This is a genomic window from Streptacidiphilus jeojiense (assembly GCF_000719095.1).
Lineage (GTDB): Bacteria > Actinomycetota > Actinomycetes > Streptomycetales > Streptomycetaceae > Streptacidiphilus > Streptacidiphilus jeojiensis.
This window is the reverse complement of record NZ_JOEH01000023.1, coordinates 56,341-141,782: the sequence shown is the minus strand read 5'-3', so window position 1 is coordinate 141,782 and position 85,442 is coordinate 56,341. Positions and strand designations below refer to the sequence as shown.

The 85,442-nt window shown below is 70.4% G+C and carries 74 protein-coding genes and 2 pseudogenes (1 of these 76 running past the window's edge); 29 read left to right on the top strand and 47 right to left on the bottom strand.

Going from position 1 to position 85,442, the window contains the following annotated elements:
• Positions 1-826: 826 nt before the first annotated feature.
• Positions 827-1,066 (top strand): hypothetical protein, encoded by a 240-nt coding sequence (locus tag IF29_RS45320; protein ID WP_084715150.1) that lies wholly within the window; start codon positions 827-829, stop codon positions 1,064-1,066.
• An 86-nt stretch (positions 1,067-1,152) separates the two neighbouring features.
• Here the strand turns inward: IF29_RS45320 and IF29_RS0128960 are convergent, their stop codons facing one another.
• Positions 1,153-1,482 carry a histone-like nucleoid-structuring protein Lsr2 gene (locus tag IF29_RS0128960; RefSeq protein WP_030261020.1) on the bottom strand — a complete coding sequence of 110 codons (330 nt, stop codon included), beginning with the start codon at positions 1,480-1,482 and terminating at the stop codon, positions 1,153-1,155.
• Positions 1,483-2,955: 1,473 nt separating this feature from the next.
• On the bottom strand, positions 2,956-4,503 hold the full coding sequence (locus tag IF29_RS0128955) for a recombinase family protein (protein WP_051726151.1): 1,548 nt from the start codon (positions 4,501-4,503) through the stop codon (positions 2,956-2,958).
• Between the two features lie 52 nt (positions 4,504-4,555).
• Here IF29_RS0128955 and IF29_RS0128950 point away from each other — a divergent pair.
• A pseudogene (locus IF29_RS0128950) lies at positions 4,556-5,059 on the top strand (5'-3' exonuclease); the annotation flags it as partial.
• Between the two features lie 91 nt (positions 5,060-5,150).
• On the opposite strand, the gene IF29_RS0128945 reads toward IF29_RS0128950, so the two are convergent.
• Entirely contained in the window at positions 5,151-5,690 is a 540-nt protein-coding gene (locus tag IF29_RS0128945; protein WP_157623971.1) for a hypothetical protein, read from the bottom strand.
• A gap of 427 nt (positions 5,691-6,117) precedes the next feature.
• Here IF29_RS0128945 and IF29_RS0128935 point away from each other — a divergent pair.
• A pseudogene (locus tag IF29_RS0128935) lies at positions 6,118-6,402 on the top strand (hypothetical protein); the annotation flags it as partial.
• Positions 6,403-6,436: 34 nt separating this feature from the next.
• Here IF29_RS0128935 and IF29_RS0128930 read toward each other — a convergent pair.
• Positions 6,437-8,299, bottom strand: a complete 1,863-nt coding sequence (locus IF29_RS0128930; RefSeq protein WP_157623970.1) for a hypothetical protein — start codon at positions 8,297-8,299, stop codon at positions 6,437-6,439.
• A gap of 500 nt (positions 8,300-8,799) precedes the next feature.
• Between IF29_RS0128930 and IF29_RS0128925 the strand changes: the two genes are divergently transcribed.
• A complete protein-coding gene (locus IF29_RS0128925; protein WP_030261008.1) occupies positions 8,800-9,033 on the top strand; it encodes a hypothetical protein in 234 nt (77 codons plus the stop codon).
• A gap of 30 nt (positions 9,034-9,063) precedes the next feature.
• On the opposite strand, the gene IF29_RS0128920 is transcribed toward IF29_RS0128925, so the two are convergent.
• The 4 genes from IF29_RS0128920 to IF29_RS0128910 all read right to left on the bottom strand — a co-directional run bounded on the left by IF29_RS0128920 (position 9,064) and on the right by IF29_RS0128910 (position 11,576).
• Positions 9,064-10,233 (bottom strand): hypothetical protein, encoded by a 1,170-nt coding sequence (locus tag IF29_RS0128920; RefSeq protein ID WP_030261005.1) that lies wholly within the window; start codon positions 10,231-10,233, stop codon positions 9,064-9,066.
• Positions 10,234-10,386: 153 nt separating this feature from the next.
• Entirely contained in the window at positions 10,387-10,779 is a 393-nt protein-coding gene (locus tag IF29_RS45315; protein ID WP_084715146.1) for a type II toxin-antitoxin system VapC family toxin, read from the bottom strand.
• On the bottom strand, positions 10,776-11,048 hold the full coding sequence (locus IF29_RS0128915; RefSeq protein WP_030261002.1) for a hypothetical protein: 273 nt from the start codon (positions 11,046-11,048) through the stop codon (positions 10,776-10,778). The genes IF29_RS45315 and IF29_RS0128915 overlap by 4 nt, the downstream gene beginning before the upstream one ends.
• A 57-nt stretch (positions 11,049-11,105) precedes the next feature.
• Positions 11,106-11,576 carry a VOC family protein gene (locus IF29_RS0128910; protein ID WP_157623969.1) on the bottom strand — a complete coding sequence of 157 codons (471 nt, stop codon included), beginning with the start codon at positions 11,574-11,576 and terminating at the stop codon, positions 11,106-11,108.
• A gap of 241 nt (positions 11,577-11,817) precedes the next feature.
• On the opposite strand from IF29_RS0128910, the gene IF29_RS0128905 reads away from it, so the two are divergent.
• Positions 11,818-12,435 (top strand): peroxiredoxin family protein, encoded by a 618-nt coding sequence (locus IF29_RS0128905; RefSeq protein ID WP_030260997.1) that lies wholly within the window; start codon positions 11,818-11,820, stop codon positions 12,433-12,435.
• Here the strand turns inward: IF29_RS0128905 and IF29_RS0128900 are convergent.
• Positions 12,366-14,039: a glycoside hydrolase family 43 protein gene (locus IF29_RS0128900; RefSeq protein WP_232242634.1), complete on the bottom strand. Its 1,674-nt coding sequence runs from the start codon at positions 14,037-14,039 to the stop codon at positions 12,366-12,368. The two genes, IF29_RS0128905 and IF29_RS0128900, sit on opposite strands and share 70 nt — an antisense overlap.
• Before the next feature lie 376 nt (positions 14,040-14,415).
• On the opposite strand from IF29_RS0128900, the gene IF29_RS0128895 reads away from it, so the two are divergent.
• On the top strand, positions 14,416-16,362 hold the full coding sequence (locus IF29_RS0128895) for a hypothetical protein (protein ID WP_051726149.1): 1,947 nt from the start codon (positions 14,416-14,418) through the stop codon (positions 16,360-16,362).
• 60 nt (positions 16,363-16,422) lie between these two features.
• On the opposite strand, the gene IF29_RS49085 is transcribed toward IF29_RS0128895, so the two are convergent.
• Both IF29_RS49085 and IF29_RS0128885 read right to left on the bottom strand, forming a co-directional pair.
• Positions 16,423-18,129, bottom strand: coding sequence for a carbohydrate binding domain-containing protein (locus IF29_RS49085; RefSeq protein WP_030260992.1), 1,707 nt, complete (start codon positions 18,127-18,129; stop codon positions 16,423-16,425).
• A gap of 182 nt (positions 18,130-18,311) precedes the next feature.
• Positions 18,312-19,199 (bottom strand): NAD-dependent epimerase/dehydratase family protein, encoded by an 888-nt coding sequence (locus tag IF29_RS0128885; RefSeq protein ID WP_030260989.1) that lies wholly within the window; start codon positions 19,197-19,199, stop codon positions 18,312-18,314.
• A gap of 216 nt (positions 19,200-19,415) precedes the next feature.
• On the opposite strand from IF29_RS0128885, the gene IF29_RS0128880 reads away from it, so the two are divergent.
• Positions 19,416-19,916: a MarR family winged helix-turn-helix transcriptional regulator gene (locus IF29_RS0128880; RefSeq protein WP_051726148.1), complete on the top strand. Its 501-nt coding sequence runs from the start codon at positions 19,416-19,418 to the stop codon at positions 19,914-19,916.
• 58 nt (positions 19,917-19,974) lie between these two features.
• On the opposite strand, the gene IF29_RS0128875 is transcribed toward IF29_RS0128880, so the two are convergent.
• Positions 19,975-22,158, bottom strand: a complete 2,184-nt coding sequence (locus IF29_RS0128875; RefSeq protein WP_030260985.1) for an MMPL family transporter — start codon at positions 22,156-22,158, stop codon at positions 19,975-19,977.
• Positions 22,159-22,283: 125 nt separating this feature from the next.
• Between IF29_RS0128875 and IF29_RS0128870 the strand changes: the two genes are divergently transcribed.
• Positions 22,284-22,874 (top strand): TetR/AcrR family transcriptional regulator, encoded by a 591-nt coding sequence (locus IF29_RS0128870; RefSeq protein ID WP_037597029.1) that lies wholly within the window; start codon positions 22,284-22,286, stop codon positions 22,872-22,874.
• A gap of 365 nt (positions 22,875-23,239) precedes the next feature.
• Complete coding sequence (locus tag IF29_RS43945) at positions 23,240-27,247, top strand: glycoside hydrolase family 3 C-terminal domain-containing protein (protein WP_084715144.1); 4,008 nt, start codon at positions 23,240-23,242, stop codon at positions 27,245-27,247.
• 63 nt (positions 27,248-27,310) lie between these two features.
• On the opposite strand, the gene IF29_RS0128860 is transcribed toward IF29_RS43945, so the two are convergent.
• Positions 27,311-28,408, bottom strand: a complete 1,098-nt coding sequence (locus IF29_RS0128860; protein WP_084715142.1) for a glycosyl hydrolase family 18 protein — start codon at positions 28,406-28,408, stop codon at positions 27,311-27,313.
• 106 nt (positions 28,409-28,514) lie between these two features.
• Complete coding sequence (locus IF29_RS0128855) at positions 28,515-29,342, bottom strand: GntR family transcriptional regulator (protein ID WP_030260975.1); 828 nt, start codon at positions 29,340-29,342, stop codon at positions 28,515-28,517.
• A 167-nt stretch (positions 29,343-29,509) separates the two neighbouring features.
• On the opposite strand from IF29_RS0128855, the gene IF29_RS0128850 reads away from it, so the two are divergent.
• From IF29_RS0128850 to IF29_RS0128815, 8 genes are all read left to right on the top strand, one after another.
• Positions 29,510-30,820, top strand: a complete 1,311-nt coding sequence (locus tag IF29_RS0128850; RefSeq protein ID WP_030260973.1) for an ABC transporter substrate-binding protein — start codon at positions 29,510-29,512, stop codon at positions 30,818-30,820.
• Between the two features lie 13 nt (positions 30,821-30,833).
• Positions 30,834-31,826: a carbohydrate ABC transporter permease gene (locus IF29_RS0128845; RefSeq protein WP_030260969.1), complete on the top strand. Its 993-nt coding sequence runs from the start codon at positions 30,834-30,836 to the stop codon at positions 31,824-31,826.
• On the top strand, positions 31,823-32,722 hold the full coding sequence (locus tag IF29_RS0128840) for a carbohydrate ABC transporter permease (protein ID WP_030260966.1): 900 nt from the start codon (positions 31,823-31,825) through the stop codon (positions 32,720-32,722). Before IF29_RS0128845 ends, IF29_RS0128840 begins: the two co-directional genes overlap by 4 nt.
• Positions 32,719-33,966, top strand: coding sequence for a 6-phospho-beta-glucosidase (locus IF29_RS0128835; protein ID WP_030260964.1), 1,248 nt, complete (start codon positions 32,719-32,721; stop codon positions 33,964-33,966). The genes IF29_RS0128840 and IF29_RS0128835 overlap by 4 nt, the downstream gene beginning before the upstream one ends.
• Complete coding sequence (locus tag IF29_RS0128830) at positions 33,966-35,018, top strand: N-acetylglucosamine kinase (protein WP_030260961.1); 1,053 nt, start codon at positions 33,966-33,968, stop codon at positions 35,016-35,018. The genes IF29_RS0128835 and IF29_RS0128830 overlap by 1 nt, the downstream gene beginning before the upstream one ends.
• Before the next feature lie 31 nt (positions 35,019-35,049).
• Positions 35,050-35,442, top strand: coding sequence for a hypothetical protein (locus IF29_RS0128825; protein ID WP_030260958.1), 393 nt, complete (start codon positions 35,050-35,052; stop codon positions 35,440-35,442).
• 97 nt (positions 35,443-35,539) lie between these two features.
• Positions 35,540-35,767: a dodecin gene (locus IF29_RS0128820; protein ID WP_030260956.1), complete on the top strand. Its 228-nt coding sequence runs from the start codon at positions 35,540-35,542 to the stop codon at positions 35,765-35,767.
• Positions 35,768-35,809: 42 nt separating this feature from the next.
• The gene (locus tag IF29_RS0128815; protein ID WP_030260954.1) at positions 35,810-36,202 is read left to right on the top strand and encodes an MmcQ/YjbR family DNA-binding protein; all 393 of its coding nucleotides are present in this window, start codon (positions 35,810-35,812) and stop codon (positions 36,200-36,202) included.
• Between the two features lie 29 nt (positions 36,203-36,231).
• Here the strand turns inward: IF29_RS0128815 and IF29_RS0128810 are convergent, their stop codons facing one another.
• From IF29_RS0128810 to IF29_RS0128790, 5 genes are all read right to left on the bottom strand, one after another.
• Positions 36,232-36,978: an ABC transporter permease gene (locus tag IF29_RS0128810; protein ID WP_030260952.1), complete on the bottom strand. Its 747-nt coding sequence runs from the start codon at positions 36,976-36,978 to the stop codon at positions 36,232-36,234.
• 92 nt (positions 36,979-37,070) lie between these two features.
• Positions 37,071-38,132 carry an ATP-binding cassette domain-containing protein gene (locus tag IF29_RS0128805; RefSeq protein ID WP_084715136.1) on the bottom strand — a complete coding sequence of 354 codons (1,062 nt, stop codon included), beginning with the start codon at positions 38,130-38,132 and terminating at the stop codon, positions 37,071-37,073.
• A gap of 201 nt (positions 38,133-38,333) precedes the next feature.
• The gene (locus tag IF29_RS0128800) at positions 38,334-38,978 is read right to left on the bottom strand and encodes a PadR family transcriptional regulator (RefSeq protein ID WP_030260946.1); all 645 of its coding nucleotides are present in this window, start codon (positions 38,976-38,978) and stop codon (positions 38,334-38,336) included.
• A gap of 165 nt (positions 38,979-39,143) precedes the next feature.
• On the bottom strand, positions 39,144-39,884 hold the full coding sequence (biuH, locus tag IF29_RS0128795) for a biuret amidohydrolase (RefSeq protein ID WP_030260943.1): 741 nt from the start codon (positions 39,882-39,884) through the stop codon (positions 39,144-39,146).
• Between the two features lie 34 nt (positions 39,885-39,918).
• Positions 39,919-40,608 carry a GntR family transcriptional regulator gene (locus IF29_RS0128790; RefSeq protein ID WP_030260941.1) on the bottom strand — a complete coding sequence of 230 codons (690 nt, stop codon included), beginning with the start codon at positions 40,606-40,608 and terminating at the stop codon, positions 39,919-39,921.
• Between the two features lie 101 nt (positions 40,609-40,709).
• Here IF29_RS0128790 and IF29_RS0128785 point away from each other — a divergent pair, with 101 nt between their 5' ends.
• A complete protein-coding gene (locus IF29_RS0128785; protein WP_030260939.1) occupies positions 40,710-41,351 on the top strand; it encodes an alpha/beta fold hydrolase in 642 nt (213 codons plus the stop codon).
• 49 nt (positions 41,352-41,400) lie between these two features.
• On the opposite strand, the gene IF29_RS0128780 is transcribed toward IF29_RS0128785, so the two are convergent.
• From IF29_RS0128780 to arc, 18 genes are all read right to left on the bottom strand, one after another.
• Positions 41,401-43,095, bottom strand: a complete 1,695-nt coding sequence (locus IF29_RS0128780) for a hypothetical protein (RefSeq protein ID WP_030260937.1) — start codon at positions 43,093-43,095, stop codon at positions 41,401-41,403.
• A 52-nt stretch (positions 43,096-43,147) separates the two neighbouring features.
• Complete coding sequence (locus IF29_RS0128775) at positions 43,148-43,891, bottom strand: cysteine hydrolase family protein (protein ID WP_030260934.1); 744 nt, start codon at positions 43,889-43,891, stop codon at positions 43,148-43,150.
• A 153-nt stretch (positions 43,892-44,044) separates the two neighbouring features.
• Positions 44,045-46,939 carry a DEAD/DEAH box helicase gene (locus IF29_RS0128770; RefSeq protein ID WP_051726146.1) on the bottom strand — a complete coding sequence of 965 codons (2,895 nt, stop codon included), beginning with the start codon at positions 46,937-46,939 and terminating at the stop codon, positions 44,045-44,047.
• Positions 46,940-47,117: 178 nt separating this feature from the next.
• Complete coding sequence (tatC, locus tag IF29_RS0128765; RefSeq protein ID WP_157623968.1) at positions 47,118-48,128, bottom strand: twin-arginine translocase subunit TatC; 1,011 nt, start codon at positions 48,126-48,128, stop codon at positions 47,118-47,120.
• Positions 48,129-48,181: 53 nt separating this feature from the next.
• On the bottom strand, positions 48,182-48,478 hold the full coding sequence (gene tatA, locus IF29_RS0128760) for a Sec-independent protein translocase subunit TatA (protein ID WP_030260926.1): 297 nt from the start codon (positions 48,476-48,478) through the stop codon (positions 48,182-48,184).
• Positions 48,479-48,633: 155 nt separating this feature from the next.
• Positions 48,634-48,843, bottom strand: a complete 210-nt coding sequence (locus tag IF29_RS0128755) for a hypothetical protein (RefSeq protein ID WP_232242609.1) — start codon at positions 48,841-48,843, stop codon at positions 48,634-48,636.
• A 48-nt stretch (positions 48,844-48,891) separates the two neighbouring features.
• Positions 48,892-49,122 (bottom strand): hypothetical protein, encoded by a 231-nt coding sequence (locus IF29_RS0128750; RefSeq protein WP_030260921.1) that lies wholly within the window; start codon positions 49,120-49,122, stop codon positions 48,892-48,894.
• Entirely contained in the window at positions 49,119-50,051 is a 933-nt protein-coding gene (locus IF29_RS0128745; protein ID WP_030260918.1) for a helix-turn-helix transcriptional regulator, read from the bottom strand. Before IF29_RS0128745 ends, IF29_RS0128750 begins: the two co-directional genes overlap by 4 nt.
• A 26-nt stretch (positions 50,052-50,077) precedes the next feature.
• A complete protein-coding gene (locus tag IF29_RS0128740; protein WP_051726144.1) occupies positions 50,078-51,103 on the bottom strand; it encodes a helix-turn-helix transcriptional regulator in 1,026 nt (341 codons plus the stop codon).
• A 130-nt stretch (positions 51,104-51,233) separates the two neighbouring features.
• Positions 51,234-51,605: an FKBP-type peptidyl-prolyl cis-trans isomerase gene (locus tag IF29_RS0128735; RefSeq protein WP_030260915.1), complete on the bottom strand. Its 372-nt coding sequence runs from the start codon at positions 51,603-51,605 to the stop codon at positions 51,234-51,236.
• Between the two features lie 69 nt (positions 51,606-51,674).
• Complete coding sequence (locus tag IF29_RS0128730; protein ID WP_030260913.1) at positions 51,675-52,700, bottom strand: FKBP-type peptidyl-prolyl cis-trans isomerase; 1,026 nt, start codon at positions 52,698-52,700, stop codon at positions 51,675-51,677.
• 160 nt (positions 52,701-52,860) lie between these two features.
• Positions 52,861-54,222 carry a Pup--protein ligase gene (pafA, locus tag IF29_RS0128725; protein WP_030260910.1) on the bottom strand — a complete coding sequence of 454 codons (1,362 nt, stop codon included), beginning with the start codon at positions 54,220-54,222 and terminating at the stop codon, positions 52,861-52,863.
• A 120-nt stretch (positions 54,223-54,342) separates the two neighbouring features.
• Positions 54,343-55,149 carry a proteasome subunit alpha gene (prcA, locus tag IF29_RS0128720; RefSeq protein WP_084715134.1) on the bottom strand — a complete coding sequence of 269 codons (807 nt, stop codon included), beginning with the start codon at positions 55,147-55,149 and terminating at the stop codon, positions 54,343-54,345.
• 53 nt (positions 55,150-55,202) lie between these two features.
• Complete coding sequence (gene prcB / locus IF29_RS0128715) at positions 55,203-56,048, bottom strand: proteasome subunit beta (protein ID WP_030260905.1); 846 nt, start codon at positions 56,046-56,048, stop codon at positions 55,203-55,205.
• On the bottom strand, positions 56,000-56,290 hold the full coding sequence (locus IF29_RS46320) for an endonuclease VII domain-containing protein (protein ID WP_084715132.1): 291 nt from the start codon (positions 56,288-56,290) through the stop codon (positions 56,000-56,002). The genes prcB and IF29_RS46320 overlap by 49 nt, the downstream gene beginning before the upstream one ends.
• Positions 56,268-56,486, bottom strand: a complete 219-nt coding sequence (locus tag IF29_RS0128705; protein WP_030260902.1) for a ubiquitin-like protein Pup — start codon at positions 56,484-56,486, stop codon at positions 56,268-56,270. Before IF29_RS0128705 ends, IF29_RS46320 begins: the two co-directional genes overlap by 23 nt.
• A 208-nt stretch (positions 56,487-56,694) precedes the next feature.
• Positions 56,695-58,206 (bottom strand): depupylase/deamidase Dop, encoded by a 1,512-nt coding sequence (gene dop, locus IF29_RS0128700; RefSeq protein ID WP_030260899.1) that lies wholly within the window; start codon positions 58,204-58,206, stop codon positions 56,695-56,697.
• A gap of 190 nt (positions 58,207-58,396) precedes the next feature.
• A complete protein-coding gene (gene arc / locus IF29_RS0128695) occupies positions 58,397-60,163 on the bottom strand; it encodes a proteasome ATPase (RefSeq protein WP_030260897.1) in 1,767 nt (588 codons plus the stop codon).
• A 285-nt stretch (positions 60,164-60,448) separates the two neighbouring features.
• On the opposite strand from arc, the gene IF29_RS0128690 reads away from it, so the two are divergent.
• Complete coding sequence (locus IF29_RS0128690; RefSeq protein WP_030260895.1) at positions 60,449-60,736, top strand: ferredoxin; 288 nt, start codon at positions 60,449-60,451, stop codon at positions 60,734-60,736.
• Positions 60,737-60,742: 6 nt separating this feature from the next.
• On the opposite strand, the gene IF29_RS0128685 is transcribed toward IF29_RS0128690, so the two are convergent.
• The 3 genes from IF29_RS0128685 to IF29_RS0128675 form a co-directional block, all read right to left on the bottom strand.
• Positions 60,743-61,291, bottom strand: coding sequence for a hypothetical protein (locus tag IF29_RS0128685; protein WP_051726143.1), 549 nt, complete (start codon positions 61,289-61,291; stop codon positions 60,743-60,745).
• Positions 61,292-61,465: 174 nt separating this feature from the next.
• Positions 61,466-62,404, bottom strand: coding sequence for a tRNA (adenine-N1)-methyltransferase (locus tag IF29_RS0128680; RefSeq protein ID WP_051726142.1), 939 nt, complete (start codon positions 62,402-62,404; stop codon positions 61,466-61,468).
• Between the two features lie 49 nt (positions 62,405-62,453).
• Entirely contained in the window at positions 62,454-63,659 is a 1,206-nt protein-coding gene (locus IF29_RS0128675; protein WP_037597024.1) for a site-2 protease family protein, read from the bottom strand.
• Positions 63,660-63,789: 130 nt separating this feature from the next.
• Between IF29_RS0128675 and IF29_RS0128670 the strand changes: the two genes are divergently transcribed.
• Positions 63,790-64,686, top strand: coding sequence for a RecB family exonuclease (locus tag IF29_RS0128670; protein ID WP_030260884.1), 897 nt, complete (start codon positions 63,790-63,792; stop codon positions 64,684-64,686).
• 28 nt (positions 64,687-64,714) lie between these two features.
• Positions 64,715-65,386 (top strand): response regulator, encoded by a 672-nt coding sequence (locus IF29_RS0128665; protein WP_030260881.1) that lies wholly within the window; start codon positions 64,715-64,717, stop codon positions 65,384-65,386.
• 84 nt (positions 65,387-65,470) lie between these two features.
• Here the strand turns inward: IF29_RS0128665 and IF29_RS0128660 are convergent, their stop codons facing one another.
• The 3 genes from IF29_RS0128660 to metH form a co-directional block, all read right to left on the bottom strand.
• Complete coding sequence (locus IF29_RS0128660) at positions 65,471-67,108, bottom strand: ABC transporter substrate-binding protein (RefSeq protein ID WP_051726141.1); 1,638 nt, start codon at positions 67,106-67,108, stop codon at positions 65,471-65,473.
• A gap of 293 nt (positions 67,109-67,401) precedes the next feature.
• A complete protein-coding gene (locus tag IF29_RS0128655) occupies positions 67,402-68,115 on the bottom strand; it encodes an HAD family hydrolase (RefSeq protein WP_030260876.1) in 714 nt (237 codons plus the stop codon).
• Between the two features lie 16 nt (positions 68,116-68,131).
• Positions 68,132-71,626, bottom strand: coding sequence for a methionine synthase (gene metH, locus IF29_RS0128650; RefSeq protein WP_030260874.1), 3,495 nt, complete (start codon positions 71,624-71,626; stop codon positions 68,132-68,134).
• A gap of 159 nt (positions 71,627-71,785) precedes the next feature.
• Between metH and IF29_RS0128645 the strand changes: the two genes are divergently transcribed.
• From IF29_RS0128645 to IF29_RS0128625, 5 genes are all read left to right on the top strand, one after another.
• Positions 71,786-72,769, top strand: a complete 984-nt coding sequence (locus IF29_RS0128645) for a glycoside hydrolase family 18 protein (protein WP_157623967.1) — start codon at positions 71,786-71,788, stop codon at positions 72,767-72,769.
• A 140-nt stretch (positions 72,770-72,909) separates the two neighbouring features.
• Positions 72,910-73,776: a PAC2 family protein gene (locus IF29_RS0128640; RefSeq protein WP_030260871.1), complete on the top strand. Its 867-nt coding sequence runs from the start codon at positions 72,910-72,912 to the stop codon at positions 73,774-73,776.
• 255 nt (positions 73,777-74,031) lie between these two features.
• The gene (locus IF29_RS0128635) at positions 74,032-74,514 is read left to right on the top strand and encodes a DUF6643 family protein (protein ID WP_030260868.1); all 483 of its coding nucleotides are present in this window, start codon (positions 74,032-74,034) and stop codon (positions 74,512-74,514) included.
• Between the two features lie 72 nt (positions 74,515-74,586).
• Positions 74,587-75,423, top strand: a complete 837-nt coding sequence (locus IF29_RS0128630) for an MOSC domain-containing protein (protein WP_030260865.1) — start codon at positions 74,587-74,589, stop codon at positions 75,421-75,423.
• A 78-nt stretch (positions 75,424-75,501) separates the two neighbouring features.
• Complete coding sequence (locus IF29_RS0128625) at positions 75,502-77,931, top strand: right-handed parallel beta-helix repeat-containing protein (protein WP_030260863.1); 2,430 nt, start codon at positions 75,502-75,504, stop codon at positions 77,929-77,931.
• Here the strand turns inward: IF29_RS0128625 and IF29_RS0128620 are convergent.
• A complete protein-coding gene (locus tag IF29_RS0128620) occupies positions 77,894-80,266 on the bottom strand; it encodes a hypothetical protein (RefSeq protein ID WP_232242607.1) in 2,373 nt (790 codons plus the stop codon). The genes IF29_RS0128625 and IF29_RS0128620 overlap by 38 nt on opposite strands.
• Positions 80,267-80,406: 140 nt before the next feature.
• Here IF29_RS0128620 and IF29_RS0128615 point away from each other — a divergent pair, with 140 nt between their 5' ends.
• Positions 80,407-81,240 carry a DeoR/GlpR family DNA-binding transcription regulator gene (locus IF29_RS0128615; protein ID WP_030260858.1) on the top strand — a complete coding sequence of 278 codons (834 nt, stop codon included), beginning with the start codon at positions 80,407-80,409 and terminating at the stop codon, positions 81,238-81,240.
• Positions 81,241-81,299: 59 nt separating this feature from the next.
• Positions 81,300-81,812: an SRPBCC family protein gene (locus tag IF29_RS0128610; protein WP_030260855.1), complete on the top strand. Its 513-nt coding sequence runs from the start codon at positions 81,300-81,302 to the stop codon at positions 81,810-81,812.
• Positions 81,813-81,851: 39 nt separating this feature from the next.
• Here the strand turns inward: IF29_RS0128610 and IF29_RS0128605 are convergent, their stop codons facing one another.
• Positions 81,852-82,949, bottom strand: coding sequence for a PLP-dependent cysteine synthase family protein (locus IF29_RS0128605; RefSeq protein WP_030260852.1), 1,098 nt, complete (start codon positions 82,947-82,949; stop codon positions 81,852-81,854).
• A 308-nt stretch (positions 82,950-83,257) separates the two neighbouring features.
• On the opposite strand from IF29_RS0128605, the gene IF29_RS0128600 reads away from it, so the two are divergent.
• Positions 83,258-83,833: an ATP-binding protein gene (locus IF29_RS0128600; protein ID WP_051726139.1), complete on the top strand. Its 576-nt coding sequence runs from the start codon at positions 83,258-83,260 to the stop codon at positions 83,831-83,833.
• Positions 83,834-83,914: 81 nt separating this feature from the next.
• Here the strand turns inward: IF29_RS0128600 and IF29_RS0128595 are convergent, their stop codons facing one another.
• Positions 83,915-84,232 carry an SHOCT domain-containing protein gene (locus tag IF29_RS0128595; RefSeq protein WP_030260848.1) on the bottom strand — a complete coding sequence of 106 codons (318 nt, stop codon included), beginning with the start codon at positions 84,230-84,232 and terminating at the stop codon, positions 83,915-83,917.
• Positions 84,233-84,367: 135 nt separating this feature from the next.
• On the bottom strand, positions 84,368-85,442 hold the 3' portion of the coding sequence (locus IF29_RS0128590) for an ROK family protein (protein ID WP_030260846.1). The gene runs 134 nt beyond the window's last position; the window shows 1,075 of its 1,209 coding nt (coding positions 135-1,209); its start codon lies off the right edge, out of view; it ends in the stop codon at positions 84,368-84,370.

The following is an 85,442-nucleotide window of genomic DNA, read 5'->3' as shown; positions in this document are numbered from 1 at the left end:
CGGGGTCAGCCCACCGCCCTGTGCATACTTCATGCTCCGGTCGTACCGCAGGGATCAAGGAACGTCAGCCACCCACGGCCATCACGCTTTCAACCTCAGCAGGAAGCGTAGAGCGGTCGCCCTCGTCTCCAGGAGGCGATTTCAGACGACCAGCCCAAAGCCTGGTCGGACACCAGAACCAGGCGACAGCCAAACCGGGCTAGCGCTTCCTCTGAACATGCGCTGGTGGCTTGCCTGGTCAGGTACACCGGAGCCGCCCTGACCAGGCACTCGAAGCCCCCGGCATTACTCCGACGCGCTCGGCCTCAAGCCGGCGAGGATGCTCTCCCACTTCTCCGCCGTCCACGAAGGCGACTCCGCTACCTGCGCCGCAGCCCAGGCTTCGATCTCTACGTCGAGTTCGTCACTTTCAGTACTCATGATGTCACCTCTTGGCATAGGTCCAGGTCAGGACTACCAGTGTTTACAAATGCACTGGCATCAGTGGCATTCAGCGTAGTTAGGCGACCGTCAGGCTGATACGCCATGGCAGCGGACCGCTCGAACGAGTGAGACCACGCGACCAACAGCTCCGAGTTCCTCCGCAGCCACAGCCACATATTGCGAGGTCAGCAGGCAATCCAGACGTTCCCGATGGCGTTCTAGCGCTGCGCAGACCTCGTTGGCTCCACCAACTGCGCACGTCCTGCAGGTAGTCGTCTAAGCTCATGCGCCATCACGTGGTGCCCTACATCTTGCGGACTCCCACAAAGTTTCGGCATCTCGTCCCACCATCGCATTAGGCCACCAATCTGGTGCTCTAGCCCAAAGATCACCAAGGGGAAAAGTGGCGACAACCCGGACACGCATCTCTATCGAGCGAATCGATCTGCCCGGCGGCCGGAAAGCCAGCGTCTCCGCCTATGACGATGGCTCGGTTCGTTTCGAGCTTGCCGACGGACCATACGTCATCCAGGAAGCATTCCTGGGCGGCAAGGACTCATCCGTGGTCATGCTGTCGCCAGGCGGACAGGGCAGCGCAGCGGCTCGGGGCAAGGTGCAAGCTCCGGCAGCGCCTGACAGCTGACTCGCACGCCCTCGGACGGTGAATATCTCCCGAGGACGTGCCCGTCTGACCACACGATGCATCAGCGGAAGCCAAATCCACTGGACTCAGTGCGCGGCTTGGTACTTGCTAATGACGTCAGCTGGCACTCGGCCGCGCGCTGCCACCTCGATGCCTTGAGAGGAGGCCCAAGCCCGAACGTCCACCGGGCTTGGGTAGTCGCCAGAGCGCACCGGGGCGCGGGTCTTTGCGCGCTTCGCGCCACCCTGCTTGCGTCCGGCCTCCACGAATGGGGCGAGCGCCTTGCGGAACTTGCCAGCGTTCTTCTCCCCCAGATCGATCTCATATGACTGACCGTTTAGGGCAAAGATGATGGTTTCGACGGCCTCAGATCCATCCAGGTCGTCGATAAGCTGAACTGAAACCTTCTGTGCCATGGAGTGCTTCTCTCGCGTCGCCCTCGATGAGAGGGGAGTAGGCAGGTATTCCCTCATCATAGGCTACATTCCTTGACCCGGGAGGTATCAAGGCACTGGCCAAGCGACGCCCCGACGGCGATCCAGAAGAACTACGCATCGAACTACCTACGCGACCGTCACCCAAGTGCCTCGCATACTCTCGGGGCGCCATGGGGAAGGAAGAGCCTCCCTCTCGCCGCGGCGTTCATTTCTCATTACTTCTCAATACTTCTCATCTTTTACCTAGTTCGAGAGACTCGCTTTACTGGCCGACCCTCGTCAGTTATGGTGCAAGGCATACGTGAACTAGGGTACGCCTCGATAGACGACGAGTAGGTGCCACTGGGGCACTATCAGATTCACGGCGGTCCGAGCGTGAAAGGCATGTGAAAACAACACGTACAGATGCTCAGACGTGAACTCAACGGCTGCTACGACCCAGCAGTAGTATCGGCAGAAATATGGTCTCATTGAAAAACTCTGAAACAAAATTCGAGCCACCGCTAGCACGGATTCTGCGGTCCCGACCGACCTATGTGCCGCCTGTCTCCGGCGAGCGCATTGTGGTTGTGGCCGACCTACACACTTCCGATTGTCATTCACGCGCCATAACCAATCTCATCAACTTCTTGGCTGAGTGGCAGCCGGAGCGTCTCGTCGCAGTCGCGAGTACCTGGTGCAGCGCAGAAGCCAACAACTGCGAGGCCTTCGTTGATCGGATCACCCGCCTGCGGACTGCCTACGCAGGAGAGATTGTTCTCCAGGTCAGCGACACGCCGTTCCTCACGCCGGCTTCGCCGTGGGGCACTATTTGTCGAGGCACCGTTACCAGTCTCGGTGTTCAGGTCATACCTGGGATCTACCCCATAGCCCCAGGCTGGTTCAGCCTCACCGCGACCGGTCCCGGCGCTAGCCGGTACCCCGGCTCTCAGGCAATCATGCTAGCTCGGACGTTCCAAAGCTCGATCGTCTGCAATGGCACTAGCGGGCTGGCTGCCATAGGTCAGAGCAATGGTGCCGAAGGGCGTACTCTCTGGGGTTTCGAAACTGGAACTCTCTCTCCCCGCAGCGCAAAGTCCGCGCCCAGCCAGCGAGGTCGACTGGAGCTTGGGTTCGGAATTATCAACGCCGCAGACGGCAGTGGGGAACCGATCGCCGTTCCGGTTCAGCGAAGCGGATCGTTCACCTTCGACGGTCAGACCTTCGGCAAATAGATGAGCTAAAAGCGCTCTGAAGAGGCCTGCGGTATCGACCGGCGAGAAGAGCGCCGTGATCGCCAGGCGATTGCGGAGACCTTCGCTTTCTCTGTGCGGCGCCGCCACACGTTCGGGTCGACATCGCCCGACGGGGCCATCCCCCATGGGCCTGGCCAAGCTGCCGCAGTTCGGAACGGACCTGCTCGTGCGCCGCGCCGACGGCCGGTGGGCTGGGTAATCAACCCACCGGCTCAGGTCAGTGCGGGCTCACTCCCCCGCGCGCCACGGACTGGGCAAGCCTCGCTGCCAAGTCATCAGGCACATGTACCTTCGCCGCCAGGGCCGGCCCTGGCTCGACCACCAGCCGAATGCCCCCGTCCACCAACAACCTGCGTCGGCCATCCGCGTCGCGGGCGTGCCATGCCTCGGTGTAGGTTTCTTCGGAATCCTCGAAGACCCACTGAGCAGGCCGCTGGGGTAGGCTCTCCAAATCGGCCCTACGAGCGATCAGCGCCCTCATACGGTCCTTCCATTCGTCTTCATCCTCACGGCCGACGATCAAACCCTCGTCCTTCTCCTCCCGCAGGCCCTTGATAGCTCGTCGCACTTGCTCAAGGTCGGCGGAATGGTCCTCGCCAGGGATGTATCGCCGGATCGGGACGAACTTGCCGCCGACCTGAGCGATGAACGAGTCTTCGAGTAGGGCTTCCAGCCGCCCCGCTGGCTGGGACGTCCCGCAGTTCTCGCGGCCCTTTCCGCTGCCGCTGGGGCAGTGGTAGTAGCTATAGATCTTCCCGCTGGACTTCTTGGGCGAGTTCTTCTGGTAGAGCGGCCCGTCGCACAGCCCGCAGAACGCGACACCGAGGAGCGCTGAAGCGGAGGACGTGCGGGTCTTCTTGCGTGATCGCGCGACCAGCACGGGTTCGAGCCTGTCCCACAGCTCTCGCTGAAAGACGGGCTCAGCTATCATGATCGGCAGGCCATCGGAGCCGCGGACCTCCTTCCCTCGGTGGAGCTTGTACCCGCGCAGCGACGGGCTCCGGAGAAGACTCGCGATCACAGTGGCCGACCATTCAATCCCGTCGAGGGACTTCCCCTTCGACGTCTCGGTCTTCCCGTGCTCCTTCATGATGCGGACCAGATTGGTCGGCTCGCCTCGCCGGTTGAGCTCCCCCGCGATGTCGTGAAACGAACGGCCTGCGATGTACCACTCGGCCATCTCCACGGCGACACCCGCCGTGTGGGGCTCCAGCCTGAGTGTCTTTCCGCCTTCCGGGTGATCGACCACCTCGTACCCATAGGGCGCGTAGCCGCCAGGCCACCGGACAGTCTTCCGCAGGTACTTGTGCGCACCCAGAACACGGTCCCGCGTGCGCCGTAGCTCCATCTCCGCGAAGAGCGACGCGAGCATCAGGAAGACCTTGCTCATCATCGAAGACATCGAGTCCTTGGCTTCCTCCCGGAAGTTCAAGGTGATCCCGTCGTCGGCAAAGACGAGAATCTTTCGATTCGACTCGGCCCAGTGGGCGATGTCAGCGCAGTCCTTTGCCGACCGGAAGGCCCGGTCGACCTTCGAGAAGATCATCACGTCCCACTGGTCAGCCTTGTCGCCCAGCCACAGCCCAAGGTCTGGCCGGTCGAAGGGACGGACAGTTGCTGACACGTCCAGGTCCTGGAAGTAGCCGACCACCTCCCAGCCCGAACGGTCCGCCTCTCGTTCGCCGGCCTCCTTCTGGACGAGGTGTGACACTTTCTCCGTGCCCTTGACGACGCTGACGCGCGCACCGACAACAGCTCTGAGCATGATTGAATCCTTGCAGGTCAAACCCGGTATCGCATTTTGAGAATCTGGCAGATCCGGCGACCGGGACCTGTTCCAGCTGGTGGACGACGCGCGCGGGGCACGGGTGCTCTACCCGATCAAGGGCGTGGGGACGCTGCAGCTCACCACTGACGCGTTGCTGGTCGAGAAGTACGGCGTGAACGGCTCCCAGTACGTCGACTTCGCCGTCCTACGCGGCGACCCCAGCGACGGCCTGCCGGGCGTGGTCGGCATCGGCGAGAAGACCGCCACCAAACTCATCGCCCAGTACGGCGACCTCGCCGGCATCCAGGCCGCAGCCACCGACCCCGACAGCAAGCTCACCCCCGCCCAACGCAAACGCCTCATCGAAGGCACCGATTACCTCGCCGTCGCCCCCAAGGTCGTCACCGTCGCCACCGCCGCCCCCCTCCCCACCTTCGACCCCACCCTCCCCCACCAACCCCTCGACCCCGTCACCCTCGACGAACTCTCCGAACGCTGGGGTCTCGGCACACCGATCAAGCGTCTCCTCGACGCTCTCGCCGCGAGCCGCTGAGAACGGAACCAGTGACCGTCTCCGCGCGGGCTCCCCGACGCCGCGAAAGGCCCTACAAATTCATTCTCGTGCGGCGTATGGTCCGCTGCCTTCACGACTCCGTGTCGAGTGCGCTCCGTGCTGCTACCTGGAATGCCCGATCACTCGGGCGCTTAGCCTCAGCAGCTGCCTCGAAGCGGGGGTAGAAGTCGGCGGCGTGGGCCGCTTGCCTCCGGACCGCCGTCCTCGTCCACGTCGTGCAGAGCATTTCCCACTCGTACATGGCGTGTCGCAGGGTGTCCGCAGCCTCTGCTACGGCCCGCGGGCCAGCAATGTTCACGGCAGCAGCAGCCGCGCTGAACCTCGTCCAGGAAGCGTGCACTTCGCCATAGCCCGCTTGCCAGTCGGCAACTGTGGCTGCCTGGTCCTGCAACTTGTCGGACGACGCCCATAGGGCATTGGAAAGCTGCTTCGCAGCTGTCAGGAGCTCTTTGTAGGCAGCTTGACGCATCTCCTGCTTCCATTGGCGGCGATCTGCCATGTGCTGCTGCCGCAGTTGGCGTCCTTGGCCGAAGGCGCTGACGAGACCGCCTCCAAGACCGCCGAGCGCGCCAACTGCCGCCCCAATCACTGCCGCGAGGCTCGCATTCATCCCGAGCATTGAAGCGTGTGCGGGCGGGTGCCGATAGAGGGTTCGGCCGCAGACCGGTCTCCGAGCGCCGGGTGGGCTGCACGCCGAGGGCCTACCAAAGCGCCTCCCTGCTTTCGTCCTGGGCGCTTTGCGCACGCCGAGCACGTCGCGCGTTCCACTATGGACTTCGACCGCTGTGCGAAGACCCTGCATCTGGCCAGAGCCCTGACCGACCGCGCGACCATGCGCCTGGCGGCCCGCGAACGCTACGCGGAAGCGCTCGCCGACTTCCGTGAGGCTTGTTCACTCACCAGGTGAATATGCGATCACGAGTCGTGCTTCACTCAGGCTCCTTTGTCCTAAACCCGGCAAAGCACGGATTCGCTTTACAGAAAGTTGCTCTGACGTAGAGTCAGGCGACCGGGAGGCTGCAGATTACCAACCCCGCGTGCAGATCGTGACGGGAGACAGGGACCTGTCCCAACTGGTGGACGACGCCCGGGGCGTGCAGGTGCTGTACCCGATCAAGGGCGTGGGGACCCTGCAGATCACCGACGATGCGCTGCTCATGGAGAAGTACGGCGTGAACGGCTCCCAGTGCGGCGACCTCGCCGGCATCCAAGCCGCAGCCGTCGACCCAGTCGCCCTCCAAGAACTCTCCGAACGCTGGCGCCTCGGTACTCCTGTGAAGCGCCTACTCGACGCCCTCGCTCAGAACGGCAAGAACGCCTGAGACCGCTCCGACGCGGCGACCAGGCCCACGCGTCCTAGGTGCTGAGCAATGACCGTGCCAGCATTCGGAGCTCCTCGTCCGCGTGGCCCTGGCCGGAGACAGGGGTGTCGGTCAGCAGGCGACGCGGGGAGAACGCGAAACCTCGCAGAGTCGGACGGAGATCCTCCGGGAGCACCCCGGTGGCAGCGAGCGCCTTGAGAGCGCGGAGGCCGACGGGGGAAGCTCCGACGAGTTCGGAGAGAACGGGGACGGCCCGGTTTGGGGTGCCCGTGATCCAGTAGTGTGCCTCGGCGGCGGCCATCCTCGTCCAGTCACCGCCTTCGAGCATGGGCTCGATCAGCGGCAGCAAAGGAGTGGCGGCGGCGCCCAACGGCTCCAGGGCTCCGAGGTACCAGTGGACCGGGCCCACGCCCGAGAGCAGCCCCTCGAAGGTGCTCAACGCCAGGTGGGTTTCGCCTGTCAGCTGGTAGTGAGCCACGGCCGCTGTGGAACGCAGCGAGAGGTCAGCGCTCTGTGTCGCCTCGCGCAGCAAATCGATGGTCTCGGGCGTGGCGGAACCGTTTGTCCCAAGCAGCCTGGCGGCGACGATGGCCGCGCGCCTCGTCCGAAGGCAGTCGACCAGTTCCGGCTGGGCCTGGCGAGCTGCGGCCCCGAAGTGGGCCAGAGACTGGACCAGAGCAATACCGTCGTTCCCGGTCGCACCTGCTGCGAGTTCGCGGCGGATGGCCGGTATCAACAGTTCACCGTCCTCGGGGAAGTGTCGGGCAGCGGCCCCGAGCAGCCGTGCCGTGGGACGGCACAGCACCAGCCGCGGTGCGCGGGCGTCGCGGGAGCACACCAGCGCCAGGAGTGCTGACGCAGTGGTCTCCTCGTCCTCGTCGTTCGCGAATCGGTGGAGTGTGTCGCGGATCCCGGTCCCAGGCTCGGGAACGAGCTCGATCCAGTGTCCGATGGCGCGCAGACGGCCGGCGATGGCACGGGCTTCCCGCTGCTGGGGCAGAGCCGCCTGGAGCAGGTCGAGCACGTCGGGTTCCTGGTCGCGCCAGGTTTCGACGATCTTTTCGGCGAGCCAGGAGCCACGTGTGCCGAGGTCTCCCGCGGAGATCCACCGAGCGGCCACCGTGAGGCCGGCGCGTGGGTCCTCTCGGAGCAGGCGCGTGAGCCTGTCGTCCAGCGTCCGAAGCCCAGACCAAGGGAGGTCGTCGTCCCCGGGATCGGGCTCGGCGCCGTCCTGGGCCATCACCTCCACCAACGCAGGAGAGTACGGCGGCTGCGACCGCTCTGCGGCGAGCACGGCGGCTGCCAGCCTGACCTCGGGAAGCAGGTCGGCCAGGCCGTCCGGCCCACGGCCCAATTGCTCCAGGCAGACCACGGCATCCGCGCGAACGGCCGGAACGTGATCGTCGACGTACAGCGCAGCAACCTGCTCCGCGATGACGGCTCGCTGCTCCTCCGAGAGCAAGTCCCCCACGGCGGCGACCACCCGTAGCACGGCTCGACGAACACCCCTCTCCGGGGCGCCGAGACAGACCAGCAGCTCGGGGAGCACCCGGCACAGCTCCGCACAGACGGCACCGACCGAGCTGTCGGGCCAGCGCGGCCCGTCGACGTGCTTCGGCTCATGGTCGGCGAGGACGGCGAGCAGCATCAGCAGCTCGGCGCGCCTGCCGGAGACGTGGATGGCAGCGTGCGCGAGGAAGGGGACGGCTGGCGCTGAGGCCTCATAGACCGTGCCCTGGTGCCAGATGTTCCCGTGGAGCTCGTAGATCGCCTCGTCGATGATCTCCTCGTCTCCCTGGTAGAGCGCTCTGACCAGCGCAGGCAGATCCTCCGCGGGGCCGTAGGCGTGGTTCAGGGCCTGCCACTGGACCTCATCGAGCTCTGCCGGCGGTCTCACGGTCTGCACTCCTCAGCTGCTTGGGTGCGCCGACTTTATCGATCATCACCGAACAGTCTCTGCACGGGGCCGACTGCAGCAGCTACCGCGCGATTCGACATCGTCCGAGAGTAGCTCTGAATCTCACTACCAGGCCGACCTTCGGCGGGCGACTGGCTGCAGGACGACGAGACACCCGACTGCCCGCGCTGCACCCAGCCCATGGAGCTGATCGCCCAGCTCGAAGAGGGACCGGAGCACAGCACGTCGATGAACTTCGGCGGTACCGCGTTCGCATTCGCTTGCGAGCCCTGCACAGAGGCCGCCTTCCTATGGCAATGCTGACCTGCGCGACGTCCGGCGTGGATGGCGGGGACGCCGACGCGATTCGGGCACGGCTGGAGGACAAGTCGGCGTGGCCGTGTTCCAAGCTCCCCTCACCGGCGACCAGCGGATCGTCGTGCACTACAACAGCGGTGAGGAGTACACGACCGCCGACTTCTTCCTTCACACACCCCGACTTGGCGAGGAACCTGGTCCTGGCGAGCGCTGACCAGGGTCGGATCGGGCCGGGGCTGTTTCGGCCCGAACTCGTCGCGATCCTTGACGCCCCGGAGGGTGCGGCCGGGGTGCACGCGCGCCTACTTCCCCGTCCCTCCAAGAAGTGGTTCCCCGAAGTGGAACTGGACCTCGCCGACAGCATCGCTCCCTTCTCCTCCGCCATAGCCACCATCGTCGGCCCCTACCTGCTTTGATACCGATTCGCCATCGAGGGCACCGAGGCCCTACCAGTCGCGGACGGATTCGCAGCCCCCGGTCAAGTCCTTGCCTGCCCAGGCCAGGTCGGCTCCTGACTCGGCTTCAGCCTCGATGATGATGGCGCCGAGCGCATCGTAGAGCTCTTCGCGTTCAACGGTCTCGATGAATCCGGCGCGCTCGTCGAGCTCGTTGAAGGCTTCGCCGAACTGCTCCCCGAGCTCGACAAGCCTCGGCGTCAGTACGTCTGCCGCATCACCGGACGCCAGCACGGCGAGCACCGCGCGCCGCGTCGCTTTGTACTGCGCCGACGCCTTCTTGTAGATCGCGGCGCTGATCTGCTCACGGCCATCCCAGTCCCGGAGCGGATTGTTCAGGTTCTCGGCGAGCCACCCGGGCTTCCGAGGCTTGGCGATCCTGAGATGGACACCCTGGGGCTCCTCGGGCCGCCACAGCCTCCTCATCGCCGTCGCGTACTCCGCGGGGACACTGACCAGGTCCAACCACTCCAGTGCCGGAACAAGCCGCGGCAAGAGGCAGTCCGCCCCGACCATCCCGAAAACGTCGGAGAGCCTGAAGTGCTTCAGCGAAGTCAACTCATTGAGGCTCGATGCCGATGACAAGGTCACCGGTCCGATGAGGGTAAGGCCGGTCAGCGTCGGATACCGCTCGACGAGCCGCGCACAGTCCAGCGATTCCACAGCCCGAACCGTCAGCCGACGCGTCTCCTCGTGAGGACCTGCCTGCCCGGCGAGAGGCTCGTTCAATCCGCTGCCGGTGATGCTTTTCGCCCATGGGTCAGACCACTTCGACTCGTCGCCCCGCCGTCGGCGCCGCTCCAGGGCTAGGTCGAGCCCCATGGCCCACCCGAACGCGTAGCTGTTCGACGGCTGGTCGTGCAGCAGCGGCAGTGTCCCGATGACCTTACAGCTCCGAGGGAGCACCCATTCATAGTGGCAATGCGCCAGCTCCCCCGTGAAAGACCCGCGTGTGCGCGAAATCGGCCCGACGTCGCCGAGCTCCGCCACGGACATCGGCTCAGGGCCGGACCAGTCGAGGTGCAGGACCCCCACGAGCTGGTGGTCCGGGTCCAGACCAGTGATCTGCGCCGCTGTCCACTCGCCGAGATGCTCGGAGAACGCCGCGACGACATCGCCCGGAGCGATAGGTCTTGGGGGTGTTGCTTTGAGAGCAGCCATGCCCCGCAGACTATGGGGCACGACCCACAGCTACTTCCACCCCGACGAACGCGTGTGCCGCGCTCCTCCCTCACCGCCGGTGGACGATTTCTGGTATTCGCCGATCTGTTGCGACTGCGACAGCGGTCATCCGTCCAAAGTGCTGACGAGTGTTCAGACTTTGACGACAGCCACACCAGGACCGCAGAGCATCAGCAGATCTTCAGGGTCTGACGTCAGGACAGTGACCGGAGCAGGAGACGCGAGCGCAGTTGCGGCCACCAGGGCATCCAGGGCGTACTTGTGCCCGTGCAGTCCAACTGCCGAGAGGATCCTGCTCGCATGACGTGCGATCATCTCCGAGGGTGGGACGACGTTCACCCGCGAGACGGCGTGGTCGAACTGGGCCTGGTTGACACGAGGGTCACGCGCTTCAACGAGCGTTACAGAACTCATGACCACGCGGATGTCCTCAGCTTCAGCAGCCGAAAGCCACTCAGTCAGTTCAGGGCTACGACGTACAAGCTTGGACAGCCCCTCACAGTCCAGGACAAGGGTCCCGCTCACGCAGCATCCGCAGCGCCGGCGGCTTCGCCACGCAGGACGGCCCGTTTCGCCTCAATCGCTGCGCGATCGACGGGGCCGTGGTCTGCCTCAGCGGCCTCGATCAGCTCGCGCAGCCGGTCCCGCTCCAGTTGCCGCTGGATGAGGGCCTCGACGTACGCGGACATGCCGCGCTTGCCGATGCGCTCCTTGAGCGCCGCGATAGTGCCCTCGTGGAGCGAGACGGAGACGGGACGGGTTGGCCCCTCGCCGGGGACAGCATGCGTAGCCATGGCTGGATCATAACAAATGGATTGTTATTTGACGAGCGACGGAGGTAGGGCCGGCGCTCACTCCGAGTCGCCGGTGCGCGTGCTGGGCGGCCAGTGGGCGGGCACCCAGTCTCCCCCTGGATCGGTGGTCTGCCCCACCTCGATCAGATGGCCGTCAGGGTCGCGGATGTAGCAGCGGATCTCGTACTCGTGCTGTTTCGGCGGCGTCAGGAACTGGGCACCCCGGGCGCTCCACTCCTTGTACAAGGCGTGGATGTCCTTGACCCGGATGTTGAGGAAACTGCTGACCCGATCGGGATCGCTCGGCGTCTCCAGGGTGACCGACGGCTTGTCGTCGGTCGGGCCGCCGCCGACATTGATGATGATCCAGCTGTTGGCCAGAGTGACATAGGTCAGCCCTCCGGGGCCGGAGTAGGCCAGCCGGCCGCCGAGTACTTCGGTGTAGAAGCGTCGCGAGCGCTCGACATCGTTCGAGACGATGAAGTGGGCCAGCACGATTCCTTCTGGCGGTGGTGGGAGTTCGGCCATCTGGTACCTCCACGCGTCGGTCGGGATTCAGCGTCGGTCTAGCGTGCCCCTCGGAGCAGTCAATGATTCGCGGCATCACCCTCCTGGCAGCATCGCGTGCGGTCGCCGCAAGCCCTGACGCCTGGGGCATTCGGGCGAGGCTCAGGTGTGGGTGGAAGCGCCGACGGGGACATCCAACCCGCAGGCACCCAGGTGCCTGCGAGTAGAACCAGGTCGTGCATACGGCAGAGGCGGTCATCCTGTGCGTTCCGACATCGTCCCCGGTGGAACCTTCCCTGACTACGCGCTGCCCGACCACACCGGCACCGTCCGCTCGCTGAGCGAACTCCAGGGTCAGGACCCGTTGATCCTGACGCTCGCGCGTGGCAACTACTGCCCGAAGGAGCACCGGCAGCATCTGGAACTGGCCGAGAACTACGCGAAGATCGCAGTGGCGTACACGCAGGTGGTCACGATCGCCACCGACGACCACCACACGTTGCAGGAGTTCCGCGCCTCAGTGGGGGCCCAGTGGCCCTTCCTGTCCGACCCTGAGCGAAGCGTCCAACAGGACCTGGAGATCCAGGAGTACACCGACCCCGAGCACGACCCGATGATCCCGCACACGCTCGTGCTCAAGCCGGGACTGGTCATCCACAGCGTCTACAACGGTTACTGGTTCTGGGGACGCCCGTCGTTCCAGGACCTGTGGCACGACCTGCGGACTGCTACTGCCGAGATCCGTCCGGACTGGGATCCGAGCAGCCCGGGTCTGCGCGAGGCCTGGGACGCCGGAGACTACTCGAAGTTTCACGGGTGGGACCGGCGGTCCCCCGGCGCCGCAGCGGCCGGGGCAGACGCGGACGGACGGGCCGTGTAGGTCGCTCGGTCGAAGTCTGCGTGGTGGCCGTGTCCGTTGAGGTCCCAGACCCAGAGGCCCACGAATGCTCCGGTGAAGCCGAGGGAACGGATCCGGTCGTCGTCGAACTCCTCGGCGTGCTCGTCGGACAGTACCGTCGCGTCGAGCGCCGGGCCGTAGGGGTGCCAGCCCGTGGCCGTGCCGAGGCGGAACTGCAGCGACGGTCCGGCGAGGTCCAGTCCGAGGCGGAAGCGGTCGCCTGCTCCGAGTGCCGTCCGAGGGAGGGTCTCCACCGTTGTGCGGCCCCGATCACAGGTGGCCAGGCGGACCTGGGTGCTGCCGTCGTCGTCCGCGGTGACGTACAGGAAGTACCAGTTGCGGGTGTTGTAGTACGCGGTGATGCCGGCCAGGTGCTGGAAGCCCTGCGGTTGGAACTCCATGACGGCCTCGAAGGAGCAGTGCGCGTCCGTGACCCTGCGGGCGATCAGGCTCGGGCCGACCAGGCTCATCGGTGAGCGCCCGCCGTGCACCCGCAGGTGGGAGGGGCGCGCCGTCAGCGAGAGCCAGTCGGACCCGGCGGGGCGGCGCAGCGTCGACCAGTTCGGGCCGAGTTCGCGCTGGTCGAAGTCGTCCTCGTCCGGTGCGAGCCGGTCCGCTGGGGTGGTGGTCCACGGTGCGGGGGTCAGGTCCGCTGCGGGTATCTGCAGTTGGGGCAGCCCGGTTCCGGTCCGTGGCCATCCGTCGGCGGTCCAGCTCACCGGTGCGAGGGCGGTCTCCCTGCCCAGGATGCAGGGGCCGTGCGTGGTGACGGGTCGGGCGGCGAGGTAGCCGAGGTACCACTGTCCCGAGCCCGTCTGCATGAGACTGCCGTGTCCTGCCTTCTGCAGCGGCAGTTCAGGGTGGTCGCGTGCGGTGAGCAGCGGGCCGTGGGGGTCGCGTTCGTAGGGTCCGGCCAGTGAACGGGAGCGGGCCACGGTGACCTGGTGCTGGTAGCCGGTTCCGCCGTCCGCGGTGAGTAGGTAGTACCAGGGGCCGCGGCGGTAGAGGTTGGGGCCCTCGATCCAGCCGGTCGCCGACCCCAGGTCGATCCGTACGGGTTCGCCGACCAGGCGGCGGGCGGTGCGGTCGTAGCGGGTGGCCTCCAGTCCGGCCGAGCCGCCGTGTCCGGGCCGCCAGTCGTGGACCATGTTGACCAGCCAGCTGTCGGCCCCGTCGTGGAACAGGGACGCGTCGAACCCGCGGGCGTGCAGCAGGACCGGGTCGGACCAGGGCCCTTGGATCGAGGCTGCGGTGACCAGGTAGTTGGGGCAGTCGGTGAAGCCGCCCGCGTAGGTGGACACGTTGGAGTACACGAGGTGGAACAGGCCGTCGGCGTGGCTCAGGTTCGGGGCCCACACGCCGCCCGAGTCCGGGCAGCCGGTCAGGTCCAACAGTGTCCGGCTGTCGAGCGCGCCGCCCAGCGGCTGCCAGTGCATCAGGTCGCGGGACGTGTGCAGGCGTACGCCTGGGTACCACTCGAACGTCGAGGTCGCCAGGTAGAAGTCCGCGCCGACGCGCAGCAGCGAGGGGTCCGGGTGCGATCCCGGCAGGATCGGATTGTGGATCACCGGGGTGGTGGGACTCATCGGAGCTGATCCTCTTCATGGCGGGTTCGCGGCGGTTCGGGGCAGTCGCCGGCGGGTTGATGGCGGGTTCGGGGCGGGTTGATGGCGGGTTGATGGCGGGTTCAGGGCGAGCAGGGGTCGCCCGGGGGCCCGGGCACAGTCGGCGACTGTAATGTCGAACATATTCGCGATCAACCGGCCGGACATTCTGCCGTGGACCAGGCCGAATCCGCCAACCTTGACGCAGCGTCCGGTCCGACACCATATTGTTCGTCACCCCGCCCCTCCCGCAGTCGGGGAGCCCAGCGACGGTTGTGAGCGCTAACACGGATCGCCGCATCCCGGGGCCCGGGGTCAGGGGCCGGTATCCGGAATCCGGAAAGGACCCTCCTCCTCGATGCACCGCCGCCTCCTGCCACTGGCCGCCGCCGTGGCTGCGACCGTGACCGTGACCAGTGCCCTGTCCCTGCCGGCCGCGGCGCAGGCCGCCTCGGGCAACATCACCGCCGCGGTCCTCGCCGACCAGGACATCGTCCTGAACGGGGACGCCGTGGTGAACGTCCCCTCCGGGACCCACACCTACACCGGCGTCATCTCCGGCCAGGGAACCCTGCGCGTGTCCGGCACCGGCACCCTCGTCCTGACCAAGGACAGCACCTTCACCCTCCCCACCGCCGAACGCCACCAGACCGTCGCCGTCCTGGGCGGCAACCACCCCTACACCCAGGTCAGCAACCCGGACACGCCCGCCGTCACCGTCGATCCGGGCGCCACCCTGCAGTACGGCGCCGGCGGCACCACCGGCCTGATCGGTGCCTTCCCCTACAACTCCCCCGGCTACCAGCAGAACCAGGACAACATCCGGGTCGACGGCACCCTGCGGCTGTCCCTGACCCGCGCCTTCAATCTGGGCACCATCAGCGGCAGCGGCATGGTCACCCAGCCACGCTCCATGTGGGGCACGCTGCAGATCTGCGGCACCAACCCCTTCAGCGGCGTCATCGACAACGGCACCGGCACCACCTTCGCCAGCACCACCTGCCCCGCGGCCCTCCCCGACGCCCGCAAGGTCCTCAACCAGGGCTCCTGGATCATCGACACCCCCCTGGGCCACACCGTCGTCGAGCGCCAGGACTTCTACAACCGCCAGTACGGCAGCGACATCAACGTGCACTCCCGCCCCGGCAGCACAGTCGTCCTCACCGGCTCCTACAGCTGGGCCGACAGCGGCCCCGACACCGACCCGCAGTTGAGCGACCCGGCCCTGAACTGGCAGCCGGTCGCGCACAACCTCAACGTACGCGGCACCAACATCGAGGGCGCCACCGTCCACTGGGGCGACGGCACCACCCACCAGATCTTCATGCCCGGCACCGCGGAGACCGTGTACATCAACCTCCACGCCGCGTCCGGACGCCGTTCCCAACTGACCTTCGACTACGACGGACCGGTCACCCTCGGCGCCCCCATCGGCGGCGGCAAGTACCACGACACCCTGGCCGCCCCGGGCCAGGGCGACATCGTCCTGGCCGACACCCCCGGCAACGACGTCACCTACACCGCCGTCCAGGACTACGACGGCTCCACCACCATCGAACCGCACGCCACCCTCCGCCTGGGCAGCGGCACCGCGGGCCAGGACAGCGGCCTGTACAACCGGAGCACTCAGGACACAGTGATCGACAACGGCGCGCTCGTCCTGCAGAACCGCAGCACCGCACCGGCGCTGCCGGCGATCACCGGTACCGGTTCGCTGACCCAGAACGGCCAGGCCACCACCACGCTCAGCCACGCCGTCTCCTACACCGGCCCCACCACCGTCGCCAAGGGCACCCTCGCCCTGAACGGCACCACCCTGATCCACAGCAGCGGCGTCAGCCTCACCACCGCCGCGGCCACCCTGGACCTGCGTGAGGCGGCGGCAGCATCCCTCCGCTCCCTGACGGCGGTCCGAGGATCCAGGATCCAGATCAAGGTCGGCGGCACCCTCACCGTTGGCGGAACACCAGTCACACTGACGGGCAGTCAGACAGCGATCGGTCGAACCGCCTTCGCGATCGACCGTTCCTCCGGGGCCGTCACCCTCACCGCGCTCGGGACCACCGCCACGACTCCCTCCGCTACTCCGTCCCCGAGCAGTCAGGCGCTCGCATCGCCGACCACCGCCGCCGGTCGATCGCACGCCGCCCAGGGGACCATCGACGCCGACGCCGCCTCCAGCAGTTCCTTCGGCGCCGCCTGGCCGCTGACCGTGCTCGGCGCCGGTGCCCTGTGCGTGTTCGCTCTCGCCGTCGTGCTCACCACCCGCCGTGGCCGTCGGCGTCCTGGCCGGCACACACGCTGAGACGCGCCAAGGCGCCCCGCACCCGGGACGGGTACGGGGCGCCCACGGCTCAGCGATATGTCAACGCCCCTGGAGGGACTTGACGTTGTCGCCGAAGGTCCAGCCCAGTGAGCCGTCCCAGTTGAGCGACCAGGTCATCAGCCCCTTCAGAGCGCCGCCGAAGGCGTTCCACGACTGGCTGACCAGACTTGGCGTCATATAGCCGCCCCCCGCGCCGGGTTGGGCCGGCAGGCCGGGAACCTGCTTGTCGTACGGCACCTTGACGGTGGTGCCCTGGACCACCAGGCCGTTGTTCAGGCAGGTGGTCTGCGCGGTGAAGCCCTGGACCGTACCGGCCTGGTACGAGTCGCCGGAGCAGCCGTACATGCTGCCGTTGTAGTACTGCATGTTCAGCCACCACAGGCGGCCGTTGTCGGCGTACTTCTTCACGATCGGCAGGTAGGCGCCCCAGATCGACCCGTAGGTGATGCTTCCGCCGGTGACGTACGCGGTCTCGGGGGCCATCGTCAGCCCGAAGCCCGCGGGCATCTGGGCCAGCACGCCGTCGATGATGCGCTCCAGGTTGGCCTGGGACGTGGAGAGGGTGTTGATGTTGCCGCTGCCGGTCAGGCCGGTCTCGATGTCGATGTCGATCCCGTCGAAGTTGTACGCCTTGAGGATCGGGACGACGGTCGCCACGAACCGGTCGGCGACGGCGCTGGAGCTGAGGTCGATGCCGGCCGCGGCGCCGCCGATGGACATCAGGATCGTCTCCCCGGCTGCCTTGGCCTGGCACATCTCGGCGGGGGTGGCGACCTTGACGTTGGTGTCCATGCCGTCCTGCCACTCGACGGTGCCGTCGGAGAGGATCACCGGGAAGGCGGCGTTGATGACGTTGTAGCCGTGCGCGGCGATCCGGCTGTCGGTGATGGGGATCCAGCCCAGGCCGGGGTGGACCCCGTTGAGGGCGCCGTCCCAGTTCTCCCAGTAGCCCTGCAGCACCTTGCCCGACGGCCTGGGCTTGGTGGCGCAGGTCGAGCCCGGCGGGGTGGTGGTCGGCGGCGCGGTGGTCGGGGGCGCCGTGGTCGGGGGCGCCGTCGTGGGCGGGGCCGTGGTCGGTGGAGCTGTGGTGGGCGGAGCGGTGGTGGGCGGCGCCGTGGTCGGCGGCGGGGTGCTGCCGCCGGGGCCGGTGAGCGACACGTCGTCGGCGTAGTACGCGGGCTGCGCGTACCAGCCGTGCAGGTAGACGGTCACCGAGGTGGTGCTCGCCCCGGTGGTGAAGGCGACGCTGAGCTGGCTGTACGACGCGCTGCTCGGCGTCCAGGTGGACGGGTCACTGGCAGCGCCGGTGCCGGTGGCACCCAGGTAGACGTAGCTGCCCTGGACGTAGGCGCTCAGCGTGTACTGGGAGTTGGGCTGCACGCTGACGGTCTGCGTGCACTGGGCGTCGTCCTGGCCGGTCGGTGTGGCCTTGAGCGCGGAAGCGCCAGAGTGGACCGGACTGCTGACCGCCGCGCCGGAGCCGCTGGAGCAGGTCCAGCCGGACAGTCCGCTCTCGAAGCCGGGGTTGGCCACCAGGTTGGTGGTGGCGGCCCCGGCCGAGCCGGAGCCCAGGGCGACGATGCCGGTACCGATGACCACGGCGGCGCTCACCGCGGCGAGGGTGCGCGTCAGGACGGTTGGCCGGTGCTGGGAGCGCCCGGCCCGGTCGCCTTCGAGGCGGCCCGGATCCGGACAGGGGTGACCATCGCCCGAAAGGCGTGGGGTACGCGACCTCCGACGGAACATGCTGTGCTCCCTTCCCGCCGGGCGCCATGGACATGACTGGCACGTGGGGGTGCTGCGCCCGGCAATGGGTGAGGTGGGGACATGTGGGGCTGCCGGACGGAGCGTAGAAGGGGCGGGGAGGCCCGTCAATAGGTCTGGACCAATGGCGGGGGGCGGGTCCTCCCCACCGGGGTGACGCCTGCTCAGCTGCCGCTGCGGTAGCTGCCGTTGCGGAACTCCTCGACCAGCGACGGACGCGACGGGGACCAGCCCAGCTCGGTGCGGGCCCTGGTGGCGACGGAGGCCTGGTCGAGCAGCAGGACTTCGGCGAAGTAGTCGCCCAGGCGCGCCCGCGCCTCCTCGTCGGAGCCGGGGACCGCCCCCGCGGCGCCGACGGCGACGGCGGCCGCCTCGGTCAGTTCGGCCACCGTCTGGGTGCGGCCGTCGGCGATCACGTAGTAGCCGCGCGCCGAGTCGTCCTCCAGAACCCGCCGGAAGACCTCCGCCAGGTCGGCCACGTGCACGGTGGACCAGCGCTGCCGCCCGGTGCCGACCATGACCAGCCTGCCGGCCTCGTCCCGCGGCGAGCCCAGCAACAGCCCGGGGATCCCTCCGCCGCCGTCGCCGTAGGCGACGCTGGAGACGATGACGGCGGTGCGCACGTCCTTCGCGTCGAGCGCCCGCCGCTCGATCGGCTCCTTCCAGGCCACCAGCGCGGGCGCGTCGAAGGCGGACTCCTCGCTGATCGAGGGGTTGTCGCCGTACACCCACAGACCGCTGATCTGCAGGTAGGGCTTGCCCGTCCCGGCATAGGCGTCGATCACCGCGTCGACCACCGCGGAGTCCAGGCCGGCGCTGGTGGCGTCGCCGGGGCTGGCGGTGTGGACGGCGCCGTCCACACCGCCGAGCAGACGCGCCAGCGCCTGCCGGTCGTAGAGGTCGACCACGGCCGGGGTGGCGCCGCGCGCGGCGACCGCGTCCGCCTGGGCGGCGTCGCGGACGAGTGCGGTCACCCGGTGGCCGTGGTCGAGCAGTTCGGCGAGGACATGTGATCCGACGAACCCGGTTGCTCCAGTGAGTGCGATGTTCATGGCCCGCTGGCCTCCTGTCTGGTAACGAGGTTCCAACTTGTGCCTTCGACATCGACCCTAGGCCTGATTCACTTGAACCGTCAAGTCAAACTCCCAGGCATCATCGCCCAGCGCTCCATGCCCACCCTTAGCACCCAGGCTTCCATTTACTTGAACATTCATGTGACCATGCTTTAGTCTTGACCCCCGTGACGGAAGGACTGGTACTCCCGGACTATGACCACCCTCAAAGACCCGCCCCAGGCGGCCGACGACCACGCCGACCTGTGGCTCACCCCCGGTGAGCTGGCCTCCTGGCTGTCTGTGGTCCGACTGATCACCCGGCTGCCCTGGGCGATCGACGCCCAGCTGCAGCGCGACGCCGACCTGAGCATGACCGAGTACATGGCCATGGCCATGCTCGCCGAGGCGCCGGACCGGACCCTGCGGATGAGCCGGCTGGCCGAGATGACCAGCGTGTCCCTGTCGCGCCTGTCCCACCTGGTCAAACGTCTGGAGTCGCGCGGCTACGCACGCCGCGAGCCGGACCCGGTCGACGGGCGCTTCACCAACGCCGGCCTGCTGCCGGCCGGGATGCGCAAGCTGGAGGAGGCGGCGCCGGGCCATGTGGCGCTGGTGCGCCACCTGATGGTCGACAACCTGTCCGCCGAGCGGTTGCGCCGGCTCGGCCAGGACGCCGAGCGGATCGTGCAACGGATCGACTCACCGGCGCGCTGAGCCCCAGGAGGGACCCGGCGCGCGCGGCGAGTCGGTCGTCGGTCGCCCTGGGACCTCGTCAGACCTTGGTCAGGCGGTGCTTGCCGTCGCCGAGCCGGTCGTCGAGGCGCTCGCCCTCGATGTCGGGGTCGGGAACGTAGCGGGAGAACCAGCGCGGGTGGTACCAGGCCTTGGCGCCCAGCAGGGCCATCACGGCGGGGACCAGGGTCAGCCGGACCACGAAGGCGTCCACCAGGACTCCGACGGCGAAGCTGAAGCCGATCTCCTTGATGGTCGGTTCCGGCGAGAAGATGAACGAGACGAAGATCGACGCCATGATCAGTGCGGCCGCGCTGACGACCCGGGCGGACTGCCCGGTGCCCAGCACCACCGCCCGGCGGGCGTCACCGGTCCTGGTGAACTGCTCCTTGATGCGGGAGACGACGAAGACCTCGTAGTCGCTGGACAGCCCGAACATGATCGCCAGCAGGATGACCGGCAGGAAGCTCAAGGTCTGGGTGGGTTCGATGCCCAGCAGGCTCTTGCCCCACCCCCACTGGAAGACGGCGACCTGGGCGCCGAACGCGGCGCCGGCCGACAGCAGGAAGCCGATGACGGACTTGATCGGCACGATGACGGTCCGGAACGCGAAGGTGAGCAGCACCAGCGCCAGGGCCACCACGGTGAACAGGAAGACCGGCAGGGCGTCGGCGAGTTTGCCGGAGACGTCGATGTTGGTGGCGGTGACCCCGCCGACCAGGAGGTGGGCGCCGGTGCCGGACTCCAGGGCGGTGCGTTGGTCCCGGATGTGGTGGACCAGGTCGGTGGTGGCGGGGTCGTTGGGGCCGGTGGTCGGGACCACGTTGATCAGTGCGATGCCGTTGGTGGCGACGGCGACCGAGGACGAGGCGACGCCGGGGACCTCGCTGATCGCGTCGCTGATCCGCTGGGCCTGGCCGGCGGTGGCCACGTCGTCGGCCACGACGGTCAGCGCACCGTTGTAGCCCGGGCCGAAGTGAGCGGTGGTCAGGTCGTAGGCGCGGCGCGAGGTGTCGCTGGTGGACAGGGCGTTGCTGCCGGGGACGCCGAGGTCCATGCTCGCCACCGGGACGGTCAGGACGCCCAGCGCGATGACCCCGACGACCAGCACCGGGATGCGGCGGCGTACCACCCAGCGGGCCCAGCGGGTGCCGGTCAGCTTCTCGGGCTCGGTGGCGGCGGTGCGGCTCGCGGGTTCGGCGCGTCGCAGCAGTGGCAGTCGACTGAAGCGGGCCCCGCGCCTGCCGAGGACCCCGAAGGCGGCCGGGACCAGGGTCAGCGCCACCAGCAGGGCCAGGGCGACGGTGGCTGCGGCGGCCAGGCCCATCGTGGTCAGGAAGGGGATCCCGACCACCGAGAGGCCGCACAGGGCGATGACGACGCTGAGGGCGGCGAAGACCACGGAGCTTCCGGCGGTGCCGGCCGCGCGGCCGGCGGCGTCCTCGGGTTCGTGGCCCTCCAGCAGGTAGGTACGGTAGCGGGCCAGGATGAACACGGCGTAGTCGATGCCGCAGGACAGGCCGAGCATGGTGGCGACCGAGGTCGCCGAGGAGGCGATGTCGGTGACCGAGGCCAGCGCGGTGATGCCCATCATCGTGGTGATCAGGCCGAAGAAGGCGGTGATGATCGGCAGCCCGGCCGCGACCAGCGAGCCGAAGGTCAGGCACAGGATGACCAGCGCGACGGCGATCCCTATGGCCTCGGAGTCGGCGCCGGCTGCGGCCTTGGGGTAGACCGCGCCGCCGAACTCCACCTGGACCCCGGCGTCGCGGGCGGCCGAGACGGCCGGCTCCAGCTGGTCCACCGTGCCGGTCCTGACCTCTGCGGACTGCACGTCGTAGGTGACGCTGCCCAGCGCGACCCGCTTGTCCGGCGAGACCGCCTTGGCCTGGAAGGGGTTGGTGGCGCTGGTGACCTGGCTGACCCCGCCCAGTGCGGTGACGGCCCGGTCGATGGCGGCCTGGTTGGCGGGGCTGGTGATGTCCCCGTCCTTGACGGCGAACACCACCTGGGTGGAGGCCCCGGAGGCGGCGGGCAGCCGGTCCTTCAGCAGGGTCAGCGCCTGCTGCGCCTCGGTGCCGGGGATGGTCAGGGCGTCGTTGGTCTTGCCGCCGCTCGCGCCGGCGATCACGACCGCGGCGACGACCACCGCCACCCAGGCGGCCAGCGTCTTCCAGCGGTTGCGGAAGCACCATCGGGCGAGGCGGTACAGGTACGTGGACAAGGCAGGAGCTCCTCGTTCGTCCGGGAAGGGGGCGCAGCGGTCGCGTCCCCCACCACCGCCTTATTTGCCACCATAGGCAAAAGTATCTCAGGTGGCAAATATGCCGTTCCTGCTAGAGTGCTGCCATGGCTGAAGCGGCGACATCCCTGCGTGAACGGTCCAAGGCCAAGCGCCGGACGGCCATCCAGCACGCCGCGATCCGTCTGTTCACCGAGCGCGGCTACGAGGGCGCCACCATCGCCGACATCGCCGAGGCGGCCGAGGTCGCGCCACGGACCGTGCGGATGTACTTCCCCAACAAGATCGACATCGCCACGTCGGCCGCCGACGACATCACCGTGCGGCTGGCCGCGACCTTCACGGACCACCCGGAGCTGTCGTTCAGCGAGGTCATCGACCGGTGGATGCTCGGCGAGGCCGAGACCACGGATCCGGAGCTGGCACGGCTGGTGGCCGCCATGTACGACGCCAACCCGGCGCTGCAGGCCGTCTCCACCACCCATATGACCGACGTCGGACGCCTCAGCGGACCCGCCCTGGTGGCGGAGCTCGGCCTCGCCCCCGGGGACCCGCTCACCGCCGTCGCCAACGCCGCCGTGAGTGCCGCCGTCGGCGACTACGTGATGATCGCCCTCAAGAACGGCGTACCGCAGGAGGCCCACCGGCAGTTCATGCGCTACCTGCGCGCCATCATCGGCGCCGCCCGCGACTGCTGACCCGCCACCACCCCCACCTCACCGCCTCGCACCGCTCCCCGACCAGGACTTGTCGGTCCGTCAGGGGCGACAGGGACGCACGGGAGCAGGGCGGCGGAGGGGTTCCGGTCCGTCGCACTCCTTGACATGTACTGAGGCGTGCCTTAAACCGTGAGAGAGCGCTCTCCCGCTCAGGCTCGTCAACCGCGCCCGGTTCCACCGGCTGGGCCCGTCCACACCCGTGCCCACCGGTCGAACCAGCCTGCCGTCGACCAACTACCCAACCCAGTACCACAGTTGTAGCACCACCCTGCCTCGGCGAGCCCCTGGGCGTCCCGGTCCCACCCATGACCGATTCGATCCACAGAGGAAGGTACGGACAAGGCATGAGGCTTCTCCCCCACCCGCTGCCGCCGTTGCGCGGCAGAAGGCGAGCGCCCCGCCGCAGGCCCGCGTTCCGCGCGCTGCTGACCGTGGTGGCCCTGCTGGCCCTGTCGCTCGCCGGCGCGCACACCGCGGCCTACGCCGCCACCAGCGCCCCCTTCGGCGGCACCGCGGCCGCCGTGCCGGGCACGGTCCAGGCGGCCAACTACGACACCGGCGGCCAGGGGGTCGCCTACAACGTCAGCTCCACCAACGGCAGCGCCAACAGCTACCGCACCGACGGCGTCGACCTGGAGGCCACCGCCGACACCCTGGACACCACCCCGGCCGGCGGCGCCGACGACATGGGCTGGACCACCGCCGGACAGTGGTTCAAGTACACCGTCAACGTGGCCACCGCCGGGACGTACAGCGTCGCCTTCCGGGTCTCCTCGCCGTACGGGATCACCGACGCGCTGCACGTCGCCAACGCCGCCGGCACCAACCTCAGCGGCGCCGTCGCGGTCCCCAACACCGGCGGCTACGAGACCTGGACCACGGTCACCGCCAGCGTCAGCCTGACGGCGGGTCAGCAGACCCTCACCGTCGACCAGGACTCCAACGGCTGGAACTTCCACTACCTGGCCTTCACCCTCGCCTCCAGCGGCGGTGGCGGCACCGGCGGCGACCAGCCGTTCGGCGGGACGCCCGCACCTGTGCCGGGCACCGTGCAGGCGGCCAACTACGACACCGGCGGCCAGGGAGTCGGCTACAGCGTCAGCGTCGCCAACGGCACCGCCAACAGCTACCGCACCGACGGCGTCGACCTCGAAGCCAGCGCGGACACCCAGGACACCAGCGCCGCCGGGGGCGGCTACAACCTGGGCTGGACCACGTCGGGACAGTGGTTCAAGTACACCGTCCAGGTGGCCACCGCCGGGATCTACACGGTGAGCCTGCGGGTGGCCGCGCCCAGCGCCAACGCCGACGCGCTGCACATCGCCAACGCCGCCGGCACCAACCTCACCGGCGCCGTCGCCGTGCCCAGCACCGGCGGCTACCAGACCTGGGCCACCGTCACCGCCAGCCTCAGCCTGACAGCGGGTCAGCAGACCCTCACCGTGGTCCAGGACTCCAGCGGCTGGAACCTTCACTACCTGGCCTTCACCCAGGGGTCGAGCGGCGGGGGCGGCGGCACCGGTCCGACCGAGTACTGCGGCACCCAGGACCTCGCGCTGGACCAGCCGACCACGGCCTCCTCCACTCAGGACGCCACCGACTACCCGGCGCCCGACGCCACCGACGGCGACCCCGGCACCCGCTGGTCCAGTGCCGCCAGCGACCCGCAGTGGCTGGAGGTCGACCTCGGGGCCCCGCAGCAGATCTGCAGCGTGAACCTGCTCTGGGAGGACGCGTACGCCTCGGCCTTCCAGGTCCAGGTGTCCAACGACAACTCCACCTGGACCTCGGTCTACTCCACCACCACCGGCACCGGCGGCAACCAGTCGATAGCCGTCTCGGCCACCGACCGCTACCTCCGGGTGTACGGCACGGCGCGGGCGACCCAGTTCGGCTACTCCATCTTCGAGCTCGACGTCTACGGCCTGACCACGGTGGCCCCGGTCACCGGCGGCAACGGCAACGGCGGCAACGGGACCTGCTCCTGGGTCGGCTCCACCGCGCCGGTCGCCCAGCGGGTCCAGCAGGTGCTCAACACCATGGACCAGTCCGAGGAGCTCAGCCTGGTCGCCGGCGACGGCACCTCCTCCTACATCGGCCACATCCCCGGCATCCCCAACCTCTGCATCGCGCCCACCAACATGCAGGACGGCCCCAACGGGGTCGGCGACGGGACCGGCGGCGTGACGGCCTTCCCGGACGGCGAGAACGCCGCCGCGACCTGGGACCCGACGCTGATCCAGCAGGAGGGCTCGGCGATCGGCAACGAGTTCGCCGGCAAGGGCGTGAACGTCTCGCTCGGCCCGACCACCAACCTGGTGCGCGACCCTCGCTGGGGCCGGACCTACGAGACCTACGGCGAGGACCCGTACCTGGCCGGCCGGATCACCTCGGCCGAGGTCCAGGGTCTGCAGAGCCAGGGCGTGATGGCCATGGTCAAGCACACCGCGGCCTACGACCAGGAGCAGTACCCCAACGGCAACAGCAATGAGACGGTCAGTCAGAAGGCCCTGGAGGAGCTCTACCTGGCACCGTTCGAGTCCTCCATCGAGAAGTCCGCGCCGGCCGCGATGATGTGCTCCTACGCCGTCGTCAACGGCGCCGCCTCCTGCCAGAACGCCGACATCCAGCAGAAGGGGCTGGACGGGGAGGCCAACTTCGGCGGCTACATCACCTCGGACTGGGGCGCCGACTACTCCAGCGTCCCGTCGACCGAGGCCGGCATGGACGTGGCGATGCCGTTCTCCGACGCCGCAGCGCTGTCCGCGGCGCTCACCGCGGGCACGTTGAGCCAGGCGACGCTCAACGCCAACGTCGCCCGGATCCTCACCCAGATGTTCGCCTTCGGGATGTTCGACAACCCGCAGACCGGCTCGCTCTCCGCCACCGTCACCTCGGCGGCGCACCAGCAGACCGCGCTGCAGCTCAGTGAGGAGGGCAGCGTCCTGCTGAAGAACAACGGCCTGCTGCCGCTCAACCCGAACGGCACCGAGTCGATCGCGGTGATCGGCACCGACGGCGGCGCCGGAGTGGAACTCGCCGGCGGCGGCAGCGGTACGGTCACCAGCTCCAACACCATCTGGCCGATCACCGGCATCCAGAACGCGGTCGGACCTAACGTCAAGGTCACCTACACCCAGGGCAACGACAACGGCACCACCGACATCCCGCAGGCCGTCGCCGCGGCCCAGGCCGCGACCGACGCGATCATCTACGTCAACGCCCCGGAGGGCGAGGAGAGCGACCTGACCACGCTCGACCTCTCCAGCACCGACGAGACGATGATCGCGGACGTGGCGGCGGCGAACCCGCACACCATCGTGGTGGTCAACAGCGGTTCGCCGGTGGTCATGCCCTGGCTCAACTCGGTCGCCGGGGTGTTCGAGAACTGGTACGGCGGACAGGAGACCGGCGCCGCGATGGCCGCGCTGATCTTCGGCACCGCCAACCCGTCGGGCAAGCTGCCGGTCACCTTCCCCGGCAGCGTCAGCCAGGTCCCGGCGCAGACCACCGCGCAGTGGCCGGGCACCTCGGCCGGCGTCAGCTTCAGCGAGGGCGTCGACATCGGCTACCGCTGGTACCAGTCCCAGAACATCACCCCCGCCTTCCCGTTCGGGTTCGGGCTGTCCTACACCACCTTCTCCTTCGCCAACCTCAACGTCGGCGCCTTCAACGCCAACGGCACGGCGACGGCCACCGCGACCGTCACCAACACCGGGTCGGTGGCCGGCACGGACGTGGCCCAGCTGTACGTCGGCGACCCCGCCGCCAGCCAGGACCCGCCGGAGCAGCTCAGCGGCTTCCAGCGGGTCACCCTCAACCCCGGCCAGAGCACCACCGTCACCTTCCCGCTGACCGTCCACGACCTGGCCTCCTGGTCGGCGGCGAACAACCGCTGGGAGGCCCAGGCGGGCACGTACTCGATCAAGGTCGGGGACGCGTCCAACAACCTGCCGCTGACCGGCTCGACCACGCTGGCCCAGACCCTGACCGGCCAGGTCGCGGCCGGCGCCTCGGCCTCGGGGGTCTCCCTGGCCAACACCGCGGTCAGCGCCAACGTCACCCCGAACTCGGGCGTGGCGGGCGCGGAGACGGTCGGGGTGGTCAACCCGTTCGGCTACAGCAGCCCTAAGGGTGCTGCGGTCTCCTTCCCCGTCCAGGCCGTGGACTCCAACGCGTCGGCGGCCCTCACCTTCACCGCGACCGGGCTGCCGCCCGGCATCACCATCGCGTCCAACGGCACCGTCTCCGGCTCCAGCAGCACGCTGGGGACCTACACGGTGACCGTGACCGCGACCGACCAGGCCCAGGTCTCCGGCTCGGCCACCTTCGTGTGGTCGGTGGTCCAGTGACCTGAGTGGTCGTGACGCCCGGTCATGGGTGGGGGTTCCGTGACCGGGCGTCAGGCACCGGGGTCAGCCGGTGAACCAGGGGTTGCCACCGCCCAGGGACCAGACCGAGACCTTGGTGACGCCCAGTGAGGTCAGTACCGCCAGCTTGGCGTTGAGCGCGGTGCTGTCCACGTAGTCGTACAGGGTGCCGCCGGAGACCCAGCGGATCTCGCCGGAGGACGGGTCGCGGCGCGCGGCGATGGTCGAGGCGTTGCTGGAGAAGCCCGGGCTCTTCTTCATGTCGCTGAACTGGATGTTGCCGGTGACGTTGTTGAGGTCGCACGGGTCGGGCGCGCTGATGCCGTACGAGGGCAGGCCGATGACCAGCCGGGACGGGTCCGGGACCTTGCTCTGGGCGTACTGGGTGACCTGCTTGAGCCAGGCGTACGGGGTGATCGGCAGGCAGCGGGAGCCGTCCGGGGTGTCGAACTCCTCGTCGTAGGCCATGATCTCCAGTTCGTCCACGCCCTCGGCGCTGACCGCGGCGTAGTCGTAGAAGGAGGCGTCCTCGGTCATGGCGGGGGCGTCGACCAGCAGCTTCTTGCCGTTGGCGTGCAGCGCGGTGGCGAGCTGGCCGAGGAAGGTCTTGTAGTTGCTGAAGTCGGCGGTGCTCCAGGACCAGTAGTCCTCCAGGTCGACGTCGACGCCGCTGAGGCCGGCGCTGGAGACCAGCGAGCTGAGCTGGGAGACGGCGGCGCTGCGGTTGGCGCTGCTGCTGACCAGGGCGTGGACGTCGGCCGTGGTCATCCCGGAGATGGTGGGGTACTGGTAGGCGGAGTGCGCCTTGAGGTCGGCGACGTTCGCGGCGCTGTAGCCGTTGCAGCTGCCGCTGGTGGCGCTCTCCAGGGTGACCTTGCCCTTGCCGGTGACCGACCAGTACTCGGGCTTGAGCGCCCCGTTCTTCACCCGGTTGTCGGCGTACTCGGAGGCGGCGGTGCACTCGCTGTCGCCGGTCGAGCCGCCGTAGAGCCAGGTCTCCAGCTCGACGCCGGAGGTGGCGGACTTCTGCTGGAGGGCGGCGCCGGCCTGGGCCTTGAGACCGGTTCCGGTGCCGGTCCCGGCGTTGGCGACGGTGAAGCCGGCGCTGACGGCGGCCACCGCGCAGACTGCCGTGGCGGACATGACAAGAGTGCGACGAAGCATGATCCGTTCCCTTCGTGGGGCGTGCGGGATCACCGCGCCGGCCCGGCGGGGCCGGCGCGGTGGGATTCAGTGGGGGTGCTGCTGGTTACTCCTTGTCGGTCCAGTACGGGTCCACCACGAGGGTGTCCGCACCGGGCACCGTCGTGGCCGCCGACCAGGAACCGCCGAGTACGCGGCCGTTGTCGGGCCGTGCGGCCAGGGAGAGCTGGGTGGAGATCCGGTAGCGGTCGCCCCGGTAGACGGAGTGGGTGAACTCCACCACCCGGCCGTCCGCGTCCCTGGTCTCCCGCTCGAAGAGCAGCGCCGGGGCGTGCAGCGGGACGCCCAGCATCTCCGCCTCGGTCTCGTCGACCACCGTGGGTTCGATGATCTGCGAGGCGTCGCTGAGCAGGATGCCGAACCGGCGCCCGAGGAGCTGGTAGAAGGAGTGCTCCTCCAGGTCGAGCGCGGTCAGCCCGGGGACCAGGGACTGCGGGACGTAGAGCGTCTCCACCGACATGGGGACGGCGTCCACGCTCCGCAGCCGGATGATCCGCAGGATCGGCTCGCCCGGGGAGACCCGCAGCCGCCGGCCGATCCTGGGCCCGGCCGTGGTGCTGCGGAAGTCCACCGTGCGACTGGTCCAGTCGCCGTCCACGCCGCCGACGCCGAGGGCCTGGCCGGCGGTCTGGGCGAGGTGCTGGGCGACCTTGGCCTTGGCGACGAACACGCCGCGGCCGTGCTCGCGGACCAGCAGCCCGTCCCGCACCAGGTCGTCGACGACCGAGCGCAGGGTCGGACGGGACACCGCCAACTCCTCGCAGAGCTGCCGTTCGCCCGGGATCATCGCGCCGACCCGGGTCGTCTCGACGAGGTCGAGCAGGTGTTCACGGATGCGTTCCCGCTTCTGCCCACGGCTCTCATTGCTGACCATTCGCTTACCAGTCCTCCGGACATCACCCTTGACGATGACCAAAATGATGGCTCAGGATGTGCCAACTGGTCAATAAGTGGTCAGTATTTACCTCGGAGGTCCCCGTGCCCGGATCCCAGCACAGACGAGGATTCCACACCGCCCGCGCCCGACGGCGCAGTTGTGCCGTGGCCCTGGCGGCGGCCACCGCCCTGGTCGCCTCCGCCTGCAGCACCGGCGGCGGCACCTCCGGTCCCGACACCGGCGCCGGCGACACCTCGCCGGTCACCATCACCTTCTGGCACGGCTTCAGCTCCCCGCACGAGATCGCGTCGGTCGGCGCGGTGCTGGCGCTGTTCCACAAGAAGTACCCGTACATCACCGTCAAGGCGGTGCCCGCGGAGACCGACGACAAGGTCAACCAGGCGATCCGCGGCGGCACCGCACCGGACGTGGACGCCTCCTTCAACGCGGCCAACGTCGGCGGCTGGTGCTCGTCCGGCGCCTTCCTGGACCTCACCGCCGACATCCAGGCCGACCACGTGGACCTGGGTCAGATCCCGAAGGCGGTCCAGTCCTACACCGCCTTCGGCGGCAAGCGCTGCACCATGCCCTGGCTGGCCGACACCTTCGGCCTGTACTACAACAAGAAGCTGTTCGCGGCGGCCGGCATAACCGCCCCGCCGAAGACCATGTCCGAGCTGGCGGCGGACGCCCGGAAGCTCACCGTCCTCAACCCGGACGGCTCCATCAAGGTCGCCGGGTTCATGCCCTACCTGGGCGCCTACGAGATGCTCACCGAGCACCTGGTCACCAGCTGGGGCGGCAGCTGGCTGAAGGCCGACGGCAGCTCGAACGTCGGCACCGACCCGGCCTTCGCCGCGGCCATGACCTGGCAGAAGAGCCTGGTGGACTGGTTCGGCGCGGCCAAGCTGGCCAAGTTCAAGGCCGGTATGCCGGACGAGTTCTCGGCCCAGAACTCCTTCGAGACCGGCAACCTCGCCATGATGGTGGACGGCGAGTGGCGCACCGCCTTCATCAAGAACGACAAGTCGACCGTCGACTACGGCACCGCCCCGATGCCGGTGGCCGACACCATGCCGCAGCTCTACGGCTCCGGCTACGTCGGCGGCAACGTCATCGGCATCCCGCGCGGCTCCAAGCACCCCGACGCCGCCTGGAAGCTGGTCAAGTTCCTCACCACCGACACCGAAGCGGTGACCACGCTGGCCGACGCCATCGGCAACGTACCCACCACCCTCCCGGCGCTGGACTCGCCCTCGCTGACGCTGGCCCAGGACCCGAAGTTCGCCACCTTCCTGGACGTCTTCAAGAACCCGCACACCTCCACCACCCCGGCCAGCGCCGACGGCGGGGCCTACCTCACCAACTACGGCCTGTTCGCCAACAAGTGGCAGTCCGGCCAGATCCCGGACCTGCAGGCCGGGCTGAAGGCCGTGGACCGGCAGAACGACGCCGCGCTGAAACTCGGACAGTGAGACGGCGGCCCCCGTGAGCACCCTCACCGCGACCGGCACCCGCAGCGCGGGCGCCCCGGACGCCGCGCCCGCCCCCGCCCTGCGTGCCAGGCACCGGCGCAACCGGCTCCGCGTCCTGCTCTTCCTCGCCCCCGGACTGGTCGGCTTCGCCGTCTTCCTGGTCTACCCCCTGGTCATGACGGTCTGGCTGTCCTTCACCAACTCCAACATGATCTCCCCGGCCCAGTTCGTCGGCCTGCGCAACTACCGCTTCATGCTCGACTCCGACCCGCAGATCTGGCAGGCCGTCAGGAACACCGGCTGGCTGGTCGTCATCATGGTCCCGGCGCAGGTCCTCTTCGCCCTGGGCGTGGCCATGGTCACCGCGCGGCTCAAGGCCGGAGCCGGCCTCTTCCGCACCCTGTTCTACCTGCCGGCGCTGGCTCCGCCGGTGGCCGCCACGGTCGCCTTCGTCTGCATGTTCAACCCGTCCTCCGGGCCGGTGAACCAACTGCTGGGGCTGGTCGGCATCCACGGGCCGCTCTGGTTCGATTCGCCGTCCTGGTCCAAGCCGGCGCTGACGCTGCTCGCGCTCTGGGGCAGCGGCACGGTGATGGTCATCTTCCTGGCGGCCCTGCTGGACGTCCCGGCCGAGCAGTACGAGGCGGCCGAACTGGACGGGGCCAACCCCTGGCAGCGGTTCCGTTACGTCACCCTGCCGGCCATCTCCCCGGTGGTGCTGTTCGCCACCGTCACCGGCGTCATCGCCGGACTGCAGTACTTCACCCAGGCGATGGTCGCCGCCCAGGTCGCCAACGGCAACATCCAGGCGGCGCCCGGCTACCCCAACGGCTCCACGATGACCTTCCCCGAGGAGCTCTACACCTCCGGCTTCAACCAGTTCCACGCCGGCTACGCCTGCGCCCTGGCCGTGGTGCTGTTCCTGGTCTCGATGGCCTTCACCCTGGTACTGCTGCGCCGGGCGTCCGGATTCAACCCCCAGGAGACCCAGGAGACGCCGCTATGACCAGCTACGCACCGGCCTCCGCCCGGGCGGCGCGCAGCGCCTCGCCGCACCGGGCCGCCCGCAGCCGGGCCCGCCGCCGCAGGGCCCTGGTCTGGGTCGCCGACCACGCCGTCGCGGTCGGCCTGGCCTGCGCCTTCGTCGGCCCGATCGTGTTCGTCATGCTGACCTCGGTGATGACCGACCAGCAGTCGCTCAGCTCAGACCTGTGGCCCCGGCACTGGCAGTGGTCCAACTACACCACGGTGTTCCGCACCGCACCGTTCGGCACCTGGCTGATCAACACGGTGGTCTACGCGGTCGCCGCCACCGGGGCGATGCTGCTCTCCAGCATCCCGATCGCCTACGCGCTGGCCCGCTTCCGGTTCCGCGGCCGGAACGCCGCGTTCCTGGCGGTCATCACCATGATGATGCTGCCGCCACAGGTCCTGGTCATCCCGATGTACCTGATGTGGGCCCGGCTGCACCTGACCGGCACCATCTGGCCGCTGGTGATCCCCTCGCTCTTCGGCGACGCCTTCTCGGTCTTCCTGCTGCGGCAGTTCCTGCTGACCATCCCCGAGGACTACCTGAACGCGGCCCGGGTCGACGGGTGCAGCGAACTGCGGGTGCTCACCCGGGTGGTGCTGCCGATGATGCGCCCCGCCGTGGTCGCGGTCGGGCTGTTCGCCTTCTTCAACGCCTGGAACGACTACTACGGGCCGTTGATCTACACCGGCGAGACGCCGGCCCACTGGACCCTGGCGCTCGGCCTGGCGAGCTTCAAGACCTCGCACGCGGTCCAGTGGAACCTGACCATGGCCGCCACCCTGATCGCGATGGCACCCGTGATCATCGTCTTCTTCTTCGCCCAGAAAGCCTTCATCGAGGGCGTCACCCTGACAGGAGTCAAAGGTTGAAGATCACCGTTATCGGCGGGGGATCCACCTACACACCCGAACTCGTGGACGGATTCGCCCGGTTGGGCTTCCCGGTGGAGGAGATCGCGCTGGTCGACCCGGACCCCGACCGGCTCGCGGTGATCGCCCCGCTGGCCCGCCGCATCCTGGCCCGGCAGGGCCACCCCGCCCTGGTCACCGCCGGCGCGGACCCGGACGCGGGCATCGACGGCGCCGCCGCCGTGCTGTTCCAGCTGCGGATCGGCGGCCAGGACGCCCGGCACGTCGACGAGACGCTGCCGCATGCCTGCGGCTGCATCGGTCAGGAGACCACCGGGGCCGGCGGACTGGCCAAGGCGCTGCGCACCGTCCCGGTCGTGCTGGACCTGGCCGAGCGCGTCGCCAAGCGGGCGCCTCAGGCCTGGATCGTCGACTTCGCCAACCCGGTCGGCATCGTCACCCGGGCCCTGCTGGACGCCGGGCACCGGGCCGTCGGGCTGTGCAACGTCGCCATCGGCTTCCAGCGCACCTTCGCCGACTGGCTCGGTGTCGACCACGACCGGATCACCCTGGACCACGTCGGCCTCAACCACCTGACCTGGGAGCGCGCCGTCCTGCTGGACGGTGTGGACGTGCTGCCGCGACTGCTCGACGAACACGGTCCGGCCCTCGCCGCGCGGCTGCACATGCCCCTGGACGTGGTCCGCAGACTGGGCGTGATCCCCTCCTACTACCTGCGCTACTACTACGCCCACGACGAGGTCCTGGCCGAGCAGCTGGTCACGCCCTCGCGCGCGGAGGAGGTCGCCGCGATGGAGCGCGACCTGCTGAAGCTCTACGCCGACCCTGCGCTGGACGAGAAGCCGGCCCTGCTGGACCAGCGCGGCGGCGCCTACTACTCCGAGGCGGCCGTGCAGCTGGTGCACGCGCTCACCGCGGACACCGGGGAGGTGCGGGTCGCCAACGTCCGCAACAACGGCACCCTGCCGTTCCTGTCCGACGACGCGGTCATCGAGGTGCCGGCCAAGGTCGGCGTGCACGGTGCCGCGGCGCTGCCGGTGGCCCCGGTGGAGCCGCTGTTCGCCGGGCTGATCGCGCATGTGACGGCCTATGAGGAACTGGCGCTGGAGGCGGCCCTGCACGGCGGCGTGGAACGCGTCTCCAACGCCCTGCTGGCCCACCCCCTGATCGGCCAGATCGACACCGCCGAGCAGCTCGCCCGCAAGCTCGTCGCCGCCAACCGGCAGCACCTGCGGTGGGCCTGATGGATCATCAGCATCACGACGGCCTGCTGCTGGCGGTGGACGGCGGCAACAGCAAGACCGACGTCGCCGTGGCCGACACCGCCGGCCGGGTCCTCGGCAGGGCCAGAGGGCTGGGGTTCCGGCCGCAGGTACACGGCGTCGAGGCGGCGATGGCGGTGCTGGCGAGGGTCCGCTCCAAGGCCCTGGCCGACGCCGGACTGGACGACCGGGTCGTCGCCGACGGCATCGCGGCCTTCCTGGCCGGGGCGGACCTGCCGCACGAGGTCGAGGCACTGCACCGGGCCGTCGCCGGCCGCGGCTGGGCGGTCGACCAGGTGGTCGACAACGACACCTTCGCCGTACTGCGCGCCGGGGCCGGCCGGCCCTGGGGGGTCGCCGTGGTCTGCGGCACCGGGATCAACTGCGTCGGCGTCGCCCCGGACGGGCGCAGAACCGGGTTCCCGGCGCTGGGACCGATCTCCGGCGACTGGGGCGGCGGCGCGGACCTGGGCGCCGCCGCGCTCTGGCACGCCGTCAGGGACGAGGACGGACGCGGCCCGCACACCCTGCTGCGCACCGCGGTCACCGGCCACTTCGGCACCGCCACGGTCGCCGAGGTCACCGCGGCCCTGCACAGCGGCGCGCTCCCGGAGATCCGGCTGAGCGAACTCTGCCCGGCGGTGTTCGCCGCCTGCGACCAGGACGACCCGACCGCCCGGGCCCTGGTGGAACGCCTCGCCGACGAGATCGCCGGCATGGCCGTCACGGTGCTGCGGCGCCTCGGCCTGGACCGCGGCCCGGATCACCACCCGGACCCGGAGGTGGTCCTCGGCGGCAGCGTGCTGGCGGCACGGCACCGCCTGCTGCTCGGCCGGATCGAGCGGCGACTCGCCGCGGCGGTGCCCGGCGCCCGGCCCCTGGTCAGCACCGCCGCACCGCTGCTGGGCTCCGCCCTGGCCGCGCTGGACCTGGTGGCGGGGCCGGAGCGAGCCCGCGCCGAGGCCACCGGCCGGCTGCGCGCGTTCTTCAGCGCGTCGGGACCGGGCGGAGGAGGGCCCCCGGCGGCGGGTTGAACTCCGGTGCCGCCGCGGCCGAGACTGGACCATGGGCCCGCGCCGGATCTCCCTCATCGCGATCGCGCTGCTGCTCTGCTCCGGCTGCGCGGCGCAGCCCCGCTCCACCGCTCCGTCCCCCACCGCGACGGCGACGGCGACCGGGGTCGATCCGGTCGAGGAGTGCGCGGATTCGGTCGCCTACTGGGTGCGCTACCTGCTCACACCCGGCAGCGACATGGGTCTGGACTACCAGGAGATGGGCCTCTCCGGAGGCGAGAACAACATCGTCCAGTCCCTGCTCCCGGCGGCCCGCAGCACCGCGCAGCACCAGGGTCTGCCCGCCGCCCAGGCCTATGCGCTGGCGCAGGCCCGCCCGCGCTGCCGCGCCTACCTGGTCGCCCTGGCGGCCTCTCCCGGCTCCGCCCCCGGCTGGCCGAAGTAGCCGGGCCGGGGAGCCGTTCGTGGTGCGGGGAGCCGGGCGGTGCGGCAGGGTGGACGGGCAGACGCCGCAGCAGTTCCCGTCCAGAACGGAGTGCGCCATGACCGACCACACCTACCGGGTCACCGAGATCGTCGGGACCTCCTCCGAGAGCGTCGACGCCGCCGTGCGCAACGCGGTCGGCCGGGCCTCGCAGACCCTGCGCGGCCTGGACTGGTTCGAGGTGACCCAGGTGCGCGGCAGCATCGTCGACGGAGCCGTCAGCCAGTTCCAGGTCGGTCTGAAGGTCGGCTTCCGGCTGGAGGACCCGGACGGCCCGGCGGCCTGACCGCGGACGGATCGAGCGGATCGAGGGGAACGGACGGTATCCATGGCGACCTGGGACGATGTGCGGCGGATCGCGCTGGCGCTGCCGGGGACGAGCGAGGTGGTCTCGCGGGGGAACGCCCAGTGGCGGGTCAAGGACCGGAACTTCGTCTGGGACCGTCCGCTGCGGCGGACGGACGTCGAGGCGCTGGGCGACAGGGCGCCGCAGGGCCCGATCGTCGCCGCGCGGGTGCCGGACCTCGGCGTCCGGCAGGCGCTGATCAGCGGGGATCCGAAGGTCTACTTCACCATCCCGCACTTCGACGGCTTCCCGGCGGTCCTGGTGCTGCTGGACCGGATCGGGACGGCCGAGCTGCGCGAGCTGATCGTCGAGGCCTGGCTGGACCGGGCGCCGAAGCGGCTGGCCGCGGAGTACCGCGACCAGCCGCCGGAGTGACGCCGGGATGACGCCGCAGTGACGCCGGGTCAGACGGACTTCTGGTAGGAGCGGAAGGTCCGCAGCGACAGCCAGACCGCGAAGGCCGCCAGCAGCAGCGTCCAGCCGCCGTGGCTGAGCACCGACCACCAGTGCGGGTGCGCCGACATCGCGGCACGGCCGGTCTCCAGGGCCCAGTTGACCGGATTGAACCTGGCCACCACCTGCATCCAGTGCGGCATCAGCGCCGGGGGCATGAAGGCCGAGGAGAGGAAGGTCAGCGGCAGCAGCAGAAAGGTGTTGATGCCGATGATCGACTCACGCTGGCGCACCAGCATGCCCAGGGCGTTGGAGAAGGCGCCGAAGATCGTGCCCAGCGCCGAGGAGACCAGGACCAGGATCAGCAGGCCGAGCACCCCGCCGGGGTAGTCGGCGCCGCCGATCCAGCCGAGCAGGATGATGATCAGCGACTGGATCGCGGTGGTGACCGACTGCGCCACCACATTGGCGTTCATCAGCGCGCTGCGGTGGACCGGGGTGATCAGGAAGCGGTTCAGGGTGCCCCGCTCGATCTCCTCCAGGGTGCCCATCCCGGCCCACATGTTGGCCGAGACCGCGCTCATCACGATCACCCCGGGGACCAGGTAGTCGAGGTAGCTGCCGCTGCCGAAGCCGGGCAGTTCGACCACCTTCCGGAACAGCGCCCCGAACAGGAACAGCCAGATCACCGGCTGGATCAGGGTGATCACCAGGTAGGCAGGCTGCCGGGCGAAGGCCATGAACTGGCGCTGCGTCATGTACCAGGTCTGCGCGGCGCCTTCGACCAGCCGGGAGCCGCCGGTCGCGGCACAGGCGCCGGCCGGGGCCGGGGCGGGGAGGGTGGTGCTGCTCATCGCGAGCCTCCTTCGGCGTCGGCGAAGCTGCGTCCGGCGTAGCGGAGGTAGACGTCGTCCAGGGACGGGCGCGCCACGGTGACCGCGGCCACCGGACTGCCCGCCTGGTCGAGCGCGGCCAGCACCGCGGGCACGGCCGCGGCGCCGTCGTCGGCACGGGCGCTGACCCGCCGTCCGTCCACGGTGATCTCGCGGATGCCGGGCACCCGGCCGAGCGCCTCGTAGACGGCGAGTGCGTCGTCGGCCGGGGCCGCCACCAGTTCGGCGTGGACGGCGTCGCCGTGGAGTTCGCCCTTGAGGTCGTCGGGGGTGCCCTCGGTGACGATCCGGCCGCGGTCCACGATGGCCAGCCGGGCCGCCAGTCGGTCGGCCTCCTCCAGGTAGTGGGTGGTGAGCAGGATGGTCAGGCCGTCGTCCCCGGCCAGGCGGCCGATCTCCTCCCACATGGCGGTGCGCGCCTCGGGGTCGAGCCCGGTGGTGGGCTCGTCCAGGAACAGCACCTCGGGGCGGTGGACCAGGCCCAGGGCCACGTCCAGGCGCCGCTGCATGCCGCCGGAGTAGGTCTTGACCTGGCGTTTGGCGGCGTCGGTCAGGTCGAATCGGTCCAGCAGCTCGTCGGCGCGGCGGCCCAGCTCGGCACCGCGCATCCCGTAGAGGCGGCCCTGCAGCAGCAGGTTCTCCCGGCCGGTGGCGACCGGGTCGGCCCCGGAGCGCTGGGCGACCACGCCGATGGCGCGGCGCACCAGCGCGGGGTCGGCGGCGATGTCCCGGCCGGCCACCGTGGCGCGTCCGCTGTCGGCGGCCGCGAGGGTGGTGAGGATCTTGACGGTGGTGGACTTGCCGGCGCCGTTCGGGCCGAGCAGGCCGAAGACGATGCCGGGCTCGACGCCGATGCTGAGTCCGTCCAGGGCCCGGACCGGTTCGGAGCCGCCCTTCACCTGGTAGGTCTTGACGAGGTCGACGGCCTCGATGGCGAGCGGTCGCGCCGCTGCCGGACCGGCGCCGGGGTGCGGGACGGTTGCCGCCGTCCGCACCGCGCCGCCGTTGGGGCTGGTCATGGTGGTGGTCCCTTCGGTCGTTTGATCGTTCGGGTACCGATCCACGACGGGGACGCGGGCTACGATGGGGAATGTGTGTTCCTCGTAGCGTCCGAGTCCTGTTCGCAGGCCGGTACCGAGGTTCCCGGCCCCGTCCGGTGTTGCTGCACCGGTCGGGGCCCTTCTGTGCCTGTTGCTGCCTGTTGCTGCCTGTTGCTGGTGTCACTCCCGGGTGTGCTCGGCCTCCAGCTCCAGCCACTCCTGCGGGGCCTCGCCGGTGGCGTGGTACTGGCGCCAGCCGTCCATCCCCTCCAGCGAGCCGTCGGCCATCTCCTTGAGCAGCTGCCTGGTCCACTCGTTCTCGGCGACCCGCATGGCCAGGCTGTACTCGGACTCGACCAGGAAGATCCTGGGCACGCCCGAGGCCCGCACCGCCGCCAACTCCTCGCGCTGGTCCGCGATCCGGGCGTCCTGCTCGGCCACCCGCCGCTGCAGCAGCTCCATCGCCGGGTCCGGCGCGAAGACGCCGATCAGCGACAGCGCCGACTCGAAGCGCGGGTACTCCTTGACCGGGTCGGTGACCAGCTCGGCCAGCCAGTCCAGCAGCTCGGCGCTGCCGGCCTCGGTGATCCGGTACAGGGTGCGCTCGGGCCTGCGGCCGTCGCGCTCGGTGCCGGACGCCTCGATGAAGCCGTGCCGTTCCAGGCTCTGCACCACGGTGTAGAGCGAACCGTAGTTGATCTTGATGCTGTGCTCCTTGCCACGGGAGCGCAGCACCTGCGCGATCTCGTACGGATGGCGCGGCTGCTCGCGGACGGTCGCCAGGACGGCCAGGGCCAGCGGGTTGGTCATCTTCCGCTTCGCCATGGCGCTCTCCCGACCGTCCGCTGCCATTCCTACTCGTTCACGACTACTCGTGACCGAGTATACGTAGCGAGGTATTGCTTTCGTCAACACGTTATATCGCGATAGCGGACAGCACAAGACCCGCCCCGGAGATCCTCCGGAGCGGGCCTCGACACCACGGTCGGCTCAGGTCGCGCCGAGTGCCTCCAGCAGCGCCGCGGAGGAGGCGATGGCTCCGAAGACCCCGCCCTGCATGGTCACCATCCGCAGCGCGGCCTCGTGGTTGGCCGGGTCGGTCGCGCCGGTGCAGTCGGTCAGCAGCAGGCACTCGTAGCCGCGGTCGTTGGCGTCGCGCATGGTGGTGTGCACGCAGACGTCGGTGGTGATGCCGGTGAGGATCAGATGGGTGATCCCCCGGGTGCGCAGCAGCAGGTCCAGGTCGGTGGCGTAGAAGGAGCCCTTGCCGGGCTTGTCGACGATCAGCTCCCCCGGCAGCGGCGCGGCCTCGGGCACGATCTCCCAACCCGGCTCGCCGCGCACCAGGATCCGGCCGCACGGGCCGCTGTCGCCGATCCCGGCGCCGATCCGGCGGGACCGCCACAGCTTGTTCGGCGGGCAGTCGGCGAGGTCGGCCCGGTGGCCCTCGCGGGTGTGCACGACGGTGAAGCCCTCGGCCCGGGCCGCCGCCAGCACCTTGGCGGTGGGGGCGAGCGGGGCGCGGGTGAGCGACAGGTCGTAGCCCATGGCGTCGACGTAGCCGCCGGGGCCGCAGAAGTCGGTCTGCCAGTCGATGCACAGCAGCGCGGTGGTGGCGGGGCGCAGCACCCCGTCGTAGGGCCACGGGTAGGGCTCGGCGGCGACCGTGCCGAAGCTGCGCGTACTGGTGCCGCTGGTGGTGGTGCTCGTGGTGGTGCTGGTGCTGGTCATCCGGGGTGCACCTCTCGGGTAGGTCCTGCCGGCTTCAGTCGAGCCTCGCCATCCGGGCGATGGCCCGCAGCGCCCGTTCCTCGGCGACCTCCTTGGACTTGGCCAGGTGCGCCCGGAAGACCCGCTCCGCGGTGGAGGGGTCGTCGGCCGCGACCGCGCGCAGGATGTCCAGGTGCTCGCTGATGGTCTGTTCGATCCGGTCGTCGCTGAGGAAGTCGTGGATCCGGATCACCCGGATCCGGGCGTTGACCGAGCGCAGCAGGTCCACCATGACCTCGTTGCCGGCCGCAGCGGCCAGCCGGACGTGGAAGTCCTCGTCGACGGCGACGAAGCCGGCGTCCGCCGGGGGCTGCTCACTGCGCAGGTTCTCCCAGTGCTCGCGCAACTCGCCGAGCGCGGCCCGGTCGTGCCGGCGGCCGGCTTCGGTGGGGGCCCAGATCGCGCCGATCTCCAGGGCCCGGCGGGCCTCGTAGAGGCAGGTGATGTCCTCGGGATCGGGGATCGCCGGGCGGTAGCCGCCGTCCTGGTGCCGGCTGACCAGCCCCTCGCCGTGCAGCCGGATCAGCGCGTGCCGCACCGGGGTGCGGGAGACGCCGACCATGGCGGCCAGGCGCTCCTCGCCGAGTCTGCGGGTGAGCGGGAAGCCGCCGGCGAGCAGCCGGTCGCGCAACTGCCGGTAGGCGGCCTCGCTGGGCGTCTCGGGTTCGCTGACGGCAAGGTCCATTCGGCCATCCTCCGGAGTTGCTGTGTCGCGTTCGTTCCCCCGCTGTTACGGCGGCATCGCCGGGCCCCGCCGCACCCGCGGCCCGCTCTAGGCTGACCGGCATGCCGTCCCGACGCATCCTCCTCGTCCATGGTGCCGCCACCACCGCCGGGGTCTGGTCCACTGTCAGGAAACTGCTGGAGAACGGCAGTCCGGCCTTCGAGGTGCAGGCCCCGACCCGGGCCTGCAGCGGGGATCTGCGGACCGAGGTGGACGCCCTCGCCGACGCCGCCGCCGGCGCGGTGGTGGTGGGTGTCAGCGGGGGCGCGACCCTGGGCCTGGCCCTGCTGGCCGCCGGGGTACCGGTGGCGGGGGCACTGCTGCACGAGCCCGCGGTGGGCTCGCTGGTCCCCGGCCTGCTGGCCCGGGTCGCCGAGGAGTACGCGGCGCACGGAGTGGCCGGGTTCGGCTCGGCGCTGTACGGGCCGGCCTGGGACGTGTCGATGGCGCCGGCCGATCCGGACGCGGTCCGCCGCGACTTCGCCATGTTCCGGGCCTTCGAACCACCCGCCGCTCCGCTGCGGTTGTCCGCCCTGGTGACCACCACGGTCGGCGAGCTGTCCCCGCCGCCGCGCCACCGAGCCGCCCAGGCGCTGCGGTCCGCAGCCGGGATCCCGTTCCGGGTGCTGCCCGGCTGCGGCCACGCGGTGCATCTGGAGCAGCCCGGCGAACTGGCCGCCGCGGTCCGGGAACTGACGGGGTGACGGCCGGCGGCGGACCGCCGGCCGTCTCCCCCTCCCCCTGGCCGCACCCTCACACCGCGGGCTCCGGCTCGACCGCCGCGGGCTCGGGTCCGGCCGTCATGGATCCCTCCTCGGCGAGCAGCGCCTCGTCGGGCCCCGGTTCCCTCGGCGGCACCTTGCGGAAGTGGAACAGCAGGCACACCACCGCGGCGAACAGGTACCCCAGGGCGACCTGGCCGTCGACGTTCCAGCCGACCTTCGCCCCGTGGATCAGCCCGACGAAGGACAGCACGGCCCCTGCCGCGCAGTAGATCGCGGCCTTGTCGAACTCCCGGTCGATCAGGAACACCACGATGGCGCCCAGGATCAGCCCGGCCAGCACCGCGCCGTCCCCCAGCACCATCAGGCCCTTGTAGATGACGCCCGAGTTGACCAGCGCGCTCTCCGGGACCGAGCCGGGCGTGGTGGCGGTCGGCGGGACCAGCACCCCGTGGGCCGAGAAGTCGACGCTCTGGTAGCCGACCGCCGACAGCACGTCGGCCATCTGCCCCTGCGCCCAGGAGGCGACATTGGGGATGATCGCGATCATCACCGCCGCCGCGTGCGCCCTGGGCACCGCCTGGAACGCCTGGGCGCCGATCAGCAGGCCGATGTAGAGCAGGATCGGCACGATCGCCGGCAGCGGCAGCACCGCGCCCAGCAGCCCGAACATCCCGGTGAAGCAGAGCACCGCGATCACGATGCCGCTGGCCATCGAGTAGCTGGTACGGCCGCCGGCCGCCTTCCAGCCCGGGTGGCCGATGTAGACGGCCGGCGGGAAGGGCGAGCCCAGCGCCGCGCCGACGATGGCGCCGGTGCCGTCCGCGAGCAGCACCGAGCGGAGGTTGTAGTTGTCCCCGGCGACCGAGGCGCTCTCCACGTTGGTCATGCCCTCGGTGAAGTTGTAGATGCCCAGCGGGATGGCCGTGGACAGCAGCGGCCCGATGTGGCTGATGCCGGTGAACAGCAGGTGGAACTGGAAGGTCGGCAGGCCGACGGCGATGTCCTTGGCCGCCAGCGACACGTCGGCGGTGTGCATGAAGCCGCCGGCCCAGCCGATCGCGGTGCCCACCAGCAGCGCGGCGAGTCCGACCGGCATGTTGCCGGGCAGCCGCAGATTGGTGAAGAACCCGATCAGGATGATCATCAGCACCGGCAGCGCGATCCAGGCCTGCTCCCACATCTGCCCGGCCGGGCGCATGGAGATGAAGGCGACCGAGATGCCCGCCAACGTGCCGAGCAGCGCGGCCCGCGGCGTCCAGCGGCGGATGTAGGGGCCGACGAACGCCCCGATGACGACGATCACGCCGATCACGAACGCCCAGGCCAGCCCGGCCTCCCAGGCCCGGATCGGGTCCTTGGTGGCGAGGTAGGTGGGCAGCATGATCACGAAGGTGACGATGAACATGTGCGGCACCGAGGGGCCGTAGGGCATCGCCGCCACGTCGGTGCGGTTCTCCCGGCGGGCCAGCCGGCGCGCCAGGTAGGTGTAGTAGACGTTGCCGATCAGCAGTTCCACGCCCAGGGCCGGCAGGATGGTGTGGTAGACGCTGTGGCTGGGGATGTTGACGACGCCGATGACCAGGCCGGTCAGGACCAGCACATTGACCAGGACGTTGAAGCCCAGTCCGAAGAAGGCGTTGGTGTCGCCGGGCACCCACCAGCGCAGGGCCGGCGGTGGATCGGCTGCCGACGCGGACGCCGGGGCAGGGGTCAGTGTGGACATGGCAGACTCCGTGGGGTGAGAGGTGCCGTGCAGGACGTGGGGTGACGGACGGTCAGCGGGCGGCTGCGGCCGGGCTGATCGCGACCGGGCTGACCGCGGCGGCGCCGCCGAGCGGGGCCAGCGCGGCCAGGTAGTCCGCGGAGGAGGCGGTCCAGCCGAAGATGCCGCCCTGGGCGGAGATCATGGCCAGCCCGGCCTGCTGGAACTCGGGGAAGTAGGAGCCGACGCAGTCCGAGAGGACCAGGCAGTCGAAGCCCCGGTCGTTGGCCTCGCGCACCGTGGTGTGCACGCAGACCTCGGTGGTCACCCCGGTGACCACGAGCTGGGTGATGCCCGCGGCGGCCAGGACCTCGCCGAAGTCGGTGCCGTAGAAGGCGCCCTTCCCCGGTTTGTCGATCACCGGCTCCCCGTCCACCGGGGCGAGTTCGTCGATGATGTCGTGGCCGTACTCGCCGCGCACCAGGATGCGGCCGTTGGGGCCGGGGTCGCCGATGCGCCGGGTCGGCGCACCGCGGTTGAGCTTGCTCGGCGGGCAGTCGGACAGGTCGGGCAGATGCCCCTCCCTGGTGTGCAGCACCGGGAGCCCGAGGGCCCGGGTCGCGGCGAGCACCGCCCGCAGCGGGTCGATGGTGCGCCGCAGCATGCCGACGTCATTGCCCAGGGACTCGCCGAAGCCCCCCGGTTCGAGGAAGTCGCGCTGCATGTCGATCAGGACCAGGGCCATCGCGGCAGGATCGAGCGGGAACGGCCCCGGCAGTGCGGACACCGGCAGCGCCGGTGCGGAATGTGCAGGCATCTGAGCCCTCCTGACGGAGAATCACGAGCCGTGCTGTTGCGAAGACTGTCGGGGCATCGGTTTTCCGGGCGGAGTCCGGGGCGTGAAGAACTGGTTACCGCCGAATCCAGGCCTGGATACAGGCCTGGATTCGGCGGTACCGGCGTCGGGGGCTCAGCCCACCGAGGAGTAGGCGATGATCCCGCGCCGGATGCCGTCCACCGCCTTGCGCGCGGTGGCGCGCACCGTGCCGCCCTCCGGGGCGGCGTTGGCGATCTGGCCCAGCACGTCGATCAGCTGTCGGGTCCAGCGGACGAAGTCGCCGGCCGGCATGTCCGCCTCGCGCAGCACCGCGTCCAGCGGATGGCCCGAGGCCCAGCGGAACGCCGTCCAGGCGAAGCCCAGGTCGGGTTCGCGCTGGCCCACGTTGTCCTCGGCGGCGAGCTTGTGCTGCTCCTCAAGGGCGTCCAGGTGGCCCCAGAGCCGCACCATCTCGCCCAGTGCCTCCCGGGCCCCGCCGTCCGGGAGCTTGGGGGCGCTGCCCTCGTCGTCGCCGCGCCGCGACTCGTACACCAGCGCCGAGGCGCAGGCCGCCAGTTCGGCCGGGGTCAGCCCCTCCCAGACCTCCTCGCGCAGGCACTCCGAGGCCAGCAGGTCCAGCTCGCCGTAGAGCCGGGCCAGCCGCCGGCCGTCCTCGGTGACCGTGTCGCCGCGCAGGTAGCCGAGGTCGGTCAGCAGCGCGCAGACCCGGTCGAAGGTGCGGGCGATGGTGTGGGTGCGGGACTGCATCCGGCGTTCCAGCTGCATGGTGTCGCGCTTGAGCCGCTCGTAGCGCTCGGCCCAGCGGGCGTGATCCTCGCGCTCGTCGCAGCCGTGGCAGGGGTGCTGCCGCAGCGCGGTCCGCAGCCGGGCGATCTCCGGGTCGTCCGCGGCGGCGGCCCGGCCCCTGCGGACCCGGGCCGGCTCGATGTGGCCGGCCTTGGTGCGCAGCGCCGAGGCCAGGTCGCGCCGGGACTGCGGGCTGCGCGGGTTGAAGCTGCGCGGGATCCTGACCCGCTCGATGGCCTCCACCGGCACCGGAAAGTCGATCATCGCCAGCCGCTTGACCTGGCGCTCGGCGGTGAGCACCACCGGGCGCGGGCCCTCGCTGTGCTCGTGCCGGTGCCCGTGCCTGCTGCTGACCGGCGGGATGCCGGGGTCCAGCACCAGGGCCAGCCCGGCGAAGCGGCCGGTGGGGACGTGGATCACGTCGCCCGGCTTCAGCTTCTCCAGCGAGTCGGCGGCGCTGGCCCGGCGCTGGTTGGCGCCCTCGCGGGCCAGTGCGTTCTCCCGGTCCTTGAGCGCGCGGCGCAGCCCGGAGTACTCCTCGAAGTCCCCCAGGTGGCAGTTGACCGCCTCGCGGTAGCCCTCCAGGCCCTCCTCGTTGCGCTGCACCTGGCGGGCGATGCCGACCACCGAGCGGTCCGCCTGGAACTGCGCGAAGGAGGTCTCCAGCAGCTCGCGGGACTTGTGCCGGCCGAACTGGGAGACCAGGTTGACCGCCATGTTGTAGGACGGCTTGAAGGAGGAGCGCAGCGGATAGGTGCGGGTCCCGGCCAGCCCGGCCAGCGCGGCGGGGTCCAGGTTGGGCTGCCACAGCACCACCGCGTGGCCCTCGATGTCGATGCCGCGCCGCCCGGCGCGCCCGGTGAGCTGGGTGTACTCGCCGGGGGTGACGTCGGCGTGGGTCTCGCCGTTCCACTTGACCAGCTTCTCCATCACCACCGAGCGGGCCGGCATGTTGATGCCCAGCGCCAGCGTCTCGGTCGCGAAGACGGCCTTCACCAGGCCGCGCAGGAACAGCTCCTCGACGACCTCCTTGAAGGTCGGCAGCATGCCGGCGTGGTGCGCGGCGACCCCGCGCTCCAGCGCGTCCACCCACTCGTAGTAGCCGAGGACGTGCAGGTCCTCACTGGGGATGCTGGCGGTCCTGGCCTCGACCAGGGCGCGCACCTCGGCCCGCTCGGCGTCGTTGTTCAGCCGCAGCCCGGAGTGCAGGCACTGCTGCACCGCGGCCTCGCAGCCGGCCCGGCTGAAGATGAAGGTGATCGCGGGCAGCAGGCCCTCGGAGTCCAGCCGGTCGATGACCTCGACCCGGCTGGGCGTCCAGGCCCGGCCCGGACGGCCGTTGGACATGCTGCGGCCCCGGCCGCGCTTGTCGAAGCGGTCCTTGCCGCCGTAGCGGCGGTCCTGCTCGGCCCGGGCCAGCCGGACCAGCTCCGGGTTGACGTCGGCCTCGCCGCCCCGGTTGCCGCCGCCGTCGCGCTTGCGGCCCGAGGCGCGCTCCTCGGCGACCCGGGTGGTGAACAGGTCGTACATCCGGTTGCCGGCCAGCACGTGCTGCCACAGCGGGACCGGGCGGTGCTCGGAGACGATGACCTTGGTGCCGCCGCGGACGGTGTCCAGCCAGTCGCCGAACTCCTCGGCGTTGGAGACCGTCGCCGACAGCGAGACCAGGGTGACCGACTCGGGGAGGTGGATGATCACCTCCTCCCAGACCGCACCGCGGAAGCGGTCGGCCAGGTAGTGCACCTCGTCCATGACCACGTAGCCGAGGCCGTTCAGGGTCTGCGAGCCGGCGTAGAGCATGTTGCGCAGCACCTCGGTGGTCATCACCACCACCGGGGCCTCGCTGTTGACCGTGTTGTCGCCGGTGAGCAGGCCGACCTTGTCCGGGCCGTAGCGCTTGACCAGGTCCGCGTACTTCTGGTTGGACAGCGCCTTGATCGGCGTGGTGTAGAAGCACTTGCGGCCCTCGGCCAGCGCCAGGTGCACCGCGAACTCGCCGACGATGGTCTTCCCGGACCCGGTCGGGGCCGCGACCAGCACCCCGGAGCCGGCCTCCAGCGCCTCGCAGGCCTCGATCTGGAAGCCGTCCAGCGGGAAGTCGTACAGGGCGCGGAACGCGAACAGGGCGGTGGCCTGCTCCTTGGCCAGGCGCCGGGAGGCGGCGTAGCGCTCGGAGGGGCTGAGCTCGTCCGAGGGGCCGAACTCGTCCACTGCGTGGTCATCAGGAGCGGCGGAGGTCATCGCGGCACCTTCCTCCCGGGTCGGGCGCACGGGAGCGCGATGGGCGGTGCCTGCGTCTGCGGCGCCTGAGCGTTGGTCTGTCGAACCGTGGTCATCGATCTGCATCTCCCCCAGAGGCTACCCGGAGGAACTGACACTTGACCCAGCCATTTATTCGAGCCGGATCAGGCCTGCCGGATCAGGTGATGTCGTCCATCCGCTCGCCCCGCGCGGCCGGCACGGAGGCCTCTTCCTCGTCCGGGTGGTAGACCATCGGCTCGGCGTGCGCGAACTCCTCGGCGGAGACCGTTTCGGCGCGGACGTCCGAGGGGGTCAGGTCCAGGGAGGAGGCCACGTTGTCGTCCAGCAGGCTGTCCGGGTCCTCGACCGCCTTGCGGCGCGCCCTGGCCCGGTCGTGCAGCGTGGTGACGGCGAGCGCGAGGACGAACAGCACGCAGATCGGGACGCCCAGCACCATCATGGTCAGCGGGTCACCGGTCGGCGTGGCCACGGCGGAGAACACGAAGATGCCGAAGACGATGCCGCGCCACCAGCTGCGCAGCTTGGCCGCGCTGAGGATGCCGGCGAAGTTCAGGCCGACCAGCAGCAGCGGGATCTCGAAGGAGAGCCCGAAGACCAGGATCATCCGGATCAGGAAGGTGAGGAACGCTTCGCCCTGGATCATCTGCGACATGCCGCCGGGCACCAGGCTGAGCAGGATCTTCATGGCCTTGGGGAAGACCCACCAGGCGATCCAGGCGCCGGCCAGGAACAGCGGCACGGCGGTCGCGACGAAGCTGAGCCCGTACTTGCGTTCCTTCTTGTACAGGCCGGGGGCGATGAAGGCCCACAGCTGGTAGGACCACACCGGGCTGGAGAGGATCACGCCGAGCATCAGCGAGATGTCGAAGCTGAGCGACAGACCCGCCAGCGGGCCGTCGGCCACCAGCACCCCGTTGGGGCAGCCCTTGGTCGGCTGCCCGACGCCGTGCAGCGTATTGATGTTGCAGATGCCGTGGGTCAGCTGGCTGTAGACCCAGTTGTGCACGACGAATCCCAGCACGACACCCACGAACAGCGCCAGCAGCGCGATCGCGAGGCGGTTGCGCAGCTCACGGAGGTGGTCCGTGAGCGGCATCCGGCCTTCGTCGTCCCTCGGCCGCTTCTGGCGTCCGCCGGTGCGGCGTGTAATCCCCTGGGTGTCGCTCACCGTGCGGCTTCAGTCCCTGCGAGATGGGTGGATGGAGAGGGGTGCGGCCGAGCTCAGGCCTTGGAGGCGGGGGTGGGCTCCGGCGCGGGCACGGTGTCGGCGACCGGACGGGCGGTCGCGGCCTCGCCCGGGGCGGCCTGGATGGTCTTGGGCACGACGACCGACTCGGCGGTGGTGGCCTTGGCCGCCTCGGCGGTCTTGTCGTCCGACTTCATGGCACCCACCTCGGACTTGAGGATGCGCAGCGACTTGCCAAGGGCGCGGGCGGAGTCGGGCAGCCGCTTGGCTCCGAAGAGCAGCAGCACGACGACCGCCAGGATGATGATTTCAAGTCCGCGGTTCTCGAGCATGGGAATCCCTCTTCGTCGTGGTCTCTGCGCCGATAATACGCAGTGGACCTGTGGGGAGGTCCAGAGCCGGAGCATAAGTTGAGGTCTGGCGACCTCGTGCTTATCCTACGCGGCGCGGTCGATCACAGTATGAACGGAAGCGTACGGATCGGGAACTACGCGTGCGGCACCAGGTCCCCGGCCCGGCGGGCGACCGGCTCGGCGGCCCGCTCCAGACCGGCCGCCGCACCCGCGATCCTGCGCGCCCCCGCGTCCAGCTCGCGCGCCAGCAGCTGCACCTGCCGGTGCACCAGCAGCGCGCACCAGCCCAGGACCAGGAGTCCTGCGGTGCACAGGCCGACGGCGGCGACGATCATCCAGGGCATGCTCTGCATCCTAGGGCCTGGGGCGGGGACGGCGGTGCGGCCGGCCGGTCAGCGGACCACGTGGAGTCGCAGGGCCGGCACTCCGGCGCCGGTCAGCGCCTCGACGATGCGCTCACCGGCCCGTTTGCGCACCGGCGCCTCACAGCTCGGACAGGTGAAGGAGTAGTAGGTGCGCTCGCTGGTGCGGCCCAGCGAGAGCCGGAAGGCGTCCGGGCCCAGCTCGACCGTGCTGCGGCACTCCGGGCAGTAGGCCCGGAACCGGCTGACCGCCGCGGTCACCCCGCTGCTCCGGTGTCGGCGTAGCGCGCCAGGGCGTCGGCGGCGGTGGAGCGGGCCCGCTCGGCCAGGTCCGGCGGCTCGGTGATCCTGCCGTCCGCGCCCAGCCGCAGCGCCAACCGCAGCAGGCCGGCGGGGTCCGGGGTGCGCAGGGTGATCCTCAGCCCGCCGTCGGGAAGTTCCATCGCGTTTTCGTATGTGTAGTACTCGGTGACCCAGCGGCCGCCCGGGCCCACCTCCAGGACCACCTGCGGATCGTCCTCGGCCGGACGGACCAGCCCCTCGGAGAGGTCGCGCAGCTCCAGCGGCGGCGGGTCGGAGGGCACGTCCAGGACCTTGATGTCGGCGATCCGGTCCAGCCGGAACATCCGCCGGTCCTCGGACAGCCGGCACCAGCCCTCCAGATAGGTGTGGCCCTCGGTGACCAGGCGGATCGGGTCGACCTCGCGCTCGGTCATCTCGCCGCGGCCCGAGGAGTAGTAGCGCAGCCACAGCCGGCGACGCTCGGTGATGGCCCGGTCGGCGTCGGCGAAGACGCTGCCCTCGGCCTCGAAGGTCACCCCGACCCGGGCGCTGCCCTCGGCCGCGTCCCCCGCCGCGGCCTCCAGCTTGGCCACCGCGCGGGTCAGCGCGGCCCGGTCGCGCTCGCGCAGCCCGGGCAGGCCGGCCACCGCGCGGGCCGCCACCAGCAGCGAGATGGCCTCGTCCGAGGACAGCCGCAGCGGCTGGGCGACGTCGTCGGCGTTGTGCCACCAGATCCGCTCGCCGTCGGTGTCGATGTCCAGCAGGTCGCCGCCGCGGAAGCTGGTCCCGCACATCGGCAGCACATTGAGGTCGCCCACGAGCTCACGCTCGGTGATGCCGAAGGCCCGGGCCACCTCGCCGACCCGGGCACCGGGGCGCTCGCGGAGGTAGGTGACCAGGGACAGCATCCGACGGGTCTGGTCGATGGCGTTGCTCACTGCGCGGACCCTCCAGTGGTGGCGACGGCGACTGCGGCTTCGATGCCCGCGGCGCCGGTGGAGCCGGCCACCGCGCGCAGGCGGGCGATGACGTCGGAGCGCAGTTCGGCCGGGCCGACCACGACCACGTCCGCGCCGAACTCGGTGAGGTCGGCGGCCAGGCCGTGCCCGAACGGGATCTCCAGCTCGTCCCAGTCGGCATCGACCGGCTCGGCGTTCAGGGCCTTGGTGCGCAGCGGGAAGGCCGCGCCGCGGCGCAGCCGGATCCGGGCAGTGGCGGTCGCCCCCTCCCCCGCGAACCTGGCGACGTGCTGGCGGACGTCGACGTGGTCGGGGACCTCGGCCCGGAAGGCGTCATGACGCGCCTTGACCCGCCCGGTGATCCGGCTCAGCCGGAACACCCGGACGTCCTTGCGGTCCCGGTCCCAGCCGGCCAGGTACCAGTGGCCGTGCCAGCACTCCAGCGCCCAGGGCTCGACGCTGCGCTGCTCGGGCTGGGCCGCCCCGGACTTGCGGTAGGCGAAGGAGACCGGACGGCGGTCCCGGGCCGCAGCCAGCAGCGGTTCGAAGGCGGCCTCCCGGGCCGGGATCCGCGGCTCCAGCGCCGAATGCGCCTCTGCGCCGTCGCTCTCGGCCAGCGCGCCCCCGGCGCGCAGCTTGTGCAGCGCGCCGCTGGCCGCCCCCGCCAACCGCGCCTGGGTCCAGACCCCGGCGGCCAGGCTCAGCGCGGCCGCCTCCTCCGCGTCCAGGGCGATCTCCGGCAGCCGGTTGCGGTCGCGCCGGGCGAGATACCCCAGCTCACCGTCGAGGGCGTTCTCGTCCACGTCGATGACCAGGCCCAGCTCGCGCAGGTCGTCCTTGTCCCGCTCGAACATCCGGTTGAAGGAGTCCTCGCTGGCGCTGTCCGCGGCCTCCCGGTACGCCTCGATGGAGTCCCGCAGCTCACGCTTGCTCAGCGGCCGTTTGGTGTTCATCAGGCACAGCGCGAGGTTCATCAGACGCTCGGACTTGGCGATGGGCATCGCACACCCTTCCCTGGGCTCGGACATCAGATATGCCCGGCGCACACGACCGTACCGGTACCGGGCCCGACCACAAAAGCGCGGCCCCGCCCCACCACGACTGTGGTAGAGCGGGGCCGCGCCGAGGGGCTCAGACGCCCAGCAGGTCCACGACGAAGATCAGGGTCTCGCCCGGCTTGATCGCGGGGGTCGGGCTCTGGTTGCCGTAGGCAAGGTGCGCCGGAATGACCAGCTCGCGCCGGCCGCCGACCTTCATGCCCACGACGCCCTGGTCCCAGCCCTTGATGACCCGGCCGCCGCCCAGCGGGAACTTGAACGCGGAGCCGCGGTTCCAGCTGGCGTCGAACTCCTCACCGGTGCTGAAGGACACGCCCACGTAGTGGACGCTGACGTTGTGGCCGGGCTTGGCCTCCTCGCCGTCGCCCACCCAGATGTCCCTGATCTGCAGCTCGGCCGGCGGCTCGCCGCCCGGGAAGTCGATCTCCGGCTTCTCGATGCTCAAGGTTGCTTCTCCTCGTTGCGGTCCGGGGGTCGTCCCCCCGGCTCAGGATGTACGTTACGCGGCGGCGCGCTACGCGGCGGCCAGGATGTCCACGACGAACACCATGTCGGCGTTGGCGGCGATTCCGCTGTTGGCCGGCGGGGAGGCTCCGTAGGCCAGCGTGGACGGGATGGACAGCAGCACCCGACTGCCGACCGTCTGGCCCACCAGACCCTGGTCCCAGCCGCTGATGACCTGCTGCTGGCCGATGATCGTCGCCATGGCGCCGCTGTCCTTCCAGGACGAGTCGAACACCTTGCCGTCCGCCAGCGTCGCCCCGGTGTACTGGACGATGATGGTCTGACCGCTCAGCACCTTGGCGCCGGTGCCCTTGATCAGCACCCCGGTCTCCAGCTTGGACGGCTTCTTGGCCGCGTCCGGGATGGTGAAGGTCGCGGCCTTGCCCGCGGTCGCGTCCACCGTCGGCATCCCGGCCGGGGAGGCCACCTGGGTGCCGGTCACGTCGTCCTTGGCGCCGACCACCTGGTTGATGTCGATCACGAACACCAGGGTGTCCTTGGCGGAGACCCCGGTCGGCTCGGAGGAGGACATCTGCGCGGAGGCCGCACCGGGCGGGGCGACCACCACGACCCGGCTGCCGACCTTGTGGCCCACCACGGCCTTGTCCAGCGCCGGGATCATCGTGTCGGTGGGCTTGCGCACCGCCGGAGCACCGGTCTTGGAGTAGGCCGTGTTCAGGGTCTTGCCGGTGGTCCAGTCCTCGACCGTGAAGTTGAAGATGGCGAAGTTGCTGGTGCTCACCGTGGCACCGGTGCCCTGGGTGACCGTGTGCACCACGAACTTGTCGGTCGGCTTGCCGCTCGGCAGCTTCAGCGTGATGTCCTTGCCGAAGGTCCCGCCGACCGTCGGCAGCCCGGCGGTCGTGTCCACCACTGCCGGCACCGGGACCGCCGAGGCGGAGGCGGAGGCCGCAGCGGAGGCCGTGGCCTTGGGCGTCGTCGCGTCCGCGGACTTCGACTTGGAGCCGCTGCTGCACGCAGTCAGCAGCAACGCGGGCACCAGGAGCAGCGCGGCGGCTGTGGCGGTTCGGCGCACGATCGTCCTTAGGGGTGGTGGGGGGAATGGAGCAGCGGTCCGTCCGCGCCACTCTACGACCTCTCCTTACCCGCACCACAACTACCAGGCCCCCGTGCCGTCACAATACGGACACGGGGGCCATGACAAACGAGCTGACGAGCGAGCCGACGAACGGGCCTCACATACCGGCGATCAGCTTCTCCACCCGTTCGTCCACGGAGCGGAACGGGTCCTTGCACAGGACCGTGCGCTGCGCCTGGTCGTTGAGCTTGAGGTGGACCCAGTCGACGGTGAAGTCGCGGCGCTGCTCCTGGGCCCGGCGGATGAAGTCACCGCGCAGCCGGGCCCGGGTGGTCTGCGGGGGGACGGACTTGGCCTCGAAGATCTTCAGGTCGTCGGTGACCCGCTCGGCCTGGCCCCGGTTCTGCAGCAGGTAGTAGAGGCCCCGGCGGCGGTGGATGTCGTGGTAGGCGAGGTCGATCTGGGCCACCCGCGGGTGCGACATGCTGATGCCGTTCTTGGCCCGGTAGCGCTCGATCAGCTGGTACTTCATCACCCAGTCGATCTCCCGGTCCACCTTGGAGTAGTCCTCGGCCCGGATCGCCTCCAGGGTGCGGCCCCACAGGTCCAGCACCCTGGCCACGGTGCCGGTGCGGATGCCCTTGGCGTCGGCGAAGGCGCTGGCCTTGGAGAAGTACTCCTCCTGGATGTCCAGCGCGCTGGCCTCCCGGCCGTTCGCCAGCCGGACCTGCCGGGAGCCGGTGAGGTCGTGGCTGACCTCGCGAATGGCCCGGATCGGGTTCTCCAGGGTGAGGTCCCGCAGCACCGTGCCGGCCTCGATCATCTTCAGCACCAGGTCGGTCGCGCCCACCTTCAGCAGGGTGGTGGTCTCCGACATGTTGGAGTCGCCGACGATCACGTGCAGCCGGCGGTAGCGCTCGGCATCGGCGTGCGGCTCGTCCCTGGTGTTGATGATCGGACGGGACCGGGTGGTCGCCGAGCTCACGCCCTCCCAGATGTGCTCGGCCCGCTGGCTGACGCAGTAGACCGCGCCGCGCGGGGTCTGCAGCACCTTGCCGGCGCCGCAGATCAGCTGCCGGGTCACCAGGAACGGGATCAGGATGTCGGCCAGCCGGGAGAACTCGCCGTGCCGGCCGACCAGGTAGTTCTCATGGCAGCCGTAGGAGTTCCCGGCCGAGTCGGTGTTGTTCTTGAAGAGGTAGACGTCGCCGGCGATGCCCTCCTCGTGCAGCCGCCGCTCGGCGTCCACCAGCAGGCCCTCGAGGATCCGCTCCCCCGCCTTGTCGTGGGTCACCAGCTCGGCGACGTCGTCGCACTCCGGCGTGGCGTACTCCGGGTGCGAGCCGACGTCCAGGTACAGCCGGGCCCCGTTGCGCAGGAAGACGTTGCTGCTGCGGCCCCAGGACACCACGCGGCGGAACAGGTAGCGGGCCACCTCGTCCGGGGACAGCCTGCGCTGGCCACGGAAGGTGCAGGTCACCCCGTACTCGTTCTCCAGTCCGAAGATTCTGCGGTCCATGGTGTCTCCCCTTTGCCGGGCCGTACCTCACTCAGAATGTGCACGCTCGGACACAGTCCGAAACCGAAAGGAGCCGGAGGGCACGCGGTCGCCCTGCCCTCCGGCGCGAACGAGACGGGATCAGTCCTCGGCCGGGGTCTCCGGCGTCTCCTCGGGCGGTGCCTCGACAGCAGCCTCCGCCGGCGGTTCCGCTGGGGAGTCGTCCTCGTCGCCGACGGCGGTCTCGTCGCCCGCCAGCAGGCGGCCCAGCTGGCCGCCGACCAGGCGCTTGAACTTGCGCTGCTGCCAGCGGCTGCGGTCCAGGACCGCGACCTCCAGCTGATCCTGGGTCAGCGTGCGGGCCTGGCCGCCGTTCGGGTCCCTGGCCAGGCTCTCGACCGCGAGCTTCAGCGCCTCGGGGAGGGTCAGCCCCTCGGCGTGGCGCTGCTGCAGGTAGGTGCTGATGGATTCGGAGTTTCCGCCGACCGCGACGGTGTGCTGCTCGTCGACGACCGAGCCGTCCGGGGTGAGCCGGTAGATCTGGTCGTCGTGCGGGCTCTTGCCGACCTCGGCGACGATCAGCTCCACCTCGTACGGCTTCTCGCCGGTGGAGGAGAAGATGGTGCCCAGGGTCTGCGCGTAGACGTTGGCCAGGCCGCGGGCGTTGACGTCGGCCCGGTCGTAGGAGTACCCGCGGAGGTCGGCGTAGCGGACGCCGCCGATCCGCAGGTTCTCGAACTCGTTGTAGCGGCCGACCGCGGCGAAGGCGATGCGGTCGTAGATCTCGGAGACCTTGTGCAGCGCCCGGGAGGTGTTCTCCGCCACGAAGACGATGCCGTCGGCGTAGGTGAGCACGACCACGCTGCGGCCGCGGGCGATGCCCTTGCGGGCGTACTCGGCGCGGTCGGCCATGGCCTGCTGGGGTGAGACGTAGAACGGCGTCGACACCGGCTGTCGCCCCTATCTGGAGTCGATGTGAGTGGTGTAGGGAGATAGAGGGACTAGAGCAGCCCGGCCTGCGGGCCGTTGGGGAACTCCAGCCGGTGGTCCAGGATGCTCCGCGCCAGCGCGCCGACCTCGTCGTCGGGGAGGCGGCGGAAGCCGTCCTCGGTGATGACGCCGACGATCGGGAAGATGCCCCGGGTCAGGTCGGGGCCACCGGTGGCGGAGTCGTCGTCGGCGGCGTCGTAGAGCGCCTGGACGACCGCGGTGGTGGCCTGTTCGGCCGTCAGGTCGGCGCGGTAGAGCTTCTTCAGCGAGCCCTTGGCGAACAGCGAGCCCGAGCCGGTCGCGGCGAAGCCGACCTCCTCGGAGCGGCCGCCGGTGACGTCGTAGCTGAAGATCCGGCCCCGGCCGAGGTCGAGGTCGTAGCCGGCGAAGAGAGGCACCACGGCCAGGCCCTGCATGGCCATCCCGAGGTTGCCGCGGATCATGGTGGTGAGGCGGTTGGCCTTGCCCTCCAGGGAGAGCTGGGTGCCCTCGATCTTCTCGTAGTGCTCCAGTTCCAGCTGGAACAGGCGCACCATCTCCACGGCGAGGCCGGCCGTGCCGGCGATGCCGACGGCGGAGTACTCGTCCGCGGGGAAGACCTTCTCGATGTCGCGCTGGGCGATCAGGTTCCCCATGGTGGCCCGGCGGTCGCCGGCGAGGATCACCCCGCCGTCGAAGGTGACCGACACGATGGTGGTGCCGTGCGGGGCCTCCAGCGGCTGCAGCCCGGCCGGCAGGGTCCGGCGGCCCGGGAGCAGCTCGGGCTGATGGTCCGCCAGGAATTCGACGAAGGACGACGAACCCGGCGTCAAGAAGGCAGCCGGTAGACGCCCGGTGCCACGAGTGTTGGCTTCCACACGTTCCCTTCCAGATAGTCGGCCCCACGGCGGAGCAGGTCGGGCCGGTCCTTGAACTGCCCCAGTCCGCCATTGCAGTTGAAGCAGAGGATGGCTCGGACCCTACCCGTTTTGTGGTCGTGATCCACATGTTCCGGGCCCGGAGTCAGACAGATCGCACAGAAGCACGGTCGTGATGGGCGTGCGCCCTCTAGACCTTGGATTCCATGGTCCTTGAGGTCACTGCCCGCCTTTTTGCACATACGAGCGTACGAACGACTCGGCGTCGGACTCGAGGATCTCGTCGATGTCGTCGAGTACCGCGTCCACGTCGTCGTCGAGCTTCGCCTTGCGCTCCTTGAGGTCGGAGGCCTCGTTGGCCTCGACCTCGGTCTCTTCGACCTCCTCGGAGGAGCGGTTCGCCCGCTGCTGCCCACCGCCGGTGTCCTTGGTCGCCATGTCCCTCACACCCCGCTCGATCGTGTCCGGTACTGCTGGTCAGACCCTATACACGAGGGGTGACAACCGCCGCGTGTTTTCGATCTGTCACTACAACGACTGGTGCTGTCCCGATGATGCCCATACCGCGGTGCTTCACCCTTCGTAGCCCGCCGTCACCCTCCGGTTACGCCCGAAGCGGACAGATGTTCAATCCGGTCCGCCGCGGTCATCCCCCGGAGAGCACCCGGACCAGCTCCTCGGCCGTGCGGCAGCGGTCCAGCAGGGCCTTGACGTGCTTGCGGGTCCCCCGCAGCGGCTCCAGGGTGGGCACCCGCTGGAGCGAGTCACGGCCCGGGAGGTCGAAGATGACGGAGTCCCAGGAGGCGGCGGCCACATGGTCGGCGTACTGCTCCAGGCAGCGGCCGCGGAAGTAGGCGCGGGTGTCCTCCGGCGGCTTGTGGGCCGCCCGCAGCACGTCCGGCTCGGCCAGCAGCCGCTCCATCCGCCCGCGGTCCACCAGGCGGTTGTAGAGGCCCTTCTCGGCCCGCACGTCGGCGTACTGCAGGTCCACCAGGTGCAGCCGCGGGTTGTCCCAGTCCAGGCCGTCCCGCTGGCGGTAGCCCTCCAGGATCTCCCGCTTGGCGATCCAGTCCAGCTGCCGGGACAGGCTCATCGGGTCCCGCTCCAGCCGGCCCAGCACGTCCTCCCAGCGGTCCAGGATGTCCCGGGTCTGTTCGTCCGCGTCGGCGCCGAAGCGGTCCTCGACGTACTTGCGGGCCAGCTCGCAGTACTCCATCTGGAGCTGTACCGCCGTCAGTTTCCGCCCGCTGCGCAGCGAGAGCAGGTAGCCGAGGTCGGGGTCGTGGGAGACCCGGTGCAGGGTCCGCACCGGCTGGTCGACCACCAGGTCGACCCCGATGAAGCCGTCCTCGATCATCGACAGCACCAGCGCGGTGGTGCCCAGCTTGAGGTAGGTGGAGATCTCGGAGAGGTTGGCGTCGCCGATGATGACGTGCAGCCTGCGGTACTTCTCGGCGTCCGCGTGCGGCTCGTCGCGGGTGTTGATGATGGGCCGTTTGAGCGTGGTCTCCAGGCCGACCTCGACCTCGAAGTAGTCGGCGCGCTGGCTGATCTGGAAGCCGTCGGCCGAGCCGTCCTGGTTGATGCCGACCCGGCCCGCGCCGGTGACCACCTGTCGGGAGACGAAGAAGGGGGTGAGGTGCCTGACGATGTCGGCGAACGGGGTCGACCGCTTCATCAGGTAGTTCTCGTGGGTGCCGTAGGAGGCGCCCTTGTTGTCGGTGTTGTTCTTGTACAGGTGGATCGGGTGGGCGCCGGGGACCGCGAGGGCGCGGTTGGCGGCCTCCTCCATGATCCGCTCGCCGGCCTTGTCCCAGAGCACCGCGTCGCGCGGGTTGGTGACCTCGGGCGAGCTGTACTCGGGGTGCGCATGGTCCACGTAGAAGCGGGCGCCGTTGGTGAGGATGATGTTGGCCAGGCCGATGTCCTCGTCGGTCAGCTGGCTGGCGTCGGCGTTGTCCCGGGCCAGGTCGAACCCGCGCGCGTCGCGCAGCGGGTTCTCCTCCTCGAAGTCCCACCGCGCCCGCCGGGCCCGGTGCATCGCCGCAGCGTAGGCGTTGACCACCTGCGACGAGGTGAGCATGGCATTGGCGTTGGGGTGCCCCGGGACGGAGATCCCGTACTCCGTCTCGATTCCCATTACGCGCCGTACAGTCATGCGGCCCTCCTTCGAACTGCCGCTGACGACTCACCGCCTGCGGTCGGCCCGGTTCGGTAACCCGAGCCTAGAACTGCTCACTGACAACCGGGAGATCACTCACCGAGGTTGTTCAAACAGGGTCCGGACGCGAACCGTCCGGCTACGGGTGGAGATACTCACCCGCAGCCGGACGGAGGCGGCCTTCGTCCTACAGGTACTGCCCGGTGTTGGCGACAGTGTCGATGGAGCGGCCGGAGTCGGCGCCCTGCTTCCCGGTGACCAGGGTGCGGATGAACACGATCCGCTCGCCCTTCTTGCCGGAGATGCGGGCCCAGTCGTCCGGGTTGGTGGTGTTCGGCAGGTCCTCGTTCTCCTTGAACTCGTCCACGCAGGCGGCGAGCAGGTGGGAGACGCGCAGACCGCGCTGTCCGTGGTCGAGGAAGTCCTTGATGGCCATCTTCTTCGACCGGTCGACGATGTTCTGGATCATCGCGCCGGAGTTGAAGTCCTTGAAGTACAGGACCTCCTTGTCACCGTTGGCGTAGGTGACCTCCAGGAAGCGGTTCTCCTCGGTCTCGGTGTACATCCGCTCGACGACGGCCTGGATCATGGCGTCGACGGTGGCGTCCACCGAGGAGCCGTGCTCCTTGACGTCGTCCGGGTGCAGCGGCAGGGAGCTCCTCAGGTACTTGCTGAAGATGTCCTTGGCCGCCTCGGCGTCCGGGCGCTCGATCTTGATCTTGACGTCGAGCCGTCCGGGCCGCAGGATCGCCGGGTCGATCATGTCCTCGCGGTTGGACGCCCCGATGACGATGACGTTCTCCAGCCCCTCCACGCCGTCGATCTCGGCGAGCAGCTGCGGGACGATGGTGTTCTCCACGTCCGAGCTGACACCGGATCCGCGGGTGCGGAACAGCGACTCCATCTCGTCGAAGAAGACGATGACCGGGGTGCCCTCGCTGGCCTTCTCCCGGGCCCGCTGGAAGACCAGGCGGATCTGCCGCTCGGTCTCGCCGACGTACTTGTTGAGCAGCTCGGGGCCCTTGATGTTGAGGAAGTAGCTCTTCCCCTGGGGCTGTCCGGTGACCTCGGCCACCTTCTTGGCCAGGGAGTTGGCCACCGCCTTGGCGATCAGGGTCTTTCCGCAGCCGGGCGGGCCGTAGAGCAGGACGCCCTTGGGCGGGCGCAGCTCGTACTCCTTGAAGAGCTCGGCGTGCAGGTACGGGAGCTCGACGGCGTCGCGGATCATCTCGATCTGCTGGCCGAGGCCGCCGATCTGCTTGTAGTCGATGTCCGGGACCTCTTCGAGGACCAGGTCCTCGACCTCGCTCTTGGGCACGATCTCGTAGACGTAGCCGGAGCGCGGTTCGAGCAGCAGGGCGTCGCCGGGCCTGAGCTTGACGTCGCGCAGCGGTTCGGCGAGCCGGACCACCCGCTCCTCGTCGGTGTGCCCGGTGACCAGGGCGCGCTCGCCGTCCTCGAGGACCTCCTTGAGGGTGACGATGTCGCCGATGCTCTCGAACTCCATCGCGTCGACGATGTTGAGCGCCTCGTTGAGCATCACCTCCTGGCCGCGCGTGAGCTCGTCCAGGGGCAGGCTGGGGCTGACGTTCACCCGCAGCTTGCGGCCGCCGGTGAAGATGTCGGCGGTCCCGTCCTCGTTGGCGGACAGGAAGGTGCCGAAGCCGGCCGGCGGCTGGGCGAGCCGGTCCACCTCCTCCTTGAGGGCCACGATCTGGTCGCGGGCCTCCCTCAGGGTGGAGGCGAGCCGCTCGTTCTGAGCGGTGACTCCGGCCAGGTTGGTCTGCAGTTCGACGACACGCTCTTCGAGGATCCTCGTGTGGCGCGGCGATTCTGCGATCTTGCGGCGCAGGACAGCGATCTCCTGCTCGAGAAAGGAAACCTGACTGAGGGCTTCCTCAGAACCCCGTGCGGGCCTGCCGCCGCGGGTGTAGTCATCGTCGTGGGCTGCCACGGTCCTCACCTCCTCCGGGGGAGCTGAACGTGTCCCGACCCTACCCGGGCCGGGATGCGTTACAACCCCTAGATCAGAAACTCGGAAGGGGTGTGTCTGATCTTCACCCTTGCGCACGTCCCCTCGCTAGTGGGATACCCACTCGGCGACGCCCGGAAGCGACCAGTTGTATTGTCGAGCGGGTCAAGTTCGATCGCGTTGACCGGTCAGGGGTCCAGCTCTGTACCGATGGCGGGAATAACGGGCCGCGGGACCACGGCCCCGCGACCAGGAACGGCGGGCGGTATGTCCTCGCAGGACGAGCCACTTGAGGTGTGGATCGACCAGGATCTCTGCACCGGGGACGGTATCTGTGTGCAGTATGCGCCTGAGGTCTTCGAGCTCGACATCGACGGGCTGGCCTACGTCAAGGGCGAGGACCAGGAGCTGCAGGACGCGCCGGGGGCGACCGTGCCGGTGCCGCTGACGCTGCTTCAGGACGTGGTGGATTCGGCCAAGGAGTGCCCTGGCGACTGCATCCACGTGCGCCGCACCCGGGACCTGGTCGAGGTGTACGGGCCTGACGCCGTGTGAGCTAGATCACGTCTGGGCGAGCGGGGTGCTGGCGGTGAGGACGTAGCCGCCGTCGCGGAGCGTCCAGGTGTCGGTGTCGTGCAGGTCGGCGCAGCAGCGGGGGACGTCCTCGGAGGAGTAGCCGTCGACGGTGGCGTGGATGCTGCCGTCGGCGCGGATGCCGGCGCTGCGGACGGTGAGGTTCTGGGTGGGTCTGATCAGCGTGGCGGTGATCCGGGGGCGGCCGTCCGGCCCGAAGCCGAGGACGTAGAGGCCGTCGGGCGGGGTGCCGTTCGGCGCGGCGCAGCGGGCGGCCACGACGGTGACGACGGTCCCGTGGCCGGTGGTGTCAGCGCTGAAGCGCTGGGTGATGCGGTCTGGCAGACCGTCACAGTCCAGTGGCAGCGCGATCCCTGCGGGGTTCGGCGCCTGCGCGGCGGGGACGCTGTGCGGGCCGTCCGCGGTGACCGTACCGGCATCGGCAGGGGTCACCGCGACGGCGGCAGCGACGACTCCGCCGAGGGCTGCGGCGGTGGCGACCCAGTGGATCGCTGTGGAACGAGTGTGTTCAGCCACGCGCGAATGCTCCCACAACGTGGATCTTCCGATCGCACCGGGTCCATGCACGACCTCAGGGGCGCGGGGCTCTGCTTGATTGACTGCGCGCGCGACCAGCCGTGCAGGAGGTGCATGGTTGGCAGCGCACGCTTTTCAATCAGCAGAGCCCCGCGCCCCTGAGGTCTGCGGTGGTTACTCGTCTGCCTCGTCGGCTGATTCTTCGGCCATTTTGAGGAAGCGGCCCGTCTTGGGGGCCACCGGCGCCTCGACCTCGCCGTAGGCGCCCTTCGCGGGGCGGCGGCGTCGCAGCGGGGGCTCGACGCCGTCGGCGAGACGGCGGGAGGTCAGCAGGAAGCCGGTGTGGCCGATCATGCGGTGGTCCGGCCGGACGGCCAACCCCTCCACGTGCCAGTTGCGGACCATGGACTCCCAGGACTGCGGCTCGGTGAAGTTGCCGTGCTCCCGCAGCGCCTCCACGGTGCGCGACAGCTGCGTGGTGGTGGCCACGTAGCAGCAGATCACGCCGCCCGGCACGAGGGCCTTGGCGGCCACGTCCAGGCACTCCCAGGGGGCGAGCATGTCCAGGACCATGCGGTCCACCTCGGTCTCCACCAGGTTGTCCTGGAGGTCGCCGAGGGTGAGCTTCCAGGCCGGGTGCGGGCCGCCGAAGTAGCGTTCGACGTTGCCCCTGGCGATCTCGGCGAAGTCGTCGCGGCGCTCGTAGGAGGAGAGCGAGCCGCTGTCGCCCACCGCGCGCAGCAGCGAGCAGCTGAGCGCGCCGGAGCCGACGCCGGCCTCCACGACGCGGGCGCCGGGGAAGATGTCGGCCATGGTGACGATCTGCCCCGCGTCCTTGGGGTAGACCACCGCGGCGCCGCGCGGCATGGAGAGGACGTAGTCGGAGAGCAGGGGGCGCAGCGCGAGGTACTGGGTGTTCCCGGTGGTGCGCACCACGGAGCCCTCGGGGGCTCCGATCAGCTCGTCGTGCGGGAAGGCGCCCTTGTGGGTGTGGAACGCCTTGCCGGATTCGAGCGTGATGGTGTGGAGGCGTCCCTTGGGGTCGGTGAGCTGGACCTGGTCCCCGACCTGGAAGGGCCCGCGGCGGCGGGCGGCGCCGGTCGGTTCTGACATGCGGACCAGTCTAGAGGAGCCGACAGGGGCCGCCGACCATCCGAAGGGCTCAGGCGTTCGAGGGTTCGGGGACCGGTGAGCGGCCCGCCATCGCCAGGGCGAACGCCTGCTCGACGTCGACCGCGGCCAGCACGCCCAGCATGGAGCCGTCGGCCTCGACGACCAGGTACTCCGGGGCCGGGTCGGCCCTCAGTCGGTCCAGCAGTTCCTCGCCGACCAGGTCGGCGGGGATCCGCAGGCCCGGTTCCAGCGCGCGGGCCAGGGCACCCGCCGCGGTCCAGGGGCGGCGGTGCTCCGGGATGCCGCGGACGGCGTTCTCCCGGACCAGGGCGACCGGTTCGCCGGCCCCGTCGACGATCACCAGGCCGCGGGCGCCGACCAGCTCCAGCTGCCGCAGCGCCTCGGCGAGCGGGGTGTCCGCGGCGACCGCCACGGCCGGCCTGGCCAGGCTGCGGGCGCGCAGCTCGGGCAGGTGCTCGCGGAGCCGGGCGACCCGGACGCTGCTGCCCGCGCCGTTCCAGATGATGGCGGCCAGGACCGCGCCCAGCACCGCGTCGGTCAGCACCGAGGCGGTGCTCTCGGAGGCGCCGGTGCGGGAGGCCCAGGCTGGCATGCCGACCAGTACCAGCACGGCGAGCGCCCGGCCGGCCCAGGCGGCGGCGACGGTCCCGGTCATCGGGTTGCCGGTGAGCCGCCAGACCGCCGCCCGCAGTATCCGGCCGCCGTCCAGCGGCAGTCCCGGCAGCAGGTTGAAGACGGCCACCACGAAGTTGCTCAGCATCAGCGCGGCCAGCAGCACCCCGGGGACGGTGTCGGTGCGCACCGCCTGCAGGCCCAGCAGGAACACCCCGCCGAGCACCAGGGAGAGCAGGGGGCCGGCGAAAGCCAGCCAGAACTCGCGTCCGGCGGTCTCGGCCTCCTTCTCGATCTCGGACACCCCGCCGAAGAACTGCAGCTGGATCCGGCGCACCGGCAGCCCCAGCCGCAGCGCGACCACGGTGTGGGCGAGCTCGTGGATCAGCACCGAGGCGTAGAAGGCGACCGCGAAGAACAGGGCGACCAGGTAGCGGGCCCGGCCCAGGCCCGGCAGCACCAGGTCGATCTGTCCGCCGAAGATCCAGGTGATCAGGGCGGCGATGAGGAACCAGGTGGGGGTCACGTAGACCGGCACGCCGAAGGGCCGGCCCATCAGCAGGCCGCCCCTGGGGCGGTCGCCCTTGGCGTCACTCACGTCGGCCCCCTCGTGGTCGAGCATCCGTCCGCCCTCGCGGAGGCTTGTGCCACGCTACGCGGTCGACCCGCCGGAACCGCGCGCGGCATGCGGTCCCACCTCTACCTCTACCCAGTGTCACGTCGCTGTCAGTCCCTGCGCATAGGGTTCGGACATGCACCCGCCCGACTCCGAACCCCCCGCCCGCCCCGTCGTGGCACCGGTGGCCCTCTCGCCCTCGCGGGCGGGGGACTTCATGACCTGCCCGCTGCTGTACCGCCTGCGCGTGATCGACAAGGTCCCCGAGCCGCCGAGCGCCGCGGCGACCCGGGGCACGGTGGTGCACGCCGTGCTGGAGCGGCTGTTCGACGCCCCGGCCGCGCAGCGCACCCCGGAGGCCGCCAGGGCGCTGCTGCGGCCCGAGTGGGAGCGGCTGCTGGAGAAGCGCCCGGAGCTCGGCACCCTCTTCCCCGACGACGCGGACGGCAGTGAGCTGGCCGGCTGGCTGGCCGACGCCGAGAAGCTGGTGGACGGCTGGTTCCGGCTGGAGGACCCGACCCGGCTGGAGCCGGCCGAGCGCGAGCTCTACGTGGAGACCCAGCTGGAGTCCGGGCTGCGGCTGCGCGGCTACATCGACCGGGTGGACGTCGCGCCGACCGGCGAGGTCCGGGTGGTGGACTACAAGACCGGCCGGGCCCCCTCCCGCGACTTCGAGGGCAAGGCCATGTTCCAGATGAAGTTCTACGCCCTGGTGCTGTGGCGGCTGCGCGGGGTGGTGCCGCGCCGGCTGCAGCTGGTCTACCTGGGCGGCGGCGGCCAGGTGGTGACCTACGACCCGGACCCGGCCGACCTGCGGGCCGTGGAGCGCAAGCTGCTGGCGCTGTGGCAGGCCATCCAGCGGGCGCTGGAGACCGGCGAGTGGCCCGCCAACCGGAACCGGCTCTGCGACTGGTGCTCCTTCCAGTCGCTGTGCCCGGCGTTCGGCGGCACTCCCCCGCCGTACCCTTTGCCAGTACTGGATGTTGCGAGTACCGAACGCCCGGCCGTGACGACCCCAGTGCCGCATTCCTGACGGCTGGAACCGATGAGTGGAGCGAGTTGTGGCGATCCGAGTGCTGCTGGTCGACGACCAGCCGCTGCTGCGTACCGGGTTCCGGATGATCCTGGAGGCCGAGGCCGACATCGCGGTGGTCGGCGAGGCCGGTGACGGTCAGCAGGCGCTGGACCAGGTGCGGGCGCTGCAGCCGGACGTGGTGCTGATGGACATCCGGATGCCGCGGATGGACGGGGTGGAGGCGACCCGGCGGATCGCCGGCCCCGGCCGCGACGGCCCGGCCAAGGTGCTGGTGCTGACCACCTTCGACCTGGACGAGTACGTGGTGGAGGCGCTGCGCGCGGGGGCCAGCGGCTTCCTGCTCAAGGACGTCCCTGCCGAGGAGCTGGTGCAGGCGATCCGGGTGGTCGCCGACGGCGCCGCGATGCTGGCCCCGAGCGTGACCCGGCGGCTGCTGGACATGTACGCGGGCCGGCTGCCCTCCGGCGACGAGGCGCCGCCGCAGTCGCTGGCGACGCTGACCGAGCGCGAGGTCGAGGTGCTGAAGCTGGTGGCCCGCGGCCTGTCCAACGCCGAGGTGGCCGGGGAGCTGTTCGTCAGCGAGACCACGGTGAAGACCCATGTCGGCCATGTGCTGACCAAGCTGGGGCTGCGGGACCGGGTCCAGGCCGCGGTGTTCGCCTACGAGAGCGGTCTGGTCCGCCCCGGCAACGGCTGACAGCCGTCCTGGCGGAGAACGGCCCCGGGGCCCGGTCGGAGTGGTTCCGACCGGGCCCCGGGGCCGTTGCTGTCGCGGATTCGGTCAGCTCTTGCCGATCATCCAGAAACGCATGATCGAGGCGATGTCCAAGGTGAGCGGCACCCCGGTGATGTTGGCCTGGGTGGCGATGTACTGGTTGTCCTGCCACAGCGGGATGTACGCGGCATCCTCGGCGAACTGCTTCTGGATCTCCTGGAAGGTGTTCGCGGTGGTCTGGTCCGCCCGGTTGGCCTCCTTGAGGCTGAGCGGGTGCAGGTCGTTCATGATCGTCGACGGCGCGTAGTTGTTGCCGAAGGTGTTGTCCTTGCCGACGAACGGCGAGACGAAGTCGTCCGGGTCCGGGTAGTCCGCCTGCCAGCCGGTCAGCGACGCGACCAGCTTGCCGCTCGACCACAGCGGGATCAGGGTGCCCAGGCTGGGCACGGACTTCAGGGTGACCTTGAAGATCCCGCTGGCCTCGAGGTTGCTCTTGATCTGCGCGGCCTCGGCCGGACCGGCCGCGGAGTTGGCGGCGTAGGTCAGGGTGAAGTCGATCGGCAGCTTCACGCCGGACAGCGAGGACTTGACCTGGTCGGCCTTGAGCGGGTCGGTGCCGTACGGGGCCTGCTCGAACGGACGGGTCTGGTCGCCGATGCCCTGCGGGATGACCGAGTACAGCGGGGTGACCGTGCTCTGGTAGACCTTGTCCGCGATGGCCTGGCGGTCGATGAGCTTGCCGACGGCCTGGCGCACGGCCTGGTTGTTGAACGGGGCCATGCCGACGTTGAGCACCATCATCCGGGTGCTGGAGCCGGTGCCCTGGACCACCTGGATGCCCTTGCCGAGCTGCTGCGCGCCCTGCAGCGCGACGATGTCCGCCGGAGCGAGGTCGCTGCCCGCGTTGAGGTCGATGGAGCCGTCCTCGAGGGCGCTCTTCACCTGGGCCGGGCTGTCGTAGAAGTTCAGCGTCGCACCGGCGTTGAGCTTCTTGGTGGCGCTGTAGGCGCCCTTGTAGTTCGGGTTGAGCACCAGCTTGACCGAGGCCGGCACGGGCTTGCCGTCGCTGCCCGTCTTGGTCTGCACCGAGGCGATGGTGTAGATGCCGGAGCCGACTATGCCGGTGCCGTCCAGCAGCTTGGTCCCGGAGTAGACCTTCGGGTCCACGATCTCGCCCACGCCCGAGGCCAGGCGGTCGGGGAAGGTCGCGTCGGCGGTCTTCAGGTGGAAGGTGACGGTGTCGGTGCCGGTGGTGTCCACCGAGCCGAGGGTGTCGAGCAGCACGCTCACCCCGGAGCCGTTGTCGCCCTTCAACTGGCCGATCTTGAGCACCCGGTCGATGGAGAACTTCACCGCGGCCGCGTCCAGCGGGTCCCCGTTGGAGAACTTCAGGTCCGGCAGCAGCGTGCAGGTGTAGGTCGTGTACGAGGAGTCCGAGAACTTGCAGCTCTTCGCGGCGTCGGGGGACGGCGTGTTGGCCCCCGGCAGATAGGTCATCAGGCCCTGGTAGACGTTGTAGAACACCGTCCAGGAACCGGCGTCGTAGGCGCCGGCCGGGTCGAGGCTGGTGTAGGAGCTGACCGTGCCCAGGGTGATGGTGGAGTTGACTCCGCCCTTGCTCGACGAGGAGGTGGAGCCGCAGGCGGCGGTGGCCGTCAGGAGGCCGACACAGCCGATCGCCGCAAATCGTTTCGCTGCTGACATGACTTCCTTCGTGTCCTGGCCGACGCTGTGGACGCCGAGCCGGAGGTCGTACGACCGCGCCACTGCCCCATGACGAGGTCGACCGCAGGCTGCAGCAGCGTGGCGTGAGGGGTCCGCGCGCCAGAGCGGGACACCACCGCTCGGGGTGTCGCACGGGTCTCGCGGTGTTCGATCGTCTGTAGCGTGCCATACGACCGCACCGGCTCGCACGGTGCCCTAACCCTGGGTTCCAGGACACGTCGATTTATTGCCTGGACTTCTCCACAGATGTCCGATTTGGCGTTAGCAGCTAGTTACCTTGACTGCCCGTCAAGTTCCGGGACCAGGCTCCGCAGCAGAGCGACGTCCAGCTCCTCCAGCGAGGCCAGTACGGTCCGCCCCGGAGCCTCCTCGATCGGGGTCACCGAGGGCACCGCGACCACCCGGCAGCCCGCCGCCTCGCCCGCCCGGATCCCGGTGGGGGCGTCCTCGACCACCACGCAGCGCGCCGGGTCGGCGCCCAGCCGCGCGGCGGCCAGCAGATAGGGGTCCGGGAACGGCTTGGTGCGCTCGACCTCGTCCCCGGCCACCGTGAAGGCGAACCGCTCGGGGCCCAGGGTCTTCAGCACCAGGTCGATGATCCGCCGGTGCGACGCGGACACCAGCGCCGCCGGGATGCCCTCGGCGGCCAGCTCGTCCAGCAGTTCCCGCGCGCCGGGCCGCAGCGGCACGCCGCGGCCGACCAGCTCGACGAAACGATCGTTGATCATCTCGCCGAGCCGGTCGGCCGTCAGCGGTGCGCCGCTCACCGCCAGCAGGTAGTCCACCACCCGGCCCATCGGGCCGCCGACGACGACCTCGCGGTCCGCCGCGGTGAGCGTGTGGCCGTACTCGGCCAGCAGCTCCGACTCCGCCTCCCACCAGAAGTCCTCGGTGTCGACCAGGGTCCCGTCCATGTCCAGCAGGACGGCCTGCAGGCCACTGGGACGGCGGGCAAGGACAGCAGAAGCGGCAAAAGTGGTCACCAGCACACAATAGCCACCACTATCGGGCGTTGAAGTACTTCGCCTCCGGGTGGTGGATCACGATGGCGTCGGTCGACTGCTCCGGGTGCAGCTGGAACTCCTCCGAGAGCTCCACCCCGATCCGCTCCGGCCGGAGCAGTTCGGCGATCTTCGCCCGGTCCTCCAGCTCGGGGCAGGCGCCGTAGCCCAGCGAGAAGCGCGCGCCGCGGTACTTCAGCGCGAACATGTCCCGCATCGCCTTGGGGTCCTCCGCGGAGAAGCCCAGCTCGGCGCGGACCCGGGCGTGCCAGTACTCCGCCAGCGCCTCGGCGAGCTGCACCGAGAGGCCGTGCAGTTCCAGGTAGTCCCGGTAGGAGTCGCCGGCGAAGAGCTCGTTGGCGGCCTCGGAGATCCGGTTGCCCATGGTCACCACCTGGAACGCCACCACGTCCTTCTCGCCCGACTCCTCGGGCCGGAAGAAGTCGGCCAGGCAGAGCCGGCGCCCGCGGCGCTGCCGCGGGAAGCCGAACCGGGTCCGCTCCTTGCCGTCCTCGCCCAGCACCACCAGGTCGTTGCCCTGCGAGACCGCCGGGTAGTAGCCGTAGACCACGGCGGCCTCCAGCAGCCCCTCGGTCTGCAGCCGGTCCATCCACATCCGCAGCCGCGGCCGGCCCTCGGTCTCCACCAGCTCCTCGTAGGAGGGACCGCCGGAGCGGGCGGCCTTCAGCCCCCACTGGCCCTTGAACAGCGCGTCCTCGTCCAGCCAGGAGGCGTAGTCGTTGAAGCCGATGCCCTTGACGATCCGGTCGCCCCAGAACGGCGGCACCGGCACCGGGTTGTCCAGCGCCACGTCCGAGCGCTGGGTGGACTCCTCCGGCTCCTCCACCTCGACCTTGGCGTGCCGGCGCTGCTTCAGCTCGGGCAGCACCGCGCCGGGCACCCCGCGCTTGACCCCGATCAGCGCGTCCATCAGCCGCAGGCCCTCGAAGGCGTCCCGGGCGTAGCGCACCTCGCCCTGGTAGATCTCGTGCAGGTCCTGCTCGACGTAGGCCCGGGTCAGGGCTGCGCCGCCGAGGATGACCGGGAAGTCCATGGCCATGCCGCGCTGGTTCAGCTCCTGCAGGTTCTCCTTCATGATCACCGTGGACTTCACCAGCAGCCCGGACATCCCGATCACGTCCGCGCGGTGCTCCTGCGCGGCCTCCAGGATGGTCGAGACCGGCTGCTTGATGCCCAGGTTGACCACGGTGTAGCCGTTGTTGGTCAGGATGATGTCGACCAGGTTCTTGCCGATGTCGTGGACGTCGCCCTTGACGGTGGCCAGCACGATGGTGCCCTTGCCCTCGTCGTCGGACTTCTCCATGTGCGGCTCCAGGTAGGCCACCGCGCCCTTCATCACCTCGGCCGACTGCAGCACGAACGGCAGCTGCATCTGGCCCGAGCCGAACAGCACGCCGACCGTCTTCATGCCCTCCAGCAGCACCTTGTTGACGATCTCCAGGGCCGGCATCACACCCAGCGCCTCGTCCAGGTCGGCTTCCAGGCCCTTGCGCTCGCCGTCCACGATCCGCCGCTGCAGCCGCTCCTCCAGCGGCAGCGCCGCCAGCTCCTCGGCCTTGCCGGCCCGCACCGAGGCCGCGCTGACGCCCTCGAACAGCTCCAGGAAGCGCTGCAGCGGGTCGTAGGCCGGGCTGTCCGCGGTCTCCGGCCGGCGCCGGTCGTAGACCAGGTCCAGGGCGACCTCGCGCTGCTCCTCCGGGATCCGGGCCATCGGCAGGATCTTCGCCGCGTGCACGATCGCCGAGTCCAGGCCGGCCTCGACGCACTCGTTGAGGAAGACCGAGTTGAGCACCATCCGCGCCGCCGGGTTCAGGCCGAAGGAGATGTTGCTCAGCCCCAGCGTGGTCTGCACCGCCGGGTGACGCCGCTTCAGCTCCCGGATGGCCTCGATCGTCTCGATGCCGTCGCGGCGGGACTCCTCCTGCCCGGTGCCCAGGGTGAAGGCCAGACAGTCCACCAGGATCGACGACTCGTCGATGCCGAACCGCCGGCCCAGGTCCTCGATCAGCCGCTCGGCCACGGCGACCTTGGTCTCCGCGGTCCGCGCCTGGCCCTCCTCGTCGATGGTCAGCGCGATCAGCGCGGCGCCGTACTCCTGCGCCAGCGCCGCGGTCCGCCCGTACCGGGAGTCGTCGCCGTCGCCGTCCTCGAAGTTCACCGAGTTCAGCACGGCGCGGCCGCCCAGCATCTGCAGCCCGGCCTCCAGCACCTGCGGCTCGGTGGAGTCCAGCACGATCGGCAGGGTCGAGGCGGTGGCCAGCAGCCCGGCCAGCTTCTTCATGTCCTCGACGCCATCGCGCCCGACGTAGTCGACGCAGAGGTCCAGCAGGTGCGCGCCCTCGCGGATCTGCTCGCGGGCGATCTCCACGCACGCCTGCCAGTCCGCCGCCAGCATCGACTCGCGGAACTTCTTGGAACCGTTGGCGTTGGTGCGCTCACCGATGGCCAGGTAGGAGGTGTCCTGACGGAACGGCACCGGCTGGTAGAGCGAGGCGGCCGAGGGCTCCGGCTGCGGGGTCCGCGGGGTGATCTCGCGGCCGCGGACCCGGTCCACCAGCATCCGCAGGTGCTCCGGCGTGGTCCCGCAGCAGCCGCCGACCAGCGACAGGCCGTACTCGCGGACGAAGACCTCCTGCGCGTCCGCGAAGCCCAGCGGCTCCAGCGGGAAGTGCGCGCCGTCCTTGGTCAGCACCGGCAGGCCGGCGTTGGGCATACAGGACAGCTTGATCTCGGCGTGCCGGGCCAGGTAGCGCAGGTGCTCGCTCATCTCGGCGGGGCCGGTCGAGCAGTTCAGGCCGATGGTGTCGATGCCCAGCGGCTCCAGCGCGGTCAGCGCCGCGCCGATCTCCGAGCCCAGCAGCATGGTGCCGGTGGTCTCCACGGCGACCTGGACGAACAGCGGGACATCGAGCCCGGCCTCGCGCATGGCCTGCTTGCTGCCCAGCACCGCTGCCTTGATCTGCAGCAGGTCCTGGCTGGTCTCCACCAGCAGCGCGTCGGCGCCGCCGGCCAGCAGTCCGGCCGCGTTCTGCTGGAAGCCCTCCTTGAGCGTGGCGTAGGGCATGTGGCCCAGCGTCGGCAGCTTGGTCCCGGGGCCGATGCTGCCGATCACCCAGCGCGGGCGCTCCTCGGTGGCGAAGGCGTCCGCGACCTCGCGGGCCAGCCGTGCGCCGGCCTCCGAGAGTTCGAAGATCCGGTCGGCGATGTCGTACTCCCCCAGCGCCGAGAAGTTCGCCCCGAAGGTGTTGGTCTCCACGCAGTCGACGCCCACCGAGAAGTAGGCCTCGTGCACCGACCGCACGATGTCCGGACGGGTCACGTTGAGGACCTCGTTGCACCCCTCCAGCCCCTGGAAGTCCTCCATCGAGGGGTCCTGCGCCTGGAGCATGGTGCCCATCGCGCCGTCGGCCACCACCACCCGGGAGGCGAGCGCTGCTCGCAGGTCGTCTGCGCGGGACTGCTGGGGAATGGTCATCGTTCTTACTCCCTGGGGTGCGACGGCTGTCGACTGGCGCGGGTGACGCGCGGGGCCAGCATAATCCGTCGCCCCCGGATTGCCTTTCCGTTATCCGCCGACCGGACACACCCGGCATTCGAACGGAACCGTAAGAGGCGGGGATGAGTCCGATCTTGCATGGGAGCAAGGGTGTGGGCCCTCCGACTCGTCACGACCGCGCTGCTCGCGTTGGTCGGGTGCGTCCTCGGGGCCGTCGGCGGACTCTGGGTCAACGACCTGGGGTACCCGAGCGCGAGCGCGCGGACCAGACAGGGGGACGCGGTGTGGCTCGGCCATGCCTGGGTCGACGGGCGCAAGGGGCCGGCCGATGTGAGCGCACTGGTCAAGCAGATGGGCGGCGGCGTCCACGACCTTTTCGTCCATACGGGTCCACTGCGGAACGACGGCACCCTTGACCCGGCGCTCTACCCGCAGGCGTCCTGGCTGGTCGCGGCGATGCACAAGGCGGTGCCCGGGATCAGGGTGCAGGCCTGGCTCGGCGACGTGGTGGACTCCGAGGGCCCCGGCCTGGACCTCACCCGCACCGACCGGATCATCGGCTCCTTCCGGCAGGCGCTGGACGCGGGCTTCGACGGCATCCACATCGACTTCGAGCCGGTGCACTCGGGCGACCAGGACTTCCTCGACCTGCTGGAGCAGGCCCATGTGCTGACGGCCGAACGGGACGCGGTGCTGTCGGTCTCGGTCCCGCAGACCGAGCCGGTCCCCGGGATCCACCTGCTGGGCGCGGTCCTGACCGGCCACCCCAAGTGGTGGACCACCGGCTACCTCTCCGAGGTGGCCGACCGGGTTGACCAGGTCGCGGTGATGGCCTACGACAGCGGCCTGCCGCTGCACAGCCTGTTCTCCGGCTACGTCCAGCAGCAGACCAGGCTGGCGCTGCAGTCGGTGCCCAGTTCGGTGGACCTGCTGATCGGCCTCCCGGCCTACCACGAGGACAATGCGGTGCACCACGCCTCGGCCGAGACCGTCGGCGCGGCGCTGCGCGGGGTGCGGCTGGCGGACCACGGGAGGCTCAAGTTCGGCGTGGCGATGTACGTGGACTTCGCGGCCACCGACGCGGACTGGGCCGCCTACCACCGCGACTGGCTGGACCCCTAGCGGCACCGCCCGCGGCACCGGTCCGTGACGCGGGCGAACCGCGTCGCAGACCGGACCGGAGGTTACACGCCGTAGGCTGGGGCACCTATCAAGACGTGCAAGAGCCCGCCGTGCAACGGCGTCTGTGGAGGGAGGCCCTGATGATCGAGCTCGAGGACGTGCCCGAGCTGATCGACCCGGTCATGGTGGCCGCGTTCGAGGGCTGGAACGACGCCGGTGACGCCGCGTCGTCGGCGGTGTCGCACCTGGACGAGATCTGGGACGGGAAGGTGTTCGCCGCCCTGGACGCGGAGGACTACTACGACTTCCAGGTGAACCGTCCGACGGTGTGGATGGACGAGGGGGTGCGCCGGATCACCTGGCCCACCACCCGGCTCTCGGTGGTCCGGGTGACCGAGCCCAAGACCCGGGACATCGTGCTGATCCGCGGGATCGAGCCGAGCATGCGGTGGCGGTCGTTCTGCCAGGAACTGCTGGGCTTCGCCCACGAACTGGGCGTGGAGATGGTGGTGATCCTGGGGGCGCTGCTCGGCGACACCCCGCACACCCGTCCGGTGCCGGTCAGCGGGGTGACCTCGGACGCCGAGCTGGCCCAGAGCCTGGACCTGGAGGAGAGCAAGTACGAGGGGCCCACCGGGATCGTCGGGGTGCTGCAGGAGGCCTGCGCGCACGCGGGCATCCCGGCGGTGACCTTCTGGGCCGCGGTGCCGCACTACGTCGCGCAGCCGCCGAACCCCAAGGCCACGCTGGCGCTGCTGAACCGGCTGGAGGACCTGCTGGACCTGCGGATCCCGCTGGGCGAGCTGCCCGACGACTCCCGGGCCTGGCAGCTGGGGGTGGACCAGCTGGCCGCGGAGGACAGCGAAGTCGCGGAGTACGTGCAGCAGTTGGAGGAGGCCAAGGACACCGCCGAGCTGCCCGAGGCGTCCGGCGACGCCATCGCCCGGGAGTTCGAGCGCTATCTCAAGCGACGGGACAACCAGCCGCCGCGGCACCCCGGGGAGTGACGGTCACGCTTCGCGCCCACCGGATCGGGTGAAGAGGGGGCGGATCGGTCGTTCGACGGGCCAAACGGTCGAAGGAACGGGCGTTCGGTTAACGTTCCGTGAAGATATCGCACGAGCTGGCCGCGCAGCGATGGTCCGATCTGACCTTTTTTCATACTTTCGACCGGCTGGGCGCGCTGAAGCGGAGGAAGGCCGTGGAAATCCCTCCCGTGACACTCTCCTCAGCAGGCACATTGTGGGCTTACCGTATGCGTCATGACCTCCCCTCGCGCCTACGACGGAGTCAGCTACTACGCTCCGTCCTTCGCTTCGGACACGCCGATCTACGACAGCCTGGTGGCTGAGCGGGGCGTCCCGCAGATCGCCCCCATCAATGTGCCTGCGGCCCTGCCGCCCGCCTACGACACCGGCTTCCGCTACGAGCCCGCCCAGCCGGCGATGCCGACGCCGCGGCTCGCCCTGGGCCCCGGGCCGAGCAGCCCCAGCTACGGGCAGCAGCAGTACGCGCAGCCCCAGTACGCACCGCAGCCGCCGGCCCCGCAGCCGTTCGCGCCGCAGCCCTTCCCCGGGCAGCGGTTCGCCCCGCAGCAGGGCATGCCGCAGCAGGCCGTGCCGCAGCAGCGCTACCCGGAGCAGTACGGCGCGCAGCCGCAGCGCCCGGTCGCGCCGGTCACCCCGCTGCGCCCGGTGCAGTACCAGGAGTACCCGCAGCAGCGCGGCGGCTTCCAGGGGTTCTGACCGTCCGGGGGGACGTGCAGGTCATGGGGCCGGTCAGCCGTGGGCTGACCGGCCTCCGCTTATGGTTGGACCATGCGTTTGACTGATCTTCGGATCCATCCGGTGAAATCCTTCGCCCCCGTTCCGGTGCGGCAGGTGGAGATCGAGCCCTGGGGGCCGGCCGGGGACCGGCGCTGGATGGTGGTCGACGCGGCGGGGAGGATGGTCTCCCAGCGCGAGGACCCCAGGCTGGGGCAGATCACCGCGACGCTGCCGGAGCCGGGGGTGCTGCAACTGGCCTCGGACGGCCGGGTGCTGCGGCTGTCCGAGCCGGACGGGGCGCTGCTGCCGGTGTCGCTGTTCGGCCTGGGCTTCGAACTGGTGGACGCAGGGGACGAGGCGGCCGCCTGGCTGCGCAAGGTACTGGGCCGGGAGCTGCGGCTGGTGCACCAGGACCGTCCCGAGCGCAGGCCGATGGAGGTCGTCACCAGCCTGGCGGACGGCTATCCGCTGCTGGTCACCAGCACCGCGTCGCTGGACGCGCTGAACCGGCTGATCGCGCAGGACCACCCGGAGGACCCGGTCAAGGGCGCCCCGGTGCCGATGGGCCGGTTCCGCAGCAACTTCGTGGTCGAGGGCGCGGAGGCCTGGGCGGAGACCGGCTGGCACCGGATCCGGGTCGGCGCGGTGGAGTTCGAGGTGGTGCAGCAGTGCGGGCGCTGCGTGATGACCACGCTGGACCCGGCCACCGGCGAGCGGCGCGGCCCGGAGCCGCTGCGGGCCCTGGGCAGGCACCGCAAGTTCGGCCGCACGCTGGGCTTCGGCATGCAGCTGGCCCCGGTGGGCACCGGGGTGGTCCGGGTGGGGGACGAGGTGGTGGTGCTCGCCGAGGGGCCGGTGCCCGAGCCCGAGCGACCGTTTGCTGTCTGAGTCGTTGAGAGGGGAGAGGGGCGCAGCGGGGTGCCGGAGCAAGTAGCGTGGTCGGGGCGAGGGGGGCGGCGAATCTCCATGGGAGCAGGCGTGGTCAGGGTGACGCTGGACGGGGCTTCCCGGTGGCGCAGGCGCTCCGGGGAGTACTCCACGATGTCCGAGGCCCTGGCGGCCGCCGAGGCCGGTGACACGGTCACCATAGGGCCGGGGGTGTTCCGGGAGAACGTCGTGGTCGACAAGGTGCTGACGGTGCGCGCCGCCGAGGGCCCGGGGACGGTGCGGTTCGAACCGCCGACCGGGACCGCGCTGACCCTGCTGGCCGCGGCGTCGGTGCAGGGGGTGGTGCTGGAGGGCCAGGACGGCTCGGCCCCGGCCGTACTGGTCGGCGGGGACGCGGAACTGACGGACTGCCGGGTGGTGACCAGGTCCTCGGTGGGGATCGAGGTCTACGGCGGGTCGCGCCCCACCGTGCGGCGCTGCACCGTGGACAATCCGGGCGGTCTCGGGGTCCGGGTCGCCGACGAGTCGGTGGCGCTGTTCGAGGAGTGCGAGGTGGTCGCCGCCGGCCAGACCGGTGTGGTGGTCCGGTCCGGCGCCACCGTGCGGCTGGAGCGGTGCCGGGTGCACCACACGGCCGGGGCCGGGCTGGTGCTCACCGGCGACGGCAGCGTGGTGGACGCGGTGGGCTGCGAGTTCTACGAGATCAACGGCAACGGGGTGCAGGCCGAGGACAGGGCGCTGGGGCGGCTGGCGGACTGCTCGGTGCAGCGGGTCACCGACAACGCGCTGGTGCTGGACAGCGAGGCCCGGCTGGAGCTGGCGGACTGCCGGATCCAGGAGGTCCCGGAGAACGGCGCCGATCTGCGCGGCCGCGCCCAGCTGCTGCTGGAGCGCACCACGCTGCGGTCCTTCGGCCGCAACGGCCTGTCGGTGTGGGATCCGGGCACCTCGGTGCGGGCGGTGGGCTGCGAGGTCCGCGACTCCACCGGCGACTACCCGGCGGTCTGGGTCAGCGACGGCGCCCAGGTGTCGCTGACCGACTGCCGGGTGCACGACGTCCCCGACGCCCTGTTCGTGCTGGACCGGGGATCGGCCGCGGAGGTGGTGGAGTGCTCCTTCACCCAGGTGCGGAACACCGCGGTCTCGGTGCGCGACGGCGCCACGGTGCGGCTGGACCAGGTCCGGGTGCAGGACGCCAACACCGGGCTGTGGTTCCGCGACCACGGCAGCGGCGGCCTGCTGACGGGCTGTGAGATCGCGGACGTGACCACCGGGGTGATCGCCACCCGCGGCGCGGACCCGGTGCTGCGGCAGTGCTCGGTGCGCGGCAGCGCCGAGGCGGCAGTCTATGTGTCGGCCGGCGGCCGGGGCACCTTCGAGGACTGCACCGCCACCCACGGCAAGGGCTTCGGCTTCCATGTCATCGACGGCTGCGCCACGGTGCTGACCCGCTGCCGGGCCGAGCAGAACGCCCGGGGCGGCTTCGAGTTCCCCGAGCCGGGCCCGGTCGCCGAGGGCTGCGTCTCCGACGACGCCAAGGCGCCGCCGACCGAGCCGGTGCGGGCCGTCTCCACCGTCTCGGCCTGGGAGGCCGCGGCGCCGGCGGTGCCGGCCGCGCGCAGCGAGGCCCTGGTGGACGCCGCCCCGACGATCGCACCGCTGCCGGAGTGCCGCCCCGCCGACGTGGCGCTGGCCGAGCTGGACTCGCTGATCGGCCTGGACACCGTCAAGCAGGAGGTGCGCACCCTGATCGACCTGATCTCGGTGGGGCGGCGCCGCCAGCAGGCCGGGCTGAAGGCCCCGTCGCTGCGGCGGCACCTGGTGTTCACCGGCTCCCCCGGCACCGGCAAGACCACGGTGGCCCGGCTCTACGGCGAGATCCTGGCGTCGCTGGGGGTGCTGCAGCGCGGCCACCTGGTCGAGGTGGCCCGGCTGGACCTGGTCGGCGAGCACGTCGGCTCGACCGCGCTGCGGACCTCCGAGGTGTTCCAGCGGTCGCTGGGCGGGGTGCTGTTCATCGACGAGGCCTACGCGCTGGCGCCCGAGGACGGCGGCCGGGACTTCGGCCGGGAGGCCATCGACACCCTGGTCAAGCTGATGGAGGACCACCGCGACGAGGTGGTGGTCATCGTGGCCGGCTACACCGCCGAGATGGAGCGCTTCCTGGCGTCCAACCCCGGCGTGGCGTCCCGCTTCTCACGCACCGTCACCTTCGCCGACTACTCGGCGGCGGAGCTGCTGGAGATCACCCGCAGGCAGGCCACCGAGCACGAGTACGAGCTGGCCGAGGACACCGCGCAGGCCCTGCTGGAGCACTACGCGGTCATCCCCAAGGGGCCCTCCTTCGGCAACGGGCGCACCGCCCGCCAGGTCTTTGAGACCATGGTCGAGCGGCACGCGGTCCGGCTGGCCCAGGTCGCCGAGCTGACCACGGAGCAGCTGCAGCTGCTGCTGCCGGAGGACCTGCCGGTCACAGCTGGGTCAGCAGTGCGTCGCGTTCCTGGATGAAGCGCGGGTCGGCGCGGTAGTCCGAGTGGGCGTTGATCGGGACCGGCAGCGGGTGCTGCTGGTCCCGGTCGAAGACCAGCGGGTCCACGAACGGCGGCGCGTCCACCGGCTGCGCCCCCTCGGGGACGGCCACCCGGACCGGTCCGCCGATGGGGTCGGTGATCCGGAACAGGTTGCGCCAGTAGGGGGCGTCCGCGTGCAGCCGGGACAGGTCCTCCGGGCCGGTGAAGCCGGGGAAGAAGCGGCTGTAGAGCCGGTGCAGCGGGCAGCCGTAGGTGAGCAGGGCGACCCGGGCCCGGGTCTCCGGGTCGAGCTGCCAGACCGCGGCGGCGGCCAGCACCGTGCCCTGGGAGTGGCCGGAGACCACCAGTCGGCGGGTCGGGTCGTCGTCCAGCCAGGTGCGGATGCGCCAGTCCAGGTCGGGGACGGCGCGCTCGGCGTAGCAGGGCGGCGCGAAGGGGTGCGCGGCCCGCGGCCAGAAGGTGCCGATGTCCCAGAACACCCCGACCGTGCGCCGGGTGGTGATCTGCTTGTAGGCGGCGCGGCCGACGGCCACCAGCATCAGCACGAACGCGCCGACCAGCCAGCCGCCCACGGACTGCAGCGTGGTGGCGGCGTAGGAGATCACGGTGGGGTCGCCGTGGGCGGCCAGCGAGGGCGTCCGCCCGGTCGCCAGCGCCCCCGCCACCGAGCCCGCGGCCAGGGCGAAGGCCAGTGCCGCCAGGGTTCCGATCAGCACCGGTCCGGCGTCGGTGAGCCGGGCCTTGGCGAGCGCCCCGGCGATCTGCGTGGTGCGGGTGGCGGCGGCGTCGCCCTCGACGTCGTAGGCGGCGTTCACCTGCGCCTTCAGGGCCGCCTTCTGACGCACCATCCGGACCCCCAGGGTGGCCAGCAGCGGCAGCAGCAGCACCGCCAGCAGCGGCACCCCGCTGCTGTGCCAGACCAGCAGCAGCGGCGGCCCGGGGACGGTGACGCCCAGGGTGCCCTTGCCCATCAGCCACTGGGCGGCCCAGACGGTGGCGCCGGCGGTGAGCAGATTGCCCAGCCCGGCGCCCAGCATCGCGGTGGCCGGGCCGGCGAAGCCGCGCAGCGCCGGACCGTCCGGCCCGCCGAACCGGACGTCGCCGTCGGGCACCGGGCGGAACGGGCCGGGAACGGTGATGTCCTGCCGCTGCTCCGGCAGCGGCTGCTGCTTCCCCTTCAGCAGCCGCACGGCGAGGACCAGCACCAGCACCAGCGCCAGCTGGACCAGGCAGAGCACCGCGAAGAGCCCGGCGGCGCCGGGCAGCCGTCCGGCCGAGTGCCAGCCGTGCCGGGCCCAGGCGGCGTAGAGCACGGTGAGCCCGAGCAGGGCCAGCGAGGCCCAGTGCAGCGCGCGCATGGCGAGGTCGTCCGGCCGGTCGTCCTGCTCGGACTCGCTGCGGCTGCTGGTCACCAGCGCGGTGACCACCCCGCCGGCCAGCAGCGCCAGCAGGGCCAGCAGGATCCAGCCGGGGACGGCCAGCGGTCCGCCGGTGGAGCGGTCGTAGTCCAGCACCGGCAGCAGCAGCGCCAGGTCGGCGGTCAGCAGGCCGGCGGCGACATGGGTCATCCGCAGCCGGCGGACCAGCCGCATGCCGTACCAGAAGCCTGGCATCTCCATCGGCGCGAGGTCCTCGCGCTTCCCGGCCGCGGCCGGGCGCTGGGACTCGTAGCTGGTCCAGGTCAGGTGGGAGAGCCACCACAGCACCGCGACCAGGCCCCCGGGGACGGCGCTGGCCAGGGCGAGCCGCCGTCCGGGCTGGCTCCACCAGCCGCCGTGGGCGGCGGAGAGGAAACCCAGCCAGCTGTGGTGCGCCGCGCAGCCGGCGGTGCCGGCGCACTGCCAGGCGGTCAGGTCCAGCGCGGTCTCGCAGGCGGCGGCGGTGAGCAGCACGGTCAGGCTGACCGCGGAGAGGCGCACCGCCATGTCGTAGAGGCCCTGGGCCCGGGCGGTGCGCGGGGCCGGCGGCCGCATCCAGTGGGCCAGGTTGGCGAACATGAACGGGAGCAGCAGCAGCCACAGGGCGCGCATGGAGCTGCCCGAGGTCAGGCCGGCCCAGGAGTAGGCCTCCTCGACGGCCCCGCCGCGGTAGCGGTCCGGCTCCTCCTCGGCGTGCCGGTCGCTCCAGCGGCGGTAGGTTCCGGCCACGGTGTCGCCGGTGAGCTGGACCAGGTGCGGGTCGGTCAGCATGGCCTCGGGCGTGGTCCCGCCGACGCCGTGGACCAGCAGTTCCAGGGCGATCGCCGGCTCCCCCGGGGCGGCCTGCCGCCGCTGTGCGGGCAGCGCCTGCGCCTGCTGTGCCTGGTCTGTCATGGTCGCCCCCGGGTCGTCCGATTTCCGCTGCCGAGCAGCATCCCGCCAAGTGTGCTGCCCGCGCAGCCGGATGCGCATGCCTGCGGCGCCGACGGCGTGCGAGGATAGCGGGAAAATCACTGGATCGGTGAGGGGCACGGGTGGCCGAGAACAGCAATCTCCTGGCGGAGCAGCGGCGCGCTCTCATCCTGGACGAGGTCAGGCGGCGCGGCGGGGTCCGGGTCAACGAGCTGACCCGGCGGCTGAACGTCTCGGACATGACGGTGCGTCGGGACCTGGACGCGCTGGCCCGCCAGGGCGTGGTGGAGAAGGTGCACGGCGGCGCGGTGCCGGTGCTGGAGGCCAGCACCCACGAGCCGGGCTTCGAGGCCAAGTCGGCGCTGGAGCTCACCGCCAAGGAGGACATCGCCAGGGAGGCCGCCCGGCTGGTGGTCCCGGGCAGTGCCATCGCCCTGTCCGGCGGGACCACCACCTTCGCACTGGCCCACCACCTGCTCCAGGTCGAGGGGCTGACCGTGGTGACCAACTCGGTCCGGGTCGCCGACGTGTTCGAGAACGCGCTGCGGCACGGTGCCGCGCCGGCCACCGCGGCGACGGTGGTGCTGACCGGCGGGGTGCGCACCCCCTCCGACTCGCTGGTGGGCCCGATCGCCGACCGGGCGATCCGCTCGCTCCACTTCGACCTGCTGTTCCTGGGCAGCCACGGCATCTCGCTGGAGGCCGGCCTGTCCACGCCCAACCTGGCCGAGGCCGAGACCAACCGCAGCTTCGTCGCCTCGGCGCGCCGGGTGGTCGCGGTCGCGGACCACACCAAGTGGGGCACCGTGGGCCTGTCCACCTTCGCCTCGCTGGCCGAGGTGGACACCCTGGTCACCGATGTCGGGCTGCCGCTGGAGATCCGCTCGGCGGTGTCCGAGCAGGTCCGCGAGGTGATCATCGCCGGCGATCTGGTGGCCGAGTCCCAGCCCGAGTGACTTTTTTGACGGCGCGTCAACTAGACTGCTCCCCTTATCTCCTGGGCGATGGGGGGACCATGGCGAAGCGCCTGCGTCCGGTCACGGCGGAGTTCCTGGCGGAGGCACCGAACCGGCTGGTGTCCACCGCGCGGCTGCGGGCCGAGCCCGGCGCGGTGTTCGCGGAGCTGACCGACGACGCCTCGACCTGGCCGCTGTGGTTCCGCGAGGTCCGCTCCGCCGGCTACACCGGCCCGCCCCCGTACGGCGTCGGCGCGGGACGGGCGGTGACGCTGCGCGGCGGTGCCCGCTTCGTGGAGAGCGTGGTCGCCTGGGAGGAGCCGTCGGACGGCGGGCCCGCCCGTTTCGTCTACCGGGTCGAGGAGACCAATGTCCCCGGCGTCCGGGCCTGGGCCGAGGAGTGGCTGCTGACCCCCGCCGCCGGGGGCGGCACCGAGCTGCGCTTCACCATCGCCGTCGACGCCGCCCCGGCGGTCCGCGCCGTCCTGCTGCCGGCCCGGCCGGGCGTCGCCCGCTCGCTGCGCCGCGCCGCCGCCCGGCTCGACGCCCGCTGCGGCGTCCGGGCGGACTGAGCGCCCGGACCGAGCATCCGGACCGACTACGCGGACCGGCTACTCCTTCCAGACACCGCTCTCCAGGAACCCGTCGAGCGCCGCCTGGTAGGGGCGGATGTCGATGGCCTGCTCGGCCAGCCAGTCGTCCGAGTAGTACTTGTCCAGGTAGCGGTCGCCGGGGTCACAGATCAGGCCGACCACGCTGCCGCGCTCCCCCGCGGCCAGCATCTCGGAGATGATCTTGAAGGCGCTCCACAGCCCGGTCCCGGTGGACCCGCCCGGCTTGCGGCCCATCGCGCCGTCCAGCACCCGGATCGAGGCGATCGAGGCGGCGTCCGGGACCTTCATCATCCGGTCGATCGCCCCGGGGATGAAGCTGGGCTCCATCCTGGGCCGTCCGATGCCCTCGATCCTGGAGCCCTTCTCGCAGGAGACCGAGGAGTCACCGCTCACCCAGCCGTCGAAGAAACAGGAGTTCTCCGGATCGGCCACGCAGATCCTGGTGTCGGCCTGGGTGTAGTGGACGTAGCGGGCCAGGGTGGCCGAGGTGCCGCCGGTGCCGGCGGTGGCCACGATCCAGGTCGGGACCGGATACCGCTCCAGGCGCAGCTGGGCGTAGATCGACTCGGCGATGTTGTTGTTGCCGCGCCAGTCGGTGGCCCGCTCGGCATAGGTGAACTGGTCCATGTAGTGGCCGCCGGACTCCTCGGCGAGCCGGGCCGACACCTCGTAGATGGTCCGGGTGTCCTCGACCAGGTGGCAGCTGCCGCCCTGGGCCTCGATCAGGCTGATCTTCTCGCAGCTGGTGGTACGCGGCATCACCGCCACGAAGGGGACGCCGATCAGCTTGGCGAAGTACGCCTCGGAGACCGCGGTGGAGCCGCTGGACGCCTCCACCACCGGCCGCCCGGGCCTGATCCAGCCGTTGCAGAGCGCATAGAGGAACAGCGAGCGGGCCAGCCGGTGCTTGAGGCTGCCGGTGGGGTGGGTCGACTCGTCCTTGAGGTACAGGTCGATGCCCCACTCCTCGGGGAGCGGGAACCGCAGCAGATGGGTGTCGGCCGATCGGTTGGCGTCCGCCTGGACCTTGCGTACGGCCTCCTTCAGCCAGGCCCGGTATTCGGCGTCGCTCCGGTCCACATCCACGGTCTTCATTCGGCTGCTTTCTTTTCCGGAATTCCCGGTCCACCGGGCGCTCCCGCGCATCGTAGCCGTGGGGCCATTCCCGATTTTTCTTGGAATATGCCATACGGCGGCGCATGTTCCGCAACTCACCGTGCCCGGGCAGTTACGCTGCGACCCACAAGCGTGCAGCATGGACCCGAGGTCGCCCGCGCGTTGCGAATGCCATCGAACGGGGTGATTCTGGACATGTCTCGGAATGTAGCCACGTGGTGACTCTGCGCGGTTGTCTCATCGGGCGTGGAGTCGGTCTCCAGCGAAGCAGGAGGAATCGACGCGTGATGGAGTCTGACAAGCAGTACGAACTGAGGCTCACAGCGGAACCCCAGCGCCTCGCGGTTGTCCGCAGGATCGTCATGGCGCATCTGCGCCACTGGAAGATGGCCGAAGCCGTCGACCTCTGCCTGCTGGGTGTCACCGAACTGCTCGCGAACGTCCACCGGCACGTCGGCCCCGACGCGGAGTGCCTGCTGCGGCTGAGCTGCGGCGCGGACGGTCTGCTGCGCTGCGAGGTCCACGACACGAGCACGGCCCTGCCCCGGGTGCTGGCGCCCGACGAGGAGGAGATCAACGGCCGGGGCCTGGCCCTGGTCGCCGCGCTCAGCGCGGACTGGGGCGCCCAGGTCGAGGAGGCCGGCAAGGTCGTCTGGTTCGCCCTGGAGACCGCTCCGCAGCCCGCGGAGGTTCCGGCCGAGGCGCCGGCACCGACACCGCTGCGGATCGCCCCGCTGCAGGTGGCCTGGACCGGCCCGACCCCGCCGTCCCGCTCGCTGGCGGCCTGTGCACCGGGCGCCGGCACGTCGATGCCCGAGGGCGGGAAGCAGCGGGGCCGGGAACCGGTCCGGTTGCGGGCCTGAGCCCGCGAGGGTGAGGCTGCGGGTCCGGCGGATCCCCCAGGGGGCCGCCGACGGCCCGCAGCACCTCCGGCGGTGCGCCGGTCACACTCCGTCCCTGGGGGCCGCCTTCTCGAAGGGCGACTCGGGCAGGGCGGTGAGCAGGTCGTAGCGCTCCCGGTACTCGAACTCGTCGATCTGGCCCTCCGCGTAGCGGCGGTTCAGGGTGTCGATCGGCGAGGGCGCCGGGGCCTGCCGCGGCGCGAAGGCGGCGCCGAATTCGGCGCGCGGGCCGCGGAACCGGCGGCCGCCGAAGACGACCTTGCGGACGAAGACGATGGCGGTGATCCAGAACAGCGGGACCAGCAGGATCCACGGCCCGGGGCCGCCGTTCCAGCCGTCCGCCAGCAGGGTGGTGTGCATGTCGGGCTCCTCGGTTGCGATCCGTCGGCCGCCGCGGTGCGGCGACCCACTACCGAGAATCGCGCCGAAGGGGGGTCCGCGGCGTCGTGCCGGGGCGGGCACTCGCCCTGCTCCCCCGGGAGTACGCGGGCGGGTTCAGCCCTGCTCCCCGAGCACCGCCAGCGGGTCGTCCAGCAGCGGCGTCCAGGCGAGTTCGGCGGCCCCGGCCAGCTCGGAGCGGTCCAGCGCGGCCGCGGTGATCGGGATGCGCCCGCAGCGCCCCCAGTAGGAACGCTCGGCCACCACCCGGGCCAGCCGCTCCGGGACGGCCGCCAGCAGCGCGTTGTGGAAGGCGCCGAGGACCACCCGGTCCGGGTTCAGGATGTTGATCACACCGGCGATGCCCAGGCCGAGCCGGTCGACGACATGCTCCACCGCGGCGCGGGCCCGCGGGCGCCCGGCGGCGGCCTCGGCCAGGATCTCGTCCGTCTGCTCGAACAGCGGGCGCGACGGGTCGGCCTCGCGGCCCGCGGCGGCGAGCAGGGCGCTGGGGTCGGCCTCGACGTCCAGGCAGCCCCGGCTGCCGCAGGGGCAGCGGCGCCCGCCCGGGTCCACCAGCACCTGGCCGACCTCCAGGGCCAGCCCGGCGCTGCCGGTGTGCAGCCGGCCCTCCACCACCAGCGCGCCGCCCACGCCCCGGTGGCCCGAGGTGACATAGAGCAGGTGCCGGGAGCCGCGTCCGGCGCCGTGCCGGTGCTCGGCCAGGGCGGCCAGGTTGGCGTCGTTGGCCACGTCCACCGGCAGGTCCAGCCCGGCGGCGGCGGTCTCCTGCTGGAGCAGGTCGGCCACCGGGGTCCCGGACGGCCAGTCCAGGTACATCGCCGCGACCGCGACCCGCTCCGGCAGCGCGACCGGGGTGGGGACGGCCAGGCCCAGGCCGACGCAGCGGCGCGGGTCGGCGGCGATCCGCCGGGACGCCTCGGCGACCACGGCGTGCAGCACCCGCTCCGGGGTCGCCGGCTGCGGAAGCGGGAAGTCCTCGGGCGTGTCGAGCACTCCGCCGAGGGTGGCCAGGGCGATCGAGAAGCCGTCGGCGTGGATCTGGGCCGCCAGCACCACCGGTCCTGACGGATCGACAGCGAGCCGGTGCGAGGGCCGGCCACGGGTGCCGCCGGCCGGGCGGGCGTCCACCGTGATCAACCCCAGCGCCTGCAGTTCGGCGGTGACGGCG

Bases quoted from the DNA above. Each gene is read 5' to 3' on its own strand.
- IF29_RS0128690 (WP_030260895.1), top strand. From the start codon at position 60,449: ATGTCCTCGCAGGACGAGCCACTTGAGGTGTGGATCGACCAGGATCTC.
- IF29_RS0128840 (WP_030260966.1), top strand. From the start codon at position 31,823: ATGACCAGCTACGCACCGGCCTCCGCCCGGGCGGCGCGCAGCGCCTCG.
- IF29_RS0128625 (WP_030260863.1), top strand. From the start codon at position 75,502: ATGGGAGCAGGCGTGGTCAGGGTGACGCTGGACGGGGCTTCCCGGTGG.
- IF29_RS0128900 (WP_232242634.1), bottom strand. From the start codon at position 14,039: ATGAGTCCCACCACCCCGGTGATCCACAATCCGATCCTGCCGGGATCG.
- IF29_RS0128605 (WP_030260852.1), bottom strand. From the start codon at position 82,949: ATGAAGACCGTGGATGTGGACCGGAGCGACGCCGAATACCGGGCCTGG.
- IF29_RS0128610 (WP_030260855.1), top strand. From the start codon at position 81,300: ATGGCGAAGCGCCTGCGTCCGGTCACGGCGGAGTTCCTGGCGGAGGCA.
- IF29_RS0128645 (WP_157623967.1), top strand. From the start codon at position 71,786: ATGGGAGCAAGGGTGTGGGCCCTCCGACTCGTCACGACCGCGCTGCTC.
- IF29_RS49085 (WP_030260992.1), bottom strand. From the start codon at position 18,129: ATGTTCCGTCGGAGGTCGCGTACCCCACGCCTTTCGGGCGATGGTCAC.
- IF29_RS0128595 (WP_030260848.1), bottom strand. From the start codon at position 84,232: ATGCACACCACCCTGCTGGCGGACGGCTGGAACGGCGGCCCCGGGCCG.
- IF29_RS0128640 (WP_030260871.1), top strand. From the start codon at position 72,910: ATGATCGAGCTCGAGGACGTGCCCGAGCTGATCGACCCGGTCATGGTG.
- IF29_RS0128740 (WP_051726144.1), bottom strand. From the start codon at position 51,103: ATGCCCATCGCCAAGTCCGAGCGTCTGATGAACCTCGCGCTGTGCCTG.
- IF29_RS0128815 (WP_030260954.1), top strand. From the start codon at position 35,810: ATGGCGACCTGGGACGATGTGCGGCGGATCGCGCTGGCGCTGCCGGGG.
- IF29_RS0128915 (WP_030261002.1), bottom strand. From the start codon at position 11,048: ATGGCTACGCATGCTGTCCCCGGCGAGGGGCCAACCCGTCCCGTCTCC.
- IF29_RS0128745 (WP_030260918.1), bottom strand. From the start codon at position 50,051: ATGCTGTCCCTGGTCACCTACCTCCGCGAGCGCCCCGGTGCCCGGGTC.
- tatA (WP_030260926.1), bottom strand. From the start codon at position 48,478: ATGCTCGAGAACCGCGGACTTGAAATCATCATCCTGGCGGTCGTCGTG.
- IF29_RS0128885 (WP_030260989.1), bottom strand. From the start codon at position 19,199: ATGAACATCGCACTCACTGGAGCAACCGGGTTCGTCGGATCACATGTC.
- IF29_RS0128790 (WP_030260941.1), bottom strand. From the start codon at position 40,608: ATGGACCTTGCCGTCAGCGAACCCGAGACGCCCAGCGAGGCCGCCTAC.
- IF29_RS0128860 (WP_084715142.1), bottom strand. From the start codon at position 28,408: ATGTCCGCCACGGCAGTCTGCGCGGTGGCCGCCGTCAGCGCCGGCTTC.
- IF29_RS0128785 (WP_030260939.1), top strand. From the start codon at position 40,710: ATGCCGTCCCGACGCATCCTCCTCGTCCATGGTGCCGCCACCACCGCC.
- IF29_RS0128880 (WP_051726148.1), top strand. From the start codon at position 19,416: ATGACCACCCTCAAAGACCCGCCCCAGGCGGCCGACGACCACGCCGAC.
- IF29_RS0128775 (WP_030260934.1), bottom strand. From the start codon at position 43,891: ATGCCTGCACATTCCGCACCGGCGCTGCCGGTGTCCGCACTGCCGGGG.
- IF29_RS43945 (WP_084715144.1), top strand. From the start codon at position 23,240: ATGAGGCTTCTCCCCCACCCGCTGCCGCCGTTGCGCGGCAGAAGGCGA.
- IF29_RS0128830 (WP_030260961.1), top strand. From the start codon at position 33,966: ATGGATCATCAGCATCACGACGGCCTGCTGCTGGCGGTGGACGGCGGC.
- IF29_RS0128620 (WP_232242607.1), bottom strand. From the start codon at position 80,266: ATGACAGACCAGGCACAGCAGGCGCAGGCGCTGCCCGCACAGCGGCGG.
- IF29_RS0128770 (WP_051726146.1), bottom strand. From the start codon at position 46,939: ATGACCTCCGCCGCTCCTGATGACCACGCAGTGGACGAGTTCGGCCCC.
- IF29_RS0128800 (WP_030260946.1), bottom strand. From the start codon at position 38,978: ATGGCGAAGCGGAAGATGACCAACCCGCTGGCCCTGGCCGTCCTGGCG.
- IF29_RS0128920 (WP_030261005.1), bottom strand. From the start codon at position 10,233: ATGGCTGCTCTCAAAGCAACACCCCCAAGACCTATCGCTCCGGGCGAT.
- IF29_RS0128780 (WP_030260937.1), bottom strand. From the start codon at position 43,095: ATGTCCACACTGACCCCTGCCCCGGCGTCCGCGTCGGCAGCCGATCCA.
- IF29_RS0128825 (WP_030260958.1), top strand. From the start codon at position 35,050: ATGGGCCCGCGCCGGATCTCCCTCATCGCGATCGCGCTGCTGCTCTGC.
- IF29_RS46320 (WP_084715132.1), bottom strand. From the start codon at position 56,290: ATGTGCAAAAAGGCGGGCAGTGACCTCAAGGACCATGGAATCCAAGGT.
- IF29_RS0128810 (WP_030260952.1), bottom strand. From the start codon at position 36,978: ATGACGCAGCGCCAGTTCATGGCCTTCGCCCGGCAGCCTGCCTACCTG.
- IF29_RS0128895 (WP_051726149.1), top strand. From the start codon at position 14,416: ATGCACCGCCGCCTCCTGCCACTGGCCGCCGCCGTGGCTGCGACCGTG.
- IF29_RS0128635 (WP_030260868.1), top strand. From the start codon at position 74,032: ATGACCTCCCCTCGCGCCTACGACGGAGTCAGCTACTACGCTCCGTCC.
- IF29_RS0128945 (WP_157623971.1), bottom strand. From the start codon at position 5,690: ATGAATGCGAGCCTCGCGGCAGTGATTGGGGCGGCAGTTGGCGCGCTC.
- IF29_RS0128630 (WP_030260865.1), top strand. From the start codon at position 74,587: ATGCGTTTGACTGATCTTCGGATCCATCCGGTGAAATCCTTCGCCCCC.
- IF29_RS0128670 (WP_030260884.1), top strand. From the start codon at position 63,790: ATGCACCCGCCCGACTCCGAACCCCCCGCCCGCCCCGTCGTGGCACCG.
- IF29_RS0128960 (WP_030261020.1), bottom strand. From the start codon at position 1,482: ATGGCACAGAAGGTTTCAGTTCAGCTTATCGACGACCTGGATGGATCT.
- IF29_RS0128855 (WP_030260975.1), bottom strand. From the start codon at position 29,342: ATGGTCAGCAATGAGAGCCGTGGGCAGAAGCGGGAACGCATCCGTGAA.
- IF29_RS0128675 (WP_037597024.1), bottom strand. From the start codon at position 63,659: ATGCTCGACCACGAGGGGGCCGACGTGAGTGACGCCAAGGGCGACCGC.
- IF29_RS0128600 (WP_051726139.1), top strand. From the start codon at position 83,258: ATGGAGTCTGACAAGCAGTACGAACTGAGGCTCACAGCGGAACCCCAG.
- biuH (WP_030260943.1), bottom strand. From the start codon at position 39,884: ATGACCAGCACCAGCACCACCACGAGCACCACCACCAGCGGCACCAGT.
- IF29_RS0128820 (WP_030260956.1), top strand. From the start codon at position 35,540: ATGACCGACCACACCTACCGGGTCACCGAGATCGTCGGGACCTCCTCC.
- IF29_RS0128755 (WP_232242609.1), bottom strand. From the start codon at position 48,843: ATGCCCTGGATGATCGTCGCCGCCGTCGGCCTGTGCACCGCAGGACTC.
- pafA (WP_030260910.1), bottom strand. From the start codon at position 54,222: ATGGACCGCAGAATCTTCGGACTGGAGAACGAGTACGGGGTGACCTGC.
- IF29_RS0128955 (WP_051726151.1), bottom strand. From the start codon at position 4,503: ATGCTCAGAGCTGTTGTCGGTGCGCGCGTCAGCGTCGTCAAGGGCACG.
- IF29_RS0128870 (WP_037597029.1), top strand. From the start codon at position 22,284: ATGGCTGAAGCGGCGACATCCCTGCGTGAACGGTCCAAGGCCAAGCGC.
- dop (WP_030260899.1), bottom strand. From the start codon at position 58,206: ATGACTGTACGGCGCGTAATGGGAATCGAGACGGAGTACGGGATCTCC.
- IF29_RS0128705 (WP_030260902.1), bottom strand. From the start codon at position 56,486: ATGGCGACCAAGGACACCGGCGGTGGGCAGCAGCGGGCGAACCGCTCC.
- IF29_RS0128680 (WP_051726142.1), bottom strand. From the start codon at position 62,404: ATGTCAGAACCGACCGGCGCCGCCCGCCGCCGCGGGCCCTTCCAGGTC.
- IF29_RS0128805 (WP_084715136.1), bottom strand. From the start codon at position 38,132: ATGACCAGCCCCAACGGCGGCGCGGTGCGGACGGCGGCAACCGTCCCG.
- IF29_RS0128660 (WP_051726141.1), bottom strand. From the start codon at position 67,108: ATGTCAGCAGCGAAACGATTTGCGGCGATCGGCTGTGTCGGCCTCCTG.
- metH (WP_030260874.1), bottom strand. From the start codon at position 71,626: ATGACCATTCCCCAGCAGTCCCGCGCAGACGACCTGCGAGCAGCGCTC.
- IF29_RS0128910 (WP_157623969.1), bottom strand. From the start codon at position 11,576: ATGGCCGAACTCCCACCACCGCCAGAAGGAATCGTGCTGGCCCACTTC.